General features: G+C 41.8%; 108 protein-coding genes. 30 read left to right on the top strand and 78 right to left on the bottom strand.

The window, feature by feature from the left end; translation table 11 throughout:
* Positions 1 to 416 precede the first annotated feature (416 nt).
* Positions 417 to 1,931, bottom strand: a complete 1,515-nt coding sequence (locus ABS301_RS23180) for a plasmid pRiA4b ORF-3 family protein (RefSeq protein ID WP_349674437.1) — start codon at positions 1,929 to 1,931, stop codon at positions 417 to 419.
* 388 nt (positions 1,932 to 2,319) lie between these two features.
* On the opposite strand from ABS301_RS23180, the gene ABS301_RS23175 reads away from it, so the two are divergent.
* From ABS301_RS23175 to phoU, 5 genes are all read left to right on the top strand, one after another.
* Positions 2,320 to 3,249: a phosphate ABC transporter substrate-binding protein gene (locus ABS301_RS23175; RefSeq protein WP_349674436.1), complete on the top strand. Its 930-nt coding sequence runs from the start codon at positions 2,320 to 2,322 to the stop codon at positions 3,247 to 3,249.
* 100 nt (positions 3,250 to 3,349) lie between these two features.
* Positions 3,350 to 4,288: a phosphate ABC transporter permease subunit PstC gene (pstC, locus tag ABS301_RS23170; protein ID WP_349674435.1), complete on the top strand. Its 939-nt coding sequence runs from the start codon at positions 3,350 to 3,352 to the stop codon at positions 4,286 to 4,288.
* Positions 4,278 to 5,186: a phosphate ABC transporter permease PstA gene (gene pstA, locus ABS301_RS23165; RefSeq protein WP_349674434.1), complete on the top strand. Its 909-nt coding sequence runs from the start codon at positions 4,278 to 4,280 to the stop codon at positions 5,184 to 5,186. The genes pstC and pstA overlap by 11 nt, the downstream gene beginning before the upstream one ends.
* A complete protein-coding gene (pstB, locus tag ABS301_RS23160; RefSeq protein ID WP_349674433.1) occupies positions 5,183 to 5,947 on the top strand; it encodes a phosphate ABC transporter ATP-binding protein PstB in 765 nt (254 codons plus the stop codon). The genes pstA and pstB overlap by 4 nt, the downstream gene beginning before the upstream one ends.
* A 32-nt stretch (positions 5,948 to 5,979) precedes the next feature.
* Complete coding sequence (gene phoU, locus ABS301_RS23155) at positions 5,980 to 6,642, top strand: phosphate signaling complex protein PhoU (RefSeq protein ID WP_104437690.1); 663 nt, start codon at positions 5,980 to 5,982, stop codon at positions 6,640 to 6,642.
* 86 nt (positions 6,643 to 6,728) lie between these two features.
* On the opposite strand, the gene aroF is transcribed toward phoU, so the two are convergent.
* The 12 genes from aroF to ABS301_RS23095 form a co-directional block, all read right to left on the bottom strand.
* Positions 6,729 to 7,574, bottom strand: a complete 846-nt coding sequence (aroF, locus tag ABS301_RS23150) for a 3-deoxy-7-phosphoheptulonate synthase (RefSeq protein ID WP_349674432.1) — start codon at positions 7,572 to 7,574, stop codon at positions 6,729 to 6,731.
* On the bottom strand, positions 7,537 to 7,815 hold the full coding sequence (locus tag ABS301_RS23145; protein ID WP_349674431.1) for an acyl carrier protein: 279 nt from the start codon (positions 7,813 to 7,815) through the stop codon (positions 7,537 to 7,539). Before ABS301_RS23145 ends, aroF begins: the two co-directional genes overlap by 38 nt.
* A 26-nt stretch (positions 7,816 to 7,841) precedes the next feature.
* The gene (locus ABS301_RS23140; protein WP_349674430.1) at positions 7,842 to 9,368 is read right to left on the bottom strand and encodes a class I adenylate-forming enzyme family protein; all 1,527 of its coding nucleotides are present in this window, start codon (positions 9,366 to 9,368) and stop codon (positions 7,842 to 7,844) included.
* 22 nt (positions 9,369 to 9,390) lie between these two features.
* Complete coding sequence (locus ABS301_RS23135; protein WP_349674429.1) at positions 9,391 to 10,563, bottom strand: Gfo/Idh/MocA family protein; 1,173 nt, start codon at positions 10,561 to 10,563, stop codon at positions 9,391 to 9,393.
* A complete protein-coding gene (locus ABS301_RS23130; RefSeq protein WP_349674428.1) occupies positions 10,560 to 11,735 on the bottom strand; it encodes an FkbM family methyltransferase in 1,176 nt (391 codons plus the stop codon). Before ABS301_RS23130 ends, ABS301_RS23135 begins: the two co-directional genes overlap by 4 nt.
* Entirely contained in the window at positions 11,732 to 12,802 is a 1,071-nt protein-coding gene (locus tag ABS301_RS23125) for a hypothetical protein (protein ID WP_349674427.1), read from the bottom strand. The genes ABS301_RS23130 and ABS301_RS23125 overlap by 4 nt, the downstream gene beginning before the upstream one ends.
* An 18-nt stretch (positions 12,803 to 12,820) precedes the next feature.
* Entirely contained in the window at positions 12,821 to 13,795 is a 975-nt protein-coding gene (locus tag ABS301_RS23120; RefSeq protein ID WP_349674426.1) for a polysaccharide deacetylase family protein, read from the bottom strand.
* 183 nt (positions 13,796 to 13,978) lie between these two features.
* Entirely contained in the window at positions 13,979 to 15,142 is a 1,164-nt protein-coding gene (nagA, locus tag ABS301_RS23115) for an N-acetylglucosamine-6-phosphate deacetylase (protein WP_349674425.1), read from the bottom strand.
* A 146-nt stretch (positions 15,143 to 15,288) separates the two neighbouring features.
* Complete coding sequence (locus ABS301_RS23110; protein WP_349674424.1) at positions 15,289 to 17,535, bottom strand: sensor histidine kinase; 2,247 nt, start codon at positions 17,533 to 17,535, stop codon at positions 15,289 to 15,291.
* A complete protein-coding gene (locus ABS301_RS23105; protein ID WP_104437703.1) occupies positions 17,507 to 18,220 on the bottom strand; it encodes a response regulator transcription factor in 714 nt (237 codons plus the stop codon). The genes ABS301_RS23110 and ABS301_RS23105 overlap by 29 nt, the downstream gene beginning before the upstream one ends.
* 213 nt (positions 18,221 to 18,433) lie before the next feature.
* The gene (locus ABS301_RS23100; protein WP_349674423.1) at positions 18,434 to 19,384 is read right to left on the bottom strand and encodes a 3'-5' exoribonuclease YhaM family protein; all 951 of its coding nucleotides are present in this window, start codon (positions 19,382 to 19,384) and stop codon (positions 18,434 to 18,436) included.
* Between the two features lie 46 nt (positions 19,385 to 19,430).
* Positions 19,431 to 20,741, bottom strand: coding sequence for a S1C family serine protease (locus ABS301_RS23095; protein ID WP_349674422.1), 1,311 nt, complete (start codon positions 20,739 to 20,741; stop codon positions 19,431 to 19,433).
* Positions 20,742 to 20,966: 225 nt separating this feature from the next.
* Between ABS301_RS23095 and ABS301_RS23090 the strand changes: the two genes are divergently transcribed.
* The 3 genes from ABS301_RS23090 (at position 20,967) to ABS301_RS23080 (ending at position 25,667) form a co-directional block, all read left to right on the top strand.
* Positions 20,967 to 23,357: an endonuclease MutS2 gene (locus ABS301_RS23090; RefSeq protein WP_349674421.1), complete on the top strand. Its 2,391-nt coding sequence runs from the start codon at positions 20,967 to 20,969 to the stop codon at positions 23,355 to 23,357.
* A 22-nt stretch (positions 23,358 to 23,379) separates the two neighbouring features.
* Positions 23,380 to 24,090, top strand: a complete 711-nt coding sequence (locus tag ABS301_RS23085; protein ID WP_349674420.1) for a response regulator — start codon at positions 23,380 to 23,382, stop codon at positions 24,088 to 24,090.
* Positions 24,091 to 24,260: 170 nt separating this feature from the next.
* Positions 24,261 to 25,667, top strand: a complete 1,407-nt coding sequence (locus ABS301_RS23080; protein WP_349674419.1) for a sensor histidine kinase — start codon at positions 24,261 to 24,263, stop codon at positions 25,665 to 25,667.
* Between the two features lie 87 nt (positions 25,668 to 25,754).
* On the opposite strand, the gene ABS301_RS23075 is transcribed toward ABS301_RS23080, so the two are convergent.
* From ABS301_RS23075 to ABS301_RS23040, 8 genes are all read right to left on the bottom strand, one after another.
* Positions 25,755 to 26,159, bottom strand: a complete 405-nt coding sequence (locus ABS301_RS23075; protein WP_349674418.1) for a BlaI/MecI/CopY family transcriptional regulator — start codon at positions 26,157 to 26,159, stop codon at positions 25,755 to 25,757.
* Positions 26,160 to 26,331: 172 nt separating this feature from the next.
* Positions 26,332 to 27,693, bottom strand: a complete 1,362-nt coding sequence (locus ABS301_RS23070) for a PhoH family protein (RefSeq protein WP_349674417.1) — start codon at positions 27,691 to 27,693, stop codon at positions 26,332 to 26,334.
* A 147-nt stretch (positions 27,694 to 27,840) separates the two neighbouring features.
* A complete protein-coding gene (locus tag ABS301_RS23065; RefSeq protein WP_349674416.1) occupies positions 27,841 to 28,116 on the bottom strand; it encodes a hypothetical protein in 276 nt (91 codons plus the stop codon).
* A gap of 9 nt (positions 28,117 to 28,125) precedes the next feature.
* On the bottom strand, positions 28,126 to 29,211 hold the full coding sequence (locus ABS301_RS23060; protein WP_349674415.1) for a GntR family transcriptional regulator: 1,086 nt from the start codon (positions 29,209 to 29,211) through the stop codon (positions 28,126 to 28,128).
* 21 nt (positions 29,212 to 29,232) lie between these two features.
* The gene (gene mmsB / locus ABS301_RS23055; protein WP_349674414.1) at positions 29,233 to 30,399 is read right to left on the bottom strand and encodes a multiple monosaccharide ABC transporter permease; all 1,167 of its coding nucleotides are present in this window, start codon (positions 30,397 to 30,399) and stop codon (positions 29,233 to 29,235) included.
* Between the two features lie 2 nt (positions 30,400 to 30,401).
* Complete coding sequence (gene mmsA / locus ABS301_RS23050; RefSeq protein WP_349674413.1) at positions 30,402 to 31,949, bottom strand: multiple monosaccharide ABC transporter ATP-binding protein; 1,548 nt, start codon at positions 31,947 to 31,949, stop codon at positions 30,402 to 30,404.
* A gap of 79 nt (positions 31,950 to 32,028) precedes the next feature.
* The gene (gene chvE, locus ABS301_RS23045) at positions 32,029 to 33,219 is read right to left on the bottom strand and encodes a multiple monosaccharide ABC transporter substrate-binding protein (protein ID WP_349674441.1); all 1,191 of its coding nucleotides are present in this window, start codon (positions 33,217 to 33,219) and stop codon (positions 32,029 to 32,031) included.
* A 376-nt stretch (positions 33,220 to 33,595) separates the two neighbouring features.
* Positions 33,596 to 34,444, bottom strand: coding sequence for a helix-turn-helix domain-containing protein (locus ABS301_RS23040; protein ID WP_349674412.1), 849 nt, complete (start codon positions 34,442 to 34,444; stop codon positions 33,596 to 33,598).
* A gap of 374 nt (positions 34,445 to 34,818) precedes the next feature.
* Here ABS301_RS23040 and ABS301_RS23035 point away from each other — a divergent pair, with 374 nt between their 5' ends.
* From ABS301_RS23035 to ABS301_RS23010, 6 genes are all read left to right on the top strand, one after another.
* Positions 34,819 to 35,985, top strand: coding sequence for an ornithine cyclodeaminase family protein (locus ABS301_RS23035; protein WP_349674411.1), 1,167 nt, complete (start codon positions 34,819 to 34,821; stop codon positions 35,983 to 35,985).
* Positions 35,986 to 36,010: 25 nt separating this feature from the next.
* On the top strand, positions 36,011 to 36,328 hold the full coding sequence (locus ABS301_RS23030; protein ID WP_349674410.1) for a (2Fe-2S)-binding protein: 318 nt from the start codon (positions 36,011 to 36,013) through the stop codon (positions 36,326 to 36,328).
* Positions 36,325 to 37,911: an FAD-dependent oxidoreductase gene (locus ABS301_RS23025; RefSeq protein ID WP_349674409.1), complete on the top strand. Its 1,587-nt coding sequence runs from the start codon at positions 36,325 to 36,327 to the stop codon at positions 37,909 to 37,911. The genes ABS301_RS23030 and ABS301_RS23025 overlap by 4 nt, the downstream gene beginning before the upstream one ends.
* Positions 37,904 to 38,230: a (2Fe-2S)-binding protein gene (locus tag ABS301_RS23020; RefSeq protein WP_349674408.1), complete on the top strand. Its 327-nt coding sequence runs from the start codon at positions 37,904 to 37,906 to the stop codon at positions 38,228 to 38,230. Before ABS301_RS23025 ends, ABS301_RS23020 begins: the two co-directional genes overlap by 8 nt.
* Positions 38,231 to 38,234: 4 nt before the next feature.
* Positions 38,235 to 39,362 (top strand): NAD(P)/FAD-dependent oxidoreductase, encoded by a 1,128-nt coding sequence (locus ABS301_RS23015; RefSeq protein ID WP_349674407.1) that lies wholly within the window; start codon positions 38,235 to 38,237, stop codon positions 39,360 to 39,362.
* A gap of 74 nt (positions 39,363 to 39,436) precedes the next feature.
* Positions 39,437 to 40,855 carry an APC family permease gene (locus ABS301_RS23010; protein ID WP_349674406.1) on the top strand — a complete coding sequence of 473 codons (1,419 nt, stop codon included), beginning with the start codon at positions 39,437 to 39,439 and terminating at the stop codon, positions 40,853 to 40,855.
* A gap of 121 nt (positions 40,856 to 40,976) precedes the next feature.
* Here the strand turns inward: ABS301_RS23010 and ABS301_RS23005 are convergent, their stop codons facing one another.
* The 15 genes from ABS301_RS23005 to ABS301_RS22935 form a co-directional block, all read right to left on the bottom strand.
* Positions 40,977 to 41,729: an iron ABC transporter ATP-binding protein gene (locus ABS301_RS23005; RefSeq protein WP_349674405.1), complete on the bottom strand. Its 753-nt coding sequence runs from the start codon at positions 41,727 to 41,729 to the stop codon at positions 40,977 to 40,979.
* On the bottom strand, positions 41,726 to 42,787 hold the full coding sequence (locus ABS301_RS23000; RefSeq protein ID WP_349674404.1) for an iron chelate uptake ABC transporter family permease subunit: 1,062 nt from the start codon (positions 42,785 to 42,787) through the stop codon (positions 41,726 to 41,728). The genes ABS301_RS23005 and ABS301_RS23000 overlap by 4 nt, the downstream gene beginning before the upstream one ends.
* The gene (locus ABS301_RS22995) at positions 42,784 to 43,794 is read right to left on the bottom strand and encodes an ABC transporter permease (RefSeq protein ID WP_349674403.1); all 1,011 of its coding nucleotides are present in this window, start codon (positions 43,792 to 43,794) and stop codon (positions 42,784 to 42,786) included. The genes ABS301_RS23000 and ABS301_RS22995 overlap by 4 nt, the downstream gene beginning before the upstream one ends.
* A gap of 19 nt (positions 43,795 to 43,813) precedes the next feature.
* A complete protein-coding gene (locus ABS301_RS22990; RefSeq protein ID WP_349674402.1) occupies positions 43,814 to 44,866 on the bottom strand; it encodes a siderophore ABC transporter substrate-binding protein in 1,053 nt (350 codons plus the stop codon).
* A 187-nt stretch (positions 44,867 to 45,053) separates the two neighbouring features.
* Entirely contained in the window at positions 45,054 to 45,548 is a 495-nt protein-coding gene (gene trmL, locus ABS301_RS22985) for a tRNA (uridine(34)/cytosine(34)/5-carboxymethylaminomethyluridine(34)-2'-O)-methyltransferase TrmL (RefSeq protein ID WP_349674401.1), read from the bottom strand.
* 5 nt (positions 45,549 to 45,553) lie between these two features.
* Positions 45,554 to 46,723 (bottom strand): aminotransferase class I/II-fold pyridoxal phosphate-dependent enzyme, encoded by a 1,170-nt coding sequence (locus ABS301_RS22980; protein WP_349668691.1) that lies wholly within the window; start codon positions 46,721 to 46,723, stop codon positions 45,554 to 45,556.
* Complete coding sequence (locus tag ABS301_RS22975; protein WP_104437725.1) at positions 46,720 to 47,202, bottom strand: Lrp/AsnC family transcriptional regulator; 483 nt, start codon at positions 47,200 to 47,202, stop codon at positions 46,720 to 46,722. Before ABS301_RS22975 ends, ABS301_RS22980 begins: the two co-directional genes overlap by 4 nt.
* A gap of 14 nt (positions 47,203 to 47,216) precedes the next feature.
* Positions 47,217 to 47,792 carry an AIR synthase-related protein gene (locus ABS301_RS22970; RefSeq protein ID WP_349674400.1) on the bottom strand — a complete coding sequence of 192 codons (576 nt, stop codon included), beginning with the start codon at positions 47,790 to 47,792 and terminating at the stop codon, positions 47,217 to 47,219.
* Between the two features lie 9 nt (positions 47,793 to 47,801).
* Positions 47,802 to 49,292 carry a VanW family protein gene (locus ABS301_RS22965; protein ID WP_502877999.1) on the bottom strand — a complete coding sequence of 497 codons (1,491 nt, stop codon included), beginning with the start codon at positions 49,290 to 49,292 and terminating at the stop codon, positions 47,802 to 47,804.
* Between the two features lie 51 nt (positions 49,293 to 49,343).
* Positions 49,344 to 49,460: a synaptobrevin-B gene (locus ABS301_RS22960; RefSeq protein ID WP_277405710.1), complete on the bottom strand. Its 117-nt coding sequence runs from the start codon at positions 49,458 to 49,460 to the stop codon at positions 49,344 to 49,346.
* A 15-nt stretch (positions 49,461 to 49,475) separates the two neighbouring features.
* The gene (locus ABS301_RS22955; protein WP_349674399.1) at positions 49,476 to 50,183 is read right to left on the bottom strand and encodes a 3'-5' exonuclease; all 708 of its coding nucleotides are present in this window, start codon (positions 50,181 to 50,183) and stop codon (positions 49,476 to 49,478) included.
* A complete protein-coding gene (gene nth / locus ABS301_RS22950) occupies positions 50,180 to 50,863 on the bottom strand; it encodes an endonuclease III (RefSeq protein WP_349674439.1) in 684 nt (227 codons plus the stop codon). The genes ABS301_RS22955 and nth overlap by 4 nt, the downstream gene beginning before the upstream one ends.
* The gene (locus tag ABS301_RS22945; RefSeq protein ID WP_349674398.1) at positions 50,863 to 52,623 is read right to left on the bottom strand and encodes a B12-binding domain-containing radical SAM protein; all 1,761 of its coding nucleotides are present in this window, start codon (positions 52,621 to 52,623) and stop codon (positions 50,863 to 50,865) included. Before ABS301_RS22945 ends, nth begins: the two co-directional genes overlap by 1 nt.
* Before the next feature lies 1 nt (position 52,624).
* Entirely contained in the window at positions 52,625 to 53,119 is a 495-nt protein-coding gene (locus ABS301_RS22940) for a deoxycytidylate deaminase (protein WP_349674397.1), read from the bottom strand.
* An 18-nt stretch (positions 53,120 to 53,137) separates the two neighbouring features.
* Entirely contained in the window at positions 53,138 to 54,199 is a 1,062-nt protein-coding gene (locus ABS301_RS22935; RefSeq protein WP_349674396.1) for an L-threonylcarbamoyladenylate synthase, read from the bottom strand.
* Between the two features lie 172 nt (positions 54,200 to 54,371).
* Between ABS301_RS22935 and asnA the strand changes: the two genes are divergently transcribed.
* The 4 genes from asnA to ABS301_RS22915 all read left to right on the top strand — a co-directional run bounded on the left by asnA (position 54,372) and on the right by ABS301_RS22915 (position 58,203).
* The gene (asnA, locus tag ABS301_RS22930) at positions 54,372 to 55,379 is read left to right on the top strand and encodes an aspartate--ammonia ligase (RefSeq protein ID WP_349674395.1); all 1,008 of its coding nucleotides are present in this window, start codon (positions 54,372 to 54,374) and stop codon (positions 55,377 to 55,379) included.
* 23 nt (positions 55,380 to 55,402) lie between these two features.
* Positions 55,403 to 56,110 carry a LytR/AlgR family response regulator transcription factor gene (locus tag ABS301_RS22925; RefSeq protein WP_349674394.1) on the top strand — a complete coding sequence of 236 codons (708 nt, stop codon included), beginning with the start codon at positions 55,403 to 55,405 and terminating at the stop codon, positions 56,108 to 56,110.
* A gap of 437 nt (positions 56,111 to 56,547) precedes the next feature.
* Complete coding sequence (locus ABS301_RS22920) at positions 56,548 to 57,387, top strand: sensor histidine kinase (protein WP_349674393.1); 840 nt, start codon at positions 56,548 to 56,550, stop codon at positions 57,385 to 57,387.
* 102 nt (positions 57,388 to 57,489) lie between these two features.
* Positions 57,490 to 58,203 carry a hypothetical protein gene (locus ABS301_RS22915; RefSeq protein ID WP_349674392.1) on the top strand — a complete coding sequence of 238 codons (714 nt, stop codon included), beginning with the start codon at positions 57,490 to 57,492 and terminating at the stop codon, positions 58,201 to 58,203.
* 64 nt (positions 58,204 to 58,267) lie between these two features.
* Here ABS301_RS22915 and ABS301_RS22910 read toward each other — a convergent pair whose 3' ends face one another.
* The 28 genes from ABS301_RS22910 to ABS301_RS22775 form a co-directional block, all read right to left on the bottom strand.
* Positions 58,268 to 58,939 carry an N-acetylmuramoyl-L-alanine amidase gene (locus tag ABS301_RS22910; protein WP_502877998.1) on the bottom strand — a complete coding sequence of 224 codons (672 nt, stop codon included), beginning with the start codon at positions 58,937 to 58,939 and terminating at the stop codon, positions 58,268 to 58,270.
* Positions 58,940 to 59,045: 106 nt separating this feature from the next.
* Positions 59,046 to 60,473 carry a metallophosphoesterase gene (locus ABS301_RS22905; RefSeq protein ID WP_349674390.1) on the bottom strand — a complete coding sequence of 476 codons (1,428 nt, stop codon included), beginning with the start codon at positions 60,471 to 60,473 and terminating at the stop codon, positions 59,046 to 59,048.
* A gap of 32 nt (positions 60,474 to 60,505) precedes the next feature.
* Positions 60,506 to 62,167, bottom strand: a complete 1,662-nt coding sequence (locus tag ABS301_RS22900; RefSeq protein ID WP_349674389.1) for a glycosyl hydrolase family 18 protein — start codon at positions 62,165 to 62,167, stop codon at positions 60,506 to 60,508.
* 202 nt (positions 62,168 to 62,369) lie between these two features.
* Positions 62,370 to 62,612 (bottom strand): hypothetical protein, encoded by a 243-nt coding sequence (locus ABS301_RS22895; protein WP_349674388.1) that lies wholly within the window; start codon positions 62,610 to 62,612, stop codon positions 62,370 to 62,372.
* 35 nt (positions 62,613 to 62,647) lie between these two features.
* On the bottom strand, positions 62,648 to 63,265 hold the full coding sequence (locus tag ABS301_RS22890; protein WP_349674387.1) for a hypothetical protein: 618 nt from the start codon (positions 63,263 to 63,265) through the stop codon (positions 62,648 to 62,650).
* Between the two features lie 6 nt (positions 63,266 to 63,271).
* Positions 63,272 to 64,705, bottom strand: a complete 1,434-nt coding sequence (locus tag ABS301_RS22885) for a serine/threonine protein kinase (protein ID WP_349674438.1) — start codon at positions 64,703 to 64,705, stop codon at positions 63,272 to 63,274.
* Positions 64,706 to 64,892: 187 nt separating this feature from the next.
* Positions 64,893 to 65,546 (bottom strand): hypothetical protein, encoded by a 654-nt coding sequence (locus ABS301_RS22880; protein WP_349674386.1) that lies wholly within the window; start codon positions 65,544 to 65,546, stop codon positions 64,893 to 64,895.
* Between the two features lie 151 nt (positions 65,547 to 65,697).
* Positions 65,698 to 66,462: a hypothetical protein gene (locus ABS301_RS22875; protein ID WP_349674385.1), complete on the bottom strand. Its 765-nt coding sequence runs from the start codon at positions 66,460 to 66,462 to the stop codon at positions 65,698 to 65,700.
* A 464-nt stretch (positions 66,463 to 66,926) separates the two neighbouring features.
* Positions 66,927 to 67,892, bottom strand: a complete 966-nt coding sequence (locus ABS301_RS22870) for a sigma-70 family RNA polymerase sigma factor (protein ID WP_349674384.1) — start codon at positions 67,890 to 67,892, stop codon at positions 66,927 to 66,929.
* A 101-nt stretch (positions 67,893 to 67,993) separates the two neighbouring features.
* Positions 67,994 to 68,203, bottom strand: a complete 210-nt coding sequence (locus ABS301_RS22865) for a hypothetical protein (protein ID WP_349674383.1) — start codon at positions 68,201 to 68,203, stop codon at positions 67,994 to 67,996.
* A gap of 11 nt (positions 68,204 to 68,214) precedes the next feature.
* Positions 68,215 to 68,433, bottom strand: coding sequence for a hypothetical protein (locus ABS301_RS22860; RefSeq protein WP_349674382.1), 219 nt, complete (start codon positions 68,431 to 68,433; stop codon positions 68,215 to 68,217).
* A gap of 68 nt (positions 68,434 to 68,501) precedes the next feature.
* Positions 68,502 to 68,702, bottom strand: a complete 201-nt coding sequence (locus ABS301_RS22855; protein ID WP_349674381.1) for a hypothetical protein — start codon at positions 68,700 to 68,702, stop codon at positions 68,502 to 68,504.
* A gap of 5 nt (positions 68,703 to 68,707) precedes the next feature.
* Positions 68,708 to 69,268: a hypothetical protein gene (locus tag ABS301_RS22850; protein WP_349674380.1), complete on the bottom strand. Its 561-nt coding sequence runs from the start codon at positions 69,266 to 69,268 to the stop codon at positions 68,708 to 68,710.
* Between the two features lie 19 nt (positions 69,269 to 69,287).
* Positions 69,288 to 69,905, bottom strand: coding sequence for a hypothetical protein (locus ABS301_RS22845; protein WP_349674379.1), 618 nt, complete (start codon positions 69,903 to 69,905; stop codon positions 69,288 to 69,290).
* A 17-nt stretch (positions 69,906 to 69,922) separates the two neighbouring features.
* Positions 69,923 to 70,123, bottom strand: a complete 201-nt coding sequence (locus tag ABS301_RS22840) for a cold-shock protein (protein ID WP_349674378.1) — start codon at positions 70,121 to 70,123, stop codon at positions 69,923 to 69,925.
* 345 nt (positions 70,124 to 70,468) lie between these two features.
* Positions 70,469 to 71,077, bottom strand: a complete 609-nt coding sequence (locus ABS301_RS22835) for a hypothetical protein (RefSeq protein ID WP_349674377.1) — start codon at positions 71,075 to 71,077, stop codon at positions 70,469 to 70,471.
* 81 nt (positions 71,078 to 71,158) lie between these two features.
* A complete protein-coding gene (locus tag ABS301_RS22830; RefSeq protein WP_349674376.1) occupies positions 71,159 to 72,277 on the bottom strand; it encodes an FRG domain-containing protein in 1,119 nt (372 codons plus the stop codon).
* Between the two features lie 156 nt (positions 72,278 to 72,433).
* A complete protein-coding gene (locus ABS301_RS22825; protein WP_349674375.1) occupies positions 72,434 to 72,577 on the bottom strand; it encodes a hypothetical protein in 144 nt (47 codons plus the stop codon).
* A 155-nt stretch (positions 72,578 to 72,732) separates the two neighbouring features.
* Positions 72,733 to 73,137 (bottom strand): hypothetical protein, encoded by a 405-nt coding sequence (locus tag ABS301_RS22820; RefSeq protein ID WP_349674374.1) that lies wholly within the window; start codon positions 73,135 to 73,137, stop codon positions 72,733 to 72,735.
* Complete coding sequence (locus tag ABS301_RS22815; RefSeq protein WP_349674373.1) at positions 73,130 to 73,330, bottom strand: hypothetical protein; 201 nt, start codon at positions 73,328 to 73,330, stop codon at positions 73,130 to 73,132. The genes ABS301_RS22820 and ABS301_RS22815 overlap by 8 nt, the downstream gene beginning before the upstream one ends.
* Positions 73,327 to 73,551 carry a hypothetical protein gene (locus ABS301_RS22810; protein WP_349674372.1) on the bottom strand — a complete coding sequence of 75 codons (225 nt, stop codon included), beginning with the start codon at positions 73,549 to 73,551 and terminating at the stop codon, positions 73,327 to 73,329. The genes ABS301_RS22815 and ABS301_RS22810 overlap by 4 nt, the downstream gene beginning before the upstream one ends.
* Positions 73,548 to 74,030, bottom strand: a complete 483-nt coding sequence (locus ABS301_RS22805; RefSeq protein WP_349674371.1) for a hypothetical protein — start codon at positions 74,028 to 74,030, stop codon at positions 73,548 to 73,550. The genes ABS301_RS22810 and ABS301_RS22805 overlap by 4 nt, the downstream gene beginning before the upstream one ends.
* A 131-nt stretch (positions 74,031 to 74,161) precedes the next feature.
* Entirely contained in the window at positions 74,162 to 74,416 is a 255-nt protein-coding gene (locus ABS301_RS22800; protein WP_349674370.1) for a hypothetical protein, read from the bottom strand.
* 7 nt (positions 74,417 to 74,423) lie between these two features.
* The gene (locus ABS301_RS22795) at positions 74,424 to 75,374 is read right to left on the bottom strand and encodes a phage replisome organizer N-terminal domain-containing protein (protein ID WP_349674369.1); all 951 of its coding nucleotides are present in this window, start codon (positions 75,372 to 75,374) and stop codon (positions 74,424 to 74,426) included.
* Complete coding sequence (locus ABS301_RS22790) at positions 75,371 to 75,556, bottom strand: hypothetical protein (protein ID WP_349674368.1); 186 nt, start codon at positions 75,554 to 75,556, stop codon at positions 75,371 to 75,373. The genes ABS301_RS22795 and ABS301_RS22790 overlap by 4 nt, the downstream gene beginning before the upstream one ends.
* Positions 75,546 to 75,740: a DNA-binding protein gene (locus ABS301_RS22785; protein ID WP_349674367.1), complete on the bottom strand. Its 195-nt coding sequence runs from the start codon at positions 75,738 to 75,740 to the stop codon at positions 75,546 to 75,548. The genes ABS301_RS22790 and ABS301_RS22785 overlap by 11 nt, the downstream gene beginning before the upstream one ends.
* Positions 75,737 to 75,922, bottom strand: a complete 186-nt coding sequence (locus tag ABS301_RS22780) for a hypothetical protein (RefSeq protein WP_349674366.1) — start codon at positions 75,920 to 75,922, stop codon at positions 75,737 to 75,739. Before ABS301_RS22780 ends, ABS301_RS22785 begins: the two co-directional genes overlap by 4 nt.
* 156 nt (positions 75,923 to 76,078) lie before the next feature.
* Positions 76,079 to 76,270 (bottom strand): helix-turn-helix domain-containing protein, encoded by a 192-nt coding sequence (locus ABS301_RS22775; RefSeq protein WP_349674365.1) that lies wholly within the window; start codon positions 76,268 to 76,270, stop codon positions 76,079 to 76,081.
* A 151-nt stretch (positions 76,271 to 76,421) separates the two neighbouring features.
* Between ABS301_RS22775 and ABS301_RS22770 the strand changes: the two genes are divergently transcribed.
* The 4 genes from ABS301_RS22770 to ABS301_RS22755 all read left to right on the top strand — a co-directional run bounded on the left by ABS301_RS22770 (position 76,422) and on the right by ABS301_RS22755 (position 80,991).
* The gene (locus ABS301_RS22770; protein WP_349674364.1) at positions 76,422 to 76,838 is read left to right on the top strand and encodes a helix-turn-helix domain-containing protein; all 417 of its coding nucleotides are present in this window, start codon (positions 76,422 to 76,424) and stop codon (positions 76,836 to 76,838) included.
* A gap of 170 nt (positions 76,839 to 77,008) precedes the next feature.
* The gene (locus ABS301_RS22765; RefSeq protein ID WP_349674363.1) at positions 77,009 to 78,130 is read left to right on the top strand and encodes a site-specific integrase; all 1,122 of its coding nucleotides are present in this window, start codon (positions 77,009 to 77,011) and stop codon (positions 78,128 to 78,130) included.
* Positions 78,131 to 78,403: 273 nt separating this feature from the next.
* The gene (locus tag ABS301_RS22760; RefSeq protein WP_349674362.1) at positions 78,404 to 79,210 is read left to right on the top strand and encodes a VOC family protein; all 807 of its coding nucleotides are present in this window, start codon (positions 78,404 to 78,406) and stop codon (positions 79,208 to 79,210) included.
* Positions 79,211 to 80,271: 1,061 nt separating this feature from the next.
* The gene (locus ABS301_RS22755) at positions 80,272 to 80,991 is read left to right on the top strand and encodes an adaptor protein MecA (protein ID WP_349674361.1); all 720 of its coding nucleotides are present in this window, start codon (positions 80,272 to 80,274) and stop codon (positions 80,989 to 80,991) included.
* A gap of 73 nt (positions 80,992 to 81,064) precedes the next feature.
* On the opposite strand, the gene ABS301_RS22750 is transcribed toward ABS301_RS22755, so the two are convergent.
* From ABS301_RS22750 to ABS301_RS22695, 12 genes are all read right to left on the bottom strand, one after another.
* Positions 81,065 to 81,952, bottom strand: coding sequence for an alpha/beta hydrolase fold domain-containing protein (locus tag ABS301_RS22750; protein ID WP_349674360.1), 888 nt, complete (start codon positions 81,950 to 81,952; stop codon positions 81,065 to 81,067).
* Between the two features lie 30 nt (positions 81,953 to 81,982).
* Positions 81,983 to 83,368 (bottom strand): MATE family efflux transporter, encoded by a 1,386-nt coding sequence (locus ABS301_RS22745; RefSeq protein ID WP_349674359.1) that lies wholly within the window; start codon positions 83,366 to 83,368, stop codon positions 81,983 to 81,985.
* Positions 83,369 to 83,376: 8 nt separating this feature from the next.
* Positions 83,377 to 83,835, bottom strand: a complete 459-nt coding sequence (locus ABS301_RS22740) for a MarR family winged helix-turn-helix transcriptional regulator (RefSeq protein ID WP_349674358.1) — start codon at positions 83,833 to 83,835, stop codon at positions 83,377 to 83,379.
* Between the two features lie 158 nt (positions 83,836 to 83,993).
* Entirely contained in the window at positions 83,994 to 84,869 is an 876-nt protein-coding gene (sdaAA, locus tag ABS301_RS22735) for an L-serine ammonia-lyase, iron-sulfur-dependent, subunit alpha (protein ID WP_349674357.1), read from the bottom strand.
* 8 nt (positions 84,870 to 84,877) lie between these two features.
* Entirely contained in the window at positions 84,878 to 85,546 is a 669-nt protein-coding gene (sdaAB, locus tag ABS301_RS22730; protein WP_170822479.1) for an L-serine ammonia-lyase, iron-sulfur-dependent subunit beta, read from the bottom strand.
* A 29-nt stretch (positions 85,547 to 85,575) separates the two neighbouring features.
* Complete coding sequence (locus tag ABS301_RS22725; protein ID WP_349674356.1) at positions 85,576 to 86,775, bottom strand: dicarboxylate/amino acid:cation symporter; 1,200 nt, start codon at positions 86,773 to 86,775, stop codon at positions 85,576 to 85,578.
* A 204-nt stretch (positions 86,776 to 86,979) separates the two neighbouring features.
* Positions 86,980 to 87,660 (bottom strand): helix-turn-helix transcriptional regulator, encoded by a 681-nt coding sequence (locus ABS301_RS22720; RefSeq protein ID WP_349674355.1) that lies wholly within the window; start codon positions 87,658 to 87,660, stop codon positions 86,980 to 86,982.
* 177 nt (positions 87,661 to 87,837) lie between these two features.
* Entirely contained in the window at positions 87,838 to 90,054 is a 2,217-nt protein-coding gene (locus ABS301_RS22715; protein WP_349674354.1) for an alpha-galactosidase, read from the bottom strand.
* Positions 90,055 to 90,067: 13 nt separating this feature from the next.
* A complete protein-coding gene (locus tag ABS301_RS22710) occupies positions 90,068 to 90,898 on the bottom strand; it encodes a carbohydrate ABC transporter permease (protein WP_277409907.1) in 831 nt (276 codons plus the stop codon).
* Positions 90,899 to 90,909: 11 nt separating this feature from the next.
* Positions 90,910 to 91,815 (bottom strand): carbohydrate ABC transporter permease, encoded by a 906-nt coding sequence (locus ABS301_RS22705; protein ID WP_170822484.1) that lies wholly within the window; start codon positions 91,813 to 91,815, stop codon positions 90,910 to 90,912.
* A gap of 63 nt (positions 91,816 to 91,878) precedes the next feature.
* The gene (locus tag ABS301_RS22700) at positions 91,879 to 93,234 is read right to left on the bottom strand and encodes an ABC transporter substrate-binding protein (protein ID WP_349674353.1); all 1,356 of its coding nucleotides are present in this window, start codon (positions 93,232 to 93,234) and stop codon (positions 91,879 to 91,881) included.
* Positions 93,235 to 93,387: 153 nt separating this feature from the next.
* A complete protein-coding gene (locus tag ABS301_RS22695; protein WP_349674352.1) occupies positions 93,388 to 94,185 on the bottom strand; it encodes an AraC family transcriptional regulator in 798 nt (265 codons plus the stop codon).
* A 117-nt stretch (positions 94,186 to 94,302) separates the two neighbouring features.
* Between ABS301_RS22695 and ABS301_RS22690 the strand changes: the two genes are divergently transcribed.
* Together ABS301_RS22690 and ABS301_RS22685 are read left to right on the top strand one after the other, a co-directional pair.
* Positions 94,303 to 95,625: an alpha-glucosidase/alpha-galactosidase gene (locus ABS301_RS22690; RefSeq protein WP_349674351.1), complete on the top strand. Its 1,323-nt coding sequence runs from the start codon at positions 94,303 to 94,305 to the stop codon at positions 95,623 to 95,625.
* 89 nt (positions 95,626 to 95,714) lie between these two features.
* The gene (locus ABS301_RS22685) at positions 95,715 to 96,596 is read left to right on the top strand and encodes an AraC family transcriptional regulator (RefSeq protein WP_349674350.1); all 882 of its coding nucleotides are present in this window, start codon (positions 95,715 to 95,717) and stop codon (positions 96,594 to 96,596) included.
* A 32-nt stretch (positions 96,597 to 96,628) separates the two neighbouring features.
* Here ABS301_RS22685 and ABS301_RS22680 read toward each other — a convergent pair whose 3' ends face one another.
* Complete coding sequence (locus ABS301_RS22680; protein ID WP_104437798.1) at positions 96,629 to 96,829, bottom strand: DUF1858 domain-containing protein; 201 nt, start codon at positions 96,827 to 96,829, stop codon at positions 96,629 to 96,631.
* Positions 96,830 to 97,080: 251 nt separating this feature from the next.
* Between ABS301_RS22680 and pflB the strand changes: the two genes are divergently transcribed.
* From pflB to ABS301_RS22650, 6 genes are all read left to right on the top strand, one after another.
* Positions 97,081 to 99,141, top strand: coding sequence for a formate C-acetyltransferase (gene pflB / locus ABS301_RS22675; protein WP_349674349.1), 2,061 nt, complete (start codon positions 97,081 to 97,083; stop codon positions 99,139 to 99,141).
* A 12-nt stretch (positions 99,142 to 99,153) separates the two neighbouring features.
* Positions 99,154 to 99,390 carry a hypothetical protein gene (locus tag ABS301_RS22670; RefSeq protein WP_349674348.1) on the top strand — a complete coding sequence of 79 codons (237 nt, stop codon included), beginning with the start codon at positions 99,154 to 99,156 and terminating at the stop codon, positions 99,388 to 99,390.
* Between the two features lie 44 nt (positions 99,391 to 99,434).
* The gene (grcA3, locus tag ABS301_RS22665) at positions 99,435 to 99,680 is read left to right on the top strand and encodes an autonomous glycyl radical cofactor GrcA3 (protein ID WP_104437801.1); all 246 of its coding nucleotides are present in this window, start codon (positions 99,435 to 99,437) and stop codon (positions 99,678 to 99,680) included.
* 26 nt (positions 99,681 to 99,706) lie between these two features.
* Positions 99,707 to 100,474, top strand: a complete 768-nt coding sequence (pflA, locus tag ABS301_RS22660; RefSeq protein ID WP_349674347.1) for a pyruvate formate-lyase-activating protein — start codon at positions 99,707 to 99,709, stop codon at positions 100,472 to 100,474.
* Between the two features lie 95 nt (positions 100,475 to 100,569).
* Positions 100,570 to 100,740 carry a 4Fe-4S ferredoxin gene (gene fdxA, locus ABS301_RS22655; protein ID WP_025231031.1) on the top strand — a complete coding sequence of 57 codons (171 nt, stop codon included), beginning with the start codon at positions 100,570 to 100,572 and terminating at the stop codon, positions 100,738 to 100,740.
* A gap of 103 nt (positions 100,741 to 100,843) precedes the next feature.
* Positions 100,844 to 101,551, top strand: coding sequence for a gamma-glutamyl-gamma-aminobutyrate hydrolase family protein (locus ABS301_RS22650; protein WP_349674346.1), 708 nt, complete (start codon positions 100,844 to 100,846; stop codon positions 101,549 to 101,551).
* Positions 101,552 to 101,656: 105 nt separating this feature from the next.
* Here the strand turns inward: ABS301_RS22650 and ABS301_RS22645 are convergent, their stop codons facing one another.
* Positions 101,657 to 102,316, bottom strand: coding sequence for a helix-turn-helix domain-containing protein (locus ABS301_RS22645; RefSeq protein ID WP_349674345.1), 660 nt, complete (start codon positions 102,314 to 102,316; stop codon positions 101,657 to 101,659).
* Positions 102,317 to 102,599 lie beyond the last annotated feature (283 nt).

Raw genomic sequence — 102,599 nt, 5'->3', positions numbered from 1 at the left:
AGGGTTTTACATACTGTTCAATCTTCTGTTTTCAAAGTGCTTTTTGTGTTGTCCGTTTCATGAGCAACCCGTTTATTATATCGTGTTGCTTCTGTTTTGTCAACAACTTTTTTATTTTCTTTTTTTATTTCTTTCACTGTTTTTCGACAGCTGGTATATAATACCATGGTTTCTTTTATCTGTCAACCATGTTTTTCAATTTCTTCAAAACTTTTCTCATCGTTCATCGATGTGTTTTGGAAGAAGTTTGTCGCCGTTCTCAGCGACGAGGTATATCATATCAAAGCCTTCGACAAAAGTCAACATATTTTTCGAAATTTTTTAATAATTTAGAAAAACATGATTTTCATAACATTCGTGACAAAAAAGGAGCTCATCTCCGTTTGCAGATGAGCTCCTTTTTTCCAACTATAAGATCAGGCATTTTTGCCGCAGCATTTCTTGTATTTCTTACCGCTATTGCAGGGACAGGCATCATTGGGATAGATCTTCTGAATATTCTTCCTTTGAGCACTCACTTCATTATAACCTTTCATTACCATCTCATAAGGTTTATGCCCCCTGTTTAGCACCATTCGGGTATTGTTCCAAATATCAGTCACAATTACAGCAAGCTTCTCCATATGTTCGGATGAACCCATGAGTATTCCCGCTGCTTCTAAATCGTTTACGACTTCCTGAAGTTGTCCACCCATACTGATCTCAGCCTGAACCTGGCGGAGTATCAGAGGTATCATGTCATCCGGCACACTTAATTCAGAGATCAGGAATTCACTAAGCCTGCTTAATTCTCCCCCCATTAAAAATCCGGAATTATCCGCCATAAAGCGGATTTCCAGCTGAGTAGGAATATAATAGGGAACTTTCCTCTGCGTACGCAAAAGATCGTTATAACTTTTTTGCTCTGCCAGCGCTGCATCGACTAAATTACCATCGATATAAGTTACCATTAAACGATAAGGTCTTAAAGATTCGTATGCGCTTAAAAGTTCCTCCACTGTCAGTTTCTTTTCTTCATACTTATTAAATGTTTCCAGAAGGACAGATGGAGGGGTTATGGCATACAGGGAATTGGCAGCACAGATATAGTCACCGATTCTGCTTATGCGGGTACGCTCTTCCTGGAACTCAGCAGTATTTAGTGCTTCGTATGCTTTTACAACTTCCTCTGCAACCAGAAAACTGCGGTCTGCTCCCGAAGTTATATATCCTCCTGCATAAAGATATTCCAAATTTTGTTCTTCCAGAAAATCTAGCTTTGTGCAGCCAGACATTACCTTCTCAAATGCATTCATTTCACAATCGCGAACACAAAGAAAATAAGGCTTCATTATTTTTTCATTTAATATGTAAGAAATGGTCTTCTGCACTAATTCTTCTTTATTTAACTTAGTGGTTCCAGTCATCTGATGTCTTTTTGCTATCTCCAGTATACTGTTTTTATCGTAGCAGTCAAAGATATCGGAAATAATGATGGGCTTAAATCCGTCAGCCATCTGTTCCAGACGCAGATTCACTGCCGCCATATCATATTCCATCTCATTATCAGATGAACCTTCCCCTTTATATTTAATTACTCTGGGTGCCGTCTCCTGATACTCATCTAAATAGTCTTCTGTCTGAATTGTAAATTCCCGGTTACTGGTACCATAAGACACATATGTAAATTTGGAATCCTTTCCTATCTGATCGTTAATGGCCTGGGCTGCTGGAAGATACTGATAGTTTCCCGTCTGTTCTATATTATCTGAGGCTACCCGTATTTTCTCTGAACGAAATTCAAATTGATACGGTGTTTGGCCAGACCAGCAAAATGACGCCTGAATCGTATTGTGAAGTGTTTCAAACGTTACTCCTTGCGGTACCAGAATCCTTCTCCAGATCGGCGGCTTGCTTCCTTTGATCGTGATTTTCAGTTGATATGCTCCCATGAAAACGTCCTCCATTCTCGTATCCTCTGTATCCGTTCTTAAAAAATTACGGAATCATCTTTTGTTATTTCTATAATAAAATGCACGTAACAATTTACCACATTTGCTCCCATTCTGTCCAGTCCATCCCGTTATTTTTATAAAGAATAACAGGATTTTACCGTAATTTTGCGGTTTTTACCGTTTTTACCGGACGGGAAAGAAAAGATTATGAATCTAAACTACTTTTCTGCAGATACTGATTTTAGAAGAATTATACACCAGTTACTGTGTTTTACACAAGCTTTACAGACTCTATACCAAAACATGATTTCAGAAAAAAGAACCGACTGCTATACTCCAACTTGTAAGCGAAAGCAATTTAAAAAGAAAAGAGGAGATAGTAATTATGAAAAAAAATTTAATTAAAATACTTGCAGCAGCTGGTATGGCTGTGTTAACAATGGGAGCATTAGCTGGATGCGGAAATAGTACGACTGAGACAACAGCAGCTGGAACAAAAGCGGCTGAAACAACTGCAGGCACAACCCAGACAACTACTGCTGCCGCTGCAACAACAACAGCTAAGGCCACTGCAGATTTAAAAGGTTCCATCAGTATGGTTGGTTCTACTTCAATGGAAAAGCTTGCAACTGCTTTAAGTGAAGTATTTATGGAAAAATATCCTGGTGTTACCGTACAGGCTGAGTTTGTTGGATCTGGAGCAGGAATTGAAGCTGTTACCAACGGAGCTGCTGATATCGGAAATGCCTCCCGTAATTTAAAAGATGAAGAAAAATCAAAAGGAATTGTTGAAAATATAGTAGCTATTGATGGTATTGCGGTAGTAACCGATCCTTCTAACAAAGTAGAAAATCTGACAAAGGATCAGCTGATTGCCATCTATAACGGAACTACCACCAGCTGGAAAGATTTAGGCGGTGCAGATCAGCCTATCGTAGTCATTGGACGTGAATCCGGCTCTGGTACAAGAAGTGCATTTGAAGAGTTATTAAAACTGGAAGACAAATGTAAATACAGCAACGAACTTGACAGTACTGGTGCTGTAATGGCAAAGGTAGCATCTACTCCAGGCTCCATTGGCTATGTTTCTCTTGATGTACTTGACAAAACCGTAAAAACATTAAAGCTGGAGAATACAGATCCTACACCAGAGAATATTAAAGCAGGTTCCTACTTCTTAAGCCGTCCATTTGTTATGGCAACCAAAGGTGATATTTCCAAGCAGAACGACAATGTAAAAGCATTATTCGATTATATCCATTCTGATGAAGGAAAAGAATTAGTAAAATCTGTTGGTTTAATCCCAGCAAACTAATCGGAACAGGAATAGCCGTTCCTTCCTATATCGAATGCACTTCATGGGGACGCAGCTGAATGCTTTGGCTACGTCCCCATCTCACGAAAGGAGCCATTATATGCAACCAAAGTCTTATTCCATATTTGGCGGTCACGGAAGTAAATCTGGTATTGAACATGCTGCAGAAGTGATATTTACCATCTGCGGCTTCTTTGCTGTTCTGGCTGTGGCGTCAATCAGTATTTATATGTTAACAAGCGGCACTCCTGCATTGTTTAAAGTGGGAATTCTGGATATTTTATTTGGTTCTGTCTGGAAACCAGATGCGGCCGTACCCAGCTTTGGAATCCTATATGTTATCTTAACCTCAATTGTTGGTACCGCTCTTGCTATCTTAATAGGCGTTCCCATCGGTGTTATGACATCGGTATTTCTGGCAGAGGTAGCCCCTCAAAAACTGGCCGATATCGTCCGCCCTGCAGTCGAGCTTTTAGCTGGAATTCCATCTGTTATTTATGGTCTTTTAGGAATTCTCATATTGAATCCGATTATGTACGATCTGGAACTGAAGATTTTTAAAGGCTCTTCCACCCATCAGTTTACAGGAGGAGCTAATTTAATCTCGGCGGTACTGGTTCTCGCCCTTATGATTCTTCCAACTGTAATCAATATCAGCGAAACTGCCCTCCGCTCTGTTCCACAGCATTTTAGAAGTGCATCCCTGGCATTGGGCGCAACAAAGATACAGACGATCTTCCATGTGGTAATTCCTGCTGCAAAATCAGGCATTATAACTGCCATAGTTCTGGGTACCGGCAGAGCAATCGGTGAAGCCATGGCAATTAGTCTGGTATCAGGAAGTTCTGTAAACTTTCCGCTGCCCTTCCACTCCGTCCGCTTCCTGACTACAGCCATTGTATCAGAAATGTCCTATGCCTCCGGCCTTCATAAGCAGGTTCTGTTTACCATCGGGCTTGTCCTGTTCGTCTTCATTATGATGATAAACGTAATTCTCAACAGCCTTTTAAAGAAAGGAGAGGATAAAAATGACAAATGATCTCACAATACCTGTTCATAGGGATTCCATTATTGTAAATAGTATTTATAATGGTAAGAAAAGAGTTTCAGACTCCCTTTTGACTATACTTATTTATTTATGCGCCCTGATATCAATTTTTATTCTTATCGGCATCATGGGATATGTGTTTGTAAGAGGAGTTCCCCGGATAAATGTTGCATTTTTAACTACAGTGCCAAGTACCATAAAAGGAACCTTTGGTATTCTGGGAAATATAGTCAATACATTGTACGTGGTATCAATTACACTGGTTATCGCTACCCCTCTTGGTGTGGGCTCTGCCATATATTTAAACGAATATGCAAAAGGCGGTAAAGTGGTTCGTATTATCGAATTTACCACAGAAATATTATCCGGTATTCCTTCCATTATATTTGGACTTTTCGGGTATGTGTTCTTTGGCACTACGTTAGGACTTGGTTATTCCATACTGACTGGCGCCCTGACCTTATCCATTATGGTTCTTCCGCTTATTACACGAACCACACAGGAAGCTTTAAAAACAGTTCCAGAAAGTTACCGCTCCGGCGCATTGGGAATTGGTGCAACGAAATGGTATATGATCCGCACTATTTTGCTTCCCAGCGCAATGCCTGGTATTGTAACAGGAATTATTCTGGCAATCGGACGAATTGTAGGGGAATCTGCAGCTTTGCTTTTTACAGCAGGCAGCGGTTATATACTCCCCAGAAGTTTCCTCGGAAAGATATTTGAATCCGGCGGAACGCTGACCATTCAGCTTTATCTTTGCATGCAGAAAGCAAAATATGACGAGGCCTTTGGAATTGCTGTGGTACTGCTTGTTATCGTACTTGCAATAAACGGTCTGGCCAAATATCTGTCCCATAAATTTAACACGGAGGCGAAAGAATCGTGAATACAAATACAATTAAAATTTCAACCAATCAATTAAATTTATACTATGGCACGAATCACGCTTTAAAAGACGTAAATATGGAACTTTGCACAAATAAAATCACCGCATTTATCGGACCATCCGGTTGTGGCAAATCTACTTACTTAAAGACCTTAAACCGTATGAACGATTTAGTTCCAGGTGTTAAAATTGAAGGTGAAGTACTTTTAGACGGAGAAAACATCTACGACTCAAGAGTTGACACTACACTGTTACGCAAAAAAATCGGTATGGTATTCCAACAGCCCAATCCTTTTCCCATGAGTATCTACGATAATGTAGCTTACGGTCCCAGAATTCATGGCATCAAGAATAAATCTGAGCTTGATGATATTGTGGAAAAAAGCCTGAAAGGTGCTGCGCTTTGGGAGGAAGTATCCGGTCGTTTAAAAAAATCTGCGCTTGGTCTTTCCGGCGGCCAGCAGCAGCGTCTCTGCATTGCCAGAGCCTTAGCTGTGGAACCTGAAGTTCTGTTAATGGATGAACCCACTTCAGCCCTTGATCCTATTTCCACGTTGAAAATTGAGGATTTAATGGATGAGTTAAAGGAAAAATATACAGTAGCCATTGTAACTCATAATATGCAGCAGGCAACCCGTATTGCTGATCACACCGCTTTCTTTCTGGTAGGCGAAGTTGTGGAATATGCTCCAACTACCGAGCTGTTTACCGCTCCGAAAGATTCCAGGACAGAGGATTATATCACTGGCCGTTTTGGCTGATTTATGATTAAACGAATAAAGGAGAAATAAATATGACAACAAGAGTGAATTATGAGCATGAATTAAATCTTTTAAATGATGATATTAAGGAGATGGGACGTTTGGTGGAAAATTCCATTGAACAGTGTTTTATCGCCTTTGAAGATCAGGACTTTGAAAAAGCAGAAGATATTATAAAGGGTGACCGTACCATCAATGATCTGGAACGTTCCATAGAAGCACGCTGCCTCTCCCTTATTCTTCGTCAACAGCCGGTAGCCGGAGATTTAAGAGTGGTTTCCAGTGCTTTAAAGGTGGTTACAGACTTAGAGAGAATCGGGGATCATGCATCTGATATCGCTGAACTGATCCTTCGCATTAAAGGGGAGCATGTCTATCATGTAGTTCGCCATATCCCTTCCATGGCAACTGCTGCCAGAGAGATGGTAAGATGTTCGATTGAGGCATTTATTAAACAGGATTTAAGTATTGCTAAAGAAATTGAGAAACAGGATGATGTGGTGGATGAACTGTTTGATAAGGTAAAGGTAGATGTGGTAGACTTATTGAAACAGTCCACTGAGCATATTGACCAGTGTATTGATTTGCTGATGATTGCCAAATACCTGGAGCGAATCGGTGATCATGCAGTAAATGTATGCGAATGGACAGAATTTGCAAAAACAGGCGCTTTGAAGAATGTACGGATCTTATAACGCATTATACAATATAAAAGTGCCGCTAAACAGCTGCAGTATGACTGTTGAGCGGCATTTTTCTGTATCGTTTCACAGATTCCCATTCAGAGGGCGGTGTTCTCATATCTGTTCAGCTCTTCTTTAAAAGCCAGCGTTTTATTTACAACTGCCATCAGTGTTTTAAACTGCCCTGGTGTGAGCTGCTGTTCCTTATCGCTTAATGCTTCCGCCGGGGACGGGTGTACTTCTATTTCAAGGCCATCACAGCCAGCCATCACCGCGCTTAAAGACATTGGTAAAATCAAATCTGCTCTGCCGGTAGCATGGGACGGATCTACTACTACCGGCAGGTGGCTCAGACCTTTTGCAACGGCAACGGCACTTAGATCCAGAGTGTTTCTGGTATAGGTCTCAAACGTCCGGATTCCTCTCTCACATAAAATCACATCCGGGTTTCCTGCATTCATAATATACTCCGCGCTGCTGAGCCATTCTTCTATTGTTGCATTCATTCCACGTTTTAGCAGGACCGGTTTCTTTATCTTACCTACTTCAACCAGCAATGAATAATTCTGCATATTTCTTGTGCCGATCTGAAGAACATCCGCATATTCGCCAATCAGATATACATCTCTTGTGTCTGTGACTTCAGTAATAATGGGAAGGCCGGTTTCCAGTCCTGCCTTGCTTAAATACTGCAGACCGATCCGTCCAAGCCCCTGGAAGGAATATGGAGACGTCCTGGGCTTATAGGTCCCGCCCCGAAGCATGTTAGCCCCTGCTGCTTTTACAGATCTGGCAGCTTTCATAATCTGTTCCTCCGATTCCACGCTGCAGGGTCCTGCGATGACAAGAAAATCTCTTCCAACGGTAATATTACCTATCTTTATTTCGGTCTTTGGAGTAATTATGTCATGATTCTTTGCCATTACCAGCTTTAAATCTTTCATTTTCCATCACTTTTCTTTCAACTAACTGGGCCAGCTGACCGACGATCTTAAACGAAGGATCAGCGATTTCAGCATCTGTAAACTCAATATCATATTCTTCTTCCAGGCTTACAAGGAACTGTATAATACCCATTGAATCTATATAACCACTTTCCAGGTAGTTAAATGACTCAATGTCGGTTTCTTTATCTAATGTATATTTTCTTTGAAGTTCCTTTAAAATAAAATCTCTAGCTGTCATTTTTATACCCTCTCCCTATTTTTATTTTATTTGAACACGCCATGTTTCGTTACATATTCCGGAAGATTGTATTTTTCCAGTTTTCCCAATGAATTTTTTGGTAATTGATCCAGAAAAACAATCATGTGGGGCTGTTGATAATCTGCCAGATTTTTTGCACACTGAATCTGAATTTTCCGTTTGCTCAACAGGGTATCCGGCTTTGACACAATCGCCAATGCCACTACCTCTCCAAGCCTGTTATCCGGATAAGCAAAAGCGGCACATTCCTTTACCTCCGGAAGCTTTTTTATGCATTCCTCAATATCCTGGGGATATACATTAATGCCTCCTGTAATAATCAATTCTTTCTTTCGTCCTGCAAAATATAAATATCCTGCTTCATCCAGGTATCCCAGATCACCGGTTTTAAAATAACGATCCTGCAGTGCATCCTGAAAGATTTCCGACTGATTATAATAACCATTGCACATCAGTGTTGTTTTACAGGTAATTTCACCAATTTCTCCTGGCTTTGCAATATTCTGATCCTCTTTTATAATTTTTACCTCAGCTTCCGGCAGCGGTCTGCCAACGGAGTATTTTTTACCCATTGTTTCTCTGAAATTGATACTGGTAACGGTTGAAGTCTCTGAGGTGCCATACATTTCATGAAAATCACAATTCAGTTTATCGATTAATTCATTTTTGATATGGTTTTCTAAAAGAGAGGAAGAAGATACCACACATCGGAGAGAATCGATCTCAGGTACAAAGGGACTGGTTAGCAGCTCTGCGATCTGACCCAGCTGGGCTGAAACTGCAATGGTGAAGGTAACTTTCTGATCTTTCACACAATTTAACCACAAAGCAGGAGTGAACCTGGGCAATAAGATGCTTGTTGCGCCAATAAGGAGCGGCATTAAAACCAACCGCTCTGCCAGAGAATGATAGAGTGGTGTTGCAGCCAGTATCCGGTCATCTTTTTTCAGATTGTATAACCTGATGTGCGCCATTGCTCTTTCTAATTTATTATTCTGTGTTAAATCAATGGGTTTTGGCTCACCGGTGGAACCAGAGGTCATGGTTATAATCAGAGTTTCCTTTCCCGTCACCTGTTTCACCACTGGTCTTTTATCTGACATTTTTAGTATCGAGTCAAATGTCAAGGTATTTTTCCATGAACCATCCAGACAGATCTGTACTCCTTTTAGATTTAAGTCAATTTTCCCTTCTGTCTGTTCCAGAAAATTTTTTCTTGCAATTAAATGTTTTACATCTGCGGCTGTGAACAAAGACTTTATTGCTTCTGGCGGCAGGGTTGGATTAATGGGCACCAGCGCCGCTCCAAGATTGGCTGCTGCAAGGATCAAAGCCGCTGATTCAATACTGTTATTCATAGGAATTCCTATGTGATCGTTGTAGATGACTCCGGCTTTTATTAAAAAATTGGAATACCTGCATACCAATGCTGCCAATTCCTCATAGGTAATCGTTTTGTTATCACACCAGATTGCCGTTTTCTGTGGATATTCAGAGGCCATGTCAAAAAACAAATCGCATAATTTGCTCATCGTCTCACTCCTTTCCCCATACTCAAAGATACACACGTCTTCCTGCTTCGGCAGACATATATGCCGCATAAACTACACGGATGGTATCATATGCAAGCTGAAAGTCCGACTTGGGAGCTCTGTCAAAATAGACTGCTTCCATAAAATCCTGAATTTCTCCGGTATACCCCCTGATAATTTCATCGGCAATAAAGGGGTTGTTCCAGCCAGTCTTTGCCGGGAGCATTTCTGAGAGTTGAATTCCATTTAAATTATCTTCATCTAAAAAGTATGTGGACATCATATCATTCATGGTAAGAGTACAGGTAATTGCTGCATCATTACAATATAATTCGATATAATTTTTGCTTCCTCCAAGACAGGTATCGGTTGCTATGACCAGTGCTTTGGACTGGTCTGAAAAAGTGAGTAAAACCGTTCCATTATCCTCTACATCATTTGGCCGTGCCTTGATATGACGGTGGTCATAATCGGAAAGCGTGGTGGTAATAGTACCCATATCTGCCAGAACACTTTCCACTCTGATATCAACACCGCGGGCCTTTGCTTCCTGCTGTTTTAACCAAAGGAGTGCACAAAGGGGATGGGTTCCGGTGCGGATAAAGGTTCCTCCTCCGGTCTTTGACCAGGAGCCTGCAACGGGAGAACTTGATCCTTTCAGGCTCTCCTCTCCTTTCATATAAAGAATACGGCTCTTTTTTGACGAAATAATCTCTTCCGCTTTAGCAACAGCGGGCGCGTAGATAAAGTTTTCTGCATACATGAATTTGCAGCCGGATTCTTCAATGATTTGTTTCATATTTTCCAGAGAACCCAACAGCTTCTCGTACATGACCGCTTTGGGTATGTTTTTTCCGATTGGTTCTGGATCAGTAGCTGACCCAAAGTAACCGGAAAGGGGTTTTTCGCAAATGACATGCTTTCCAGCTTTTACTGCTTTTACAATCATTTCTTCATGGACGTAAGGCGGTGTGCAGATATCAATCACCTGAATTTCCGGATCCATAAGCAAATCATTAAAGTCGAAGGTTGCAATTTCAAATCCATAAAGCTCCTTTGCAGGCAATAACTGCTCCGGGCGCCTGGCAGCAATGGTCTTAAAGCGAAGCGGTACCCTGCTTACCCGGTTATATGCGTGCATATGCAGTTCTGTTGCCCTGCCTGCACCAACCATTCCTATTACAACCTGATTCATTTAACTCCCCCCTCAAGTTTCAGAGTAATCCGGTCTGTTGGAACTGCGTAGCATACAGTCTCCACAGCAACCATATCGGTATAGTTTCGGACAAACAAATGATAATCCGGATTTAATTCTTTCATCATTAGTGGGATTTTGTAATAGTCCTTCAGGTTATGGTAAATACAAATACATAACACAGGTTTATACTTACTAATCACAGCCCTGGCACCGGTCAAAGCCGCTGGTTCTGCGCCTTCAATATCCATTTTTATCATGGTCACTGGCTCGTCTTTTAAAATATGATCCAGTGTATCTGCCAAAACTTCAATCTCCCCCTCATCAGCAATATGCCCTGCGCTCTTTGCCGATTGAAATTTTAAAACTGTCTTTTTATTCCAGCATGCAATATTATGGGCTGTCACGTTTTTATAGTTACTATCTGCAACTTTCTGTTTTAGTTCTAAATAGATATCTTTATCCGCTTCTATTGCAATATATTTTCTGCAGTTTCCTCCGGTTAACTGAAAAAAAGCCTCCATGGTATCTCCATTGTAGCTTCCGCAATCACAAAAAATTTCATCTGATTTTAAATTCAATAGTTCCTGGTCAAAATACTGCTCTTCCAAAGGGGAGGATATAAATTCCAGATAATTATTATCCAGAGAAATCTTGGAGTTCAATATATTTAGATAGACTTCTTTGGAACGTTTATCTGCCAGACTGTTATACACCTGCCTGAATTCATCAAAATGAAATTTTACAATCTGATAAGCAGTTTCATCTTTGTAAGTATAATAATCATTGGCAACTGTAAAGCCTGCCATATCAATCATTGAGTCTTCTAGCCCCAGTAAGTTCAGCTGCTTTCTTATTTCAGGAAAACGCATACTGGCAATAATAATATGAACCGGTTCCTCTTTTGCCTTTTCAATGACTTCTAACGGTGATAATATGGTATATCCATTCTTTTGCGTTCCCCAGAGTTCCTTTTTATTATCAGCATAATTTTTTAATCCGCTTAAGCAGTTGAATTCTTTAAAGAATTGGTAAAGTGCGTCGGAAGCGCTCCCCGACCCCCAGATGATGACGTTATCTTTGTTGCTGATTTTTTCCGCATACTTCCCTGCATTTGTCTTATATAAATCCTTATTTAGAAGTTTTTCTTCAAACTCGTTTTTACCTGTCATAGCTCCCCCTGTCCCCCTTGATTTCTCTCCAACCTCTTATTTGGCCGATCCTGATCTCCGTCTGCTTTAAAAAACAGGGTTCCGTCCAGTTTGTAATGAGCCCATATATCAACGTTCTCGCGTAAAAATGGTTCAAAATAGTTAGGTATGATATTGGGATCATCATCTGACCTGTAAATGAAACCGGCGTCCCATAAATATTGTTCTTCAAATCCATAGGTGTAAAAATCCATATACTCTAAATTCATTTCTTTCATAATTTCATCTAACGTATTTCTCAACCCGGAAAACAAACGTTGATCTCCCATATAATCCACAATGCGAAAGATTCTTGCTCCGTTACATTCAATTACCCGCGCCATCATAAGTGCACCTACTTTGCCGCTCTCGTTTTTTAATCCATAAACAGAATAGTGGTAGTACGGATGGCAGAAATATCGTTTGTTTACATACCAGCTGTCTTTGTACGGAATAGAATAGATACTCTCGATATTAAAATTTTCATTTACTTCGTTTATGGAACTAAAAAGCATAATTTTTGTATCAAAATGATTTTCCTGCAAGATTTCCGGTTTCTTTTTAACCAGTGCAATTTTAAATTCTTCAATTTCAGTATTTAACTTATAATATTGTCTCATGCGGACGGTTCTGTCATGAAAATACAGTTTTCTTAATGGAATCGTGGTATTGGGGTTGGCTCCGTTACCAATCTGGGTTCGACATCCGGTGATGTCAAACACCCGTTTTGCCAGCTCTATGCCTAAAAGAGGCATGTTTTCACCCGATTCACGCACTTTCCACATGCTGCCCCAGATATCCTTCTTCTTAACATCTTTCGTATCAGAACATTTGATAAAACCAAAAATACCTTCCAGTAATCGGCTGTTTTTATCAATTGCCAGGATAAAATTAATCTGATTTCCATCCTGATACTCATATCGAAACAGATCTCTGTCCTGGGACATGATATGGCCTTTTTTCCAGTACTTATCAATGAAATCCATAATCAGTTCTATATCAGAGCTGTCAGCAAGCCGGATCTCATACCGTGTATCGAATTGATTCATAGTGTTTTACCTCCTGGTTCATGTCCGTTCCTTGTCCAGACGACATTTGAATTTTTCACTGACGGGTGGAAAATCGTTGGTGTCAAGGCGCGGAATTGTAAGGTTGCTGCACTCTGATAAATCAGCCACCTTTACCTGAGTAGTAAGTCCCAGTTTACACCCCGTAGAAGTGATGTATTGCAAAAGCGCCTCATTATAACTGCCATAAGGATAATTCATTACCCAATTTTTAGCGTCTATATATTCCGACATGACATCCAATGCCTGCCTGATATCTTTCTGCATATCTTCCTCAGACAAGCGGCCCAGCCAGTAATGGTTATATCCATGCAAGCCAATATACATGCCCTCCTGTTTCATAAGCCTGATCTGATCTGAAGTCAGATACAGTTCACCAGCTAATTTATCTTCTGATATGCCTACATATTTTTGAAACAGGTCATCACAGATCTTACTTCTTACTTTTTCCGGCAATACAGTCTGAAGCATTCGCTTCACGAAAATTGTTTCTTTGCTGTCAAATCGATTTACAGATGCATATTGATTAAAAAGCGTACTATTATCAGGATATTCGTATTCTGATCCCCGGTAATAATCCATGCGTTTAAGAACTGACGGCAATAGAACGTCTATCTGTGTGGTGGCTAGTATATAATGAATTTTATTTACATCCAATAAAACATGCTCTTTCAGTGTCTTCCCGGAGATAAAAAAAGAGCCCTGTAAATTTTCTGCCTTTAATATTGGAAATACGGAAGTATAATGATCCAGATAACCGTCGTCGAATGTGAGTAAAACTGCTTGTTTGGGCAGCTCATACTGGTTATTGCAGGCACAATTCAATTCTTCCATGGTAATAACCGTAAAATTTTGTTTTAAATATTCTATTTGTTTTCTGAAGCAGGCTGTATCCAGTCCTTTTATCTGGGGATAACGGCTGTGTTCCAAATCCCTTACATAGTGATACATGATTACGTAGACTTTATTTTGCATTTTCTTTTTGATATCTCATTTCTATCATCCTATGCAAAGTGTCAGATGCTTCGTTCCTCTCCTGTACATAAGCAAAACCCTAAACACAAAAATGGAGGTACTGCTTAGTAGACTTAGCTACTTATGCAATACCTCCACTGCCATCAAATGCTGCTTTTACATTAATACCCTTTGCTTACCTATTTATTGATCATGGCTGTCTGTCTCATCAACCATTCCCACTCCTCTGCAATATGTCTGCACGACTTCATAAGAATCACTGAGCACTACAAGATCTGCATCGTATCCTGCATTCAGACGCCCTTTTCTGTCATCCACTCCCAGACACTTCGCCGGGTTTATGGTACAGGAATTGAGAGCAGAATCAAAAGGCACCAAAGCTTCCTCTACCAGAAGTTTTAAGCCCTTGTTCATCTTCAGCGTACTTCCTGCAATCGTTTCTGTTCCCTTTAAATAAGCAAGACCATTTTCCCTGACCTCAATATCATGACCACCCAGCTGGTACTGTCCCCCTGCCGGACAGTTCTTGGCTCTCAGAGAATCGCTGATCATGATGGCATAGTCCCTGCCTTTTGCCGTATAATAGTTATTTAAAGCTGCCAGGTGACTGTGACAGCCATCACAGATGATCTCGCCGTAAATATCACGTACTCTGAGAGCAGTCCCTACCAGCCCTGGATCCCGGTGATGATAAGGAGTCATGCCGTTATAGACATGAGTCATGGAGGTGACGCCATTGGCAATTCCCATGAGAGCCTGGTCATACGTAGCAGCCGAATGCCCCATACTTACCACTACACCATGCTTTTTACAATATTTCGTAAGAGCGAAGTTTTCATCCCGCTCTGGAGCAAGAGTAATATATTTAATCTTTCCTTTTGCTGCTTTCTGATAACTTTCAAACTGTTCCACAGAGGGCTTTGCTATGGCTTCCGGAGGCTGTGCTCCTTTGTACTTCATGTCCAGATAAGGCCCCTCAAAATGAATACCAAGGATCTCGGCACCCTCATAACCATCATTTACAACATTGGCTATGTTGGTAACTGCTTTTTCCAAAACTCCTGGCATCTGAGTCACTGTTGTGGGTAAAAGTGCAGTAACTCCCTCTTCGGGAATTCTTTTAATCCAATCCCTGAGGCCCTGTGGCTCACCGTCATTGGTATCATAGCCATATGCTCCATGAGTATGAATATCGATAAACCCCGGTACGATCCGATCATTTCCATAATCACGATCGGCTGGCTGGGTTCCATACCCGTTCACTGCTGAAATTTTCCCTTCCAACAACTCAAGCTGTGCCGGAATAAACTGTCCTGCAATCCATACGCGTCTGCTCTGTATTATCATATTCCTACCCCTCTTTCTTTCCGGATCACTATACTGATGTGACAGGTCAAACCTGACCTTTCTTTCAGTATATACAGTTGCTTTCCGGTTTTCAAGAAGTTTTGGAAATTTTTTTTATTTATTCCTTTATTATAAAAATTATATTCTTACATAATTGGCCAGCGTATGGTCACACGGAATAAATCGGCCTCTGTTTCAACGGTGAGCTTTCCGTTCTGCAGCTCCACAAAGCTTTTCGCAATTGCCATACCAAGACCGGACCCTTCTGTATTGCGCGCCTGATCTCCTCTGGCAAAACGTTCGGTTATCTCCTCAGGATTAAAGGTCAGCTCTGCAGCTGATATGTTTTTTAATATGATCTCCACCCAGTCATTCTCTTTTCTCATATCAATGTAAGCCCGGGTTCCTGGCATGGCATATTTGATAATGTTGGTCAGCAGGTTATCAAAAATCCGGTACGTCTTCTGACTGTCCAGAGAAAGAATGATTTTTTCATCAGGCAGATTCCAGCGAAAATCAATGGTGGATTCCTCGATCTTATCGCTAAGTTCAAAACTAACTTCTTTTAACAGACTGACAATATCAACATCCTCCAGTTCCAGTGTTACATTGTTGCTGTTGGCCTTGCTGATCTCAAATAAATCCTCAATCAGCGCTTTTAACCGCATGGACTTCTGTTCCAGAATATCGATATAGGCTTTACGCTGTTCCGGAGTTGCATGATCATCCTTTAGTAAATTTACATAGGTTATTATGGCAGTAAGGGGTGTTTTTAAATCGTGAGACATATTGCTGATTAAATCAGTCTTTAACTTCTGGCTTTTGACTTCTTCATCAACGACTCCCTTAAGACCGCTCTGAATCTTTTGTATTTCTTTTTTAAATGGTTCAAATACACCTAAATCTTCTTCAATTACAACCTCTAAATTTCCTTCCGCTATCTGATTGGTAGCTTTCAACAGCACGTTGTATTTTCTGCTTAAATCAAGATAATATTTTCTCATCACGAAAAACAGAATAATCGAGTAAAGAAACAATGCTCCGATACCCAAAAACCAGAGACTGCATAAGATAGTAAGTACAATAAAATTTACAGCTGCAATTTTAAAGATTGTACGGTCCGATTTTTCCTGTAAATTTATGTTTCCTAAATATCGATACAATTTTCTCAGGCTGTTTACTACCCAGCCACAGAATAACCCACATAAGGTCCTCTCCTTATAATAACGGGTAATGCCAATGTGAAATACATCTCTCATACACAGGACTGCCCAGTAAATCACAGCAAAAGGAACTGCCCACCAGAGGAGATTCCATAGCTTAACCATGATATCTGCTGCTTTAGGAATAAAATTGGCACGTAACAGCGCACTATATAAATCACCCCGGTTTGTCACTGCAACCAGACTAGTAAGTCCTGCTCCAAAAGCAACCGAGCCGGCTACGATTCCAACCACCAGTTCCAATGGGGTTCTTAAAATAGCATTTCCATCAGCCAGATTCACATCCATGCAGGAAAACAGAAATGCAAGAGCGGCTACGGCGCATACCAGTCCGATAAAGATACGTGTGACACTCCCCGAGTTTTCATAAGCAGTCCAGATATTCCCACTGGTATCTTTGAATGATGAAATCTGCTGCTCTGACATACCATAGGCAAATGTCATATTCCGTGGATTGGACAGTTTTAGATTACCCATCTGGAAATAGTCATCATAATAACTTTCCATAGGATCCTTATCTCCAAAATCCTGAAGCGTATTGAGTAAATAAGCTGTATTTTCCCCTCTCACACAGCTGATATCCATACGCCCAAGTTCATCGTAATGTAAAACTGCCTGAAATACATAATAACTGTTATTGGGTATAAACCGTCCTTCTGAATGATCCAGGATCACTTTGCCGTTTTCATCTATCATCTGATAATCAATGGAATTGCGGACATTTCCAAAATTTCTGTTCCAGTTTTCAAATTCCCGGATGCAGTTTTTGCGAAGTCCCCTTAAATATTCTGTTCTTTCGTCCTCTCCGTCTCCTTCATCTTTCGTTATCTGGATATTCGATGAAGAAGATCCAGATAATTCAGTGACTGTGCTTTTTTCGCTTCCATCACTGCTTGCCGCTTTTAGTTCTGCTTCAGCCTCTGGTAAAAAATATTGAAAGGGCGAAAGAATTTTATTCTGCTCTTTCTGTGCATCTTCCAATGCCAAAACGTAATTGCCGTTCACAAGATGTTTTAGAAAAGCACTCTCTTCGTAAATTGGAGCCCCATTTCTGGAAGACTCATTTTCAAAGTAGGGATACAGTTCCACCATTGCAAATGCTGCGGCAAGAATAACCAACGCGGCTAGTAACCCGCTGATTCTATGCCTGTTTTTCAATTTTATATCCAACTCCCCACACCACCTTCAAATATTTCGGTTCTTTCGGATTTAATTCAATCTTTTCCCGAATTTTTCTTATGTGCACCATAATGGTATCGGTATTAATTGCCCGTTCATTCCATACTCTTTCATAAATTTCTTCTGCAGAAAATACCCTTCCAGGATTTTTCATAAGAAGTGCAAGGATTTTAAATTCAATGGGAGTCAGCTTTACCAGCTTTTCATCTACGGTAACCTCCACCGTATCCTCATTTAATTCCAGACCTCCAATGGAATAAACATTGCTTTTCTCTTTTTGTTCTTTTGCTTCCAGCATATCCATATACTTTCTGTACCGTCTCAACTGGGAATTTACTCTTGCAAGAAGCTCCATGGGAGTAAATGGTTTTGCAACATAGTCATCTGCACCAATGTTGAGACCCATGATTTTATCCACCTCTTCTGACTTGGCGGACAGAATAATAACCGGAAAATCATGTTTTTCCCGCAGCTTCACAGTCATGGTGATTCCATCCATACGAGGCATCATGACATCGACAATAGCCAGATGTATTTCCTCCTGCTCCAGAATCTTTAATCCCTCTACTCCGTCTGCCGCCTGAAACACTTCGTATCCCTGACTTCTTAAGTATATTTCCACTCCCTGCCTGATTTCTTTGTCATCTTCAACTAATAAGATGTGGTTTGCGTCCATGTGATCTCTCCTTATCTATCATAATCCGCTGATTTCTCCCAGCGTTCCATGCATTTATTATACCTCACTCTGATTGTTTCTCCATATTCTTAGGATAAAATACCAATCTTAAAATGATTGTCACAGAAAACAAAAGAAATTCTAAAATTCCCTGTATCCGGCATTATTTAAAAAAGGTGCTAAGGAAAACAACCTCCTTAAGCACCTTATCATTTAGATTTCGTTTGTAGTCTTTCTGATATTTGTATCCATCAGCCTGTTAAAGCCCAGCCAGCCGTTATTATCCCCAGCCGCTCTCAGCACTTCAATCATAGTCTCCATCTTTGCATCTGTGTTATCTGCAAAATTAAGAGCCAGTGCCTCAATCAGAGCCGGTTTTTTCGGGGAACCGTATTCCAGTTCTCCATGATGAGCCAGAATACAATGCTTTAATTCGGTAGCAGACTTCTCCGGGAAACCGGGAATGGTACGGATTCTCTCTCCTATCATCTCAGTTCCGATAACGATATGTCCAAGCAGCTGCCCGTCATCGGTGTAATCATTCTCCGGAAATATGGAAAGCTCCTTTGTTTTGCCGATGTCATGAAACATGGCTGCAGTTAGCAAAAGATCCCGATTAATCAAAGGATAATACCCTGCATAATAGTCACAAAGCTTCACTACACTCAGTGTATGTTCCAGCAGACCGCCTACAAATCCATGGTGTACGCTCTTCGCTGCAGAATGGAACTGGAATGCCTTGGCAAATGCAGCATCCTCTATGAAAAAGCTTTCTAAAAGAGCCCGGTAATAAGGACTTTTTACAGAACGGATAAAGCCGGTCAGTTCTTCAAACATCACTTTGATATCTTTACCGGAAACAGGAAGATAATCCCCTGGGATATATTCTCCTTCTTCCGCTTTTCTGATTCTCTTAATATTCAGCTGATTGGAATTCTGGAACACCGTAACATCTGCATCTATGTATACATAATCCAGAGTCTCAAAGTTTCCGATACCCGGGGAACCCAAATCCCAAATTTTAGCATCCACAGTGCCGGTTTTATCCTGAAGTATCAGGTTGCCGTACTCCTTTCCTGACTTTGTCAGGGAAATCTGCCTGTTTTTGCACAAATACACATCAGAAACATGCATTCCTTCCCGGAATGATTCAATATACTTCATTTTTTTCCTCCATATCTCACTGACAGCAACAAGGAAGCCAGGATAATTACCTGGCTCCGATGGTTACCTGATATTCTATCTTTTTATATTCTTCCCGGCCATTGCGGGATACAGTCACAGGAATGATCTGTCCCGGACTTGATTTTTCCAAAACCACCTGAAAATCCTTCATGGTAACAATGGTTGCTCCGCCCATCTCAGTGATAATATCACCGCTCTGTATTCCTGTATTGTAAGCAGGGCTGTCTGTATTCACTTCCATTACATAGACTCCCAGAGGTATACCGCTACTGTTCATGGCTGAGCTTACTTCCTGTCCTTTGATTCCAAAGTAGGGGAATGGCGCACCATTGCTCATCTTTTCAAGAATACTCTTGTAATCGGATATGCCCATAGCTGCAGTCATATCTTTACTGCTGTCATTTTTATATTGATCCGTCACCCAGCCGATAATCTGACCGGACGTATTCATAAGGAACGTTCCCACTCCGGCATTCCCTCTGACATCGGTATACAGAATTCTGGTCATTCCGTCAATGGTCTGAACATTCTTGGTTATAAAAGAAATAAAACCATATCCGGTTGAATGAACCATCCCAGCAGGTCCGCCAATTGCAACAACAATGTCTCCCTGCTTGACCGAATAAGAGTTGCCTAGTTCAATCGCTTTCATATCTTCCAGCTGGGTTCTGCTAAGTTCCGCTGTGGAAACGCTGACAATCGCCATACCAGAAAGCTTATCTGTCTGTTTAATCTTTCCCTGAACCTCTGTCCCGTCGGAAAAAGCCACACGAATCGCTTCTGCATCCTCAACTGCACCTTCCGGTGTTAAAATAAGAAGCTCCTGATTCGCAGATGAAATGATAACCCCCGAAAAAAGTCCGGAGTTTTCAACCGGGTTATTAAACCAGTCCGTCTGAGTCTTTACGGAGTGAACCGTAACGATTCCCTTGTCCGCCTTTTGAACCACAGATTTTAAGCTTCCGTAAAGAGTGCTTAAATCATCTACGGAAAATGGATACTTTTCCATAGCGGACTTAAGAATCTCCTCAATTGGTTCTGTCTCAGCCGCAGTTGTAGAAGTTTCAGCAACAGAAGTAACGGTCTCAGGCTCATCCTTTGGTATGGTCACCGGAGTCGTCTCACCGGTGGACTCTCCCACAAGTAATCTCTCAGCTACAGGTTTGGATATGACAAATGTAACCGCCGCAACCATTCCGAAAATAACTGCAGTCACTAAAAGACCCAGAAATCTTTTCAGCATATCCTTTTTTGACATGGGCTGTTTTACAATCTTTTCATTGATAAAACGGCGTGGCTCCGCCTTTCTATCGTCTGGCCCGTTATTTTCCGGCATACTTACCCTCCTTTTCAGAAGACCTAAGTACTATTATAATGTTCTTCCCGGTTTAATGCAAGAAAAACATATGAAACAACCATAATAACAAGGAAAAACAATCACCTGAGGATTGCAGTTTTTGTCTCTCCTATGCTATACTGTAACCGATCCCATTATTCAAGAGCCGGTTCTCACGCCGGTTAAATATCCAGAAAGAAAGCAGAATAATTAAGGTATAAACTTATGAATCAAAAAGCACTGAAAACTTTAGAATACTATAAAATAATTGAACAGCTCACCGAATATGCATCCTGTGAATATGGGAAAGAACTGTGCCGCAGACTGGTGCCTTCCACCGATTATGAGGAAATAACCACTTCCTTAAGGGAAACCACAGATGCAGTCACAAGAGTCCGGCAAAAAGGCGGAATTTCATTTGGGGGTGTGAAAGATATCCGGGCTTCCTTAAAACGTCTGGAGGTAGGAAGTTCTCTTGGAATGATTGAGATTTTATCCATCAGCTCCCTTCTTAGCGCATCCGCAAAAGCAAAGGCATATGGCCGCCATGAGGATCAGGAGACTTCCGAAGATTCTCTGGAAGAATTTTTCCGCATTCTGGAGCCATTGACTCCGGTTAACAACGAGATCAAGCGCTGTATCATTTCTGAGGAAGAGGTCAGTGATGATGCCAGCCCCGGCCTTCACCATGTCAGACGTTCCATGCGTTCTATTAATGATAAGATTCACACACAGATGAACTCCATTTTAAATTCCAACCGTTCTTATTTACAGGATGCCGTCATTACCATGCGGGATGGAAGATATTGTCTCCCGGTAAAAGCGGAGCACAAATCCCAGGTAACCGGAATGGTTCATGACCAGTCCTCTACCGGCTCCACTTTATTTATTGAGCCCATGGCAATTGTAAAGCTGAATAACGATTTAAGAGCTCTGGAGATCCAGGAACAAAAAGAAATCGAGATGATTCTGGCAGATTTAAGCAATCAGCTGGCACCTTATTTAGAAGAGCTGGAGACAAACTTCCATACTCTTACCAGACTGGATTTTATCTTCGCGAAAGCAGCGCTGGCCAAACATTACAACGCCAGTGAGCCAATTTTTAACACCAAACATGAAATTCATATTAAGGATGGCCGTCATCCCCTGCTGGACCCGAAAAAGGTTGTTCCCATCAACATCCATTTGGGAAAAACCTTTGACCTTTTAATTGTGACTGGCCCAAATACCGGCGGTAAGACGGTGTCATTAAAAACAGTAGGCCTGTTTACCCTGATGGGGCAGTCCGGTCTTCACATTCCGGCATTTGACGGTTCTGAGCTTTCCGTATTTGATGAAGTATTTGCTGACATCGGTGATGAACAGAGTATTGAGCAGAGCCTTAGTACCTTTTCCTCTCATATGACAAACATTGTGAAGATTTTAAATCAGGCAGACAGCAATTCTCTCTGCTTATTTGATGAACTTGGAGCCGGTACAGATCCTACAGAAGGAGCCGCACTGGCAATCTCCATCCTTTCTTTCCTTCACAATATGAAATGCCGCACTATGGCAACCACTCATTACAGTGAATTAAAGGTCTTCGCACTTACTACGCCAGGTGTGGAAAATGCCTGCTGCGAATTCAATGTGGAGACGCTTCAGCCCACTTACCGGATACTCATCGGCGTTCCAGGAAAAAGTAATGCCTTTGCGATCTCAAAGAAGCTGGGACTCCCGGATTATATTATCGATGAGGCGAAAAACCATCTGGAAGCAAAGGATGAAACCTTTGAGGATCTTCTGACGCATCTGGAAGAAAACAGGGTTACCATTGAAAAAGAGAGCATTCAGATTGCCTCCTATAAGCTGGAAGTGGAACAGCTGAAAGCCCGCCTGACTCAGAAAGAGGAACGGCTTGACGAGAGTCGGGATAAGATGATAAAAAACGCCAGAGAAGAGGCGCAGAGAATCTTACGGGATGCCAAGGATACAGCAGATTCCACCATACGCCAGATCAATAAGCTGGCTGGCGAATCCGGAGTGGGCAAAGAGCTGGAAGCAGAGCGAAGCCGATTACGAAACAAGCTTCAGGATGTGGACTCTTCCCTGTCTTTAAAGAGAGAACAGAAAAACCCGAAAAAGGGAATTGACCCGAAAAAGCTGAAGCTGGGAGACGGGGTAAAGGTTCTAAGCATGAACTTAAACGGAACTGTAAACTCCCTTCCCAATGCCAAAGGGGATTTATATGTTCAGATGGGGATTTTGCGGTCATTGGTTAACATATCAGACTTAGAGCTGCTCTATGATGATTCCGTTTCTGCACCGTCAGAAAACCGGGCGAAAAAGACAGGAAGCGGAAGCAGTTCTACCCGTATGTCCAAATCCTTTTCCATTTCACCTGAAATTAATCTAATCGGCATGACCACAGATGAGGCAATCCCTCAGCTGGACAAATATTTAGATGACGCTTATCTTGCCCATCTTCCCCAGGTACGGGTGGTTCACGGACGCGGTACCGGTGCTTTAAAGAATGCAGTGCATAAGCATTTAAAGAGATTAAAATATGTAAAAGAATTCCGGCTTGGCGTCTTCGGTGAAGGTGATTCCGGAGTGACCATTGTCTCATTTAAATAAATATTAGAACGGGGGATCCATTATGGCAGAAAAACAGCGGATTTTAATTGTGGACGATGACAGCAATATTGCAGAACTCATTTCCCTATATCTTTTAAAGGAATGCTATGAAACAGAAATCGTGGGGGACGGAGAGGAAGCGCTTCGGGTTTTTCCTGAATTTAAACCCAATCTGGTTCTGCTGGATTTAATGCTTCCGGGCATGGACGGCTATCAGGTCTGCAGAGAGCTTCGCACCGGATCCCAGGTGCCTATTATCATGCTGTCCGCAAAAGGCGAGGTCTTTGACAAAGTCCTGGGACTGGAGCTTGGCGCTGATGATTATATGATCAAACCTTTTGATTCCAAAGAGCTTGTGGCACGGGTTAAGGCAGTCTTACGGCGCTGTCAGACTTCTCCTGCTGCAGCTGCCTCCCATACGGACCAGCAGGGCGACTTTGTGGAATATCCGGATCTGATTGTCAACTTAACCAACTACTCCGTCATTTATATGGGACATTCTATTGAAATGCCGCCAAAGGAGCTGGAGCTTCTTTATTTCCTTGCCTCCTCTCCCAACCAGGTATTTACAAGAGAACAGCTTTTGGACCATATCTGGGGGTATGAATATATTGGTGACACAAGAACCGTGGATGTTCATATCAAGCGTCTGAGAGAAAAGATAAAGGACCATTCCGGCTGGTCACTCTCCACAGTGTGGGGGATTGGGTATAAATTCGAAGTGAAACGGTAGTTTTATAAATATCATAAGAGGCTGATGTAAAATAAATGTTCCATGCATTTTACGTCAGCCCCTCTTTTAACCAATGAAAATAAGGAATGACATGAATACCAAAAAGAGTTATACTTGATGCATTAGACACAGGTAAGTATATATCTGCACAATATAGAGGTGAACATTCCATGACACATTCTTTGTATTATAAATTTATTATGGGTTACTTGCTCTTCGGTTTGTTGGGTTTTGTAACCATCGCGTCCTTCTCTTCCAGGATTACCGACCAGTATCTCCTTGGCCAGCAGTCAGAATGTCTGTATGATGAAGCCAACCAGATTGCCTCATCCTTTAGCAGCATGTATCACGGAAAGGATATGAAGCTTTCCTCTTCCTATCCCGGTCTTGTAAATGAAGCGGATTATCTCCACGCCCGCATCTGGATTGTGGACCGTCAGGGCAAGATCGTATCCGACAGCCAGCAGCCAGGGAAAGACGGAGATATGATTGAAAATTTTGACCCTACCATTATGGGGAATAAATCCTATACCATCGGTAATTACTACAACGAGTTTCCTTACGATGTATTAAGCGTACATGCTCCCATAACAGGGAACTATACCACTCATGGGTATGTGGTGATTCATCTTCCTATATCCTATTTACAGTCTCAGAGAAACGGTATATTAAATATCGTATACATTACCTCAGCGGTAGTATTCGGTTTTTCTCTGATCATTTTGCTGGTTTTTACAAAAAATGTTTATATCCCCCTGAAAAAGATTACAGCGGGAGCCAACGAATATGCACAGGGTAATCTGACTCATCACATTGATGTGAATACAAGGGATGAGATGGGATATCTGGCGGCCACCTTAAATTATATGTCTGATGAGATCAATAAAATGGAGGAATACCAGCGGACCTTTATCGCCAATGTGTCACACGATTTCCGTTCCCCCCTCACTTCCATCAAAGGATACTTAGAGGCCATCTTAGACGGCACCATACCGCCCCAGATGCATGAAAAGTATTTAAACCGGGTGATATCCGAGACAGAACGGCTCAATAAGCTGACACAGGGCATGCTGACCCTTAATTCCCTTGACTGCAAAGGATATTTAAACCGTACAAATTTTGATATCAACCGGGTAATTAAAGATACGGCTGCTTCTTTAGAAGGTACCTGCAATACAAAAAACATTACATTTGACCTGACCTTCTCTGACAGCATTCAGATGGTCCACGCTGACCTTGGCAAGATCCAGCAGGTTCTCTATAATCTTATTGATAATGCCATTAAATTCAGCCATACGGATTCCACCATATATATACAGGCTTCCGGTAAGTATGAAAAAATCTTTATCTCTGTAAAAGACACAGGAATTGGAATACCAAAAGACAGCATTAAAAAGATATGGGAGCGGTTTTACAAATCAGACCTGTCCAGAGGAAAGGACAAGAAAGGGACTGGGCTGGGACTTGCAATTGTCCGGGAAATCATTCAGTCTCACGGAGAAAACATTGATGTGGTCAGCACAGAAGGGGTTGGATCTGAGTTTATATTCAGCCTTCCTAAATCAACTAATTTATAGGAACTCCTGTGTAATAGAAAAAGCAGATAAGATCAGACGCTTTCATTGTCCGAACTTATCTGCTTTTGTATCTTTTTAAGAAATGAATCACTTACGCTCATCCCGGCTGTCAGATATTCTCTTTTCTTTTTTATCTTTCAGAATACGTTCCAGTTCTTCAATCTGTTCCATTGACAGCTCTTCTTCCAGAAACTTGGTAAAAAGCATATTTAAAGCGCCGTCATAGACCTTTTTTAAGAAGGATTCATTTTCAGATCTGATGCACTCTTCTTCCGAGAGCAAAGGATAGTAATAATAAACTCTGCCCTTCTTTTCAAATCCAATCACTTCTTTTTTGATAAGTCTTGTTATAAAGGTTTTTATTGTCTGTGCTGACCACATCATTCTGCCAGATAGCAGGTTAATGATCTCTTCTGAGGTTATGGGGTTAGACTTCCATATAAGTTTCATAATTTCCCATTCTGCTTCTGATATTTTTGGAAGTGTGCTCATATATATAACTCCTTTTGGGTCTGCATTTGTAAGCTGTATCTTAGTTTAAACCTGCGGAGTATGTTTGTCAATTCACAATTACAGGGGATTCATACAACTCTTTCATCAAACAGAAAAGCACGCCAGCCTCCTGATCCAGGAAAGACAGCATGCCTTTTTTATCAATAAAATCTTATAATCGTTTTACTGCATCCATTGCCAGTACAGACCGTTCGCATTCCTCTGCCTGCAGGGTAATCTGCCAGCACAGAGAACTTCCTTTCATATGCTCAGCCGCATAACTGAGTCCGTTGGTCCGTTCATCTAGAAACGGGCGGTCGATCTGATTGGGATCTCCAAGCAGTATGATCTTTGTTCCTTTTCCTGCACGGGTTATAATTCCCTTGACCTGATTGGGCGTCATATTCTGGGCTTCATCGATAATTAAATAAGTCTGAATGATGGAGCGTCCCCGGATAAATGTCAGCGCCTCTGTTTTAATCAGGCCTCTGGCAAATATTTCTTCGATTTTGCCCGATAGTTCATCCTCATTTTCATATCGCTTCTCCTCATTGGAATCAATGAGCTGCTCCAAATTGTCAATTACAGGTCTCATCAGCGGAGAGATTTTCTCCTGCTCGTCTCCCGGAAGAAATCCTATGTCAGAATCAAACTGGGCATTGGGACGGCTGACAATGATCCGTCTGTATTCTCCGGTTGGATTGTTTAAAAGCTTTTCGAGCCCTACTGCAAGAGAGTAAAAGGTTTTGGCTGTCCCCGCCATACCTTTAATGATGACTAACGGCGCTATTTCGGCAGGCTGCAGCAGGGCTTCCTGGGCGAAATACTGACCCGCATTCCTGGGTGCAACCCCATAGGGCCTGCTTTTCTGGTAGTCAAGAGGGACTATTTTATCTCCATTCACTCGTCCCAGAACCGTTTTTCTGGTTGACTGATCCGCTTTTAATATAACAAACTGATTTTCAAACAGCTTTGGACTGCTTTTAGCACCTGATTCATCGGTAATGTATACCCGATCAGTTGAAATTCCCTTTTTCTTAAAATCCTTAAAATTCTCCTCTGGAGCAAAAACCTCAATTCTTCCTGTGTATTGCTCCTCTCGCCCGGATACCTGCTCGGTTGTAAAATCCTCGGCCCGGATTCCGATAATCTGCGCTTTAATACGCAGCAATATGTCCTTCGTTACCAGTATAACCTCTCCCTCAAGCCCTCTGCATACCTTGAGAATGCGATTATCCATTTTGTCGTCGGGAAGATCCGGGGGAAGCACAACATCTACAAAGTTTTTTTCAATCCTGATTGTTCCTCCATGTTCCAGTTTTACTCCTGTCAGTAAATCTCCCTGATGACGCAGCTGTTCCAAAAGCCTTATGGCCTTTCGTGCATTGGCACCTGTTTCGCCCTCAGCCTTTTTTAAGTGATCCAGTTCTTCCAGTACAGCGACCGGAAGAACTACCCGGTTATCATCGAAACAATTGATGGCGTAAGGGGCCTGAATCAGAACATTGGTATCTACCACATAGGTTTTTATCATTTACCGGACTCCTTTGCAATTTCAGAAACTTTGGTTTCTGTAAATCTGATTATACCTTCTGCCAGAGACTCCTGTAATCACAGTATGGTAAAAGAAATGTAAAAACAGATTCAATTTTCTGGAATCCGGTTCCAGATATCCTAAATTTTATAATATATGTTCCTGTTCATCCTCATTGAATGACCCTGACTGTTCCGGACCTTTAAACAGCAGTCTTTTTAATGACCAGATAATCATAATGGAACCGGTAAGAAAAAACACGGTCATAAAGACCAGCTGAATCAGATTTCTGATTCCGGAAGAGATAAGAAGTTCCGGAACCAGCTGAAATGCCAGCCAGACCAGATATCCCCCTCCTACCAGTCTTAAACCCAGAGTAATGGGCGCAGGTGACTCACCCTGCTTCTTTTTGTCTTCACTCATGTTATGCTCCTATACTCTGACACGAACGGATTTCCGTTCTACTGCCTCTGAATCAAAAAGATAATTTCCATTAAAATAGGGATTTTCAATCATGCGTATCATGTTTTCCGCTGCTTTTTTCCCCAGTGCCTCCATAGGGTGGGGAAAAGAAGTAATGGGCACCTCTCCCAGGGATGCCAGCTCCGAATTATCAATGCTGACCAGGGATAAATCTTCGGGAATCAAAATCCCCCTCTTCATGCAGATGCCCGACAGCAGATAAGCTACCTCATCGTTATAACAGACCAGTGCCGTACAATCTTTTAACCGGTCAAACAGATAATCCGACCAGGCTTCCAGATCATTCTGACTCACCGAATCAATCCAGACAATCCCCCTTCTGTCTATGCTGATACCAGCCTGCTTCATTGCCTTTACAAAACCCAGATAACGAAGATGCCCCTGTCCGTCATCACATTTAAAGATCCCCCCGATCTTTTTGTGCCCTGCATGAATCAGATATTCAACCGCTTTTTTGGTCACCAGTTCATCATTGAGTGCTACACAGGGAAATGACAGCTGGGGATAACTGCTGTTAAAAAACAGGACAGGCAACTGCTGTTTCGCCAGCCTGCGGTAGGAATCCAGATTGGGATTTGGCAGCGCACTTTTTGCCGGTTCCACAATCAGCCCGTCTATAAACCCTTTGTCTAACAGCTTATCAAGAATTTCTCCTTCTTTTTCGATTCTGTTTCCTGTAAATGCCACCTGCATGGTATAGCCTGCCTTTGACAATGTTTTTTCAATCCCTTTTAATACGGGAGGAAAAATATAGCTGTCTACATAGGTACTGATTACTGCAATGTTCTGGTAGCGTTCTTTTCTCACTTCCCGGTTTCCCACTCCTAAATAAGTTCCGCTTCCACGAATTCTGGTCAGCATGTTTTTCTGTTCCAATACATCAATGGCATGACGGACCGTCTGCCTGCTGAGTTCAAATTCACGGCTTAGTTCGTTCTCTGACGGCAGCTTATCCCCAGTTTGGAACACCCCTTTTTGGATCTGCTCCATAACCCAGTTTACAACAGCCATATATTTTGCTTCCTGCGACTGCATCTTCTCTCCTACTGTCTTTGATTATTTTTTTCTTTTGGACAACAAGTCAACCGTAACTGCTCCTAATAATACAGCTCCTTTTACGATTTTCTGAATATCCGTAGACCAGCCATAAAGAGACATTCCGTTGTTTAAGATTCCCATGATAAATGCTCCGACTACCGCTCCTATGATGGTTCCAATTCCTCCTGAAGTAGCCGCACCGCCAATATAACAGGAAGCAATGGCGTCCATTTCAAACTGATCCCCTGCTTTTGGCGTTGCTGATGCATTTCGCGCAGAAAGCACAATTCCTGCAATTGCACACATGATTCCCATGTTGGTATAAACCCAGAAGAAAACTTTTTCCGTGTTAATACCGGACAGACGGGCTGCTTTGGCATTTCCGCCCAATGCATAGATCTGCCTTCCTGCTACAGTCTTGCTGGTAATAAAGTGGTACAGGGCAACCAGAAGTCCCATAATGACGAGAACAAAGGGGATTCCATTGTAACGTGCCAGTTTATAGAAGAAAAACCATACAATTATCATGATTACACCCACCTTGGCAATTGTCTGCCACAATGGATTAACCGGAAAATCGTATTTCTTTTTTGTTTTTACACTTCTGATTTCCGATATGATAATAAAGGCAAATGCGATGAGCGCTGCTCCAATGGATACCAGATCCAGTGTGCCACCACCAAAGGGTATCTTAACAGTTGGAAGAAAGCCTGCGCCTATGTAAGTATAATTTGCCGGAAGAGGACCTTTGGTCTGTGCCTTTAACAAAGTATAGGTAAGCCCCCGCCCCATAAGCATGGTTGCAAGTGTGACAATAAAGGGAGGGATCGAAAGCTTTGAAACAAAAAAGCCAACAAACATACCGGAAAGTGTACCGATAGCCAGAGCCGCCAGAATAGCCACCCACATGCTGGTTTTTTGATCTACAATCATAATTCCCACAACCGCTCCGCATAAGGCGACAATGGATCCGACCCCCAGATCAATGTTACCGGTCAGAACACAAAGAAGCATGCCTACCGCCAGAATTACAATATAGCTGTTCTGCATGATTAAATTGTTAATGTTGGCCGGAGACATGTTTTTACCGCCGGTCATTGCAGCAAAGATCAAGAAAACCACGATTAGAGCCAGAATCATACCATACTGCTTCATGTTAATATTAACTGTTTTCTTCTTATCCATCTTTATTCTTCCTTTCCGTTGTCTTCCATGATACACTTCATAATCTTTTCCTGTGAAACCTCTTCCCTGGTAAGTTCTCCGCAGATATGTCCTCCGTTGATGACATAAATGCGGTCACAGGTTCCGATTAACTCCTGAAGCTCTGACGATATGACAAGAATGGCCTTACCTGCCTTTGCCAGATCATTGATGATGCAGTATATTTCATACTTTGCGCCAATATCAATGCCCCGGGTGGGTTCATCAAGAATCAGAATATCAGGCTGGGTCATCATCCATTTGGCAAGAACGACCTTCTGCTGATTTCCTCCAGACAGAGAGCTGACTGACTGGTTGATGGAATTAGACTTAACATTAATTTTTTTCCGGTAGTTTTCTGCGGAAATGATTTCATTATTATTATTAACTATCCCTTTTTTGGAAAAGAAGTTTCTAAGGGCTGCCAGCGTCATATTCCCTTTCACAGTGTCTATGAGAATCAGGCCGTAGTTTTTACGGTCTTCCGATACATATGCCAGCTTGTTGTTAATGGCATCTCTTACATTTCTTATAAGGGCCTGCTTCCCGTTTATCTTTATGGTTCCGCTTATCTTCTGCCCATAGGATCTTCCAAAAAGACTCATTGCCAGTTCCGTTCTTCCTGCCCCCATAAGTCCGGCAAATCCCACTACCTCACCAGCCTTCACATGAAAGGATACATTCTGAATGACATGACGATCCGGATCATCTGGATGATACGCATTCCAGTTTTCCACCTCGAATATGTTATCTTTTATTTCGCTGGTCCGCTCCGGATAACGGTTGGTCAGTTCCCTTCCTACCATTCCCTTTATGATCCTGTCTTCATTGATCTCATCTTTCCCTTTATCCAGAGTCTCAATGGTCTTTCCATCTCTGATCACGGTGATGGAATCCGCAACATAACTGATTTCATTCAGCTTATGTGAAATCATAATGCAGGTAATTCCATGTTTCTTCAATTCCAGCATAATGTTTAAAAGACGCTTGCTCTCTTCATCATTTAACGCTGCTGTCGGTTCATCTAAGATCAGAAGTTCCACCTGCTTTGCCATTGCCCTTGCAATCTCAATCAGCTGCTGCTTACCGACTCCAAGGCTGCTCACCGGTACATTTAAGTTTTCATTCTCAAGTCCCACCTTTGCCAGCATTTCCTGTGCCCGCTTATGGGTTTTGGTCCAGTCAATGACTCCTTTTTTACCTGTCTGCTCATTTCCCAGGAAAACATTCTCCGCTACTGACAGATAGGGGCTTAATGCCAGTTCCTGATGAATGATTACAATCCCCTTTGCCTCGCTTTGTTTAATGTTATGGAACTGGCACACTGCTCCGTGATAGACAATATCACCGCTGTAGGTTCCATAAGGATAAACGCCGGAGAGTACGTTCATAAGCGTAGACTTTCCGGCACCGTTTTCTCCGCAGAGAGCATGGATTTCCCCGCGTTTCACCTTGATATTCACATCATCAAGTGCCTTTACACCATAAAATTCTTTGGTGATGTGATTCATCTCCAGGATATAATCGGCCATCTTTCCAACTCCTTTTCTTTTTATCCTTCACGAAAACAGGCGGCAGTCTTTTCCACCGCCGCCTGTATGTACGTCTCTGCTACTGTGCCAGCTGTTGTTCTGTATAATAACCGCCATCAATAATGATCTTTTTGTAATTGTCCTTATCAACTGCAACCGGTGTACACAGATAAGAAGGAACTACCACCTTACCATTGTTATACTGGGTTGTATCGTTAATTTCAGGTTTTCCGCCTTCTAACACTGCCTGAACCATGGTAACGCATTTTTCAGCAAGAAGTCTGGTGTCCTTGTAAATGGACATGGTCTGATAACCGGAAATAACATTTTTTACTGCCATTAATTCTGCATCCTGACCAGTAATCAAAGGCCAGTCAACGCCAACCTTATAACCTGCTCCCTCTAATGCAGCCTTGCAGCCATAAGCGAAACCATCAAATGCAGATGCACAGATATCCAGCTTTTTGTCTGCATAGAAGCCAGTTAAGTAGTTCTCACAGTTTTGCTGTGCTGTTTCCTGAGACCATCTTAAGATACAGGTATCTTCAAATGAAGTACGTCCGGATTCGCATTTTAAGGTTCCGTCATCCAGATATGGCTTTAATACTTCCATTAAACCGTTATAGAGGAACAATGCGTTGTTATCATCAGGAGATCCCATAAAGAATTCGATGGTATAGGATTTTCCTTCTGCTTTTGCCTTATCTAACTGCTTTGATTCTTTGATGTACTCACCAATGGCTGTACCAACGCCCTTGTTATCAAAGGTTGCATAATAGGAAACAGCATCTGTATCCATCAGCAGACGGTCATAGGCAATAATCGGGATTCCGGCGCTCTTGGCCTGAGCTTCCACGTTGACCAGAGCTGAGGAGTCGATGGATGCAATTACCAGACACTTTACACCAGAAGCAATCATGTTTTCAATCTGGGAAACCTGCATCTGGACATCATCCTCTGCATACTGTAAATCCACCTGATATCCAAGGGCCTCCAGCTGTTTCTTCATGTTTGCACCGTCATTGATCCAGCGCTCAGAAGACTGGGTTGGCATAGCCACACCTACTTTTCCGCCGCTTCCCGCTGCTTTTGCTGCTTCTGTTGTTGCTGCAGCCGCTGCGGTTGTTGCAGCAGTGGTTTCCGCTGCTTTGGTCTCTGCTGCTTTGGTTCCTGCCGCCGTGGTAGCAGTTGTCTGAGACGAACTGCATCCAAATAATGCAGATGCCGCCAACACTGCACTAAGCATGACTCCAAGTACTCTTCGTTTCATCATTTCATACCCTCCTAATAATTACATTTTAGTATATACAATTTGCACATATTGCAAATATGTATTTTGTTTGTTTCGACATGGTTTGTCGAATTATGACAGATGCTGAATGTGATATTTGTTATAATATCTTTTTTAACATTCAGTTTTATGGTTATTTTTACTAAATTCTGTTATGAATCAAATATATAATTTCATCAATGTTTTGTCAATACATTTTTTAACATTTTAAGTATTTTTATTAAGTTGTCTATACAACTATGCGTAATTGACGGGTGATTGACGACAATTTTAGACATGAAATTACAAAAAAAACGACTCGTTCTTATAATTAAGAACAAGCCGTTAAATTCTTTCCTTATGATATAAATTCTTTTTAATAAATAACATGAAGCTTTTTATCATAAGCATTTCCCAAAAGGGTATCTATGTAAGCTGATGGGGTAAATCCAGACATCTTCACAAACTCCTTTATGAAGTGGGATTGATCATAATATCCTGATACCAGTGCGGCATCTGCTCCATTTGCACAGTGAATGGTTTCCACCAGTCTGCTCACTGATTTCTGAAAGCGGATAAACCTGATCAGATTTTTGGGATTCATGCCAAAATCTTCGTGGATTTTCTGATTTAAGTATCGCTCCGAATAACCTGTATAGCTGCTTAACTCCGAAAGCTTCAGGCTTCCGTCTGACTTTAGTATCTGTTGGTGTATTACGTATTTCAGACTGTTTTTATCTTCGACGTGATTATAAAAATATTTCAGATAAAAATCGAGAAAAACTTCTGTTTTTTCATGAAAGGATCCAGCTTCATACATACGCTCCAGCAGCCCTTCCCGTTCTCCGGTACTGCTCAGCATATCTTCCAGACTGATCTCATGATTCACCAGTTCATTAAGTTTCACGTTGCCGGCAACCGGATTGACCCCCGGCAGAAACCGTACTCCGAAATACTGGCAGTTTAATTCAGTTTTTGCGGTTCCTTTTTCTAACAGGGTACCTGCTGCCTTGGCTTTCATTACTCCATCCTTTTCCCAGAACAGCATATCAATACAGGCATCCGGAATCACTCCCATATGGTCTGATTCGGCAGTAAACTGATAAAAATGGGAAAGATTATATTTCATAATACATTTTTTAGAATAATTTGTGGTTGCCAGCACAAACTCAGGCTGTCTGGGACTCAGTGCCGGAACATTTTCTTTTCTCCATTCATTACTCATATTGTCTGCTCCTTTCTGTTTTTCCTGATTTAAAGGAAATGAGACGTATCCCTATAGAAACACAAAAGACACAAAGGGTTCAGAACGCCTTCGTGTCTTTTGATGCATTTTATCACTTTCTTTTTTCAAGGTCAAGAAATATTCTCATTTAAAGCCTGTCAGTTCTTTCCTTTTGACTTCCGATTTTTACAATACGTGTATGCAGTAAAACAGTTAGAATGACAAAAAAGACAGCGAGGTCTTATGATTCCATATCATAAGGCTTTTTTTAATGAAAGGAGGTACATAGGTGAAACGTATCAACTTTTCCTCCGTACCTAAACTCAACCGTCCTTCTCAAATGGTTGAGATTGAGCTGGAAGCGTTCATAACTGATGAAAATTAAGAAAGAAGAGGTAAAACATATGGCTTATCCTGAGGTTGATTTTATTTATCTGAATGAAGAAGACATGGTAAAAGCGGGCGTTACAGATATGAAAGGCTGCGTTGAGGCCATGGAGGAGATGTTCCGGCTGTTGAAAGCAGGCGATTTCCGAATGGGCGGTTCCAACGCCAACTCACATGGTATTATGATGACATTTCCGGAGGCTTCTTCATTCCCAAATATGCCCACAGACGGGCCCGACAGACGATTTATGGCAATGCCGGCCTACCTTGGCGGTAAGTTTGATATGGCAGGCATGAAATGGTACGGTTCTAACACTGAGAACCGGAAGAAGGGGCTTCCCAGATCCATTCTTATGCTGACACTGAACGATAAGGACACAGGCGCACCACTTGCCTATATGTCAGCAAATATTTTAAGTGCTTTCCGCACAGGAGCAGTGCCAGGAGTTGGTATTAAATATTTCTCCAGAGAAGATTCCAAAGTGGTAGGTATCATCGGACCCGGAGTTATGAGCAAAACCGCTTTTGATGCTGCAATGGCAGTAAGAGATCAGATTGATACGGTTAAAATAAAGGGACGAAGCCAGAAATCCATAGATGGATTTATCCAGTATGTCAGGGATAAATATCCTCAGATCAAAGAACTGATTGTGGTGGATACGGAGGAAGAAGCGGTCAGGGATGCAGATATTGTAAGTATTGCCACCTCCAGTCCAACGGGAGATCCTTCCCTGTATTCTTATATCAAGGAAGAATGGATTAAACCAGGAGCAATCCTCTGCTGTCCGGCAGCTGCCAGATTTGATGACGACTTTATCTTAAACAGGGCAAGAAACGTGGCAGATAACATTCAGTTATACGAAGCCTGGGCAGAAGAACTCCCCTATCCTTCCTACAACTCCGTTCCCATACCTGCAGTTCACTGCATGGATTTAATAAAAGACGGAGTCATGAAGGCAGATCAGGTGGATGACCTTGGGGATGTACTCACCGGTAAGGTTCCTGTTCACAGAAAAGAGAATGAAATCGTGATTTATTCCGTGGGGGGAATGCCCATTGAGGATGTGGCGTGGGGAACCATTGTTTACAGAAATGCTCTTAAAAATGAGATAGGAACCAGACTGAACCTTTGGAAAGAACCTTACCTTGCTTAAAAATTCAGGAACAGGAGCAGACGATATGAGAATTGAAGAACACCCAATACTGGGAAAACCGGAAGAGAGAAAAGTTATTTCATTTATATACGACGGTACACCGCTTACTGGTTATGAAGGGGAACCAATCGCCATGGCTCTGGAAGCTGCAGGCATTATGATTCACCGATATACGAAAAAATACCATAAGCCAAGAGGGGTCTTCTGTGCAATCGGCCGCTGTACGGACTGCGTTATGGTTGTAGACGGAATACCTAACGTCAGAACCTGCATCACTCCTTTAAAAGAAGGTATGGTTATACAAACCCAGTACGGGGTATCGGCACAGGAGGAATCAACATGAATCGATTTGATTTGATTATTATAGGAGCCGGTCCTGCAGGTCTGTCCGCTGCCATCAGCGCGGCTAAAAACGGACTGTCAGTCATTGTGTTCGATGAAAATTCCAAACCTGGAGGACAGCTCTTTAAACAGATCCATAAGTTCTTTGGCTCGAAAGAACATAAGGCAAAGATCCGGGGATTTCGGATCGGAGAAGAATTATTAAAAGAAGCAGAAGATTTAAAGGTAACAGTCGTGTTAAATGCAATTGTAACAGGGCTTTATCAGGATAAGGAAATAACCGTAAAGATTGATGAAGAAATCTGCCACTATAAGGGAGATGCCGTAATTGTTGCTACTGGAGCCACGGAAAATATGGTTCCCTTTGAAGGCTGGACACTTCCCGGTGTCATAGGAGCCGGTGCTTCCCAGACCATGATGAATTTACATCACATCAAACCGGGAAACAGGGTTCTGATGCTCGGAACCGGAAACGTGGGGCTGGTGGTCAGCTTCCAGTTGCTTCAGGCAGGCTGTCAGGTCGCCGCACTTGTGGATGCAGCTCCCAAAATAGGGGGATACGGTGTGCATGCAGCCAAAGTCGCAAGATGCGGTGTTCCATTTTACCTCTCCCATACTATCATTAAGGCAGAGGGTGAGGACTGTGTCAGAGGAGTTGTAATCGGAGAGGTGGATTCTTCCTTTCAATTGATTCCTGGCACAGAAAAGCATTTTGCTGTTGATACGATCTGTCTTGCAGTGGGCCTGTCTCCCATGTCACAGCTGCTTCATATGGCAGGCTGCAAGATGCAGGATACTCCCCTTGGATATATTCCTGTCATTGATGAATATGGCTTCACCAGCATCCCCGGTATTTATGCAGCAGGAGATGTTTCCGGTATTGAAGAGGCCAGTTCTGCCATGATAGAGGGTCGGATTGCAGGTACAAAAGCTGCGCAGTATCTGGGTTTCCTTTCAGAGAATGGAGCAAATGAAACAACAGCAGAATTAGAACTGGCATTAGACCGTTTAAGAAAAGGCATGTTCGCACCGGAAAACCGGGGAAAGAAAATCACCCTGACCGATGAAGGCATCCCGATTTCAGAAAGCCTTTTAACCAATGGATATTTAGACGAGGCGGAATTAGAGCGTTTTCCGGGAATTGCAAAAGGAAAAGGAATCCACCCGGTCATGGAATGCACCCAGAACATTCCATGTAACCCATGTCAGGATGCATGCCCCAGAAAATGCATTAAAATCGGAGAAACCATCACGTCACTTCCGGTCATTGATGAAGAAAATATATGCAGCGGCTGTGGAATGTGCGTTGCTTCCTGTTCCGGTCAGGCAATCTTTCTTTTAAACGAGGAATACGAGCCCGGATACGCTTCGGTTACGCTCCCCTATGAATTCCTTCCAATACCGGTGAAGGGGGATACAGGAACGGCTCTTGACCGAAGCGGAAAAGAAGTATGCAAGACAGAGATTATTGAGGTAAAAACGCTGAAAGCCTTCGATCATACCACCTTACTCACCATGAAGGTACCACTTGAAATGGCAATGAAAGCAAGGTTCTATAAAAGCAGGGGGTGTAGCCATGAATAAACGTAATGACCGCTTTGCAGACATCGGACCTCTGATCCCCCTTCCAGATGATGATATGATTATCTGCCGCTGCGAAGAAGTAACAAAAGGGGAAATCCGAAAAGCTGTACATGATGGCATGTTTACTTTAACCGAGATTCGAAGGTATTTAAGAACAGGCATGGGGCTTTGCCAGGGACAGACCTGCTCAAAACTGGTAAAGTCCATTGTAGCAAAGGAACTGGGGCTTACCCCGGGTGATATAGAGCCGGCAGTATCCCGTGCGCCTATGAGGCCCATAGAAATGAAAATATTAGGCAATGACAGGAAGGAGGGCTGATGGAATGGGTAACTGCGCAGATGTAATTATTATAGGCAGCGGAATTATTGGTAATGCAACCGCTTATTATCTGGCAAAGAAGGGCTGTTCTGTCATAGTCCTGGAAAAAAGCGACCACATAGGAGGCGGTGGTTCTTCCAGAAATGGAGGCGGCGTCCGCCAGTCAGGCAGAGACAGGCGGGAGCTTCCTCTGGCAATGTACGGAGCTGCCAGCCTTTGGCCTACCCTCTCTGAAGAGCTTGGAATGGATGTGGAATATTATCAGAAAGGCAACTTACGCCTTGGAAAAACAGAAGATCATCTGAAAATACTAAATGGTCTTACTGAGCGGGCAACCGCCCAGGGTCTTGGAGTTACCATGATCGACGGGTCTGAAGCCAAGGATATCTGCCCTTACCTCTCCGATGAGGTAATTGGGGCAAGCTGGTGTCCCACCGATGGTCATGCCAACCCCATGCTTGCAACTCTTGCTTATTACAGAAAGGCAAGGCAGTTAGGTGTGCGTTTCATCACTGGAGAAACGGTGATTGAGATAAGGAAATACAAGGGAAAAGCCAGGCAGGTTATTACTGACAGTGACGTGTATGAAGGCGAGACCATCATACTGGCAGCCGGATATGAAAGCCGTAAGATCGCAGCTTCCGTGGGAGTGGATATTCCCATGACTCAGGCACTTTTAGAGGTTTTAGTCACAGAGGCCCAGCCCCCCATGTTCTATCAGATGCTGGGTACTGCAATGGCTGATTTCTACGGACACCAAAGCACTCACGGATCCTTTGTCTTCGGCGGTTCCTCCGGGTTTGAGGACTTTAACAAAAGCAATGGAACCCCTGTAACCAATAGTCAGACCGCCTCCTGCATCTGCCGTGGTATTATGAAATATTTTCCCTGCCTCTCAAGTGCAAAAATCGTAAGAACATGGGCAGGATTCATTGATGTCTGCGCCGATCATGTCCCTGTAATCAGCCATGTGGAGGAAGTCCCGGGACTGATTCTTGCCTGTGCATTTACCGGTCATGGATTTGGTATCTCTCCTACGGTAGGGACGATTTTATCCCAGATGGCCACTGGAGAAGAACCTGTTTTAAGCATTAAAGATTTCCGGTACGACCGGTTTCATACAAAGATTTGACCCAATGGCAAAGACGTCTTATTTTAAGATGTCTTTGTTTTTTCACTTCACTGACCACATAAAGGAGGAGCTATATGAACAGTAAAAAAATGGGACTTGGAAGTGCAGTTTCCGTATGTGTTGGATTAATCGTGGCAACCAGTTGTCTTTTATCACTGGGACTTGGTACCGGACTAGCCGGAAAAGGCTTTATCACTGCCATGTTTATTGTTGTAATTTTAAATATTCTGCTTGCACTTTCTTTTCGTGAACTTCACGATTTAATGCCGGAGGCCGAAGGCGGACTGGGGCAGTATACACTGGCTGGACTAGGACCGGTTCCGTCCATTGTTTCCAATCTTTCCGCCTATGTTATCACCAATATACTGGCCGGTTCCGTAGAGCTTGCCATGTGCGGACTGGTTATTCAGGAAACCTTTTTGAAAGGAGTTCCTGTACTGGTAATCAGTCTGTCCCTTCTTGCTTTTTTAACCGTTGTCAATTATCTGGGAGTTGATATCTTTGCTAAAATACAAAATTTAACTGTAATAGCACTCATCGGTTCTCTTATACTGCTCGGAGTCATCAGTGCATTTAAATTAGGAGTAGGTACTCCCCTTGCTCCCGGCGCACAGACTCCTCCTGTCGTAACAGGATTTTCAGGAATCCTGTCTCTCACTGCACTGGCATTTTGGATGTTTATCGGAATTGAATTTGTGATTCCGGTGTCAAAGGATTTAAAAAATCCTAAACGGGATGTTCCTCTTGCCATGGTTCTTGGCGTATGCCTTCTTTTTATTGTTCAGAGCTTATTAAGCACCGGCATGAGAAACTACGTTTCACTGGAAGAACTACGTTCCAGCAGCATGCCTCATATTATCTTCGCAGAGCGGGTTATGGGAAAAGCCGGCAGCTACTGGATGGGGCTTATCACCATACTGGCCGGGGTCAGTACCATCAATACTGTACTGGGAAGCGTAACCAGAATCTTAAGTGGTATGGCAGATGCCGGTTTAATGCCGTCATATTTTAGCAAAAAAAATAAAAGCGGAACTCCCACACCAGGACTTTTCCTTATAACAGGAGTCATCTCTTTTATATTGGTGAGCGGTATTGCAAACTATTCCGGTCTAACCAATTTCCTGCTTGCAGCCTCCTGTTTCTGGCTCACCTCCTACATTCTGGTCAATCTTACCGTCCTGGTGCTGCGCAGGCGTTATCCCAATGCACCGGGAAGAGATAAACGGTTTACATTATGGGGAATTCCCCAGATTATCTGTATGATAGGAGACGTTTATATGATCTGGCATATTGCAGAAGGTGATGCACGGATATTTATCTATAAAATATATTTTGTACTGCTTATTATTACTTTACTTTTCGCTTTCTACTGGGTAAAGATTATAAAAAAGGCTGATGCATTCCGCCCCGTTTCTTTAGATGAAATCAATGATGTGAAACTGGAAAATCAGACGGAGGAAGGTCAGGCCTCCGCCTCCGTGCTGGTCAATTAAACAACTTAAACGGACAGGAGGGAGAATAAAACAACTCTCCCTCCTGTCCTTAAATGGGTAAGACAGGTTCCATGCATCATTTTCCGGTCTTAATGACTTAAAATATTGATATGAGCCTGAATTAATAAATGGCGATTGGTCCATAAGGGCCTTCCATAATATTTATGTTTGTTTCAAAAATATCCGTTAAAAGCTCTGGCTTCATAACCTCTTCCACGGTCCCAAATGCAGCAATCTGTCCATTTTTCATGGCACAAATCCGATCCGAATATTTAGCCGCAAAATTGATGTCGTGTATTACAGTGAGAATGGTTCTGCCAAATTCATTGGCAGCATGTCTTAAATGCTCCATCATTTGCACGGAACGGGCAACGTCCAGATTATTTAAAGGCTCATCAAGAAGCACGTATTCTGTCTCCTGACACAAAACCATTGCCACATATGCTCTTTGCCTCTGACCGCCTGACAGCTCGTCTAAATAGCGGTTCTCTAAATCACCCAGATCCAGAAAATCAATGTATTTGGAAATAATACTTTCATCTTCCTTTGTCAACCTCCCCTTGGAATAAGGAAACCGCCCAAACCCTGCCAGCTGTCTGACCGTCAGTCTGGTGACAAAATGATTCTCCTGCCGCAGAATCGTTAAGATTCTTGCCAGATCTTCTGATTTAGAATCTGAGACATTCATATTTGCTACCTTAATCTGGCCCTCATCCATATTCAGAAGTCTTCCAATCATTAACAATGCGGTAGATTTTCCAGCACCATTCGGTCCTATCAGAGAAGTAAGACCAGCCTTTGGTATCTGAATATTTAAAGGTCCTATCTTAACCTCATCTGAGTACGTTTTTCTAACATTAAGTATCTCTATCATAACGTTCCCTTTCTCAGCATTACAACTAAAAATGTGATTCCCCCAAACAGTTCAATGATGATAGAAACAACACCCTGAGCCCTGAATATATGATACATAAAAAAGTATGAGCCAGTTAAAACAAAAAAGCCTATGGCAAGTGCCATCGGAAAAACATATCTGTGATCATAGGTGGGCGCTGCCTGATAGCTCATGGTAGCAACTAAAAATCCGAAGAAGGTGAGGGGGCCAACCAGAGAGGTCGAAACAGACATCAGCACAGAAACTAATATAAGAGTATAAATAACGCCAAACTTATGATGAACTCCTAAAGAGGTGCTGGCACTCTTACCAAGAGACAATACATTTAATTTCTTTGAATAGGCAAGAATCAGCACTGCAGCAATGATTACTATGGGTATTGCTACCGGAAAATACCTCGCATCTGCATTATTGACAGAGCCGAATAATCTTGCCTGCAAAACATCGAACTCAGACGGTGCAAGCAGCCTTCTCATAAAAGCGGATACCGACTTTAACCCGGTCCCGATAATAATACCCACCAAAAGCATCAGCTGTAGATTTCCATACTTTCCGGAAAGCAGCCAGCCATAAAGGATTAAACACATTATAACCATAACAGTGACCTGCAGCAGAAAGGGTCCAACACCGCTGAACTGTATAAAAGCACCAGCGCCAAAAAAGAACATGGTACTGGTATGTATGGTTGAGTAAAGTGCCTCAAACCCCAAAAGAGAAGGAGTGATAATCCTGTTATTTGTACTCGTCTGGAAAGCAACGGTCGCCAGACTCTGACAAACAGCTGAAATAATCATTGCAATGATTGCTGTCAGTCTCCGTTTTACAACCGGAATAAACGAAGGAGAACTGATGGGAACCGGATTGTTATAAACCAAAAGTCCATAGGTGGCAAGAGCACCCAAAGCAAACAATGTGATCAGCAAAACCCAATAACGTGCCTCCTCTTTCCTGGTACGAAAAGCTCTGGCTGATCTGTTTTTATCATCAAGTCCGGGATTGAACCCGTCTTTTTTATTACCATATATAATTTCACTCATCTTAGCTTCCTTTGTTTCATTAAGATCACGATAAATATAACCGCACCCACAGTTCCAAGTATTAAAGAGACAGGGACTTCAAAAGGCATTATAATTGTACGGGAAATAATATCGCACAAAGTGATCGCTCCCATTCCCAAAACACAAACCCAGGGCAAATTACTCTTAAGATCGTCGCCTCGGTACATGGAAACAATATTGGGTACAATTAAGCCTAAAAACGGCAGATTTCCAATAACAGCTGCAACAATACCAACAGCTGCTGAAATGAGACCAGTACCCAGAATAACAATCTTATTATAATTTACTCCAAGACTGGTCGCCACATCTTCTCCTAATCCGGCTAACGTCAACCGGTCAGCATAGATAAAAATGATGATATTAATAATTACAATCAGCCATAAATACTCATAACGTCCGATCTGAACCGGAGCAAAGGAACCGACGAACCAGGTTTCAATACTCTGCGTCATTTGAAAAAGAAGCCCTATAAAAGTGGAAATTGAGGATACGACCGCTCCAAGCATCATTCCTATAATGGGAACGATCAGGGACGAGCGAAGTTTAACTTTTCTTAAGAAGAAAAAGAAAATCATAGTACCTATAAATGAAAAAATGATGGCACCGGACATTCTCTGCACCAGCGTCGGCGCCGGAATTGCCAGATAAACTAAAACAAGTCCCAGGCCTGCCCATTCAATTGTCCCCGTTGTGGTAGGTTCCACCATACGGTTCTGTGTGATCAGCTGTGTGACCAGCCCTGACATGGACATTGCCGCACCTGTAAGCATGAGAGCCGCGGTTCTTGGAACACGTGTGATAAAGAACATTTGCAGTCCATCTTCTTGTCCCTTGATATCATATACTCCTGTAAAAAGTGATATAATTCCCAGAACAAAAACGCAGAATACGGCCAGTATAAAAGATTTTGTCCATGTTTTGTTATAATAATTCTGGGGCTGAGATTTCTCAGCCCCTGTGATTTTTCTTATTCGATCTTTCCGCATTCTGTTATACATCCTTTTCCTACTTGGTCAAAGTGCTTGCAAGATTATCAAATAACTCCAAATAAGTTTGTATGGATTCGTTGGTGTATGTATCGTTTGGTGCATATACGATCTGCCCTTTTGAAACAGCTGTAGTGTTTTGTAGCGCTGGAGAATTATCAATTACATCCTTTGCGGGAACTGCATCCTTTTCAGAAGAAATTGCAGCGTCACGATCCATTACAAAAATCCAGTCGGGATTGCTCTGCGCAATCGCCTCAACAGAAATATCATCTCCCTTATGATCAGAAGAAGCACCGTCAACTTCTAATGCAGACTTCCAGCCAAACACTTCATACATAGGTCCCCATACACGTCCCGAAACAGGAGCTGAAAAACCAATTTCTCCGCCAGAAACTACAACACTCATAATTTTGTCGGTTCCATTGTACGCTGATTTCGCCTTCTCAATTGCTTTGTCAAAATCAGCAGTCAACTTCTCTGCTTCTTCATTCTTATCGAAGATTTTACCCAATGTGATTGTGGAATCCTTCAGTCCATTTACAAAACTGTCGCCAGACTTACCAGCTTCTTTTGAAATCTCAAAACTGAGATCAATTACCGCAGCGTTTGGTACCAGCTTCTTTATATCTTCATAATAGCTGGAAAATCTCTGGCCTACGATAACAAGCTCCGGATCTGCAGCTGCAATCACTTCAAGATTTGGTTCTTTATGATCTCCAATGTCCTGAACTTCACTGTCTGCTACATATGGTGAGTCTGCAGGCATAACTCCCTTGGGAGCCGCCGCTAACTTGATTCCCCAATCAGACAATGTTTCAAAGGTTCTGTTGTCCAATGCCACCACGTTCTTTGGATTTACAGGAACAGTAACCGTTCCATGAATATCTGTGATTTCAACGGTTGCAGCCTTTACTGCTGTGGTTTCTGCTGCTGTTGTTTCCACAGATTCACTTGCCTGCGTACTTGCTTCGGTAGCCGCCGTGTTACTGCTTTTGCCTGAACAGCCCGTCAGCGCCAGGGCTAATACTGCTGCAACGACAGTTAACTTGGGTAAAATAGATTTTCTCATAATAACCTCCTGATTATGTATTAACCGGCAAATGTCTAATACAGTTGCCAGGCCTGATTTATGTTAGCAAAGACTAACTCAATCCGCAGTTTACCATATCAGCCCATAATTGTCAACCTATTAGTTTGTTTTAACTAACTCGGACACATAAAAAAATGCCTTCACCGTTACCGGTCAAGGCATCTTTTTATTCTTTCCAATGGAGATGATGCAGTTCTCCCTCCATGGTCATCCGATCAAATCCATTCTGCCTCAAAGCTTCATAAAGAACAATGGAAACAGAATTGGATAAATTCAGGGAACGGATATCGCCCCACATGGGAATTCTTATGCAGCGATCCTCATTGTCCACAAGAATCTCTTCTGGTATTCCGGCACTTTCCTTCCCAAACATGAGAAAGCAATCCGGCTCATAGTTTACATCTGAGTAAACATGATGTCCCTTAGTCGTGGCCATATAGATTTTCGCTGCCGGATTGCGGTCTAAAAAATCCTGATAGTCACTGTACACAGTAACATCTAACTTATCCCAGTAATCAAGCCCTGCCCTTTTGATCAGTTTATCATTCAGCTTAAAGCCCAAAGGCTGAATCAGATGAAGCCTGGTATCCGTGGCCACACAGGTTCTACCGATATTCCCTGTATTCGCCGGCATCTCCGGTTCCAATAGTACAATATTCATAGTGATTACGCCTTTCCATCCAGTCTTTTAATAAAGCGTTCCATACGGCTTAAAGCTTCTTTTAAGTTCTTTAATGAATACGCATAGGATATACGAAGATACCCTTCTCCGCAGTCTCCAAACGCAGTTCCGGGAACAACCGCAACCTTTTCTTCCATCAGAAGCCGGGTGGCAAATTCATCGGAGGTCATGCCAAACCGTTTGATACACGGAAACGTATAGAAAGCACCGTTGGGCTCAAAGCATTCAAGCCCCATCTCCTGAAATGCATGCATTAAATAACGCCTTCTCTGATCGTAGGATTCCCGCATGACAGCCACGTCCTTATCACCGTCCCGCAGCGCAGCAACTGCTGCATACTGACTTGTGGTAGGCGCACACATAATGGCAAACTGGTGAATCTTAAGCATCTGCTCTAAAATCATTCTGGGAGCAGCGGCATAGCCAAGCCTCCAGCCGGTCATTGCGTAAGATTTGGAAAAGCCATTAATTAAAACGGTTCTGTCTTTCATCCCAGGAAAAGCCGCAATGGTGGAGTGATCCCCTCCATAAGTAAGCTCTGCATAGATCTCATCTGAGATAACGAATAAATCCTTCTCAATAACAATGTCAGCAATTTCCTTCAGCTCTCTGGCATCCATGACAGCCCCTGTAGGGTTGTTTGGAAACGGAAGAATGAGTACTTTTGTCTTTGGAGTGATCTTCTCCAGAAGCTTTTCCTTGGTCAGCTTAAACTGATCCTTTGCTTCCAGATCAATAATCACCGGGACTCCATTGGCCAGAATGGTACAAGGTACATAGGAAACATAGCTGGGCTGGGGAACCAGCACCTCATCCCCTGGATTTAACATGGCACGGAGTGCAATATCAATGGCTTCGCTGCCGCCAACTGTTACCATCACCTCATGATCAGGATCATATGTAACTTCAAAGCGGCGGCTTAAATAGCTGCAAATCTCCGTCTTAAGCTCTTTTAAGCCAGCGTTGGAGGTGTAAAATGTCCGTCCTTTTTCCAGTGAATAAATACCCTCTTCCCTGATATGCCATGGCGTGTCAAAATCAGGCTCGCCTACACCCAGAGAAATGGCATCCTTCATCTCACTTACGATATCAAAAAATTTACGGATTCCCGAAGAGGGAATCTCTGTTATACGGTCTGATAATGGGTTTCTCACGGCGTAATCAGCATCCTTTCATCTTGTGTCTCTTCCGCCAGAACCGTCCCGTGATCTTTATATTTTTTCAGAACAAAATGGGTGGCTGTGCTGAGCACGGATTCCATGGGGGAGAGTTTCTCAGATACAAACTGGGCAACTGCTCTCATGGTCTTTCCTTCGATGAATACGGTAAAATCAAAGGCTCCTGACATCAAATAAACTGCATTTACCTCACTGTACTGGTAAATACGTTCTGCGATCTTGTCAAAACCCATACCTCTCTGGGGAGTTACCTTAACCTCAATCAACGCAACCACCTTTTCATCGCTGGTATTATCCCAGTTAATCAGGGTGTGATATCCGCAGATGATATGTTCCTTTTCCATTTCAGCAATCTCGTTTGCAATGGCTGCCTCACTCTCTCCAAGTAGAACCGCCAGATCCTTTAAATCAATTCTGCTGTTTTTTTCAATAATTGCCAGTATCTTCTCTCTCATATCCTACCTCCGATTTACCTGTTTTGGGATAACACCTTATATAGTTCGTCCTCTGAAGGGCGGTCAAGATAGCCGTTTCCGTCTTCATGGACAATAATCCGTTTGATTCCGTCTGTTACTTTCCCAATGACCGCAGCATTCATTCCATGCTCCTTTAAAGCAGATACCAGATCTCCTCCGTTATCCGCCACCAACACAAAGCAGCCCTCTGAATAAAGACGGTATGGGTTTAAGTCGTACCGTTCACAGATCTCAATGGTTTCCTGCCTTACCGGGATTTTATGAAGGTCAAAACGAATTCCCGTCATATAGGCGCCGGATAAGTCCCAGAGAGCTTTTAGTATTCCTCCCTCAAGAACCGGCTCCCATTCCGTAGCCCCCAGATTCTTAAAAAACTCCGGATCATTTACCGGTAATAAATAATCTCCGGTTAAAATCTGGTCAATATATTGCGAGGAGAACCACTGATGCAGTTCTCCCTCTTTTTCACTTACTATTTTTAACGTTCCAGCTAATCCTGCATATCCTGCAGCCACAAGATCCTGCCCCGGCTTTATGGTTCCTGTATTTTCTCTTTCAATCCGTCTCATGTTCTGTTTTTATTCTCCCGGTCCTGCCTGGGGACTATCCACAGTATCTTCCCATTCAGGTACTGCCGGGGAATCCGGTTGCTGGGCTGTTTCCTGAGCTGGCTGTGTAATCATATCAGGAACTTCAGAAGGATGGACTGGTAATGGTTCTGCAACTGCGGGCGCTGCCGGGCCAACCTTTATAATTGCCTTGGAGGGATTGTAGGTATCCGTATGAAGTATCTCTCTGCTCTGTTCTGCACCATCTACATACACAATCTTCCAGAGTCTTGATTTCATTCCTTGATGAGCGGACTGAACCTGCTTTCTGGATCCAGGCGGCATGGCAGGATCCACAACCTCTTTTGCCACTCCCGGATCAGTGACACTGAGTGTTTCCGATACAAATTCAAAGGTACGGTTGGCTGGTCTGGTCTCTTTTCCGTATATGGTAAAGGTAAGAGTCTTTCCTGATGTATAGCCTTCCACATAAATAGGTGTGCCGTAATTATTGGTAAATTTAATGTCTTTATAGGTTCCTGCGATTGCAGCATCCTCCGACGGCTTTACATAACTTACCACCATGGAGTGATTCTGTCTCTGACTGATCTCTAACTCTGCTCTGAGTGCGGCATTATAAATGGTAGTGGCGATCTGGCATACTCCGCCTCCCACACTGTCAACCACCTGACCGTTCTCATACGCAGCAGCTGTCGCATAACCATTATCTACCGTAAAGGGGTGCATACAGTCATAACCGGACAAGGTCTCTCCAGGCATTAACACGTGGCCGTTTATCTTTCCGGAACCAACCTGCAGGTTTTTGGACCTGGAAGCACCGCTTGATGAAAAATTGGTGGAAAAGGTTCCAAGTACATCCTGAATGGTAGATAAATCTTCGGTTGTAATCGCCGGCTTTACTTCGGCAACAACTGCGTTAACAGTGATCGGATCTTTTAAACCATTTGCAAACGCCGCATTAAGAGCCTGCTTTGTGGCTTCCACATCCACTGTTTTTCCAATCACAGAAGGTGTGACTGTAAATGCCCCGTTCTGGCGGACAATGGAGGCATTCTTTGGCTCAGCCACTGCAGGTGCACATTTTTCGGCCACAAATGACGCTAACCTGCCATCATCCAAAGAAGTTTCCAAAGGAATGATGACTGGATTGTGTTCGATATCCTTTTTATTTAAATATCGTTTTAATAAATTCCCCCCCTGCCAGGAGGATGCTGCCTGAGAAACCGCTTCCGGGTTGCTCCAATGAAATCCCAGATCCTTAGCTGTCGTATCAACCGGCTGTCCGTCCACAACCAGTGTGATTTTCTGATTTTCCATTTCATTAACCAGGCCCTGAACTTTCTGCCCGGCTTCTTCCTCTGTCAAACCGCCCAGATTATAATCCCCGACATAGATACCGTCCGGAAGCGTATCAGCCATTACGTATGCTGGTGAGAAAAATCCGATTCCCACTGCCAGCATGGAGGCTGCCAGGCATATGGACAAAGTTTTCTTTTTCATATTCCATCCTCTTACTCTACTGTTTCCGCCTGACGTTTTGTCAGATAAAAACTATCTCATAAAACTTAACATCATGGGGAGTACCATTGCTATAATCAGTAAAACTACAACTGCAATTAAGACCACTGACATAAACTTCCTGTTGTTCTTATTGTTAAAATTAATCATTTTGTATCACCTCTCTTATATTCTTCCATATTGTGCGATGATTTTATCCGTAATTCTGGATATTTCATTTCTGGATAAATGATCCAATTGCACAGATAAAGCTATTTTATGATATTTTAATAAATCCTGCAAGTGTTCTTTTTGCCGGTTTGACGCTGGTTGTTCCTTTTTTACCCTATAAATCAAGGGGACAGAGTCAAAGACTTCCGGATTCCTTTCACCGAACTCCTTTTTCATTGTCTGATACAGCTCATGAGCTGCAATGGCATCAAATCTGGCACGATGGCTCTGTTTTATTTCTATCCCGAAATAACCACAGGCTGCAGAGAGACTTTTTGATCTGTCTTCCGGCATAAATCTTCTTGCAAGTTTTAATGTATCAATTCCCTGCCGTTCAAAACATAATCCTTTATTTACTGCTGCACGTTTTAAAAAACTGTAATCAAAAATGATATGATGTCCCAGAATAGGCAGTTTACCTGCGAAATCAAGGAAATGGTCAATTATGGATTCGATGCCTGACGCAGGCTCCAGCTGACTGTCAGTAATACCAGTCAGGGAAATCACACGCTCTTCCAGATTGCGGTAAGGATTTACAAAGCATTCAAATGTGTCTTCTGCTTTTCCATCCGTCACCCGCACTGCTCCGATTTCAATAATTTTATCCCGCTTTGGGTCAAGACCGGTCGTTTCTAAATCCACGGCAACATAAGATGATATCACGTTTTGTTCTTCCTCTCCTCAATTTCCCCCATTACAGCACTGGGACACAGCTCCTTTAAAAAGCAGTCTCTGCATTTGGGACTTCTTGCAATGCAGATGGATCTTCCCAGCGTGATAATCTGGATGTTCCACAGGATCCAGTGATCTCTTGGCAGTATCTCCATTAATTCATATTCAATTTTTTCCGGGTCATCTGATTTGGCAAACCCCAGTTTTCTCGAGATCCGTTTTACATGGGTATCGACCACAATACTGGGTTGGTTATAAATATTGCCCAGTATAACATTGGCGGTTTTCCTGCCCACCCCTGCAAGTCCAGTCAGCTCTTCCATGGTCTTTGGAACTTCGCCTCCATACTTTTCCACCAGATCCGTACAGCAGGAAATAATATTTTTGGCTTTCATGCGATAAAATCCCAGGGAGTGAATATCCTGTTCCAGCTCTTTTAAATGGGCATTTGCAAATTTTTCCGGCGAGTCGTATTTTTGAAATAAATCTACAGTCACCATGTTGACTCTGGCATCGGTACACTGGGCACTTAAAATAACTGCAATAAGCAGCTGCCATGGTGTTTCATGATTTAAATAGCAGATATATTCTGTTCCGTATTCCTGGTCAAGAGCCTCTAGAACTCTGGTTACCCTGGCTCTTTTTTCTGCTTTTGTCTCTTTTTTAGCCATCATCTCCTCCATATGCCAAGCTCATGGACTGCTGCATTATGGGTAAGCACATCCCTTTTTTTATAGTCAAAAAGAACCGCTCTTCCATCATGAAATACCTCCACATGAGCCATCTTGATCAGCTGCCTGGCTTCAAATCCTTCATAACCTTCTTTTAAATAACGATATTGAACCGCCTCATCGGCAAAAAATGCTTTTACCTGATCTTTATAAGGTTCCTGATCAGCGGAAAAAACAGGACGGCTCTTCAAGTTTTCCCTCAGATATAAGTCATATACCAGAAGATCCCTGTAAAAGGACTGTTTATCAGGAACCCGGAGGCTGATAAATGTCTCTAATATCTCATACCTTGCCATACGGCTGTGGCTCAGCTTTGACAATTCCTGTTTATCATAATATTCGGCCAATGACTCAAACATATCAAAAGTAGTATGAAATTCTTTGCGGAATTCTTCTATTGTAGTTTGAAACTGACCGCTGTTGCCGTAAACCTCCAGCATCTCTTCCAGTCCCTTTAACTTAAGAACTCCACCATAGTCAAGCCATCTGGTGGACAAAACTTCATAGGGAGGCGTTTCCTTATAACGAATCTCATAATCCTGTGCCTTTTGTGATAGATAGGAACCCTTTAATACCTTTAAAAATCCCAGCTGAAGCTGATCCGGCTTCATATCATAAACCTGGTTGAAGGAACGTCTGAAGCTTTCATAGTCTTCAAATGGAAGTCCCACAATCAGATCCAGATGCTGATGTATGTTTCCATAGCTGTTTATGATCTCCACATTCTTCCTTAATACAGACAGATCCATACTCCGGTGGATTTCCTTAATGGTGGATTCATTGGTACTCTGCACCCCGATCTCTAACTGGATCAGTCCTGGTCTCATGCGGGACATCAGCTGTAATTCATCCTGATTCAATAAATCTGCGGAAATCTCAAAATGGAAATTAGTCACCCCGTTATCATGTTCGATCAAATACTCCCAGATGCGATACGAGTGATCCCTGCTGCAGTTAAAGGTTCTGTCTACAAATTTCACCTGTGGGACTTTTTTCTGAAGGAAAAAATCCAGTTCCTTTAACACCAGATCCGTATCACGGAACCGGACGGACTTATCAACAGAGGAAAGGCAGTAGCTGCAGGAAAACGGACATCCACGGCTGCTTTCATAATAAACAATCCGGTTTTCAAACCCGGCCATGTCCTGATAAAGAAATGGAATCCTGTTTAGATCAACTGGGTATTTTAATGGATTGATAACCGGTAGGCCATCTTTATCCCGGACAGCAGTTCCATCTATCTCCTGAAAGGCTGTCTGATCCCACCCCGGAGTTCCTCTCTGCTGATCCAGATAGCAGCTGACTACTTTTTTAAAGGTTTCTTCCCCTTCACCCATCATAATACCGAAAACATGTGGCTCTTCTTCCAAAATCCGGGCTGCATCGTAAGACACCTCAGGACCTCCCAGCCAGATCTCCACATGAGGGAGAACTTTCGGAAGGTCCCGTACCAGTTCTAAAATATAGGAAATATTCCAGATGTAACAGGAGAATCCCACTACATCTGGTTTTCTTCTATAAATATCACTCAATATTTCATCCATCTGATTGTTAATGGTATATTCCCCGATTTCTATCTCAAACCTTCCGTCGCTCAGTTCCGGCTCTTTCAGCCACGCCTGGGCATAAGCCTTTAAACTGTAAACTCCAGGATTGGAATGAATATATTTGGCATTCAGCGCCGCCAGTAAAAACTTCATATTAAACCTCGATCTCTATTTTTCTGCCGGATGGCTGATATTGATAATAGCGGACTCCTGCCGCATTCAGCATACGCTTGGAAGCATTCACCGCTGGTGTTCCGTCATACTTGTCCGAACCATAAACAATTGTTTTAATTCCGGACTGTATAATTGCCTTTGCACACTCGTTGCAGGGAAAAAGGGTTACATAAAGTTTAGAACCTTCCAGACTTCCTCCCCTGTAATTAAGAATAGCATTTAATTCACTGTGAGTGGAATAGAAATATTTGGCATTATAGGGATCCTCTGCCTCATTTTCTCTTCCCCATGGAAATTCATCATCGGAACATCCCAGTGGAAATCCGTTATAACCCATGGATAAAATTTTATTATCCTGACTGACAATACAGGCCCCTACCTGAGTGCTTGGATCCTTGGATCGTTTTCCTGACAAAACAGCCACTCCCATAAAATACTCATCCCAGGTAATATAATCTTCTCTTTTTCCAGTCATCCTTCCTGCTCCTCCCTGTCAAACTTTAATAATGTGGTAACCGGCTGCCTTAGTCAACCGGTTCATGATTGCCTGTCCCAGATGACTTCTGGAAAAGCTCTCAGAAAATATATAGTCAGCATCCAAATCGTCAAATTCCCGTAAAACTGCATATAAATTGTGGGCGACAGACTCCTCTTTCAGACGGCTGCCGATACTCCTTATCATACCTCCCGGATAAAGATCTGACGTCTCATCGGTACAGATCACACCTACCCGGTATCCTGCCTCCAGCTTTTCCTCCGCCAGTTTATTAATTGCCAGAACCACAGCATCTGTCTCTCCCTCAACCAGAGTAAGATCTGCTTTTGGTGCATAATGCTTATACTTCATTCCCGGTGCCTTTGGTTTTACATCGGCTTTTAACGGGCCTGAGATAATAGCCGGATCCAGACAGATCTCTTTTCCTAAAACTGCAGATGCCATCTCCTGGGTAACTGCACCTGGTCTTAGTATCATGGGTTCCTCTCCCGAAACGTCGATAATGGTGGATTCCACACCGATGCCCACTGCGCCGCCATCAACAATCATCTGGATCTTTCCGTTCATATCCTGCCATACATGGTCTGCGGTGGTAGGGCTGGGACGGCCGGATGTATTGGCGCTGGGAGCTGCTATGGGAACTCCTGCCAGACGGATCAGCGCGCTGGCTGCAGGGTCAGCAGGCATACGAACGGCTACTGTATCAAGTCCGCCGGTAGTTCCATAGGGGACCAGACTGCTTTTGGGAAAAATCAGCGTAAGGGGACCAGGCCAGAATGCTTCCATAAGTTTTCTGCCTGCCTCCGGGACTTCCGTCACCAGGGGCAGCAGATCGTCAAAATCTGCAATGTGGGCAATGAGAGGATTATCCGATGGTCTTCCCTTTGCCTCATAGATCTTTTTTGCAGCCTCTTCGTTTAAGGCATTGGCCCCAAGACCATAAACAGTTTCCGTTGGGAATGCCACAAGACCGCCTTCCCTTAATATTTTTGCCGGTTCATTTAACTGTTCTGAATCCGGATTCTCTCTGTCTTTTAATATAATTCGTTTCGTATTCATATCTCTCTGCTCTTTTCTTTTCACTTCCATTTATCATATCACAGCGTAAAGGCTCATGCAATGCTTTTACCCCTGACAAAACGGGCTTTTAAAGCCCTATTCAAATAGCAGTTGTAAGTTTTTCCTATCAATGATACCATAATAACAGGATACGTTAAAAGAGGAGAAAAACATGGAACTGATTATACCCCAAAACTATGACCCCAGGCTCTCTGTCCGGGAAACCCAGGAAGCAATTAAATACATAAGAGACACCTTTCAAAAGGAACTGGGTAAGGAGATGAACTTAGAGAGAATCTCCGCCCCCTTATTTGTAGAACGAAGCAGCGGATTAAATGATAATTTAAATGGTGTGGAACGCCCGGTGCAGTTTGATCTTGCAGGAGTTCCCGGGGAAACCATGGAAGTGGTACACTCCCTTGCCAAATGGAAACGTATGGCACTCCACGAATACGGCTTTCAGCCAGGAGAAGGACTTTACACCAACATGAATGCCATCCGCAGAGACGAGGATCTGGACAATCTTCACTCCTGTTATGTGGATCAGTGGGATTGGGAAAAAGTTATTACCAGAGAAGAAAGAAACGAAAATACGTTAAAAGAGACCGTGAAAATTATTTTCAAGATCATCAAACACATGGAACATGAAGTCTGGTACAAATATCCCCAGGCAGTCAAAACGCTTCCTGATGATATTACTTTCATCACCTCCCAGGAGTTGGAAGACCTCTATCCTAAACTGTCACCCAAGGAGAGGGAAAATGCCATCACAAAAGAGCACGGCTGTGTCTTCCTTATGAAAATCGGAGATAAATTAGGCAGCGGTACACTTCACGATGGCAGAGCACCTGATTACGATGACTGGCAGCTTAACGGAGATATTCTCTTTTGGTTTGAACATTTAAACTGTGCATTAGAAATCTCAAGCATGGGAATCCGTGTAGATGAAACAGCTCTGTCAGAACAGTTAAGGAAAGCAGGGTGTGAAGACCGTAAGGAACTCCCTTATCATAAAATGCTTTTAAATGGAGAACTCCCCTATACCATCGGCGGAGGTATCGGGCAATCACGCCTCTGTATGCTATTATTAGACCGGGCACACGTTGGCGAAGTTCAGGCCAGTATCTGGCCAGACGAAATGCGCATAGAGTGCAGAAAGAACAATATATTTCTGCTTTAATTCTTACATAGGAAGTGGACGCAATGAACGTATTTCTTTGTGATGACCAGGCAGAGTTTATGCATGGATTTGCAAATGACCTGGAGGGGTATTTTCGTACACGGAATATCCCCTTCCAGCTTTTCCTCTTTACATCCGGAACAGAGCTTCTGTCCTCCAAAGCTGTGCCTGACCTCATTTTTCTGGATATTAAGATGGGCGAAGAATCCGGACTGAATACTGCCCGTAAAATCAGGGAGACCAACACGAGGGCAAGGCTGGTATTTCTTACTGCTTATAAACAATATGTATTTCAATCCTTTGATGTGGATGCTTCCCATTATCTGATTAAACCAGTAAGCAGACAAAAGCTTTATCCCGTGCTGGATCATATAATCAAGCAGCTTAATCTCTTAAAAGAACCTCCTATTATATTAAAATCAGGCCAGTCCACCATATGTATTTCCTGCTCTGATCTTATGTATCTGGAAGTAAATAATAAGACGGTAACTCTTCACAACCAGACGAATACCACCGAATTTTCTGGTAAGCTGGAATCCGTTGAAAAGAATCTCCCTGCCCGATTCTTCCGGTGCCACAGAAGTTACATTGTTAACATGGATTATATTGTCCGGTTTGACCGAATGGATCTTCATCTTGCCAACGGAGAATTAATTCCGGTCAGCAAACGAAAATATCAGGATTTTTCCAGTACCTTCCTCAAATATATGAAAAAGGAGGTATTGTTATAATTCTTTTTATTTTTACCGCTTACGTCCAATATCGTTTCTTCAGTAAGATGTTAAAATGCCGTTTTCACAAGCTTTTAACCTTCATTGGTGTTGCCTTTTTTTCCATGGTCTCCAACTTTATCAACATTAATTGCAGACTTGCCCTGATTTTTCCACAGGAATTGTTTTATTTTGTCACTTCGCTGTTGATGATCTGGGTATTATTCCAGGGCAGTACCGGAAAAAAGGTAATGTTGGCTATTTTCACTGACGGACTGGGATATACATGCAATTTCGTTTTTCTGCCTTTAATTCAATTTATAAGCAAAAACATCATTCAAGATTCATCTGCTTATAATTTGGTTTATAAACTATGTGATATTTTATCTAGCATGCTTTTCGCAGCTATATTGGAATGGGTTGGCAGAAAATGCCGCAATCTCCATGGTGAGATTACTATGACAGAAAACCTATTCCTCCTTATTTTATGTTTCTTTACCAGACAGACTGTTATATACTATGGTTGGAACCAGATCCAGTATAACAACACCTTGCTATCAAACATAATTGCAACCGCTGTGGCAGCTGGCGGCGTTTCACTGATTACTTTTTCCTCTTACTATGCCGACCGCAAACTAAGTTTACACCTTGCAAATGAGAAAAATGCAATACTGGAAAAACGGATCGCAGCATGGCAGGGAGAAGAAAAGCAGCTGTCTGGTTTTCGCCATGACTTTAAGAACCATATGCTGTGCTTAAGGAATCTTCTCTCCATGAAAAAAAATGAAGAGGCTTTCAATTACCTGGATTGTATAACCGGAACTTTTAATACTTTTTATCCCGATTATTCATCGGGCAATGCTTACGCAGATGCAATTATCAGGGAGAAACTTGCGCTTGCCAGAGCATGGAAAATTCGTTTGGATACAGATTTCATTTTCCCCTCCTCTGATCTGATCAGCCCTTCTGATCTGTGTATCATCTTAAGCAATGCTCTGGATAATGCCCTGGAAGCCTGTCAAAAACTAACCGGTCAGAATGATCCCCCACTAATAACAGGAGTCTCCTGTGTCCAACGTTCTTTTCTTATGATTGAAATAACCAATCCATTCCCACATACGGCAAGCCCTGACACCAGCCCATTCCGGTCTGTAAAAGAAGAACCCCAACTTCATGGACTCGGCTTATCCAACATTCGTGATGCAGTCCAACGCTGTAATGGAACCATGGACGTGTCAGTTTCAGAGGAACTATTTCATTTTTGCGTCATGATTCCGCTTTTTCCACCACCGCTTTGATATAAAGACCGTTTATACCATAATCGATACCGTCTGCGCCAATATAATTATATTCTCCCTCCATCTGCCGAATAAATAAATAGTACATAAGGAGGGTATGAGATGTATATTGGTAAAATGGAAAATCAATCGGCAAAAATAAATATTGCTTCCATCAACCGTTCTGCTAACAATAAATATGAGGCAATATACGGCAAAAGTAAGGAAAGCAAGCAAACCGATGATGTATCAATTTCTCCTGCTGGGAAAAAACAAAGTATGCTGAAGCAGCTGATGGATCAGAAGCAAATGATTCTGGAACAAAAACAGTCGATGCTGGATTCCGATCAGGCAAACGGCACAGATAGCATGAATGAAAAACTGAAAGAATTTGAGAAACAGCTAAAAGCCATTGATGATCAGATTGCACAGCTTCAGGCGGATGAATCAGATAAATCGGAATCTGATTCCGATGATAAGACAGGTCACATTTATAAAAAGCCAAAGTCTAAAGAAGAAGCACAGTCGGAGCAGATGAATGTGATCACAAAATTATCTTCCGGTGTCTCCCAGGCAGAAGTAATCTCCTCAGCAAAAGACAGAATTGATGGAAAAATCAATGTCTTAAAAAGTGAGATCAAACATGGTTACGGAAATACAGAACAGAAAATTGCGGATGTATCCAGGCTGCAAAGCAGATCCGAACAATTAACTGCACAAACTTCAGAGAAAATTGGGGAAATAAATAAGACTGCTGTAGCGCAGACAAATAACGCTGCAGATGGCACTGAAACGAAACCAGAAACTGAGAAAGAAACCGGTTTCCAGTCGGAATAGTATTTATCTCTCAAAAGACAAAAACAGGAACCTGTAAGACAAAGGTTCCCGTTTTTTTATATATTTAGTTATCATTTAAATAGCTCATGATTCCCATATGTATGGTCCACGCTACCCGGTCCTGGTAATCTTCATCATTCAAAAGCTTTGATTCCCTGCTATTGGTTAAGAATCCGCATTCCACGATTACAATCGGTGTCCTCACATGAAGCAGCAGGTAATAATTGTCATTGGGTTTTGCAAGTCTTGTATTCTTATCCCCCAATAAAAAATCGAACCGTTCCTGTATGGTTTCAGCAAGCTTTTTTCCTTTTTCTGACTTTTTATAATAAAACACCTGACCTCCGGAGATTTCCTCCTGATGATAACTGTTTTGATGGATGCTTACAGTCAATGCAGGCTTGGTTTTATTGATGATATCACACCGTTTGGTCATATCCGCCATCTTTTTTCTGTTGTCCCTGGCTGAATACAGTCCATTGTCATCATCTCTGGTAAGAACAACATCCACATCCGATGCTTCCAGATACTTTTTCAGTTTCATGGTAATCTGCAAATTAATATCTTTTTCCAGAGTACCGTCAATCCCGATCTTTCCAGGATCATTCCCCCCGTGGCCTGCATCAATTACTACCACAGGCCGATTCTTTTGTGCAGATGGGGCGTTATTTACTGCTGCCATCTTTCCCGCCTGGCTCGATATAACATAAACCAATATCAGCAAAATCACCGCCATGAACGGTTCCCATTTTTTTAATTTCACGCTCTTTACCCGATTCACGTTCTTAATGAATTATACTTTTTGGTGAATTAAAAAAGAACCGGTACAAGTGACTTTCCTTTTATTTAACGCTTAATGTGTTATAATCTCTGCCGCCATCTGCAGTGATCCACTCCAGATACTGGGATAAAATACTGGGATACCCCTCATCCTGCCATAATTTATATCCCTTTTTTGCCATGACCTTCTCACGGATATCCGCTACTTTACCTTCATAACACGCAGAATTCAGTTCTGCGTATACCTTAGCCATCATATCTCGTTGACTTTCCGTCAGACCCTGAAGGGTGTTTAAGCTATTAAACTCATCCTGAGCCTGATTATAAAATACTTTACTTAAATACTTTTTACCATAATTACTGAAATTCAAAAGATTCTTGTCCTTATTTCCTGTTTTCTCCGCCCAGGCTTTCATATCAAGAGACTTCGTATGGTAGTTAAAGGTTCCTTCCGGTCCATACTCCAGAATTCCATATAAACATGGAGGGGTAGACAAAGAGCCTGTCACTATTTCATAAATTCCAGAATCGCCATGGGATCTCTTATAATGCTGAACATGAAGATGTCCGCTTAAAAATAAAGGAACTTCCCAGCTCTCCAGCTGATCAATGAGCTGTTCACTGTGCTCAATGGTACAATCCTGAAGATAAACTTCACTTTCATCAAGTAAATTATGATGGGCCACAGGAATCACTTTCATCCCCAGATTCCAGGCCTCTTCCATCTGCTCTTCAATCCAGGTGTATGTATCATCCTTTATCATGCCGCCGACCAGATTCTTGGGGTCATACTGGCAGCTGTCAAGCATCAGAGCTCTGGTTTTATCATTGATCTGGTATACATAGCTTAGGGAAGCCGGGTCCCGGCTCACCGCCTCACTATATCCAAATTCGTCATAAATCTCTTCAAATTCTTCTGGTGTAATACTCTCCGTACTGACTATGGACTCTCCCTCAAACCGACAGGCATCAGGATTATTAATATCATGGTTTCCAGGAATAACGATTACAGGAATTCCAGCTTCTTCTATGGCCTCCAGTTTACTGGCAAGTTCTATATGGCTATCCCGCTCTCCGTTATAAGTTAAATCTCCCTCTAATATTACCAGATCCGGCTTTTCTGTTTTCACCTCTTCAATGAACGCATCTGTAATTTCCCAGATATATTTCATTACTTTGCCATCTCCGTGATCAGCCGTATATTCATAACTCATCTGCATATCGGTTAAATCTCTGGCCAGATAATGAATATCTGTAGCTATTATTATCCTGGCGGTTCCTTCCTCAAGTGCCTGAGTTTGTTCAGGCGAAGATTCCCCGGAGGTATCAGGGACCTGTGCTGTGGAAGGTGTCTGTACTTGTGTAACGGTTGTCTCCGGCTGCGCCGTACTCTCTTGCTGCGTAAGTTCCTGTGCTCCTTTTTTAAAAGAGCAGCCTGAAGTTACACAAACTGCAGCCGCCAATGCTGCCAATAATACCCTCTTTTTCATAAACTGACCTTACTGCCTATCCCTTTCTTCTGTTATTCCTTGTCAAGCCGTACTTCATCCCACAAATCAGCCGGCTCAAATCCCAGCTTCCAGCATGCCACACCTGCCAGATCGTACTGACGGATCAAATTCATCTTCAGACCGATGGAACGTTCTTCCTCAAGCCACACGGTCTTTTTGCCTTCTTCTGTCTGAAGTTCTCCGTAATACTGTCCCAACTCTTCCTGCCAGTACAGTTTTACATCATTTTTCGTAACCCATTCTTTGGATTTTGCGATACCAATGGCAGAGGATGAAGTCTTTCCATCTGTTCCTTCCGTCCAGATTCTGGTGTAAAAAGGGATACCATTAATAACCTTTTCCTTGGGAACAACTTTTAGTGTATTCTTAATTCCATCTTCCACATATTGAATAGAAGACACAGATCCGGCCTCTCCGCCTGCATAATGTTCATCATAACCCATAATGATCACATAATCGGCTACAATCCCCTGCTCCTTCCGGTTATAAAACTCATTTCCTGCAACGGGCACGTAATTATCCACAGACAGGACAAGACCCTTCTCTCTGCATGGGATGGACAGCTCTCTGATAAACTGAATGTAATGGGAACCCGCTTCCTCTTTTATGCCTTCAAAGTCCAGATTAATGCCGTCAAATCCATAGGTCTTTGCCTCTGTCATCAGGGCATCAATCAGTTTCTTCCTGGTTGATGTTTTAGACATCAGGATCTCCGTATTCACATCTGAACTGAAATTATTAATCAGTGCCCAGACCTTCAATCCTTTTTCATGAGCCTTTTTTACATACCCCGCATCAGCCAGGGAATGAAAACCACCTTCATTATCGGTTAGTTCGTACCATGTTGGCGAAATTACGTTAACCCCAGCGGTATTGGCAATCAGACTGTCAAAGGTAGCATTTCCCTCTGCCGAGGTAACCTGATGCCATACCAGGCAAACCGGCTGATCCATGGTTATATTCTTATAAACCGGCTTTATAAAAGTACTTACAGAAGCCTCTTTTTGCGTTTCTCCAAGGCGTCTGCGTTCTACATAGCCAATAAAGCCGTCCTCTGTTCTGATTTTATCCCATTTGTCCATGGAATCCAGAACCGTCACTTTGCTGCCCTCATTCACATGAGTTGCAATGGCACTCCTGACTCCCCCCTTGATACGCACGTTACCGTCTTTAACAACTGTAGCCCGTTCTTTATCTGTCCAGTTATTATTGATAAACACCCGCTTATTTACGGCTGAATCATACGCGGTAAACTCAGCATCTGTATAGTTAGCAATAAGGCCCAGGGATAAATACACAGTATCCCCTTTCTCCAGAATCAGTGATTTTCCGGAAGAACCTTTTGTATTCTGGTCTGCATAAACAATGGAATCCGGAAGCGTATACACAAGCAGCTTCTCATTGCTGTCCCAGTAAAAACGCTCATTTAAATTTTCATTGATCCAACTGATGGGAAGGTAGGTCTGATCCTCTACAAAAAGACCTTTGGTTTCCTGAAGATTCTCATTTAAAAAAACTGCTACCTCATCCCCTGTGACCCCAAAAATCTCAGTCAAATCTGCCTGCTCACTGGATGGAATATACCGTTCCAAAAACCGGACTCCGAAAAAACCGGCCAGAACCAGCAAAATCAATCCCAGCGCCACCATAACCGGCACTGCTTTCCTCTTCATCTGTTTTCCTCCTGCTTATGGATCATATCTTATGAACTCATTTCTGTAATATCTTTTAGATTATATCATACTTCTTTCTTTTTGGAATTTACATTTTCATTACATTCCGATTCCCCTGTCCCTCCCTGACGCGCATAAATTCATTCTCTCCGGGCTGAAGATGGAATCCGCTGACGCGCCCCTCATACCATGTTTCCTAAAATTACCGGTTGTAGACACGGTCAAATCTGATTTCCTGCAGTTTACCGGTCTCCTCATCAGGAACATAGTCTGCCATATAAAAGCTGTCATCCTCCCTTATTTCAAATATTCTTTCCCAGTCTGTCTCCGGCAGTTCCTCACCGTCGATCACAATGGGAACCCCCTTATTTCTGTACCTTTTCAGTCCTTCCAGATACTGGTCTCTTTTACCTTCTTTCCATATACCACTGTCTTCTTTACTCATATTGCTATCTCCCCGCCGTTTTATCTTTCGTATTTTTAAAATAATTGTTCGTAAAAACTAATGGTCTCAGAAGTGACAGAAAATGGATCTATGGAAAACGGAATTCTTCTGACCGGAACTTTTAATCTTTTTTCCAGACTTGTTCTCGCTTCTTCACTGCCAAATGATACCAGGCTGTCCCAGCTTTTCTCCGTTTTTATCCCCCTCTTCTCAAATTCCAGAAACTCACCAATCTGCCACTCACTAAGACTTCCTATTACAAATTGCCTGCTGCATCGAAAAAACTCCTCCAGATTGCCTTCCTTTGCAGTCCCATAATCCACAATTACAGCATGATAACCGGACTTTTTACACAACAACAGTGTATCAATCCCCGCTTTTCCAAAATAATCTGTCTCTAGCACCCGAAACGGGTTTTCACCTTCTTTTTCACTGGAACAGGCAGACCCCATACACGAAAAGGTCTCATGATGATTCCATTCCAAAACTGCACACCGCATTCTCATCACACCAGATAAATATCCGGCTGTCATGATTGAAAAATGAGTCACTCCGGTCCCTCTTCCGGTACCAATAATACCTATCAATTCAGGGGTCTCGACTTTACCAAACGGGTTACCCAGTTTCCAGCTTCTTTTAGCAAATTTCTTCATAGAAGTTTAACCCTTTCCTTGCAGACAGCGTTCCTTTATCCTTAATTTTTTCATCACATTTTTTCCCCAGCGCATAACTGATAAATCCCATCTTCCTCCTCCCCGGGTTTCCGCCAGGATTTCATTGGTGACAGCCTGAAAAAAAGTCTCCAGTTCATTACTGATTGTAAATGGATCAGAGAAAAATGGGGCTCGAAAAAAAACGGATGCTTGTGCACCTTTCGGGATACAGATTTTTTTATCAATCGTCCAATGATTGTATATGACGGCATAGGGGATCCCGGATCTTGTTACTTCTTCCACAGCTTCAAAGGCATGAATCTGATTCCATATACTGGCATCACACACCAGTATTACAGCATCAGGTGCCATACTAATCGCCTGGCTTAAATTCTCTCCCCAATCCATCAGATGCACCTGAAAGGGTGGATCCTTTAACTTCACTCCCGCTCCGTAATATGGCTTTATAATTAAGTTTCTATAATGCAGCAAACCATAGCTGTCACGCTTTGCCTTCGTGAATTTAAAAAGACCGGCTCCCATAAAAGAGTCCTGTTTTTCTTCCAATAAATTGGGAATTCCTTGATTTTTAAGGTAGACAGACAGGCCGATTCCTATGTGGGTTGTTCCTGCCCCAGATTTGCTCCCTGAAAGAGCAATTGTAAGAGATGATGATTGCAGACGTTTTTTTGCATCCGTTTCCGTTTCTTTTAACCGACGGAGCTGTTCCATAAGCTCCTGCGCCGTTGAATACCTGTTTTCTTTTTCCTTACAGATACATTGCCCGATAACTGCTGCCAGCCCCCGATCCATGGACGATACTGGTATAAAAGGCAGCTCAGGAAATTTCCCAGTGTACAGATAACAAAGGATCGTGCCAATGGCATAAATATCTGTTCTTTCATCAAGCACTGCTTCTGCCTCATATTGTTCCGGTGCAGCGCAGCCCACCGTACCATAACGTTCTCCCGGTTTATTTGCTTCTTTTAACGATGCAGCCAGTCCAAAGTCAATGAGTTTAATGGTATCATGGCATAATAACAGGTTTTTCGGCTGTAAATCTAAATGTAAGATAGGGGTTGTTCCTGCGAGATGCAGGTAATTAATGATGCTGGCAAGCTGAATTCCATAGAAAATGGTCAGCTCCCGCGACAGATGACCCTGTTTTTTCACAAGATCATATAAGGAATCTCCTTCCAAATACTCTTCAATTAAATAACTATAACTTTCATCTTCTTCTACGTCATATATAATGGGAATACCAGGATGGCGCAGCTCCTTTAAAATTAATGCTTCACGCCTGAATTGTTCATAATTGAGAAAGCTTTTGGATACACGTTTCACTGCCCTGTATTCCTCAAGCCCAAGATGAACCGCCAGAAAAACTGTTCCTTCCCGACCGGTTCCCAAGATACCGCATAGTTGATATTTTCCAAACAGTTTTCGACCAAGTATGTAACGCTCTGAAAAGCCTGTTTATGAACGTGATTAGTTGATATTTTTGTTAAAAATGGCGAGTCAAGAAATATGTGCTTATTTTGTAGTACCATTTTAGTACCACAAAGGCGGGCCCGGAATGTCGGATACCCGCCTATATATTCGCGTTTATTTTAGATTGAAAGATATTTTACTCTCTCTCCAAGCTGTTTATAATTATCTCATTGTTGGATATTCCATGGCTATTATAAGTGCATCTGTCGCGTTCCACATCTTCGATTACATTATTAACATAATTTTTTATTGCTACTGAATGAACCATACTTCTAAATAAAAACATAAGATAGAAAAGGGTAAAAAAACAGAACACACCAAAACTATTTTTTATCATCGTGTGAATGCTTTCTGTAATTTCACAATTACGTAAATCACACATTATATTTGCAAATGATATTAATATTTTTTCGAAATTATCATATAGAAGTTTAAACAGAGTAAACATTACTGCAATAAAAGGTATAGATAATTTATCAGTGGCGTTATTAATTTTGATTGTACGTATTAAAAATTTATCTTCTACATCTAATTCTTTACATAATTCTGAAAAATATGTATATAGCCCTTTATACCTATTTTTTTTATCTCGGTATAATTTTTCAATTTGCGAATAACTGGCATTACTTACTCTTACAAAAAATGATCTATACATATTAAATTCTACCATAACCAAGAAAAGCAATACAATATATAACAGCCCAATCATATTGGCACGTGATAATAAAAAAGTAAGAAAAACGTCTATTGTAATGCTAATAAAAATAAATAATTTTTCATTTCTCTTCATTTGTAACTCATCTCCTTTACACCTTTTCCCTCCATAATACACCAAAACTTACTAAAAGTGAAGAGACGGGTTGGCCGCTTCTGAGATTTTGATTATTTAATAAAAGAAAAAAAGACGTCTTGGGATAACCATTTTCAATACACACATTCTTCTATTCTTTTTTCAGTTCTTGCGAATCATCACTTATTGATTGATATTGGTTAGCTTGATTTGACGCATCTGCACTTAACTTTTTTACGTAACTATTCTCAAACTGCTCATAAAACATTCCATGATTACGTCTTTTTCTTCGTAAATTCAAGTATAAGAACACTATTGTTTCTATACAGATAATTACTATTGTTATTATAAATACCCATTCAATTGAAATATTTTCTACCCACTTAATTGGTTTTAGACCATCAAAACCTGTAAAGAATGTTAATGTAACCGTAAGCATAGTCACCATTATAGTTATTAAGCTAGTAAACATTTCATTTTTACTTCTGATTGCTTCTTGATGTATAATTTTTTCAACAATAATATCTTCTTTTTCTTCCACTTGTGGTCGCTCACACAAACCATATATTATTTCTTTTTTTACGTCATCTGAGATTAATCTCATATTGACAAAATCTTTTACCAATATAGCTTTCACGCTTTGAACCGTGTATGCATCTTCTTCGTTTATTTTATTTTGAATGCATATACCCTTAATAATTGTTGCAAAAATTTTATCTTTTACAGTCTTCTCCATTATTATGTAATCTGTACATGTTTCAAGTATTTTCAAATTCGCTTTTCCGACTCGATCAAAATATTCTGCTTTACTAGTTTTCTTGGTCAACCAATTGTTAATTGGCCATGTTATGATAAAGGTTATTATACCAGTTATTATTGATAAACCTACCGGATTGGCAACTATTTTATTTAACATTTCTACGCCCCCTCTTTATTAATTATATACCAAAAATTTCCAAAAGAAAACACCCATCTTTCGACAGGTGTACCATTTATCAGTTATGATTACTACTTTTAGAAAATTACTAGGACCGTCCATAATCCAAATAGATAACGATTCGTTATTGAGTTTCTTTCGGTGGTCGCGCAGTTCTCGTCCTTCATGACGAAAACCTCCTGCAGTCTCCCATCAACCACAAAGTACCGCCCCTTTCCCCCATAACAACCCTTAAAAGGTTCCTACGCTCTTCCCCAGGTACGAACGGCCAAGGGTGTCCACTTTATGATCCCCCAATCAATGCTAATGTTGAATGCCTGGATTCTACGTCATATTTATACCCGATAATTTGTCGGACATCATGTTTGGCTCTTCATCATGTTGAACCTTATTACAGACTCGCCATCAAAGGCGAACGGGGGGATTCATTAAGTGAAGATCCTTTACAGTGCAGTACTTCTTCCCTTCCTTTCCTGTTGCGACCGTCGCAACTCTTCAAGCCACCGCTTATGCTCTTCCATCCGCTCAGCCAATTCATCCCTTACAATGACTGCCCGTTCCGTGGAACTGGTCCAGGTTCTATTAAACCGATCCACACCATTCCCAACAAGCCCCATGCTATAAATACGATCTTCTTCCGGCAAGAACTGCCTTAACCTCTTTGAGTTCTTCGGCTTCCGCAACTCTCTCATGGCCTGGGCTTCATCTTGACGGATCGCTTCACAGGAAACGCCGTATACCCTTCCGACCGCTCTCATGGTCATGTTATCCTGGTACCGCTTCCGGATCACTTCCGGCTGCCGTCCATGTAAGCTGTCCACACATTCCCATAATACCGCCTTAAGCTGCTCATGCTGCAGCCGATCAAGTGCATCCCCTTCCATATCCTCACCGGAAGCAACTCCATCAATTACAGTAATCCCTTCCTCTTCAAATCCCTTTATAGGAGCGTCCAGGCTTCCCAAATTCGCCGTACAGGCGTTCTTATGGATATCTCTAACCTGATCTATACTTAAGCCCATGTGGGCGGCTGTTTCGGCTTCTGACGGCTCCCGTCCATATTCTTTCATGAAGGAATCACAAAGCCGCTTATACTGCCGTAAACGTGCCTGACTTTGAAAGGAAAGACGCAGGGAAGAAGAATTCCGTTCTATGTACCTCACAATGCGCTGTCTGATCCAATACTCTGCATAGGTAAGGAACTTATTCCCGGTGTCCGGGTCATAGCCGTCTATGGCATCATACAGGGCAAGATACCCTTCCTGCTCTAAATCCTCTACCTCTCCCAGTCCCCGGTGCTTCCAGGCGATAGAATGAATAAAGGCTTTTACCTGCTCATACAAAGCAAGCATATTATCTGCCGAATCAATCCCGGCTTTAATCCTGATTACAAGTTGCTCGTTGGTCATGTCCTAATCTCCCCCTTGCTTCGTTCTTGCTTCGATTCCTTTGTTCGCTCTCTGTTCGTTAATTCTCCGGGCTTTGTCCGGGCTTCAATACTATAAATGCCTTACCTTGTCTGACTGAGAATTCGCTCCAATTCATCAAGCTTTTTCTGCTGCTCGTCTGTTCGGATCGCAGACAATACCGCATTGCAGCCAAGTATAATGGTGTTGGCTGTCTTGTTATCTATTTCACCGTTAACAGCCATATTCATCACCCTGGAAAGCGTTCGGCGTACCTCCGTGGCCGTCCCGGTCTTAAGTCTTATATGTGCCATCTAATCACCTCTCATTCTGTTAATCCTCCCTCACCGGAAGAGTGCACAATCGCATACATGAACTTATCCCATTCCTGGGTCTTCATTTCCGGAGCCTGATAATTCTCTCCGGAAAGAAGCTCCAGGAGCTCCGAACAGGATTTACCCATGTATGGATTATCTTTTCTCAAACGCTCAACAATTCTTACCTTGGGAAGAGCTCTCATAATTAACCGATCTATCTTATCCATGTGCCTTATCCTACCTTCCATGGCAGAAACGCCCCAGGCAATCACAGGGAAAGTCCGGGGCGCTCCTCTTATTCGTCTAATGGCTCGTTATTTCTTCCAGCTGCATCCTGCAGCATTGATCCAGAACGATTGATCTTTCTTAGGTGGTCATACCCATCTGAATCAGGTGCTAACGCATCCCTTAACGCACCGCCGTGTCTTATTCCCACATATACACCATTAATGTATCTCTCTCCTGTTTCCGGGTTTGTATAATCTTTATAGGTCATATTCATCACTCCTTCATAATCTCTAATGTTATCAGTAACCGCATGGTATCTGCCTGTTCAATGTCCCGGTTAAACTCCTGGGATACATGCTTCATAAGATCGTCCATGGCTGATACATTGTGGTCAATCCTGTCAATTCCAAATATCTCCATCACGCCCTGGATATTCCCTTTCACAAATACTTTCCGCAGCAAGTTCATGGTATAGTAGTCCTGCCGGAACGGTTCTACCAACTCGGTAAGTTCTTCAAGGGTCATGGAATCCCCGATAGTCTTAAGGAGCTGCAGGGCATTGTTCAACTTTATATCGAAAGCCTGATCCCTGGCTCCTACCGTCTTACCCTTCAACAACTCATTCTTTGCGTCCTCTGTGATCTTCTTAGCCTTTGAAATAAGCTCCTCCTGGATCGCCTTACAGGCCTGTTTCTCCTGTGTAATCAGAGTGCGCTTAAAATCATCGGAATAACGCTCATCCTTCATGATGGAAGCTGTCTTTTCTTTCATGGCTTCACGCAGCGCATTGAATTCTCTTATAATCTTCCTAATCTCTTCTACAAACTTAACCATATTATTTTCCTCTCCTTCTCTAAGCAATCAATTCCAGGTTATCCCCCAGGCGGTCCGTTACGAACTGTACAAAGCTGTCCATGGACATTGAAACACTGGCCAATCCTTGATTGAAAGTATAAATGTTCATGCTCTGATCCACATTGTCCCGGAGCTGCCCCAGGAGCCGCCTGTTATACTCCCGATTATCTGCCGGGATCAGAAGGGCGCAATCTTTCAAGGCTATGTTTTCACTCTTAGCCAGGACCGTTTTAATAAGCGCCAGGGCACTATAATCTCCTGTGTATGTATCAATGATGTTCTGTACGTCCTCTTTTTCGGTAACGGCTCCCATTTCCAACATCTTCACCACATTGGTAAGTCCTGCCTGGTATCCGGCATCAAAGAGTTTCCCGGTGCTGCCCTTCTTCCACCGCTCCGCCAGTCCTTCAAGCCCCTGGTCAATGGCTGCTATTGCCTTATCATGATAGAGCTTTACTGTAGGGGCAAAACTGTCAAGAAGCTGCTTCACTGCCTGCTCCCTGCCGATCTCCGTATAGGCTACATTCCTTTGTATCTGTGCCACCTGGGCTTGCACCGTTTCATATCGGTTCTTGAATTCCTTAAAAAGATTGATTAACTCTGTTTTCTTACCCATTGTATATCCTTCCTTTCCTACTGGATCACTACATTAATTGCCTTGGAGCCTTTCATCGTCTGCTCCACATCATAGCTGACACTCTGGCCAGTTTCTAAAGTCTTATATCCATCAGTTAAAATATCTGAATAATGCACGAACGCATTCTTTCCGTCTGATCCGGCTATGAAGCCGTAACCCTTCTTCTGATCGAACCATTCTACTTTTCCGGTAAACATTCCTTCCACTCCTTCCTCTCTGAATTATGCAAACAAAAAAAGACGCAGGAACAACGAACCATCAATTTGATGAATCGCTATTCCCACGCCTTATTATGGCTTCCAGGCTGTCACCTGGGGTACTCGTCAATATTTTGTTTGCTTATAGTTATTATAACAGATGGGGAGGGGGTATGCAAGCGGAAAGCTAGGTTTCATCAGCTTTACAACCATTTTTATATACAATTATCAGAGTATAAAAACGGACCATTTTAGCTCGATCATGCTATAAACCAACCTATTTTTGATCGTTTAGATTATTAATAAACCTATTAACCGTTTGCATCAAAATTCTGTTTGACACTTTTATTCTAAATAGTCTCTTACCAACTTCAACAACATCTCTTTATCTAACTTTAAATTTTTTAATTTTGGGTTAAGCTCATCTGTATAATATGTGTGTTTATCTCTATTCTTCATTACCTCGACAGAGAAAACCACATAGTCATTACCAATCTTACTAAAACATTCATATATTTCTGCAGGTATAAATCCTGCATAGGTTATATATAGATTTCTATATTCATTCCAGTCTCTTTCTACTCTATCGCAAACATCATCAGGAATACTATAATCACTATCTTTATTCTTTACCTCTAAACAGATCCCAATCCCTAGAGAACCTTCTATTACTTTTACTGCCAGTGGCACAATTTCTTTAAAAATGGGTAATTTCATTTCAAATGCCAGCCGTTTTTTTTCGTATGATAAGTCATTCATTACCTTAATCTTATTAAGCTCTGCCGTAAGCTGTGCCTTATATTCTTCCATTTCTTTGTCATACCTTGCTGTTACCTTCTTCATGTAGTAATCTGTCCAGAACTTTGCCAAAAATGTGGATATTGATATAATTATTACTCCGGCTCCTCCAACTGAAAGTACTACTTTTCCAATCCATTCAAATAGTTCATTCATGTATTTTCCTCCATGCGAATTTAGTAAAACCTCAAAAAGGGAAGCACCATGTTTTGAGGTAATCCTTCCAAAATATATCTTTTAAAAGTACTTGTTATTAATATAATAAGCAATGTTATCATAATCACCATAAACGAACTTACGATTTATGCCAATAAAATCTAACTCACTTAATATTTCTTTTTGGTTTTCAACTTTAATAGTAACATCAGGAGAAATATTTTGTCTCAACAAATTTGTAGGCCCTTCCCCATCATCTACAATCGAATAGGCTAAAAATAACTGATAGATAAATAAACCTTCTTGATTCCGGATTCTATCAAATTTGTAAGGCGTTTTATATATTAAATTTGGCATTAATGGTAACCTTACATTGCATTCTTCGGCAATGTATGGACTGCATAGCGTGATTAAAAATTCCTTTAATAAGCTTAGATAGATTAAAACAAGAACTGACTCTTCTTTCCAATCAGTTGTAACTTTTACTCCATGCATTTGTATTATGTCCATTAAGTTTTTGTTACAAATGTCAATATCATTTGCTTCCATATTTATCATATTTTCACAAGTCTTCATATATTCATTAAAAAATATTAAGACTTCTCGTGCTAATGTATTATTTAATTTACTACATTCTTCTATTAAAGAATCCCTATATTGATAAAAGCTAAAGTTGCTTAACGTATTTTTAAATATTTTTTTAAATAGTTTTTCTGTATCGATATTTGTAATAAACTTTTCAAGAAAATTATAACAATTACCAACCGGCATAAAGTTATCAACAATTTCTTTAGATATATCAATTGTATTATTAATATTAAATAGATAGATATAACCAGAATCTTTACTTAATAAATCATCCGAACCATCACAAGCAAAAAATAATGCCACTAACGGTGAAGTGGTTATATCAATTAAATTTGTAGCCAAACCATGGTGTTGACTAAATGCAATAAAATTTTTTCTTTCAAAATCGCTTACATTTGTTGCTATTTCCGAATAATAATTATTAATTATTTTTTCATAAAAGTCATATCCATTCTTAAGTAACTTATTTGTATCACGACGTAATAAAGATGAAGATATTGAATTATATTTTTTATTTTCCCCTCTAAAATAATAATCTACCAATTTTTCATTCTTTATCAATTCTATATACCCGTTTAGTGAATGAATAGTATATTCTTTATTATCAGCCATTGGTAATCCTTTCAGTCTCAGAGTTGACTATAATATTTCAAAGAGACATTTGTATTTATTTTATTATAGAGTATAATAGAATAATTTTAAATAACTTTACAATAATTAAAAATATATACAACACAGAAAAGCACCCAGTTTCCCAGGTGCTCCCTCTCATTCTTTCACTTCAATATATGCTTTTTTAAACTGCCCTTCCTGATTCCTGGCAACCTTCAGACTTTTAACCTCTGGCCGGAGCCTGTCCAATATCCGCTTAAGCTCCTCCGGTTGCTCATAAGATACTTTAATCTTTACCATAGCTATTACCTCACCAAATAGCCGAAAGCCGCCGCCAGTAGACAATTAATGGCCATTGAGCAAATAGTAAGCCTGTATAAGAAAACATTCATGATTCCTCTCTTCCTGTTGCGATATCGCAACTCCGCTACCGGTAGTATTGGCAGCACACCGGGTTAATCTTCTTTCTCCTGATCCCGGAGAAGAAGCTCCGCAACGTCCCGATCACAGTTGTGCCTGTCCATGACCTCATACAATTTGAGTTCCTGGGTCACATCTGAATCCTGATTAAATCTCTCTGACTTCTTCTTTCTGTCTCTTTCCGCCCGTTTTCCCTGCATGATCCCATATCGAAAAGCTACACAAATTGCAACCATAATGCCATATCCTCTATCCATGATCGCACACAAAACCTGACGATCGCTATCATTTATTATATTGTGTAATGCCTTTTCTATCTCATTCTGAATAGCGGTTGCCTTAAGCTGCTCTCTTAACTCCTGCAACTCCTCCGTGGCATTATCATAACTTTCTATCATGCGCTTATACTGCTCAACCGGAACCAAGACTATTTTATGCATATTGCTTTCCTTTCTGCATTTCTGCCTGTGTAGCCTTCATTCCCTGCATATATCCCAAACGAAAAAGAGAATCTCCGAATCTAAGGCTATCAGAGTAATGGTGATGAAGTTCTACGATCTGGCTTACTGAAATTGAAAAGCGACTAGGCACTTCCACACCTTCTGCCTTTTTAATTGCATTTTTAGTAATCATGATATTTTCTTCTCCTTCCCATTATCTGAATTTCTATGTTTATCTATGGTGTCAAATATGACTTGGAAAAGCCTTAATATGTAAGGAGCATTGGTTTCGACAACGCCAGTCATTATATCTTCTTTGTACTCCTGGTACCCTTCGTCAGTCATTTTCAGACATTCACAAATAATCTCATTTACTGACGGAGTGATTTCTTTAATGAATTGCTCATATTTCATACTGTAGCCCTCTCCTTCACTGTTCTTGTCCTCTTAACACGCTTCTCGCTACTAATAAATGATAGGCAATGATTCACTAGCTCTCTGGCTCCAATATACTGACCATAGGTTGCTTTATCATCTATGAACGAACGCCTAAGATCAGCTATATACCCGACATCATATTTCATAAAAACATCTGCAGCATGGCTGCCGTTTTCTTGGCAACGTTGTATATATCTGGCTCTCTCTAACAACTCATTAATCATTGTCCGGTGTCTATATCTGCAAAAATCAAGCATAATTAATTTAGGGCACATCAGCACTGACATAGAAAGTCCTGCATACTTAGAAATATTGTAAATTTCTCCTAGCAATAATTCTTCCTGCCCCTTTAATACTTCCTGCAATAATTCTCCGGTTACCTCCGCAAAATTAGCAAATGTAGAAACATGGTAAGGATGATATGTAATTATTTCTACCAAATTAGGATAATACATAAAATTACCTCTTTCCTTCTGCCGGGAAAGTATGCTACTATAAACCTGTGTGTTTATGTAGCGGCTCCGGCTGCTATGGCCTTGCGGGGAAGGTGGTGCTTCCTGTGGGGCCTTTTTATTTTTTTAGAGGACTATACATTCAATTTCCACGCTTTACGAATAAATAGCAGTTGTTGAGGAGTGAACTCCTCTTGTGGTATTTCGCTTAATGCCACTTTGCGACACTCATGGACCACTAAGCCCATTGTATCCAAATTGCAACCACCGTCTGGAAAATATTTATTACAAGCATTCTGGTAGTTCTCTTCAATCTGGTCATCATTCAGGTGTTTTCTAATGATTTTACAGATTTCCCTTTCCATTTCGAAATATGCACCACTGTTCATTTTTAGGTCATTCCTCTCCGAACTCTTTATTTATCCATTGTTCAAACGCTACTGGATCAGAAAGAATACGCTGAGTCTCTTCCTGTTCTGCCCTCTGTTTCTCCCTTTTTTCTTCTAAAAGAATTTCTGAATCTATCTCTTTTGGGTAGTGTTTTGGTTCTACTTCTTCCTCTGATTCTGGTGCATACTCAGGATGATGTTTTGCGTAAGCCCTCAACGCCCTGAGTATGGTTTTTCTCTCAATAGGCTTGCTATAAAGCGTCCATCTATCATCTTGCATTTGGTCGTAAAATTCTTTAATTCCCTCCTGGGTAAGGTTTACTTTATTCTTGGTGACTATAACCTCTAACTGCTTAGCCGAAAACAAATCACCGGCGGGCGGCTCGGCCTTTGCCGCAGCCGAAGCCGCTTGTCGGTCAACAGAATCAAAAACAGTCTGTTCTGTTTCTGTTTTAGATTTTACATCTAAAGTCTTACTTTTATTTGACTTTAGATGTAAATCTGTATCTGTTTTTGTTCTTGTTATTATATCGTCACTATTTGACATGCTTACATCACATTGTGACGTTGCCTTTTCTCGTTCTCTTTTTCGTCTCATTCGTTCCGCAGAACTGCCTTCACTGCCGCTCATTTTTGCGGCCTGAGGAAAGAAAAAGCTACCTTCTTCCTGTTCAATCATTAACTCATGGCCAATTAGAAAATTCATAACCTTCTTGATCAGTTCTGTTTTTTCCGCTTCATCTTCAGAAATATCTATAGCTATCTCCTCTTCAAAAGTATCTTCTAGCCCTTCAAATTTCATATAGCAATTGTTTTCAAGACTTTTAAGCATCATCTTTTGATAGATAATCAAAGCAAGGTCACCAAATTTCCTTCTTAATGCCCTGACCTTCTTATCTTGAAAAAATGCAAATTGTAACTGCAGCCACCAGAGACGCCCATTTGATTCACTTCTCATTCTTTGTCTCCATCATCACGCAGTCTAGTTGTAACAATTACATCCCATCCTTGCTTCACCCATGGTTGCATAATCTGTATAGCCTCTTCGTATGTACTTGGGAAGACTTTAGGGTTAAAAATATCATCAACATCATGTTTCGGCCCACATAATATGGTCACTTGATAATACCTATCCTTCATATATTTCTACCTCCTCTAATCCAACTCTTTCAAAGAAGTACTTCCGTGGGACTCTTCCTGCTCTGATTATGAATCCCTTGGCCTTAAGCTCCCCGTTCATTTCCTGGATCAGCTTATAGCCGTGACGCTCTGAACAGTCCATAATTTCCGCTACTTCGGCGGCATTAATCATTAATTTACTCAATGTACTATCTCCTTTCTTTTTGCGTGCTCTGCATCAATTACTTTTCGCAACTTAGCCAGTTCCTGATCAATACTTTCTAACTCCGGCTCATACTCTGGCCGCCAACTTATGCCCGAATGCTCTATAATAAACATTCTGCGATCTACCAGTGCTAAATACCGTATTACCTCCGCTGCTGTCATAATGAAACTCCTTTTTCTGTTGCGATATCGCAACTTTTTTCTTCTAAGCCAGAACGGCATATACTTCTCAGAACTGAGAACCTGGGAGAATTCCCTTGGTTGATGTGATTTTCTATGAGTGCTATTTCTACCCATTCCATGCCCCGGCCCGGTGCGTTATTCTATAATTTCTTCTGCATCCAATTTTAAAGCCTTGCATATACGAACCAAGGTGTCTTTAGCGCAAGATTTACCACACCTTATACCGCTTATTGTAGCCCTAGAAAGCCCCGTAAGCTCTGCAAGCTGATTCGCATTAATATCTCTATCCATCATAGCAATCACCAGTTTCTTACGATCTATTCTCATTTTAGATTCCTCCCTTCATATTAGCTTGACAAAAACATTTGCTTTTGTTATTCTGATATTACCAAAAACATTTGCTTTTGTCAATTAGTTTTTAGAAACATTTGCTTTTGTTTTTATCTAATATATGCTACACTAACACTGAGGTGATAAAATGGAGAAATCTTTAATTGGTGATAACATAAGAAAATTTAGGAAAGAAAAGAATTTAACTCAAAAAGAACTTGGTGATTTATTGGACATGTCAGAAGTAATGATTGGGCAATACGAAAGAGGTGATAGAAATCCTAAAATTGATACTCTTCGACGCATTGCGAAAGCATTAAGTGTTGAGTTATACGATTTAGCAGATTGGAGCCAATATTCAACGGAAGATTTTATAGCAGATTTTACTATTTCAATTGATGAGCAAAATGAAATGTTAATATTGTCGAAAGAAGAAGCGCAAAAAAGACTAGATGAAGAGCTTTTAGACTATGTTCATTTATTAAATGAGATTAACCAAGAGAAAGTTGTAAAATATGCTTATGACCTTACTAAAATACCTGAATATTTAAAAAAGAATAAATAAGTTTTTGTACTAAAAAAAGCACCAGGAGCTGCGAACTCCCAGAGCTTTTAAATAAATGTCACTCATCAACCAAAGGCTGATAAAATGAATCTCTAAACAAAGTCATTATATCACAGCCTTTTCTTAAATGCACCCAAAAACAGGTGTTCGAATATGAAAGGAATGATATTATGCCAGTTTATAAAGACGAGGTACGGGGTACGTATTATTGCAAATTTTACTATACGGATTATGCAGGAAAAAGGCAGCAGAAGAAAAAGAGGGGCTTTAAGCTCCAGAGAGATGCCAAAGAATGGGAAAGATCTTTTTTATCACAAAACAGTTCCAGTCTTTCAATGACATTTAAAGATTTCACTGAAATATACTTTGAAGATATGGAAAATCGTTTAAAACAATCCACAATCATTTGTAAACAAAATATTGTTATCAACAAATTAATGCCATTCTTCGGAGATATCCCTATGGATAAGATAACGCCGCAGGTTATAAGAACTTGGCAAAATGAGGTACTATCTCACAGAGACGAAAAAGACAATCCCTTTAGCCCCATTTACCTTCGTGCTATGGATAAACAACTGAGGTGTATATTTAATTATGCAGTCACCTATTATGGCCTGAAAGCAAGCCCTTGCAAAAAAGCCGGATCTATTGGAAGCTCTGACAACGGAAAAGAAATGTCATTCTGGACAAAAGAAGAATTTGATAAATTTATAAACGCTGTTGACGATCCAGGATTGAACCAAGCGTTCACGGTCCTATACTACACAGGTATGCGAGTTGGGGAAATGCTTGCTCTTACATGGGCGGATATAGATCTTGTAAATCGTGTTATTAGCATAACTAAAACATATCACCGTTTTGGATCAGACGATATTATAACCACTCCCAAAACACGGCGCAGCGTAAGAAAGGTTCCCATCCCTCCATTTTTGTGTGATAGGCTTATGCGATACAAACAAAGACACTATAAGCCAGACGAAAAAGACAGGGCATTTCAATATACCAAAGTAATTTTGGGCAGGAAATTAAGGGCATACTGCGCACTGGCCGGAGTTAAGCGCATCCGGGTTCATGACTTAAGACATAGCCATGTATCACTCTTAATTAATCTGGATTCCAAACCAATTCTAATTGCTGAACGAATAGGGGACTCTGTTGACATGGTAAATAATGTTTACGGCCACCTATTCCCGAACGAGCATTCCGCCCTGGTGGACAAATTAGAAGAATTGAATAATAGTACCAAAATAGTGCCAAAGCAAAAAAATAAGCCATCAAAATCCCTTATTTAAAGGCATTCTAGGCTTTTCTGATATTTTCCAAACAGAACGGTGCTTACTAAAATCACCTCCTTGTGCCTGTTCAATATCATCTCTTGGGAATTATTGTAATATAATATTCCTTTATTTTCAACCATTTTATAATTTTTTTACATTTTCTTTTCCATTTATTAAAATCGAAAAAGTAAGCATCGGAAAATGTTTTCTAATTGACAACCAGCAAAAGAAGTGATATTTTTTAGTTAGTTTCATCTAACCCGCATTACAAATCAGGAGGTCTTATTTGTGAAAAATAAAAATATCCCATTTAGAATCGGACATGTGTTAATTCAAGTCACAAATCTTGAAACAGCCATCAGACAATATCAAGATATGGGGTTTCAAATTGTACCGGGAGGTGTTCCTGGTAAGATACATAATGCTTTGATTTATTTAAATGATGGCTCCTTTCTGGAACTGTTCTCCACGAATCACGGAAGAGTTGTTAACCCACTTCTTAAATTCATGGTTAAAATAATAGGATTATGGAACCCGTCTTATTCCAGCCGTCTTGCACGTTACCTGCCAGGACAGGAGGGATTAAGAGATTATGCTTTGGATTCTGTTCCCGGTACTCAGTATCAGGAAAATATAGATAGGCTTCTTAAAAATGGACTGAAATTATCGAAACTACGCCCAAAGTCCAGGACTGAACATCATGGAATTAAACTCAAATGGACACTCTGTTGTCCAGACAGCATTCATCTGCCCTTTTTGATGAGCGAATATCATCCATCTCCAATCATTGAAGAACAAGATACCTCTCATGCCAACGGAGCCGCCTCAATCCATGAAATCACGATCTCAACCAGTGAATGGAGCAAAACTTACGAGGAATATACCCTGCTTCTTGGAATTAAGCCTTCCGTAACGCTGGGGAAAAATGGCCGTAGCTGTTTGTTTCCAATCCAAAGGGCTTCTATCCATCTGGCTGAAAATAAAAAAGATGGAATTGACTATATCATTCTGACCCGTAACCATCAAGGTGAAAATCGAGAACAATCAGCAGCCACTACGCCGTTTATCCTCTTTACCGAAAGTCAGATTGTTTAAACTTATGATTAAAAACGGGATCTTTCTGCATATAATATACGTTTTCGAATTTGCAGCCCAAAACATAGTTTTATTTCCTAAAATATGCCTATTTGCAGTAGTATCATTTTAGTATCAAAGTGATAACACTTTACTTGCAAATAAAGTACTTATGTATTAGAATAGTATTAAAGGAACAACCGCCCCATTACAAGGGGTTGGCCATATTATGTATGATAGAAAACTCCACCCTGCACAACACGCCAATGTTTTACAAGGGTGGTTTTTCTATGCCTGTTTCCAGGACTTTATAGAAAAACGCTACTTACAATTATAGAAAATAAAGGTAAGCAATGCTAAAATGAATGAGCCAAAGGCCATAAGGTCTTTAAATTCATATTTCATCCGCACCACCTCCTATCTCTGTAAAAATAGAAGGCCAACGTCCTTGCAGTGACACGATTGTTTATATCACTATGGTAACATATTCCACTTCAAGGTGCAATTGCTTTCCCTGGCATCAGGTCTTTTATTCTTAAGAGGTTCATATACTATCCTCCGGCATCTCTTGACAAAGTTGCAATGTGCTCTACAAACAAAGCCATTCGGCTTCCAAGTGCGAAAACCTGTTAATTGACTTTTCCTTTTCAATTCTGAATGGTTTGGATATCAGATGGTCACTATATGTAAAACCACCGGAGTTAAATTTATATGAATCCATGATATTTGTCACAGCCACGTAGCCATGCTCACAGATAAGGGGATTTCTCCGCATCTTATTGCGGAACGGACCGGTGATACGAAAGACATGGTCAACGACGTATAGGGCCATTTATACCCTAACTTATATATCGAAGTTGCAGAGATATTACAGGAAATAGTATTATATTCGTATCATACAAAAAATAAAACCGGAAAATCCCATAGATTACATAGGATACCCGTATTTTTGCATATAAACCTTAAATTTATATAAATTTTTTCACATAGTAATTGCCTTTTTGCTATAATATATAGTATAGTTATGTTGAGGAAGTATGTAAAAAATATTCACCATTTTAAAAAGAACAGGAAGTGATCCTATGAAGATAGAACGTATCAATGAAAATCAGATCCGTTGTACGCTTACCAGCTTTGATTTAAGCGTCCGAAACCTTAATTTAGGCGAACTTGCCTACGGCAGTGAAAAAGCCCGCAACCTGTTCCGCGAGATGATTCAAAAAGCCTCTAACGAAGTGGGATTTGAAGCTGAAGACATTCCTCTCATGGTAGAAGCAATTCCGTTATCCAACGAAAGCGTGATGTTAGTAATCACTAAAATTGATGATCCGGAAGAATTAGATACAAGGTTTGCAAAATTTTCACCAACAACAGACGAGGATTTGGATTCCATGCCTGCAGATCTGGCCAGTGAGCTTTTAGAAGGCGCTGATGGTCTGTTAAATCTGTTGGGAATAGACAAAAAAGAAGAGCCGGAAGAAGAAAAACCCAAAGAGCAATCAACCGCTTCCTCAGTGAGAATCTACTGTTTTCAGAGTCTGGATCAAATTTCTGATGCTGCAAAGATCATCGGACAGGTTTATGATGGCAGGAATACTTTATATAAAAAACCAAATACCAGACAGTATTATCTGGTAATACGTAACACACCTGAGAAGTCTCTGGACTTCAGCCGGGTATGCAATCTTCTTGCAGAGTACGGATCCAAGATCCATCAGGATTACGCCTCCGAAGCGTACTACAAGGAACATTACGAGGTCCTGGTTGAGGGGAATGCCCTTCAGTCACTTGCACAACTTTAATCCGTTCCTTTGTTCATAGTACTTCATCACATGCCAAAATGAGGTTCGGCCCGCCATGGGTCGAACCTCATTTTTAAATTTCTCCCTGATCCAGAAAATAAGAAGCAATTAAATCTAATGTAGCATCTGTCTCCCTGCAGGGTATTAATATCCAATTATGGAACATGCCAGCTCCTTTTTTATAAATCAGTTCTGTTCCTTTTAAACTACCCGCCTTTTCTGCAAGCAAATCACAATCCGGAGTCATAATATCTTCCGTTCCGGAAAATATCAGAATTTCACCCAGATTGTCCCAGTTTCCATAGATAGGAGAAACAAAAGGGTGATCGGTGGCCAGGGAGCCCCGGTAACGGATTCCCGTTTGTCTTAGCGTTTCTACCGGAAGGAGAACATCTGCCTTTTTAGCTATCTTAATCAGGGGATTATCCAGAGTGATATCTAACCACGGCGAAATTACCGCAGTTTTAACCGGAAGGGGTAAATTCTTATTATCCCGAAGCTCCTGTAAAAAGGAAAGTGCCAAACCGCCTCCTGAAAAATCTCCCCAAAAAAAGAATTGATCTTCCCTATACTCCTTAATAAGGCGGCTGTAAACATGAAGCAGATATTGGTGCACTTCTAAAGCTGTATATTCCGGTGACAGAGGACAGAAGGGAATGGTGACCTTCAACTGATGGGATAGAGCAAAATATTCTGAAAGCTCCAGATAACGGCTGGAAGGTTCCAGGGAATATGCACCGCCCGGCAGCATTAATATGTGCTTTTGGCTGGTATAGCTGCCGTTGATCGTGACTCCCCCAAAGCCATCTACACTCCACTCCTTCACCCGGATCTTCTTATTATAATGATCCCGGTCAATGACATTGCCGCCCCGTTTCGGAGCCATAAGCTCCGCTTCCATCTTTTTTTCTGCATTACCAAATCCTGCTAAAAATTTTGTCATTTGTATTTTCAGGCTCACGGCTGTCGTTCTCCTTCCCCTTAAAACTTATCAAGCCTTACAGGCTTTGTTTAATTTCCTTAACTCATGAATGATAAACTGACTGACCACTATTGCTGAAATGATATCTGCGGCAGGCCCTGCATACAAAATTCCAGAAAGACCAAAACGAAGAGGCAGAATTAAAATCAGCGGTATTAATAATAAAAGCTGGCGAAGCATGGACAAAATAGATGCTTTTAAAGGCTGTCCCGTTGACTGGAAATAGCTTGTGCTGACAACCTGAAAGCCCGCTGCAAATATTCCAAGCATATATATCCTTAAGCACCGTTCAGCAAACAGGTTAAACTGAGGATCCTCAGTGCCGAACAGACTTAAAATGGCTCCCGGGAACAGCTGACAGACCAGCCAGCCTAACACTGCCACGCTGGTTGCCGATGCTGCAGCAACCAAAAATGTTTTTCTCACCCTCTTTGGCTGGTTTGCACCTTTATTAAACCCAAAGATAGGCTGGGATCCAATTCCGATTCCAAGACAGATGGAGACTAAAATCATACCGATCTTATTGACAATACCCATGGCACTAAGCGCCACATCGCCACCTACAGCGGTCTGATTACCATAATACACCAGAGAATTATTCATGACAACCTGCAAAATGGTTGATGCAATCTGAGTAATACCGCTGGAGATTCCAAGTGGGAGCACCAGGCGGCATATTTCCGGATCAACACGCAGGATGCTTTTGCGATAGCGCATGTTTTTGCCTTTTTTCACAAAATACATGACTAAAACAACCGCTGAAATGATCTGGGATGTAATGGTTGCAATGGCTGCTCCTGTAACACCCCAGTGGAAAACAAAAATATAAACAGGATCCAGAATTGTATTTAAAAATGCGCCGGCCAGCATGGCATACATAGCGACAGACGGACTGCCATCAGTTCTTGCCATATTGCTTAATACCACCCCAAGCATATTAAACGGAGTACCTATTAACATAATGGAAGTATACTCTCTGGCATAAATCATGGTATTATCCGTTGCGCCAAAAAGCCTTAACATGGGATCCAAAAATATAAAACCAGCAGCTACTACAACAGCACTCGCTGCCAGGGTAAGAACCGTTACAGTACCAAGGGTTCTTTCTGCTTCTTCTTCCTTCTTTTCACCAAGCTTAATGGCGGCATAAGCACTTCCTCCTGCTCCAAGGAGTGTTGAAACTGCTAAAATGATAGTGACAATGGGAAATGAAATGGTAGTCGCAGCATTTCCCAAATAACCGATTCCCTGTCCAATAAATATCTGATCTACGATGTTATAGACTGAGTTTACCAGCATGGCGATTATCGCAGGAAGAGCAAACTGCATCAGCAGATGTCCGATTGGTTTATAGCCCAGGGGATTTCCCCCCTGATTTATCTTGTTGTGTTCCATAAATTATGTCATTCCTTTCCTTTTTGCCTGCTATTAAAGTGATGTGCATTATCTGCCATACGGACGAGCAGCCGCTCTGCTTCTTTGCGCTCTGCGCCTGTAAGTCCTTTTAAAATTATTTCTGCCCATTCATCTACACACTCCTGGGTCTTTTCTACAACCGGTTTCGCCCGGTCAGTTAAATAGATTCTTCGTATCCGCTTGTCCTCTTCTTCCGTTTCCGTCCGCACATAGCCCTCTTCTTCCAGCTTTTTTACTGCCCGGGTGGCTGTCGCCTTATCATAATTTCCGTTTAATGCCAGTTCATGAAGATTCATGCCCGGATGATTAAAAATCTGCAATAAAAAAAACTGTTGTCCACAGCCTATCTGAAAAGAAGATAATCGGTTAGCGTAAAACATATTATTCAGCCTTTGGAGGATGGAAATATATTTCCCGATATCTCTGTGTTTATCCAATTTATTCACCTCCTGGTGTTTAAACACGTACATACAAAAGCAATAATTCAAAAACAGCATATCACAAAATAGTTGCATTCGCAACTATTTTATTTAGGCAGATAAAAATTGGAAATGAGAAAAGGATCAGTCTTAAAGACCAACCCTTTTCTCTTATAATATTTCTCTTAATTTTTAAAGATCTGGCAGGTTTTGGCGCAGGCAGCTTCTGTTGCTGCACACCCTCCCAGTGCAGTTTCTCTTAATTCAAATGGAATAGAACGTCCAACAGTCATCATGGTATCCACCATCTGGTCAAATGGTATCAGCTGCCGGATTCCGGCCAGAGCCATTTCCGCACAGACCAGGGCATTGGAAGCACCGATTACATTACGGCTCTGACATGGGCATTCCACCAGTCCTGCTACCGGATCACAGACTAAGCCAAGTAAATTAACAAGTGCTGCGGAGGCTGCATCCATACATTGCCGGGGTGTTCCGCCCATAATTTCGGCAGCAGCTGCAGCTGCCATGGCAGAGGCTGCACCCACCTCGGCCTGACAGCCAGCCTGAGCACCTGCTACGGTAGCGTTCCTCATAATCAGGTACCCGATGGCACTTGCTGTAAAAAGACCGGATATGATCTGCTCATCATCAAGGGAAAACTCCTCCTCCAATGCAAGCAACAGGCCCGGAAGGACTCCGGAGCTTCCAGCTGTGGGCGCTGCCACGATCAACCCCATGGAAGCATTCACCTCAAGAACCGCCAGAGAATAAGTAATTGCTTTGGAAAGCATACTTCCGCATATGGATTTCCCCTGACGTCTTCTGTCCCTTACCTTTTTTGCCTCTCCCCCGATAAGACCTCCAATGGAGGGAACCGGTTCGTCTAACGGCTTATGGCAGGCTTCTTTCATGATTCGATAAGCTTCCTTCATCCGCCCCATTATTTCTTCCGAAGAGGCGCCATATTCACTGATTTCACGTTGAATCATAATATCGGAAATCGGGCAGCCATTCTCTTCGCACAATTGCAGTAATTCTTGTCCTGAAATAAAATCCATAGCTCCTCCTAAACCTGAATCAGCATTACATCTTCAACTTTTTCATGTTCCCGCAGTTTTTCAAGCAGCTCCTGGGGAATCTCTTCATCTGATTCCACTACAGAATAGGCAGTAGCCCCCTTCTTTTCCCGGTACAAACGCATAAATGCAATGTTAACATTTCTTTCACTTAAGCAGGTAGCGATATAGGCCACCATTCCGGGATAGTCCAAATGCCGGATTACCAGAGTGGAGTACTCTCCTGTAAAATCAACATCGACGCCATTGATTTTAACAATTTTTACCTTACCGCCGCCGATAGAAACTCCTCTTACGGACATGAAAGCCCCATCTGTGCCAGTTAAATGAATCTCTACGGTATTTGGATGAACTTCCGTTTCTTTTTCATTGGTAACAAAGGAATAAATAAGTCCCTGTTCTTCTGCCAGTTGAAACGAATTCTTAATTCTCAAATCGTGAGTCTCAAATCCCAGCATTCCACCCAGCAGGGCACGGTCTGTACCGTGCCCCTTGTAAGTCCTGGCAAAGGAACCGTATAGTACGAATTCAACCTCTTTCACAGTGCCGGGAAACAATTTTTTTACCAGAAGTGCGATGGCTACGGCTCCAGCCGTGTGGGAGCTTGACGGTCCTACCATATTGGGACCGATCACATCAAATATACTGATTGACGGCATATTAATTGCTCCTTTCAAAGCGTGTGGTTCTATTTTTCTTTTTTAATGTATTTGCGGTAGTAAGATTCTACCAGCGCACTGATTGCATTATCACCGGATACATTGCAGGCAGTTCCAAAGCTGTCCTGTGCAATATACATTGCCTGTAAAAGGCTGGCAATATCTCCCACTGCCGGAATTCCAACAATTGGGAAAAATGGAGTGGCAGTAAAGATAGATCCGCCCGGAGCTCCCGGAGATGCAACTAAAGCAACTCCCAGAACGCAGATAAATGGAAACAGTGTAAGGAAACCATGAGGCATTCCGTATATTAATAAAGTGGCTGTCACGCAGCAGGTAATGGTAATCATGGAACCTGCCATATGAATGTTGGCACATAACGGAACTACGAAATTACGGATTTCCTCGGAAATTCCGTTGCTTTCCGCACATTTAATATTAACCGGAATGGTAGCAGCTGAAGACTGGGTACCGATAGCCGTTAAATATCCTGGAATCTGATTCTTCATCATGGTAATAGGATTGCGTTTTGTTACAGTTCCTGCAAATGTAAATGCAATTAAAAGGTAAAGAAGATGCAAAATTATAACAACAAGGAATACCTTCCAAAGTACGGACATAATTGCAAATGTAGTTCCCTGATAAGTCATTTTTGCGAAAGTTCCGCAGATATACATGGGAAGCAGCGGGATAATGATACGGTTTAATACCTTGGTAATAATTTCAGATAAATCTTTAAATACATTATAAAGCGTATCCCCAATTTCCTTTCCTCTCATGGTACTGATTGATACACCCAGAACGAATGCCAATACTACTGCAGCCGTAGTCTCCAGCAGAGGAGTGATGGCCAGGGAGAAATACCCTTCTATGACCCTGTCACTTGCAGCGGCAACTTTGGAAACCACTTCCTCATTAACAAAGGTTGGGAAAAAGCTGCTGGCTACAAAATATGCAGCGCTTCCTGCAATCAGGGTAGATGTATAGGATATTCCCGCTGTAAATGCTAACAGCTTACCTGCCCCCTGTGACAAATCAGCAATACCCATGGTTACAAACGCAACAACCATCAGTGGAATGATAAACATTAAAAACTGTTTAAATAAATCTGCTGCTGTAATTAAAATGGAGATGACAAAGCTTGGAGAATACAGTCCCAACAGAATTCCGATTATGATGGCAATGATTAGTTTGGGTACAAGTCCAAGTTTCTTTTTACTTTTTTCCATTTCAATACCTCCCTTTCATTAGTGAATAAAATATTTTTTACTTCTCTTCGTATCAGTGTAATTTATTTTATCATAAAAATTTAATAAATGCAATATTTTTGTGTGATACAGCAAAAAATAAAATGCCCTGCATTATTTTTTGTTTATTTTAACAAACAATGCAGAACATTTCACTAATTTTATGATTCCCAAATTAAAATTTACTCATTTTTCTTTATCCGTAACAACTCCGGCATTTCTAATATGCATATAAACGGTATTTTTAGAAATGTCCAGATACTCCGCAACTTTGACCACCGCATCCTTTAAAGTAAAGACTCCCTGCTGGCACAGTATATTAATAATCTCTTTATTTTTAAGAGATGGCAGAATCTGGTCGTCCTCCATCACTTCGTTGCGTACCTCCGAAACCTTACTGTAAATCAGTTCATCCAGATTACTGGCAAATGTCTCAGTCTTTACCTGGGCACGGGATGTAATGTCAGGTATGAAGCCGGAAAGAATCTCCGAAAAATTAGTATTTAAATAAAAATTAATGCAAAGAAGACCGATAATCCGGCTTTCCTCTCCCCTTACAACAATCGTGGTTGATTTTAAAGGCTCTCCCTTCTTATTCTTTGTAAAATAAGAAATGTAACCCTTTTCACCTTCTTTTTTAATTTGTTCCAGCATCTGGAGTGCCAGATCCGTAATAGGCATACCCTCTGCCCGCCCGGTATGATGGCCATTAATGATTTTTATTACCGAATGCTCCGTATCTTCCAGACTGTGTAACACCATCTCGTAACCACTGCCCAGATAATCCGCCAGCCCTTCCAGTAAAACCTTATAGGAATCAAGTATAATCCGATCAATCAACGTCAAATGCACATTATAATCCTTCATTGAAACCCTCCTCTTTTCAGCTATATGAGGAAACACCCATAATTTTTATAGAATTATAGCATGCGCTAAAATATTTTTCAACATTATCACCAGATTCCAGATAAAATAATGTAAATTATTACATTAATAAAGTCCGAATCACTGAGATCCGGACTTTACATGTAAATATTTTTTTACTCATATCATTTTTTCATTCAAAAAGAAAAGAAGAGAAGCAAAATCGCCTGTTTCCTTAAAGAAACGGTTTCTGTTTATGGGAAGTCCCGCGTGCATCAGCTCACTTCCGTAATACTCCCCTGTATCGCCTTCAACAGTTACTTGATAAAGCACATCTTCACCAAGTCCGGCAAATTTTAATCTAAGCCATCCTGCATTGGCAGGATTTAAGGTCTGATAATAAGCGGCAATCGCCTGTTTCTGGTCCTCAGATACTACCATCCAAGCAGTATCATTTCCCTCAAACGGACTTTTCAGCCGGTAAAATGTGCCCTGGTGCAAAAGTTTCCGATTCTTTTTATAAATATCAATCTGCTCTTTTACCAGCTGCACTTCTTCCTCACTTAAATGATTTAAATCAAGTTCATATCCAAAGGCTCCAAAGAATGCTGCATTTCCCCTGGTTTTCAAAGGCGTATTCCGGTGAATCTGATGATTTGGAACGGCTGATATATGAGCTCCAATACTGGATACAGGGTAGACCATGCTGGTTCCATACTGAATTTTCAACCGGTCAATCGCATCTGTATTGTCACTGCACCACGCCTGAGGCGCATAATAAAGCATTCCGGGATCAAATCTGGCTCCTCCGCTGGCACAGGACTCAAACAAAATCTGTGGGAAATCATGAATTAAGCGGCTGTAAAGATCATAAACTCCAAGAATGTATTTATGCATCACCATTCCCTGCTCCTCCTTACCCCCGCCCCGTGAAAAGCATTCTGTAATATAACGGTTCATATCCCATTTAATATAAGATATTTTTGCGCCTTCTATCACATCTTTTAACATCTGGTAAACAGAATCTACGATTTCACTTCTGGAAAAGTCCAGCACATGCTGCTGCCTGCTGGGTGTTTCATAACGCCCCGGGGCGGATATAATCCAGTCTGGGTGTGTCTCATAGAATCTGCTGTTTTTATTGACCATCTCCGGTTCGATCCATAAACCAAACTTAAGCCCCATGGCTTCGATCTTCTCTGATAACCCGGATATTCCTCCCGGCAGCTTCTCCTTATTGACATACCAGTCCCCCAGACTGCGGTCATCGTCACTGCGGTCGCCAAACCAGCCGTCATCAAGCACGAACAGCTCCACTCCCGTTTCCTTTGCTTTTCCTGCAATGGAAAGAATCTTCTCTTCATCAAAATCCATATAGGTAGCTTCCCAGTTATTTAAAAGCACAGGCCGCTCCCGGTCTCTCCAGTATCCTCTGGCAAGTCTTGTTCTGTAAAGCCTGTGGTATATCTGACTCATGTAAGACAGTCCCCGATCACTGTATACCATAACAAGCTCCGGTGTCTGAAATGATTCCCCGGTTTTTAAAGGCCATTCAAAGGTATCCGGGTGAATTCCCATTAAAACCCTGGTTGTATCATGGGAGCAGACCTCTGCCTGGGCAAGAAAGCTTCCGCTGTAAACCAGACTGAATCCGTAAACAGTCCCGCTTCCTTCTGTGGCGTTTTTTTCCGCCAGTGCCAGAAAGGGATTATGTTCCGCGCTGCTGATCCCCCGCATACTGTAGACAGACTGAATCCCCTGTTCCAGCGGCCGCCGCTTTACATACCGTTCCCTGGACCAGGCACCAGACAAATGAATCATATCATAGTTTGATTCCGGTAAATCAACCGCTGCACTCATGGCATGTAACAGCACAATTTCCTCTGTTCCGTTATGTGTAAAACAGACATTTCTTGTAATCACCGGACGTTTTTCATATATGGTATAAGTGAGGATCAGATCTGTATCAATAAGATCATCATGAAGCCTGATTGTTAACGTGCATGCTTCTGAATCATCTTCCGTATAGGTAGCGGGAAGAGGTTCAATGGAAGGTTTGCCATTGCAAATGTTATGGTCAGCATAAGTAAAGTTTGTAGTCCTGCTGCCGTTCTCCTGTCTTACACTGTACGCACCGTACCGGTAATCTCCGGTTCCATATACCGGATATTCCTGCTTTGTATACTGCAGGCATAAATTGACGGGATAAGGGCAGCTGATTGCAGCATGGGGACGCTCACCTGTTTCGAAGAGATACTCAAAAGACTCACGGTCCCTGATTCGTTTCCCATAATACAGATTGCCCAGCTGGCCGTTTCCCATAATCTGAATGATATAACTGACAGACTGGTTATACAGATGAAACTCTTTTGCTTGTTGATGATAAATGATTGGCATAGTGTAAACTCCTTTATAATTTTCCTCCTGATGTTGCAATTCCTTCAATAAACTGTTTCTGGAAAATCAGGTAAATGATAACCATGGGAATACAGGCGAGCAAAGAAGCTGCCATAAGTTCCGGATAGTTGGTCACAAACTGACCCTGCAGCTTTGCAAGTGCTGCAGAAAGCGGCATGGTATTTTGTTCTGTATTGACGACTAATGGCCACATCAGTTCCTTAAAAGCAAACAATGCGGTGAATATTCCAAGCGCTACCATAGATGATTTTGTAAGCGGCGCCATTACATATAAAAATGCCTGACCGATATTGCAGCCATCAAGCCTGGCTGCTTCCTCTAACGATGCAGGAAGCCCCATATAAGCCTGACGAAGCAAAAAGGTTCCAAACGCTGTAACCAGTCCTGGGAAGAGGAGACCAAAGGAGGTATTTAACAGGCCCAGCCTGCCTACCATCAGATATTGTGGAATAATAAATATCTGGGATGGAACCATCATCTGGAATAATACCAGGGAAAATGCAAGATTCTTTCCTTTGAAATGAAGCCTTCCAAAGGCATATCCTGCCATGGTAGCTGTAAGTACTGCACAGACTACACGTTCTATAATAAGAACCAGTGTATTATAGTACAGCCTCAAAAAATTCATTTTACTCATTACAGATAAAAATGCATCCTTTCTCCATACAGAAGGAAAGATAATAAATGGATTCATCTGCGTCGCTTCAGACGCTGTTTTAAAAGCCGTAAGTATCATCCATAAGAAAGGAACCAGCATAACAACAGAGCCCACTGCAAGTACAAAGTATTGCAGTACTGACTTAAATCTTCTATTCTTATCCATCATTCTCCCCCTTAGTTGTAATTAACCCACTTCTTCTGGCAAAGAAGCTGGATTACTGTAATGAGCAGGATTACTAAAAGCAACAGCATGACAATGGCGGAACCATATCCTTTGTTTCCTTCAACAAAGGAATATTTATAGAACAGATAGACCAGGGACTGGGTTTTTACCAGTGCCGGATTGGATTTTTCCATCATCATATAAATACTGTCAAATACCTGCATGGCTCCAATTACTCTGGTCACAGTCACGAAAAACATGGTGGGGGAAATCAGGGGAAGGGTGATGTAGAAAAACTGTTTCACACCTCCGGCTCCGTCAATTTCCGCTGCTTCATAATAATCTCTGGGGATCTCCTGAAGACCGGCAAAAAACAGAACCATGTTGTATCCGATCACCGACCAGATTCCCACGATGGCTACGGAAATATAAGCAATTCCAGGATCTGAAATCCAGTTCACAGAGGAAAACCCGATTCGGTTTAGAAGGTGGTTAATCAAACCAAATTCTGAATTATAAAGCCATCTCCAGACCATGGCTACCGCTGCCGGGGCAGCCACCATTGGCAGAAAATAAATAGTCCTCCAGATGGAACGGCCTTTTATTTTTCCGTTCAGTATAACAGCAAGCACCAGCGCGATGGCAATGGAAAACGGCACTTCCACAAGTGCATACTTAAAGGTATTCCATAGAGCCTGCCAGACTGTACCGTCCTGTAAAAGCTTGCTGTAGTTACCAAGCCCTATGAATACATTTCCCTTACCAAAGGCTCCGGTTTTAAAGAAACTTTGATAGATTGTCTGAAAGATTGGTATAATATTCAAAATTATGAGGCCTGTCATGGTAGGCAGCAGAAACAGCCAGCCCCACAAAAATTCACTTTTTTCCCGTCTTGATACCGTTTTTTCTCTGTTCATGCAGTCCCTCCGCAAATTCGTTAAAAGGGGAGGCATCCGTTATACCTGCCTCCCCGACCATACCTATTCTTCCGCCAGCATGGCATTCATTTCCTTATCAATATCCTTGCAGACATCCTCGACACTCTTCTTTCCAGTCCATGCATCAATCAGTTTTTCATGCATCATGTTAGTCCATGCAACCGTTGATTTGGAGTATGGACGAATAACCAGATCATCCATCATATCCAGATATGCCTGTAAATTGAAGCTGGGGTATGCCTTAACCCAGTTAGCAGTGGTTCCCTGATAAGCAGAAATTACGATTCCAAGATCAGACTGTTTCTGCTGAGCTTCTTTGGAACCCATGTATTCAATCAGTTTCCATGCTTCCTCCGGCATGGATGTATTGGCAGAGGCTGCCCAGCCAAGACCATTATAGATAGACGCACGTCTTCCTGTGGTTTTATCCTTTGGAAGAACTGCAATGTCACAGTTTGCTTTTACGTAATCATTGTTGCAAAGTTCTGACAGCATCCAGGAGCCCTGGGTAATCATAGCTACCTTGCCTGCTTCAAATAACGCTTCTTCCTTATTCTCTGCAATTACCTCATAAGGAGGAGCATACCCGTCTTTCATAAGGTCGGTAAGGAACGTCAGAGCCTTTATGGTTCCCGGCTGTGTAAATCCGGAAGACTTTTTGTCCTCGCTGATTACGTAGCCGCCCATATCATAAACCGGGTTGCACCAGCCTGCCTGATCGTTGGTCGGATTAATTGCGAATCCATACTGGCTTCCATCTGCCTTGGTAAGCTTTTTCGCTGCATCTGCAAAATCATCCCAGGTCCAGTCCTTGCTTGGGTAAGAAATTCCAGCTGCATCAAACATGGTTTTATTATACCAGAGAGCAATTGTGTCTATATCCTTTGGTACTGCATACTGCTTGGTTCCCTGCCAGTTATAAATATCTACGATCTCTTTGGGGAATTTATCCATCTCAAGGGTTTTACTAGCTTTGATCCGGTCTGTTAAATCCAAAAGCATCTCATATTCTGAGTACCGTGCGATCTCATTGGAATGCATCCAGAATACATCAGGAAGGGAACCTCCCGTAGCACCTGCTTCCAGCATGGTCCAGTACTGATCCCATGGTGTTACCTGTATCTGTGTTTTAATTCCAGTTTCTTTTGTAAAATCAGCCATGATCTTTGTCAGACCTGGCTCCTGGTTTTTATCCCAGATCGCTACAGTCAGTGTTCCGGAAGAGCCACCTTTTTCCTTCTCTGTCTCTGCGGCGCTTGATTCCTGCTTTGTTTCCTGCTTGGTATCCTGTGATCCTGCAGTTGTTGCCTGGCCGCTGTTTTGCTGACCCATACATCCAATCAGTGCGGTTGCTGCAATAACTGCCATTGCTGCTGGTAATCCCCATCTCCGTTTCATTCTGTTACCTCCCATAATTTGTCACTTTCAATAGTTGCAAAAATTATACCCAGTACATTTTTGTTGCTTTTTGTTATTATAAACCTAATTATAATCGTTTCTTTGTTAATTTTATATAGATTAATGTGATTTTTATATGGCGTTATGTTACATTCATTCATCAGCCTCATGATACTGCTTTCTGTGCCGCAGTGGAGATTCTCCCTCTGCTTTTTGGAAACATCTGCAGAAAACCGAGGCATCGTGGAAACCACAGGAAAGGGCTGTTTCCGTTATACTTAATGAGGTGTCCTCTAAAAGCCGCTTCGCTTCAGACACACGGTACTGGGTCAGATAGTGCTTGGGAGATACCCCCTTGTGTTTCATAAATATCCGGTAAAGATAGGTACGGTCAATACCAATAAACCTCGCTACATCCGCAATCTGTATGGGATAGCTGTAATTATGCCGGATATAAGTTTCCGCCTGCTCAAGATAACTTTTTTCATATAGATCTGACTCTTTTGTATTACCTGGAAACCGGGAGAACAAAAGATAAAAATACCCCCTCATCTCGTCCATGTTATGGGCTGTGCTGTAAAAAGATTTTACGAGTGCCAGTATCATCTCCCTCCACTGGTTCCCATTTATAAAACGATAGCAGTATCCCGCTTCCTCTTTGCGGTATTCATAAACCAGACGTTCTGCCTCATTTCCGGAAAATGCCACCCAGGCATATTCCCAAGGATCTTTGTCATCTGCCTGATAATACGTTACTTCCTGGGGCTTAATTAAAAAAGCCTCCCCTGTTGAAAGCCTGTATTCTTTGTCAGCAATCCGGTAAATCCCCTTTCCTTTTAATATAACATGAAGGAGATAATGCTTGCGGACGGCAGGTCCGAAAAAATGACCGGGTGCACACCTTTCGTGACCGCAGTAATAGATGGTCAGTTCCCTTGCTGATTGATTCATTCTAAAACCTCCATGCAACAAAATGACAATTTTTAGAAACAAACTTCCTATCTTTTTATCTAGTGAGATTATACAATAACCTTAATAGACAGACAAGAAAAACAAGGAGGTAAAACGATGATTAAAATAACTTTTATGGGAGCTGGAAGTACGATATTTGCAAGGAATGTCCTGGGTGACTGCATGTGTACACCTGCACTGCGGGATGCCGAAATTGCCTTGTACGATATTGATCCCGTAAGGCTTACGGACTCACAGCTTATTTTAAGTGCAATCAACAAAAATGTGAATGACGGCAGGGCAGATATCCACACCTATTTAGGACCGGAAAACAGAAAAGAAGCTTTGTCTGGTGCTACCTTTGTGGTGAATGCAATCCAGGTTGGCGGATATGATCCATGCACCATCATCGACTTTGAAATACCGGAAAAATACGGCCTGCGCCAGACCATTGCAGACACGTTGGGAATCGGCGGGATCATGAGGGGGTTAAGGACGATTCCAGTTATGGAGGATTTTGCCAGAGATATGGAGGAGGTCTGCCCCAATGCCTGGTTTTTAAACTATACCAATCCCATGGCAATCCTGACCGGTTTTATGCAGCGGTATACCTCAGTTAAAACCATTGGTCTGTGTCACAGTGTTCAGGTCTGTTCGGAAAATCTGTTAAAAGAACTGGCTATGGAAGACCGACTGGATGGGCGGACAGAGCTGATTGCCGGAATTAATCATATGGCCTGGCTTTTAAATATTCATGACAGGAATGGCGAAGATCTCTATCCTGCCATCCGGCAGAAGGCTTTTGAGATGAATCAGGCTGGCGGACACAAGGATATGGTACGCTTTGAATACATACGGAATCTGGGCTATTATTGTACAGAATCCAGCGAACACAATGCAGAGTATAATTCCCTGTTTATTAAATCCCGCTACCCCCAGCTGATTGAAGAATTTAATATTCCTTTAAATGAATATCCCAGACGCTGCATCAAACAGATTAATGAATGGGAAGAAGAGAAAAAATCCATTTTAAATAACGGAGCCATTACTCATACCCGTTCACTGGAATATGCTTCCTATATTATGGAGGCGATTATAACCAATCAGCCTTATAAAATTGGCGGAAATGTTTTAAATCAGGGTCTCATTGAAAATCTCCCTTCTGATGCATGTGTGGAAGTTCCCTGTCTGGTGGATGGAAGCGGTATTACTCCCTGCCATGTTGGCCGTCTTCCAGTCCAGCTGGCTGCCATGAATATGACAAATATTAATCCTCAGCTGATCACCGTGGAAGCGGCTAGAACCAGAAGCAGGGAAATGATTTACCAGGCTGCCATGCTGGATCCCCATACCAGCGCTGAACTCAGCATCCGGGATATCCGGGCTATGGTGGATGAACTGATTGATGCACACGGTGACTATATGAGTATGTACCTATGACAATTCTTCCTCAAATAAGGTTTGCATGTAAAATCTGCTTCCTGTATAATAGATATGAATAATCAGTATCCGATTGAGGGGGCATAGCTTTGACTGAAAAACAGACGAGTTATAAAAGTGTGGCAGGATTCCGTTGTTTAAGAAACATCAAGCGTCAAACCAATGATTTGTATCTGGTTCACTGCGGCATTCAGCAGTGTCCTCCCGGATATACCTACAATCACAAGATTCCCAACGAATATCACCTTCACTTTATTTTAGGGGGAGCGGGTGTTCTTGAGACGGGAGGCACTCATTATGAGCTGGCGGCTGATGATATATTTCTGATACCAAAAGGGCAGCCGATTCAATATCATGCCGACTATGAAAACCCTTGGGAGTATATGTGGATCACCTTTGACGGTACTATGGCAGAAGCCTATTTAGGTTATGCAGGTCTGTTAAACGATCATTGTGCCATCCATTCCCAGATCCCCAACCGGTGCTATCTTCCCATGATACAGAAGATGCTGGACACCAACCAGCTGACCTTTGCCAATGAAATTAAGCGTGTGGGATATCTATATGAGATCCTGTCCACGCTGATTGAGACTCAAAGCAGCCTGCGTACAAGCAGGAATCAGTATGACTATTCCATTGATACTTATGTGGATTATGCCCTTCAGTATATTAAGATGAACTATGACCGTATTAAAGTTCAGGATATTGCAGATTATATCGGAATTAACCGTTCTTATTTAACATCAATTTTTAAAAAGAAGCTGGAAGTTTCTCCTCAGGAATACTTAATGAGATTTCGTTTAAACATTGCTGCCCAGGAACTTGCCGGCACTTACAGATCCATACAGGAAATTGCCACCAGCATCGGTTATGATAATCCGCTGACCTTTTCAAAGATATTCAAGCAGGAATATGGTGTGAGTCCCAGACATTACCGGGAAGAAAAAAAAGAGATTAAGAACGAAAAATGAGGAGGCAGATCCGGGGATCGCCTCCTTTTACTCTATCTGTCTGCTAAGACTTCATTAATCTGAGAAACCAGAACATCACAGTCAATTCCATGAACCTGACAAGCTTCCTCTAAAGACTCTCCCTGAGATGCCGGGCAGCCAAGACAATGCATACCTGCACGCATAAGCATGGGTGCAACGTTGTCATCCATCTCGAGTAATGCTCCGATCAGCATATTTTTATCAATCTGCATCTTGTATCCCTCCTTATAAAATTGTACATACTGTTTTTATAATATAATACTTTTTCATGCAATTAGCAAGGGTTTCATTTCCTTTTTTCTCTGAAACCCTTATAGAAAAATTTATCAATAAGCGCTATTGACATTGTATACAGTATTCATATATAATGTATTCATACAAAGGTCGTAGGAATTATAACCTTTGATGACACTTATTTATTATTGACACTTATTATAAAGATTTTTTATGGAGGTACAAACAAATGAGACCGGAATGGAGAGCTTTTAACAACGGCATCTGGGAACACGAGATTAACGTCAGAGACTTTATTCAGAAGAACTATACCCCTTATGATGGGGATGATACTTTCCTTGCAGGACCGACCAGAAAGACAGAGGAACTGTGGGCACAGGTTATGGAATTAAGCAAACAGGAGCGTGAGGCAGGCGGTGTCCTGGATATGGATACAAAGCTGGTTTCCACTATTACTTCTCATGGCCCGGGGTATTTAGACAAGGACAAAGAAACAATTGTAGGATTTCAGACAGATAAGCCTTTTAAGCGTTCCCTGCAGCCTTACGGCGGTATCCGAATGGCAGAAAAAGCATGTGCAGACAATGGATATACCATTGATTCTGAGGTAAAGGAATTTTTCAACATTCACAGAAAGACTCATAATGCAGGCGTTTTTGATGCCTACACTGAGGAAATGCGTAACTGCCGTTCCAGCCACATTATCACCGGACTTCCGGATGCTTACGGCCGCGGACGTATTATCGGTGATTACCGAAGAGTCGCTCTTTACGGAATTGACCGTCTGATCGAAGATAAGGAAGAACAGAAGAATACAACCCGTACTACCATGTATTCCGATGTAATCCGTGAAAGAGAAGAATTATCCGAGCAGCTCCGTGCTTTAAAGGAATTAAAGAAACTTGGATCTATTTATGGATTTGATATTTCAAAACCTGCCATGAATGTAAAGGAAGCGATTCAGTGGACTTACCTGGCTTACTTAGCTGCAGTTAAGGAGCAGAACGGTGCTGCCATGTCCCTTGGACGTACTTCTACTTTCATTGATATTTATGCTCAGAGAGATTTGGAAGAAGGCACTTACACAGAGGAAGAAGTTCAGGAATTTGTTGATCACTTCATTATGAAGCTTCGTCTAGTGAAGTTTGCACGTACACCAGAATACAATGAGCTTTTCTCAGGAGATCCTACCTGGGTAACAGAGTCGATCGGTGGTGTGGGAATTGACGGACGTCCTCTTGTAACAAAGATGTCCTTCCGTTACCTTCATACACTTGAGAACTTAGGCACTGCACCAGAACCGAATTTAACAGTTCTCTGGTCCACAAAGCTTCCTGATAACTTTAAGCGTTTCTGCGCTAAGACTTCCATCGCATCCTCTTCTATTCAATATGAGAATGATGATTTAATGAGAGTTACCCACGGTGATGACTATGCCATTGCCTGCTGCGTATCTTCCATGAGAGTGGGAAAAGAAATGCAGTTATTCGGAGCACGTGCCAACCTGGCAAAATGTCTTTTATATGCCATCAACGGCGGTGTGGATGAAATCACAAAGAAACAGATAGGCCCGAAATACCGTCCTGTTACTTCTGAATATTTGGATTATGATGAAGTAATGGATGCTTATAAGGATATGATGCAGTGGCTTGCAAACGTTTATGTAAATGCGTTAAACATCATTCACTATATGCATGACAGATACAGTTATGAGCGCATTCAGATGGCTCTTCATGATAAAAAAGTAACCCGTTGGTTTGCAACTGGAATTGCTGGTCTTTCCGTTGTGGCTGACTCACTTTCCGCTATTAAATACGCTAAGGTGAAAGCAATCCGTGATGAAAATGGCATTGTTGTGGATTATGAAATTGAGGGAGATTTCCCGAAATACGGAAACAATGACGACCGCGTGGATCAGATTGCAAATGATCTGGTACACACCTTCATGAACTTTGTGAAGTCAAATCATACTTACCGCGGAGGAATTGCTACAACTTCCATCTTGACAATTACTTCTAATGTAGTATATGGTAAAAACACAGGAGCAACACCTGACGGACGTAAGAAGGGTGAAGCGTTTGCACCAGGTGCAAACCCAATGCACAGAAGAGATACTCATGGTGCAGTCGCATCTCTGGCTTCAGTGGCCAAGCTTCCATTTAAGGACGCTCAGGATGGTATCTCTAACACCTTCTCAATCGTACCAGGAGCTCTTGGCAAAGAGGATAAGATCTTTACCGGAGACTTGGAAGTGGATCTTGAGCTGGCTTTAAGCGAGGACCAGAAGTAAGGAGTGGCTGTTATGGCAGATCCAAATGAAAAACAAATTGATGATATCGTTTCAATGCTGGATTCCTTTATGACCAACAACGGCGGTCATATGAATATTCTTGTAGCTGAGGACGGTACCGTAAACGCCCATAAGACTATGGCAAAGACAGTTACGACAACTAATTCTCTTGACTGTGCCGAAGGCGATGTAGCCTGCCGCGTTCCTACCCTGTTTCAGGGCATGGACCGGGAAGAGGATGAACAATAGTCAGGAGTATCAAATGAACGAAAACACATAAGGAGGATAATGCAATGGCAAATATCAGTGAATCTCAAATCGACAATCTCGTGAACTTATTAGATGGCTATGTAGAAGAAGGCGGACATCACTTAAATGTCAATGTCTTTACAAAGGATACTCTTCTGGACGCACAAAAGCATCCGGAGAACTATCCTCAGCTGACCGTTCGTGTGTCCGGTTATGCAGTTAACTTTATCAAGCTTTCAAAAGAACAGCAGGATGAGGTTATCTCCCGTACATTCCACAGCAATATGTAACAATCAGAAAAGAAGGCGAAGCACTTATGACAGGACGTATCCATTCCATTGAAAGTTTTGGTACCGTCGACGGTCCAGGCGTGCGCATGGTGGTATTTTTTCAGGGCTGCCCCATGCGCTGCCAGTACTGCCACAACCCGGATACCTGGGAACTGGCAGGCGGCAGTCTGATGACAGTTGAGGAAATATTAAAGCAATATGAGTCGTCCCGGCATTTTTACCGGGGCGGAGGTATCACAGCCACAGGCGGTGAGCCGCTGATGCAGCTGGATTTTCTTACCCAGCTGTTTGAAGCAGCAAGAAAAAAGGATATTCATACCTGTCTGGATACCTCTGGAATAACATTTAACAGAAGCAATGAAGAATATGTAAAGAAAATCGACCGTCTTCTTGCTTCAACCAGCCTGGTCATGCTGGATATCAAGCAGATCAATGATATCCGGCATCAACCCTTAACTGGTCATTCCAATGCAGCTATTCTGGATTTTGCCCGCTATCTTGATGAAAAAGAAATTCCTGTCTGGATCCGTCATGTGGTGGTGCCCGGCATCACAGACGAAGCGGCAGATTTATACCATCTTGGACGCTTTATCGGACAGTTAAAAAACGTGAAGGCCCTTGATGTCCTTCCCTATCATGATATGGGAAAGGTAAAATATGAAAGTATGGGGATGGATTATCCGCTGAAAGGCGTTCCACCTTTATCTAAGGAAGAGGCTCTATCTGCTAAGAAGATCATTCTTACCGGAATCAGGGATGCCCGGACTAATGCGCCTGATCCCTATTGCTCCTAAAATTAAACATTAATTGTTACATTTTCTACTTGATTAAATTTTATTAATAGTATAAAATATAGAAAAATGTATAGAATATAAGGAGGTTATTTATCATGGCACGTGTTATTAGTGACGCTTGTGTTAGTTGCGGTTCATGCGAAGGCGAATGCCCAGTAAGCGCTATCAGCCAGGGTGATTCTCAGTTTGTTATTGATGCAGATGCTTGTATCGATTGCGGCGCATGTGAAGGCGTATGCCCAACAGGAGCTATTTCTGAAGCTTAATAATTTGAATACATATATGCCTCTTCCGTAAGGGAGGGGCATTTTGTTATTGATTTCCATATCTTTTTATTATCACTAATGTTAGTTGTGAAAGGAAGTTAGTATGAAAAAACCGCTGATAGGATTGACACCTGCCCACGATACGGATAATAATGATATTAAGATGAGACCCACCTATTTACGGGCTTTAAAGGCTGCGGGGGGGATTCCGGTTGTTATGCCGCTGGAGGCTGATGAGGAAGAACTGAAGCAGCTGGCTGATGCGTTGGATGGTTTTTTGTTTACTGGAGGACCGGATGTTCATCCGTTTTTGTTTGGTGAGGAAACACAGGTACACTGCGGGAATGTATCGGAGGCAAGGGATCGGATGGAGATTGAGCTGCTGCCATTTGTTCTGGAGAAACAAAAGCCGGTTCTTGGGATTTGCAGAGGGATTCAGGTGTTGAATATCGCTATGGGCGGGACGATCTGGCAGGATATCTTTTCTATGACAAAATCGGACTTTCCTATCGCACATACGCAGCCATTTGCATATCATATGCCCAGCCATACGGTTTCTTTGAAAAAGGGAACGATGCTAAGGGAAATCGCTGGTATGGATACATTACGGGTTAACAGCATGCATCATCAGGCGGTAAAGGATTTGGGGCAGGGTCTGATTGCATCGGCTTACTCTCCGGATGATTTGATTGAGGCGATTGAAATGCCTGGTTATCCCTTCTTTGTGGGTGTTCAGTGGCATCCGGAATATCTATGGGAAAAGAATGAGGAAGCTTTTCGGCTTTTTAAGAGGTTTGTGGAAGCTTGCTGAGAATTAAGACGTTCTGAAAAATCCGCAGTTTACACGTTCAGTGGCAACTGCGGATTTTTTGCCTGAGCCGCTTTTCGGCTCTTTTTATCTGAAAGTGAGAGAATGTTATAACTTTTTTCCGTTTCGACCAAATTTCTTTTTGCGATTAAAGAAGGGGATCTTGGATGCTGCAGCTTCTGCACGGCCTTTGTTGTCTTTCTGATAGGTACGCATTAGCTCGTCCAACTGTTTGTAGCGCTCTTCTTCTTTTTCTTCTTTCAGGTTCATTAAGTACTCCATTTCCTTAATGACCTTGTCATTGACCAGACTGCTGACGTCCTGGCTCAACTGCTCATTATTTAACTCCAACGCACGTCCAATGATGTGATTCATGATTTCCTGAAACTGTTCCATCTTTCCCTGTGCAATAGAGACCTGTGCTGTGTTATGTACCTCCAGGCCCGACTCGCCGTCTTCTCCGGCTAATCCACTGTCTTTTAATTCCTGGGTCATCTGCCCCTCCAATAACTCATCAGGTATAACCGGATCCTTTCCGTCCCCAATGACTTTTTCAAGCGCTGTCTTAATGGCTTTTAACTGATATCCCTTTTCCTTTAAGTCCTTGATCTGCTTGAATAAACGGATGTGTGCTTCGGTGTAATACCGGTGTCCCATTTCATTCCTGGGAATGTTTAACTCTAGCTCGTCCTCCCAGTATCTAAGGACATGGGATTCTACATCAACCTTTTTTGATGCATCCGATATTAAGTAATGTATCTCAGCCATAGCTATATCCTCTCCTTTGGTTCGTTTAGTTTTCATAACCTTACTATTTATATCTTATGCGGGTATGATACGGATTATGAATAAGATGTTGAAATTTTTTATGGGAGGGAAGGGAATTTTCGAGGGGGGTGGAAAAAATAAGAGGCTTGAGAGGACGGTAAGCCGCAGGAACCATCTGGTTGAAAAATTGTTTCACAATTTTTCAACCAGATGGGGAGCGTTCGCTCCATAGAAAAAGGGGTAGCCCCTCTGGGAAAAACAAATGCATTTGTTTTTCCCAGAG

It is taken from the genome of Lacrimispora sp. (assembly GCF_031982545.1).
GTDB lineage: Bacteria > Bacillota > Clostridia > Lachnospirales > Lachnospiraceae > Lacrimispora.
The sequence above is the reverse complement of the archived record's forward strand: the minus strand, read 5'-3'. Positions and strand labels throughout refer to the sequence as shown.

Coding starts and splice junctions, on each gene's coding strand:
- ABS301_RS23180 (WP_349674437.1), bottom strand. CDS start 1,931: ATGGGAGCATATCAACTGAAAATCACGATCAAAGGAAGCAAGCCGCCG.
- ABS301_RS23175 (WP_349674436.1), top strand. CDS start 2,320: ATGAAAAAAAATTTAATTAAAATACTTGCAGCAGCTGGTATGGCTGTG.
- pstC (WP_349674435.1), top strand. CDS start 3,350: ATGCAACCAAAGTCTTATTCCATATTTGGCGGTCACGGAAGTAAATCT.
- pstA (WP_349674434.1), top strand. CDS start 4,278: ATGACAAATGATCTCACAATACCTGTTCATAGGGATTCCATTATTGTA.
- phoU (WP_104437690.1), top strand. CDS start 5,980: ATGACAACAAGAGTGAATTATGAGCATGAATTAAATCTTTTAAATGAT.
- aroF (WP_349674432.1), bottom strand. CDS start 7,574: ATGAAAGATTTAAAGCTGGTAATGGCAAAGAATCATGACATAATTACT.
- ABS301_RS23145 (WP_349674431.1), bottom strand. CDS start 7,815: ATGACAGCTAGAGATTTTATTTTAAAGGAACTTCAAAGAAAATATACA.
- ABS301_RS23140 (WP_349674430.1), bottom strand. CDS start 9,368: ATGAGCAAATTATGCGATTTGTTTTTTGACATGGCCTCTGAATATCCA.
- ABS301_RS23135 (WP_349674429.1), bottom strand. CDS start 10,563: ATGAATCAGGTTGTAATAGGAATGGTTGGTGCAGGCAGGGCAACAGAA.
- ABS301_RS23130 (WP_349674428.1), bottom strand. CDS start 11,735: ATGACAGGTAAAAACGAGTTTGAAGAAAAACTTCTAAATAAGGATTTA.
- ABS301_RS23125 (WP_349674427.1), bottom strand. CDS start 12,802: ATGAATCAATTCGATACACGGTATGAGATCCGGCTTGCTGACAGCTCT.
- ABS301_RS23120 (WP_349674426.1), bottom strand. CDS start 13,795: ATGCAAAATAAAGTCTACGTAATCATGTATCACTATGTAAGGGATTTG.
- nagA (WP_349674425.1), bottom strand. CDS start 15,142: ATGATAATACAGAGCAGACGCGTATGGATTGCAGGACAGTTTATTCCG.
- ABS301_RS23105 (WP_104437703.1), bottom strand. CDS start 18,220: ATGGACGCAAACCACATCTTATTAGTTGAAGATGACAAAGAAATCAGG.
- ABS301_RS23100 (WP_349674423.1), bottom strand. CDS start 19,384: ATGAAGTATATTGAATCATTCCGGGAAGGAATGCATGTTTCTGATGTG.
- ABS301_RS23095 (WP_349674422.1), bottom strand. CDS start 20,741: ATGCCGGAAAATAACGGGCCAGACGATAGAAAGGCGGAGCCACGCCGT.
- ABS301_RS23090 (WP_349674421.1), top strand. CDS start 20,967: ATGAATCAAAAAGCACTGAAAACTTTAGAATACTATAAAATAATTGAA.
- ABS301_RS23085 (WP_349674420.1), top strand. CDS start 23,380: ATGGCAGAAAAACAGCGGATTTTAATTGTGGACGATGACAGCAATATT.
- ABS301_RS23080 (WP_349674419.1), top strand. CDS start 24,261: ATGACACATTCTTTGTATTATAAATTTATTATGGGTTACTTGCTCTTC.
- ABS301_RS23075 (WP_349674418.1), bottom strand. CDS start 26,159: ATGAGCACACTTCCAAAAATATCAGAAGCAGAATGGGAAATTATGAAA.
- ABS301_RS23070 (WP_349674417.1), bottom strand. CDS start 27,693: ATGATAAAAACCTATGTGGTAGATACCAATGTTCTGATTCAGGCCCCT.
- ABS301_RS23065 (WP_349674416.1), bottom strand. CDS start 28,116: ATGAGTGAAGACAAAAAGAAGCAGGGTGAGTCACCTGCGCCCATTACT.
- ABS301_RS23060 (WP_349674415.1), bottom strand. CDS start 29,211: ATGCAGTCGCAGGAAGCAAAATATATGGCTGTTGTAAACTGGGTTATG.
- mmsB (WP_349674414.1), bottom strand. CDS start 30,399: ATGGATAAGAAGAAAACAGTTAATATTAACATGAAGCAGTATGGTATG.
- mmsA (WP_349674413.1), bottom strand. CDS start 31,949: ATGGCCGATTATATCCTGGAGATGAATCACATCACCAAAGAATTTTAT.
- chvE (WP_349674441.1), bottom strand. CDS start 33,219: ATGAAACGAAGAGTACTTGGAGTCATGCTTAGTGCAGTGTTGGCGGCA.
- ABS301_RS23040 (WP_349674412.1), bottom strand. CDS start 34,444: ATGAGTAATGAATGGAGAAAAGAAAATGTTCCGGCACTGAGTCCCAGA.
- ABS301_RS23035 (WP_349674411.1), top strand. CDS start 34,819: ATGAAAATTAAGAAAGAAGAGGTAAAACATATGGCTTATCCTGAGGTT.
- ABS301_RS23030 (WP_349674410.1), top strand. CDS start 36,011: ATGAGAATTGAAGAACACCCAATACTGGGAAAACCGGAAGAGAGAAAA.
- ABS301_RS23025 (WP_349674409.1), top strand. CDS start 36,325: ATGAATCGATTTGATTTGATTATTATAGGAGCCGGTCCTGCAGGTCTG.
- ABS301_RS23020 (WP_349674408.1), top strand. CDS start 37,904: ATGAATAAACGTAATGACCGCTTTGCAGACATCGGACCTCTGATCCCC.
- ABS301_RS23015 (WP_349674407.1), top strand. CDS start 38,235: ATGGGTAACTGCGCAGATGTAATTATTATAGGCAGCGGAATTATTGGT.
- ABS301_RS23010 (WP_349674406.1), top strand. CDS start 39,437: ATGAACAGTAAAAAAATGGGACTTGGAAGTGCAGTTTCCGTATGTGTT.
- ABS301_RS23005 (WP_349674405.1), bottom strand. CDS start 41,729: ATGATAGAGATACTTAATGTTAGAAAAACGTACTCAGATGAGGTTAAG.
- ABS301_RS23000 (WP_349674404.1), bottom strand. CDS start 42,787: ATGAGTGAAATTATATATGGTAATAAAAAAGACGGGTTCAATCCCGGA.
- ABS301_RS22995 (WP_349674403.1), bottom strand. CDS start 43,794: ATGCGGAAAGATCGAATAAGAAAAATCACAGGGGCTGAGAAATCTCAG.
- ABS301_RS22990 (WP_349674402.1), bottom strand. CDS start 44,866: ATGAGAAAATCTATTTTACCCAAGTTAACTGTCGTTGCAGCAGTATTA.
- trmL (WP_349674401.1), bottom strand. CDS start 45,548: ATGAATATTGTACTATTGGAACCGGAGATGCCGGCGAATACAGGGAAT.
- ABS301_RS22975 (WP_104437725.1), bottom strand. CDS start 47,202: ATGAGAGAGAAGATACTGGCAATTATTGAAAAAAACAGCAGAATTGAT.
- ABS301_RS22970 (WP_349674400.1), bottom strand. CDS start 47,792: ATGAGACGGATTGAAAGAGAAAATACAGGAACCATAAAGCCGGGGCAG.
- ABS301_RS22965 (WP_502877999.1), bottom strand. CDS start 49,292: ATGAAAAAGAAAACTTTGTCCATATGCCTGGCAGCCTCCATGCTGGCA.
- ABS301_RS22960 (WP_277405710.1), bottom strand. CDS start 49,460: ATGATTAATTTTAACAATAAGAACAACAGGAAGTTTATGTCAGTGGTC.
- nth (WP_349674439.1), bottom strand. CDS start 50,863: ATGGCTAAAAAAGAGACAAAAGCAGAAAAAAGAGCCAGGGTAACCAGA.
- ABS301_RS22945 (WP_349674398.1), bottom strand. CDS start 52,623: ATGAAGTTTTTACTGGCGGCGCTGAATGCCAAATATATTCATTCCAAT.
- ABS301_RS22940 (WP_349674397.1), bottom strand. CDS start 53,119: ATGACTGGAAAAAGAGAAGATTATATTACCTGGGATGAGTATTTTATG.
- ABS301_RS22935 (WP_349674396.1), bottom strand. CDS start 54,199: ATGAATACGAAACGAATTATATTAAAAGACAGAGAGAATCCGGATTCA.
- asnA (WP_349674395.1), top strand. CDS start 54,372: ATGGAACTGATTATACCCCAAAACTATGACCCCAGGCTCTCTGTCCGG.
- ABS301_RS22925 (WP_349674394.1), top strand. CDS start 55,403: ATGAACGTATTTCTTTGTGATGACCAGGCAGAGTTTATGCATGGATTT.
- ABS301_RS22920 (WP_349674393.1), top strand. CDS start 56,548: ATGACAGAAAACCTATTCCTCCTTATTTTATGTTTCTTTACCAGACAG.
- ABS301_RS22915 (WP_349674392.1), top strand. CDS start 57,490: ATGTATATTGGTAAAATGGAAAATCAATCGGCAAAAATAAATATTGCT.
- ABS301_RS22910 (WP_502877998.1), bottom strand. CDS start 58,939: ATGGCGGTGATTTTGCTGATATTGGTTTATGTTATATCGAGCCAGGCG.
- ABS301_RS22905 (WP_349674390.1), bottom strand. CDS start 60,473: ATGAAAAAGAGGGTATTATTGGCAGCATTGGCGGCTGCAGTTTGTGTA.
- ABS301_RS22900 (WP_349674389.1), bottom strand. CDS start 62,167: ATGAAGAGGAAAGCAGTGCCGGTTATGGTGGCGCTGGGATTGATTTTG.
- ABS301_RS22895 (WP_349674388.1), bottom strand. CDS start 62,612: ATGAGTAAAGAAGACAGTGGTATATGGAAAGAAGGTAAAAGAGACCAG.
- ABS301_RS22890 (WP_349674387.1), bottom strand. CDS start 63,265: ATGAAGAAATTTGCTAAAAGAAGCTGGAAACTGGGTAACCCGTTTGGT.
- ABS301_RS22880 (WP_349674386.1), bottom strand. CDS start 65,546: ATGAAGAGAAATGAAAAATTATTTATTTTTATTAGCATTACAATAGAC.
- ABS301_RS22875 (WP_349674385.1), bottom strand. CDS start 66,462: ATGTTAAATAAAATAGTTGCCAATCCGGTAGGTTTATCAATAATAACT.
- ABS301_RS22870 (WP_349674384.1), bottom strand. CDS start 67,892: ATGACCAACGAGCAACTTGTAATCAGGATTAAAGCCGGGATTGATTCG.
- ABS301_RS22865 (WP_349674383.1), bottom strand. CDS start 68,203: ATGGCACATATAAGACTTAAGACCGGGACGGCCACGGAGGTACGCCGA.
- ABS301_RS22860 (WP_349674382.1), bottom strand. CDS start 68,433: ATGGATAAGATAGATCGGTTAATTATGAGAGCTCTTCCCAAGGTAAGA.
- ABS301_RS22855 (WP_349674381.1), bottom strand. CDS start 68,702: ATGACCTATAAAGATTATACAAACCCGGAAACAGGAGAGAGATACATT.
- ABS301_RS22850 (WP_349674380.1), bottom strand. CDS start 69,268: ATGGTTAAGTTTGTAGAAGAGATTAGGAAGATTATAAGAGAATTCAAT.
- ABS301_RS22845 (WP_349674379.1), bottom strand. CDS start 69,905: ATGGGTAAGAAAACAGAGTTAATCAATCTTTTTAAGGAATTCAAGAAC.
- ABS301_RS22840 (WP_349674378.1), bottom strand. CDS start 70,123: ATGTTTACCGGAAAAGTAGAATGGTTCGATCAGAAGAAGGGTTACGGC.
- ABS301_RS22835 (WP_349674377.1), bottom strand. CDS start 71,077: ATGAATGAACTATTTGAATGGATTGGAAAAGTAGTACTTTCAGTTGGA.
- ABS301_RS22830 (WP_349674376.1), bottom strand. CDS start 72,277: ATGGCTGATAATAAAGAATATACTATTCATTCACTAAACGGGTATATA.
- ABS301_RS22825 (WP_349674375.1), bottom strand. CDS start 72,577: ATGGTAAAGATTAAAGTATCTTATGAGCAACCGGAGGAGCTTAAGCGG.
- ABS301_RS22820 (WP_349674374.1), bottom strand. CDS start 73,137: ATGCATAAAATAGTCTTGGTTCCGGTTGAGCAGTATAAGCGCATGATA.
- ABS301_RS22815 (WP_349674373.1), bottom strand. CDS start 73,330: ATGATTACTAAAAATGCAATTAAAAAGGCAGAAGGTGTGGAAGTGCCT.
- ABS301_RS22810 (WP_349674372.1), bottom strand. CDS start 73,551: ATGAAATATGAGCAATTCATTAAAGAAATCACTCCGTCAGTAAATGAG.
- ABS301_RS22805 (WP_349674371.1), bottom strand. CDS start 74,030: ATGTATTATCCTAATTTGGTAGAAATAATTACATATCATCCTTACCAT.
- ABS301_RS22800 (WP_349674370.1), bottom strand. CDS start 74,416: ATGAACAGTGGTGCATATTTCGAAATGGAAAGGGAAATCTGTAAAATC.
- ABS301_RS22795 (WP_349674369.1), bottom strand. CDS start 75,374: ATGAGAAGTGAATCAAATGGGCGTCTCTGGTGGCTGCAGTTACAATTT.
- ABS301_RS22790 (WP_349674368.1), bottom strand. CDS start 75,556: ATGAAGGATAGGTATTATCAAGTGACCATATTATGTGGGCCGAAACAT.
- ABS301_RS22780 (WP_349674366.1), bottom strand. CDS start 75,922: ATGACAGCAGCGGAGGTAATACGGTATTTAGCACTGGTAGATCGCAGA.
- ABS301_RS22775 (WP_349674365.1), bottom strand. CDS start 76,270: ATGAGAATAGATCGTAAGAAACTGGTGATTGCTATGATGGATAGAGAT.
- ABS301_RS22770 (WP_349674364.1), top strand. CDS start 76,422: ATGGAGAAATCTTTAATTGGTGATAACATAAGAAAATTTAGGAAAGAA.
- ABS301_RS22765 (WP_349674363.1), top strand. CDS start 77,009: ATGCCAGTTTATAAAGACGAGGTACGGGGTACGTATTATTGCAAATTT.
- ABS301_RS22755 (WP_349674361.1), top strand. CDS start 80,272: ATGAAGATAGAACGTATCAATGAAAATCAGATCCGTTGTACGCTTACC.
- ABS301_RS22745 (WP_349674359.1), bottom strand. CDS start 83,368: ATGGAACACAACAAGATAAATCAGGGGGGAAATCCCCTGGGCTATAAA.
- sdaAA (WP_349674357.1), bottom strand. CDS start 84,869: ATGGATTTTATTTCAGGACAAGAATTACTGCAATTGTGCGAAGAGAAT.
- sdaAB (WP_170822479.1), bottom strand. CDS start 85,546: ATGCCGTCAATCAGTATATTTGATGTGATCGGTCCCAATATGGTAGGA.
- ABS301_RS22725 (WP_349674356.1), bottom strand. CDS start 86,775: ATGGAAAAAAGTAAAAAGAAACTTGGACTTGTACCCAAACTAATCATT.
- ABS301_RS22720 (WP_349674355.1), bottom strand. CDS start 87,660: ATGAAGGATTATAATGTGCATTTGACGTTGATTGATCGGATTATACTT.
- ABS301_RS22715 (WP_349674354.1), bottom strand. CDS start 90,054: ATGCCAATCATTTATCATCAACAAGCAAAAGAGTTTCATCTGTATAAC.
- ABS301_RS22710 (WP_277409907.1), bottom strand. CDS start 90,898: ATGGATAAGAATAGAAGATTTAAGTCAGTACTGCAATACTTTGTACTT.
- ABS301_RS22705 (WP_170822484.1), bottom strand. CDS start 91,815: ATGAACAGAGAAAAAACGGTATCAAGACGGGAAAAAAGTGAATTTTTG.
- ABS301_RS22700 (WP_349674353.1), bottom strand. CDS start 93,234: ATGAAACGGAGATGGGGATTACCAGCAGCAATGGCAGTTATTGCAGCA.
- ABS301_RS22695 (WP_349674352.1), bottom strand. CDS start 94,185: ATGAATCAATCAGCAAGGGAACTGACCATCTATTACTGCGGTCACGAA.
- ABS301_RS22690 (WP_349674351.1), top strand. CDS start 94,303: ATGATTAAAATAACTTTTATGGGAGCTGGAAGTACGATATTTGCAAGG.
- ABS301_RS22680 (WP_104437798.1), bottom strand. CDS start 96,829: ATGCAGATTGATAAAAATATGCTGATCGGAGCATTACTCGAGATGGAT.
- pflB (WP_349674349.1), top strand. CDS start 97,081: ATGAGACCGGAATGGAGAGCTTTTAACAACGGCATCTGGGAACACGAG.
- ABS301_RS22670 (WP_349674348.1), top strand. CDS start 99,154: ATGGCAGATCCAAATGAAAAACAAATTGATGATATCGTTTCAATGCTG.
- grcA3 (WP_104437801.1), top strand. CDS start 99,435: ATGGCAAATATCAGTGAATCTCAAATCGACAATCTCGTGAACTTATTA.
- pflA (WP_349674347.1), top strand. CDS start 99,707: ATGACAGGACGTATCCATTCCATTGAAAGTTTTGGTACCGTCGACGGT.
- fdxA (WP_025231031.1), top strand. CDS start 100,570: ATGGCACGTGTTATTAGTGACGCTTGTGTTAGTTGCGGTTCATGCGAA.
- ABS301_RS22650 (WP_349674346.1), top strand. CDS start 100,844: ATGAAAAAACCGCTGATAGGATTGACACCTGCCCACGATACGGATAAT.
- ABS301_RS22645 (WP_349674345.1), bottom strand. CDS start 102,316: ATGGCTGAGATACATTACTTAATATCGGATGCATCAAAAAAGGTTGAT.